The following is a 113260-nucleotide window of genomic DNA, read 5'->3' on the forward strand; positions in this document are numbered from 1 at the left end:
CGGCGACCTTGCGCTCGGGGCCGCTCGCGTCCGCCTGCAGCCACACGCCGCTGCGACCGGGGACACGGGCCGTCGTCACCTCCAGGTCGGAGCAGGCCCGGATCAGGGCCTCCTCGAGGCGGCGGACGTAGTCGACGACGTACACGTGGCCGGGTAGGCGCACGATCGGGTAGCCCACGAGCTGACCCGGGCCGTGGAAGGTGATCTTGCCGCCCCGGTCCACGTCGACGACGGGGGTGCCGTCGGTCGGTCGCTCGTGGGGCTCGGTGCGCTTGCCGGCGGTGTAGACGGGCGGGTGCTCGAGGAGCAGGACGGTGTCGGTGCCGCCGCCGACCACGCCGGCGTGGACCTCGCGCTGCAGGTCCCAGGCCTCGACGTACGGCACGGCGTCGGCGCCGAAGCCGACGGTGCGGAGCTGCAGGTCGCCTCGCGTCTCGCTCACGGCGCCGAGCCTACGCCTGTGGAGAGAGCGAGCGGGCGGGGCCGGTCGCGGGTCAGGATGCCTCGATGCGCCCCTCGTCCCACGCTGTCGCTGCCGCCTCGTCGCTCGCCGGGGCGTTCGTCGGCGCCGCGGTCGCGCTGCAGCTCGGCGTCGTCGAGCTCCCCGGGGCCGACAGGTCGACGGCGCAGGCTCCGGCGGGGGCGCCGGCAGCGGCCGTTGACGCGTCCCGCGCCGACGGGACGCGCCCGCCCCGCAGCAGCGAGCTCCGCGAGCGGCGCGCCACCGTCGAGGCGCTCCGGCTGCTGCACCGCTGGGACGCGCGACGCGAACGCGCCTGGGCGCGCGGCGACGCCGCGTCGCTGGCGCGTCTCTACACCGGTCGGTCGGTCGCCGGTCGGCGCGACGTCGCGCTGCTGGAGAGGTACGTCGCTCGCGGCTGGACGGTCGACGGCACGACCCCACGGATCGTCGACGCCGCGGTGGAGGAGAGGGCCGCCGACCGCGTGCGCCTGCGGTTGAGCGAGGCGGATCCGGGTGCGGGCCCCGACCTCCACGCACGCGTGGTGACGCTGGTGCGCTCGACGACCGGCTGGCGGGTCGGGCGCGTCACCGCCGGGTGAGGTCCCGGCGCCGGGACGACGGGGCGCGGCCGATCAGCGCAGAGCGTCCGTGATCCGGTCGTGGATGTCGTTGTGGGCGAAGGCGAAGCCCTCGTCGAGCAGCCGCTGCGGCTCGATGCGCTGTGACGCCAGCACCTCGCCGCCGATCGGCCCCACGAGCGGGTTGCGCAGCGCGAACGACGGCACGCGGATCTTCGCCGGCCGGTGCAGCGCCTGGGCCAGCTGCTCGGTGAACTGTGCGTTCGTCGACGGCTCGGGCCCGGTGAGGTTGTAGGCACCGCTCGCGCCGTCGGAGTGGGCGAGGTACGTCGCCGCACCCAGCCAGTCCGTCAACGAGATCGTCGCGAAGTACTGCGTCCCGGGACCCAACGGACCCGCCACCCCGGCCTTGAAGGCGGGGAGCATCGTCTTGAGGGCGCCACCGCGCTTGCTGAGCACCACGGCCGTGCGCATGACCGCCACCCGGACACCGGCGTCGACGGCCGGGGCCGCGGCCTCCTCCCACTGCCGCGTCACGTCGGCCATGAAGCCCTCGGCGTCGGTCGGGGAGTGCTCGGTGATCGTCGTCGCACCACGGTCGCCGTAGCCCGAGATGCCGTTCTGGGCGAGGAACGAGGGGCGGCGCTGCGACGCGGCCACCGCCTCCGCGAGCGTGCGGGTGGTGGTGGTCCGGCTCTCGAGGAACGTGCGCCGGTAGGACTCGTTCCACGGGACGTGCACGAGCCCGGCGCCGGCCAGGTTCGCCACCACGTCGGCGGACTCCACCAGCGACGTGTCGAGGCGCCCGGCGCTCGGGTCCCAGCGGGACTCGTCGGGGCCTGACGGGTCGCGGCGGACCAGGGTCACCACCCGGTGACCCTGGGCCCGCAACGACTCCGTCCAGGCGCGACCGAGGAAGCCGGACGCGCCGGCGATCAGGAACTGCATGGGTCCTTCCGTCAGACCTCGAACGATCCGGCCTCAAGGCGCTCCTTGACCTCCGAGAGGAAGCGAGCGGCGTCGGCGCCGTCGACCAGTCGGTGGTCGTAGGTCAGGGCCAGGTAGACCATCTGGCGCACCGCGATCGTCTCGCCCAGGTTCGGGTCGGAGATCACGACGGGACGCTTGACGACGGTGCCGGTGCCCAGGATCGCGACCTGCGGCTGGTTGATGATCGGGGTGTCGAAGAGCGCGCCCCGGCTGCCGGTGTTGGTCAGCGTGAACGTGCCGCCGGACAGCTCGTCGGGTCCGATCTTGTTCGACCGGGTGCGCTCGGCCACGTCGGCGATCTTGCGCGCCAGGCCGGCCACGTTGAGGTCGCCGGCGTTCTTGATGACCGGGGTGAGCAGGCCCTTCTCGGTGTCCACCGCGACCGCGACGTTCTCGTGGTCGAAGTAGGTGACCTCGCCGGCCTCGGTGTCGATGCGCGCGTTGAGCGACGGGTGCGCCTTGAGCGCGTCGATCGCCGCCTTGGCGAAGAACGGCATGAACGAGAGCTTCACGCCCTCGCGCGCCGCGAACTCCGCCTTGTGGGCGTCGCGCAGCCGCGAGATGTTCGTGACGTCGACCTCGACCACGGTGGTCAGCTGGGCGCTGACCTGCAGCGACTCGACCATGCGCTTGGCGATGACCTTGCGCAGCCGGCTCAGCGGCTCGGTGCGTCCGCGCAGGGGGCTGGGCTCCGGCGCCTTCGCCGAGCCCCCACCGGAGGCAGCCGGTGCGGCCGCCGCGGCCGGGGCCTCGGACGGCTTCTCGGCGCCCTTCTCGGCGGCCTTCGCCGCGTCGAGGACGTCCTGCTTGCGGATGCGACCGCCCACACCGGTGCCCTCGACGTCGCTGAGGTCGACCCCGTGCTGCTGGGCGAGCTTGCGCACCAGCGGCGTGACGTAGGCGTCGCCGTCCGAGGACGAGCGGCTCGAGCCGGACGACGAGGACCCGCCACGCTCCTGGCCGGTCTCCTGGCGCGTCACCTTCGACGGCGCCGGGGCCTTCTCGTCGGTCTTCGGCTCGCTGGCGGACTCCTTCGCGGAGGCCTTCTGCTCGTCCTTCGCCGGCTCCGGCTCGGGCTCCGGCTCCGGCTCCGGCTCCGGCTCGGGCTCCGGCTCGGGCTCCGGCTCGGGCTCGGGCTCGGGCTCGGCGTCGTCCGATCCGCTCGACGACGGCTCGCCGTCGCCGACGATCGCGAGCTCGGCACCGACCTCGACGGTCTCGTCCTCCTCGACCTTGATCTCCAGCAGGGTGCCGGCGACGGGGGAGGGGATCTCGGTGTCGACCTTGTCGGTCGAGACCTCCAGCAGGGGCTCGTCCACGGCCACGTCGTCGCCCACGGACTTCAGCCACCGGGTCACGGTGCCCTCGGTGACCGACTCGCCCAGCTCGGGCAGCACGACCGCCTGGCCGCCGCCGGAGCCGCCCTTCGAGCCGCCGCCGGACGACGCGGGCTTCTCAGCCGGCTCGTCGTCGGTGTCGTCCTCGTCGGCGCTCTCGTCCTCGGCGTCGTCGGCCTGCTCGGCCTCGTCGTCCGCGGACTCGTCGGACTCGTCGGACTCGTCGGACTCGTCGGACTCGTCGGACTCGTCGGACTCGTCGGACTCGTCGGACTCGTCGGCGTCGGCCGAGTCGTCGGAGCCACTGTCGTCCGAACCGGCCTCGTCGGAGTCACCGATCACGGCGAGCTCGGCACCGACCTCGACGGTCTCGTCCTCCTCGACCTTGATCTCCAGCAGGGTGCCGGCGACGGGGGAGGGGATCTCGGTGTCGACCTTGTCGGTCGAGACCTCCAGGAGGGGCTCGTCCACGGCGACCTCGTCGCCGATCGACTTCAGCCAGCGGGTCACCGTGCCCTCGGTCACGGACTCGCCCAGCTCGGGGAGGTTGACGGGAGTCGCCATGCGGTGTTTTCGCTCCTTCTGCGCTCTGCGTGAGAGGTCGGGGGCGCTGCGATCCAGCTGCGCACTGGGTGTCGCCACAGCACCGGGCCCGGGTCCCGGCTGTCGGGGTCCGGACCATCCTTGCACCTTTCACGAATAGGTCACACTGATGCCCATGGGAATGCTCGACAGGTTGCGGGGGAAGAAGCGCCGTCCGCGCAACGGCGGCTTCACGACGGTGCGCGGCTCGGACTCGGCCGACAAGGCGCACCTCGTCGAGTTCGCGAAGAGCCGCCGCGGGGTGGAGGGCTTCGTCGAGCCCCGCACCGCCATCAGCGACATCACGATGCTGCTCGTCGCGCACGACGGGGAGTGGACCCGGCGGCGGGTGCCCTCGGTGCAGTGGGCGCACTCCTTCTGCAACGACCAGGGCATGCCGTCGTACGACGCCGCCGTGGTCGGCTACCCCGAGCGCATGCGTGCCTACAACCGGCGCCAGAGCCAGGCCCGCAAGCAGGGCGGCTCCGAGCCGTCCTGACGGTTCAGCCCGGTCAGCCCGGTCAGCCCGGTCAGCCCGGTCAGTCGGTCGGGGCGTCGGCCAGGTCGCGCGCGAGCTCAACCAGGGTCGCGACGGACACGCCCGTGCCGCCGGCCGTGACGTGGCCGTAGGCGGACTTGTCGTTGTAGGCGGGGCCGGCGATGTCGAGGTGCAGCCACGGCACCTCGTCGACGAACTCGCGCAGGAACGCAGCGGCGTACGACGCCCCGCCCCACCGCTCGGCGTTGTGCTGCGCGAGGTCGGCCATCTTGGAGTTGCCGCGCACCTTCTCGCCGAACTCGTCGGGGATGGGCAGGTGCCAGAAGGCCTCGCCGGCGCGGTCGCTGGCCTCCTCGAAGCGGGCCAGGGCGGCGTCGTCGTTGCCGAACAGGCCGCTGACGCGGTCGCCCAGGGCCACCATGCAGGCGCCCGTCAGGGTGGCGACGTCGACGACGAGGTCGGGCTCGGCCTCGACGGCGTGCCCGAGCGCGTCGGCCAGGATCAGGCGGCCCTCGGCGTCGGTGTTGAGGACCTCGACGGTCTTGCCGCGGTACATCGTCAGCACGTCGCCGGGGCGGGTGGCGCGGCCGGAGATCATGTTCTCCGCCATCGGCGCGAACGCCGTCACGCGCACCGGCAGCTCGAGCTCGGCGATGGCGAGGACGGCGTTGACGACGCTGGCCGCCCCCGCCATGTCCATCTTCATCGTCGTCATCGAGGCACCGGGCTTGATCGACAGACCGCCCGAGTCGTAGGTGATGCCCTTGCCGACCAGCGCCAGGTGGGCCGTCGCGTCCTGCGGCTCGTAGCTGAGCCGGACCATCCGGGGCGGGGCGTCGGAGCCGCGGCCCACACCGAGGATGCCGCCGCAGCCGGCGTCGGCGAGCTCGGAGTCGTCCCAGACCGTGAGCGTGACCGCCGCTGTGCCGGTGGCGTTCTTCCCGCGCTTGCCGGTGGCACCGCCGAGCTCGGCGTGCGTGGCTGCCACGGCGTCGGCGAAGACGGCCGGGGTCAGGTCGCCGGGCGGGGTGTTGACCCAGTCGCGGGTGCGCGCCACGGCCGCCGCGACGACCTCGGCCGTCCGCAGCGCCTCGACGTACTCCGCGCGGCGGGCGCCCTCGCACAGCACGATGACGTCGCTGGGCCGGTCCGCGGGGTCGGAGGTGCGGTAGGTGTCGAAGTCGTAGCCGCCGAGCGCGAAGCCCTCCGCGGCGGCGCGCACCAGCGCCGGGTCGTCGGAGGGCAGCGCGAGCGCGACGGAGGTGGCGTTGGTGACGGCGCGTGCCGCGGTGCCGGCCGCACGGCGTACGGCGGTGGTGGTCGCCTCCTCGCCCAGGCCGACGAGCAGCAGCAGCGGCGACTTGACCACCCCGTTGGTGGGGACGGTGGCGACCTGACCGGCCTTGCCGGTGAAGCCGAGCGTGGCCAGCAGCGGCTTGAGCTTCTTGCCGTAGGCGTCGGCGACGGCCTCGCCGCCCGGCGCGATCTGCGGTCCCCGGCCCGACGAGCCCGAGGAGCCCGAGGAGAGGACACCGACGACGAGGGCGTCGGCTCCGGTGCGGTCGGCAGCGGCCTTGCGGAGGATGTAGGAGGTCACCCGCGCATGCTAGTGGGGAGCGGTGAGCAGTAGGTTCGACCCATGAGCGAGCTGACCTCCCCGCTGCACGACCGCCACGTCGCCCTCGGCGCGAAGCTCGCCTCCTTCGGGGGCTGGCAGATGCCGTTGGAGTACGGCAACGGTGGGGTGCTCAAGGAGCACGCCGCGGTCCGGGAGCGGGTCGGCGTCTTCGACGTCAGCCACCTCGGCAAGCTGATGGTCTCCGGCGAGGGCGCGGCGGCGTACGTCAACAGCACGCTCTCGGCCGACCTCGACCGCGTCGGTCCGGGCGGGGCGCAGTACACCCTGTGCTGCGACGAGGGCGGCGGCGTCGTCGACGACCTCATCGCCTACCGGTACGCCGACGACGAGGTGGGCCTGGTGCCCAACGCCGCCAACAGCGCCGAGGTGGCGCGCCGGCTGACGGAGTCGGCGCCCGCCGGGGTCACCGTCACCGACCGACACCGCGACCTCGCCGTGCTGGCCGTCCAGGGGCCCTCCTCCGACGAGACGCTGGCGGCGCTCGGCCTGCCCGCCGGCCACGACTACATGAGCTTCCAGGTCGCTGAGCTGGACGGCGTGCCCGTCACCGTCTGTCGCACCGGCTACACCGGCGAGCGCGGCTACGAGCTGATTGTCGGCGCCGAGCAGGCGCCGGCGCTGTGGGACGCGCTGCTCGAGGCCGGCGCGGCGTACGGCGTGCTGCCGTGCGGCCTCGGTGCTCGCGACACGTTGCGCACCGAGATGGGCTACCCCTTGCACGGGCAGGACATCTCCCTCGACATCAGCCCCGTCGAGGCCCGTCTCGGGTGGGCCGTGGGCTGGAAGAAGCCCGCGTTCTGGGGGCGCGACGCGCTGCTGGCGCAGAAGGAGGCCGGCCCGGCGCGGGTGCTCCGCGGGCTGGTGGCCCAGGGCCGCGGCATCGCCCGACCGGGCATGCGGGTGATGCTCTCCGAGCACGTCCCGGTCGGCACCGTCACCTCCGGCACCTTCTCCCCGACGCTCCGCACGAGCGTGGGGCTCGCGCTGATCGACGCGCAGGTCACCGACGGGGCGGAGGTCGCCGTCGACGTCCGGGGGCGCCGGGAGATCTTCGTGGTCACCAAGCCGCCGTTCGTGCAGCCGTCCGTGCGCTGAGCACCGGTCCGTCGGCGCCGCCGACTACGGTGGGCCCATGAGCATCGGCATGGAATCGGCGTTCGGCTCGGACCGTCCCTCGGCGCAGTCGACCTGGTGGTGGCGGCGCGAGGACTCCGCGGGCGGCACCGTCGCGCCGGCGGACGGCGGTGAGGCCGACCAGCCGCGCTTCCCGTCCCAGAGCGACGCCGAGACCTGGGTGGGGGAGACCTGGCGCGATCTGCTCGACGCCGGTGTCGAGCAGGTCGTGCTCATGGACGGTGACCGCGAGGTCTACGGCCCGATGAGCCTGCGCCCCGCGGGCAGCTGAGGTCCGGTCAGCCGAAGTCGCGCGTCGCCGGCGACTGGGTCTTGGCCGGGTCGCGCTCGACGCGGTCGCCGAGGATCTCGTCGACCTTGCTCATCAGCTCGTCCTCGAGGACGACACCGGAGGCGCCGACGTTGTCGGCGACCTGCTCGGGTCGCGAGGCGCCGATGATCGCGGCCGAGACGTTGTCGTTCTGCAGCACCCAGGCCACCGCGAGCTGCGCCATCGACAAGCCGGCCTCCTCGGCCAGGGGCACCAGCTGCTGCACGCGCGACAGGACGTCGTCGTCGAGGAAGCGCTTGATCATGTCGGCGCCACCCTTCTCGTCCGTCGCACGGGACCCGGCCGGGAGGTCCTCACCCGGCTTGTACTTGCCGGTCAGGACGCCCTGGGCGATGGGTGACCAGACGATCTGCCCGATGCCCAGCTCGCGGCTGGTGGGGACGACCTCGTCCTCGATGACGCGCCAGAGCATGGAGTACTGCGGCTGGTTGGACACCAGCGGGATGTGGAGCTCGCGGGCCAGCTCGTGCGCCGCCCGGATCTCCTCGGCCCGCCACTCGGACACGCCGATGTAGTGCGCCTTGCCGGAGTGCACGACGTCCGCGAAGGCCTCCATGGTCTCCTCGAGCGGCGTCTCGTAGTCGTAGCGGTGTGCCTGGTAGAGGTCGACGTGGTCGGTCTGCAGGCGGCGCAGCGAGCCCTCGATCGACTCGCGGATGTGCTTGCGCGACAGTCCGTGGTCGTTGTGGGCTCCCGGGCCGGTGGGGAAGTAGACCTTGGTGAAGATCTCCAGACCCTCGCGGCGCTCGCCCTTGAGGGCCTCGCCGAGGACGGTCTCGGCCGCGGTGTTGGCGTAGACGTCGGCGGTGTCGAAGGTGGTGATGCCGTGCTCGAGGGCGGCGTGCACGCAGGCGGTGGCGGCGTCGGCCTCCACCTGGGAGCCGTGGGTGAGCCAGTTGCCGTAGGCGATCTCGCTGATCTTCAGGCCGCTGGCCCCGAGGTTTCGTGTCTTCATCCCTCGACCGTAGCCAGGGCGTCGGAGGGCGAAACCCCCACGGGGCTCAGCGGTAGTGCGCGGGCAGCGCCTGACCCAGCTTGACCTGGGTCTTCGGCAGGCGCATGAAGCGGAGCTGGAGCGAGCGCATCAGGGCGTAGAGCGTGGTCCGCTTGTGGCTCTCGTCGGGGAAGCGTCGCTTGAGCTCGCGGCGCAGCCGGAAGCGGAGCAGCACCGAGTCGAGCACGACGACCACGAGGGTGGCGTTCATGATGCCGTTGCCGGCGGCCACGACGCCGGAGGCCGACAGCAGCAGGCTGGCCAGCAGCAGCGGCATCGCGAACTCCGCCATGCACAGCCGGTGGTCGACGTAGTCGCGGATGAAGCGCTTCACCGGGCCGCGGTCGCGGGCGGGGAGGTAGCGCTCGTCGCCGTCCTTGATGCCCTGCCGGATCGTGCGGCTCTTCTCCATCTGGAACTGGCGCTGCTGCTTGCGCGAGGCCTTGGGGTCCAGGGCGGCCTTGGCACGGGCCCGCGCGGCGGCCTCGGCCTCGCGACGGGTCGGGGTCGGGCGGCCCTTCTTCTCACCCACGCCCGACGAGCCGGTGGAGGCCGTCGCGCCTGCGGTCGTCGTGCTGGCCGGGGCGGTCGTGGAGCCGGAGCTTCGTCGGGAGAACACGGGGTCAGGCTACCTCCGCCGCGGGTCGAGGGCACCCCGGCAGCACCCGAGCGGCTCGGCGTGTACCGCGACGTGCTCCGGCCTCGTAGGCTGGGGAGCGTAGGCACGTCCGTCCCATCGAAAGGGGCTGCAGGGCAATGGCTCTCTGGCAGCGGTTCCGCATGATCTTCAGCGCGAAGGCGAGCAAGGCGCTCGACCGTGCGGAGGACCCCAACGACACGCTCGACTACAGCTACCAGAAGATGCTGGAGATGCAGCAGAAGGTACGCCGCGGCGTGGCTGACGTGGCGACGAGCCGCAAGCGTCTGGAGATCCAGATGACGCAGCTGCAGCAGGGGTCGGACAAGCTCACCACCCAGGCGCAGACCGCGCTGGCGCAGGGGCGCGAGGACCTCGCCCGCGAGGCGCTGACCCGCAAGAGCGGCCTGACCGGGCAGCTCTCCGACCTCCAGCAGCAGCACGCGCAGCTGCAGGCGGAGGAGGAGAAGCTGACGCTGGCCTCGCAGCGGCTGCAGACCAAGATCGAGGGCTTCCGCACCCGCAAGGAGACGCTGAAGGCGACCTACAACGCCGCCAAGGCCCAGACCTCGGTCAACGAGGCGTTCTCGGGCATCTCCAACGAGATGGGCGACGTCGGCCTGGCCATCGAGCGGGCCGAGGACAAGACCGCGCAGATGCAGGCCCGCTCGGGCGCCATCGACGAGCTCATCGCCTCGGGCGCGCTCGAGGACCGCGTCGGCGGGGGCGGCGACGACATCGACCGCGAGCTCGCCGCCATGTCCTCGACCTCGCAGGTCGAGGCCGAGCTGGCGCAGCTCAAGGCCGGTGTGCAGCCGCCGCAGTCGATCGACAGCACCCCGGCGCCCCAGGCCATCGACGCCTCCGGTCCGGCCGCCACCGCACAGCCGAGCCAGCCCGCCGCCCAGCCGGTCGCCGAGCCGGTGGAGGACCAGGACAAGCAGTGAGTCGCACCCGCTTCGCCCCCGACCACGGGCTCACCGCCCGGATGACCGCCACGATGTTCCTGCTGGGGCTGCTGTTCGTGGCGGTCGTGGTCGGCGCCATCCTGTTCGCCGGGCGCGGACTGGGGCTGATCATCGGCATCGCCGCGCTGGGCTTCGTCTGGTGGCAGTGGTGGAACTCCGACAAGCTCGCGCTCAAGGCCATGAAGGCCCGGGTCGTCAGCCCCCAGGAGGCGCCCGAGCTGCACGCCATGATCGACCGGCTCTGCACGCTCGCGGACATGCCCAAGCCCACCGTTGCCATCGCCTACACGAACCTGCCGAACGCCTTCGCCACCGGCCGCTCGCCGAGCCACTCGGCGGTCTGCGTCACCACCGGCATCCTCGACCGACTGACGCTCGAGGAGCTCGAGGGCGTGCTCGCCCACGAGCTGTCCCACGTCGCGCACCGCGACGTCATGGTGATGTCGCTGGCCTCCACCGCCGGCATCATCACCGGCATGGTGCTGCGGGGCGCGCAGTTCGGCGGGCTCGGCATGCTGGGCGGGCGCCGCGACGACCGCAGCGGCGTCCCGGTCTGGCTGCTGATCCTGCTGGCCAGCATCGTGGTCTACGCCATCAGCTTCGTCGCCACCAAGATGCTCTCGCGCTACCGCGAGCTCGCGGCGGACCGCGCCGGCGCGTTCATGACCGGCAACCCGTCGGCCCTGGCCAGCGCGCTGACGAAGATCAGCGGGGAGATCGCCGTCATCCCGAAGAAGGACCTGCGCGCGGCGGAGCCGATGAACGCGCTGTTCATCGCCCCCGCGGTGGCCGGGGTGTCGTGGAAGACGCTGACCTCGACCCACCCCTCCCTGGAGCAGCGGCTCGCGCAGCTGGCCCAGGTGGCGACCGAGCTCGGCCGACCGCTCGACGGCGGCTTCCCGTCCGGGCCGACCGGCCCCGCCGGGCCCCCGCGCTGAGCCCCGGGATGGGTATCTGGGACAGCCTCCGCGGCCGGCGCACGGTCCGCGGACCACAGCTCGACGGCCTCTTCGCCCTGCCCTCGGCCGCCGTGACGTTGCAGTCCGCGGCGTCCTTCGTGCCGACCGGCACCGGCGCGATCTGCTTCCGCGGCGCCCAGGGGCCGGCGTTCGCGCAGACCCTGAGCGACCTCGTCGAGCTGCTCGACGCCGACGACGACCTGCCCGTCGAGCTCGTCACCGACGGCTACGGCTTCACCTGGCTGGTCTCGCGCCAGGACGACGTCGAGTCGCTGGTCACCGACCTGCACACGGTGGTCGGCAGCCTCGAGGTGCAGGGCTTCGCCGCGCAGATCCTCTGCTCGCAGATCGGCTTCCGCGACGCGACCGGGCGGGTCCTCGCCCTGGTCTACCTGCACAAGAGCGGCAGCTTCTACCCGTTCGCGCCCTTGGAGGGCCAGCAGCGCGACAACGTGCTCGAGCTCCAGGTGCGCGACCTGCTGCGCAACGAGCTGCCCGTCGAGGCGGACCTCAGCCGCTGGATGGCACTCTGGGGCGCCCCGGGTCTGTGACCCGGCCTCCGAGGTGAAGGGAAGCTGACATGAGGGTTCTCGTGGCTCCGGACAAGTTCGCCGGCACGTTGACCGCGGTCGAGGCCGCCGAGGCGATCGCCGCGGGCTGGCGCCGGCACGCGCCCGACGACGAGCTCGACCTCGCCCCGATGGCCGACGGCGGCCCGGGCTTCGTCGACGTCGTCCACACCGCGCTGGGCGGGGAGCTCGAGGTCGTCACCGTGCGCGGCCCCGCCGGCGACCCCACCCCGGCTGCCTTCCTGGTCGCGCGTGAGCAGGGCGACGGCGGCACGGCGTACGTCGAGGCGGCCCAGGCGTGCGGTCTGCACCTGGTGCCGGTCGAGCAGCGCGACCCCGAGCGGGCCACGTCGTACGGCGTCGGCGAGCTGCTGGCGGCCGCGGTCGACGCCGGGGTGTCGCGGGTGGTGCTGGGCCTCGGGGGCTCGGGCACCAACGACGCCGGCGCGGGACTGCTGGCCGCCCTGGGGGCGACCCACACCGGCGGGACGCTGGAGGAGGGCCCGCTCGGGCTCGAGGGCGTGAGCGCCGTCGCCCTGGCACCCGCCCGCGCGCGGCTCGGTGAGGTCGAGGTCGTCGTTGCCTCCGACGTGGACAACCCGCTGCTCGGCCTGCTGGGCGCCACCAAGATCTACGGCCCGCAGAAGGGGGTCGCCGAGGAGCGCATCAGCACTCTCGACGCGCTGCTGGAGGGCTTCGCCCGCGCGACGGCGCCGCGCTCGATCTCGACCCCGGGGGCCGGCGCCGCCGGCGGCCTCGGCTTCGCGCTGATCGCGCTGGGGGCGGCCCGCCGCCCCGGCATCGACGTGGTGTCCGAGGCCTGCTCGCTCGCCGAGCGGGCCCGGGCCGCGGACCTCGTGATCACCGGGGAGGGGGCGTTCGACTTCTCCTCGCGCTCGGGCAAGGTGCCCTCCGGGGTGGCTGCGGTCGCCGCGTCCGCGGTGCGCCCCTGCGTGGCGATCGCCGGCGCGGTGCTGCTCGGCTCGCGCGAGATGCGCACCATGGGTGTCGAGGCGGCCTACGCGCTGGTCGACGTCGTGGGGGAGGAGGCCGCCTTCGCCGACCCCGCGGGCAGCCTGGCGACCGTGGCCGAGCGCGTGGCGCGCTCGTGGTCGCGGTGAGGGGAATAACCGTCGGTGTGCGACGATTGAGGTGATCGACGGGACCTCCGTCGCACCTCTCTCGACGAAAGCGAGCTGCACTGTGACCGAGCAGGTCGAGACCCAGACCCCGATCAGGGCGGACGGCATCAACCTCTCCACGGGGGCCGCCGCCAAGGTCAAGAGCCTCCTGGACCAGGAGGGTCGTGACGACCTCAAGCTGCGCATCGCCGTCCAGCCCGGTGGCTGCTCCGGCATGCGCTACCAGCTGTTCTTCGACGAGCGCGACCTCGACGGTGACATCGTCACCGACTTCGACGGCGTGGAGGTCGTGGTCGACCGGATGAGCTCGCCGTACCTCAACGGCGCCACCATCGACTTCGTGGACACCATCGAGAAGCAGGGGTTCACCATCGACAACCCCAACGCCGGCGGATCCTGCGCCTGCGGCGACTCCTTCCACTGAGCCTCGGGCCGACCGGTCACCGGTCAGCCCTGATCGAGCCGCTCCCGCCTCGGCGGGGGCGGCTCGAGCCGTTCCTGCACCCTCAGGGAGCCGGCTCGACCCGCACCTGCTGGGCGAGGGCCCCGTCGAGGACGGCCCTCCCGTCGAGCGGCGAGTCGAGGCGCACCGAGACCGTGTCGGTCAGGTCGCGGGCCGTGGGGGAGCAGTCCGGCTCGGTGGAGTGGGTGACGGTCACGGTCACCGACACCTCGCTCTCCACCAGGCGCGGGGACAGCAGGTCCGCACAGGTGCCCCGGGGGACGGCGACGTCGAGGTCGAGACGGTCGCCGTCGGTCACGACGTACGACGTGAGCCGCAGGCCGTTGCTCAGCGCGACCGGGACCGGGCCCTCGCTGCTGCCCGCGTCGGCCGAGGCGTCGACGTCCGGGACGGCGAGGACCGGGTCGTTGCCGTCCGGGCCCTGGGGTCCGTTGCCGCTGAAGAGCCACCACAGGAGCACGAACGCGATGACCGCAGCCATCGCGAGGAGGCCGGTCGGGCGACCCTTGCGGCGCACCGCCGGCTCGACCGGAGCGGGAGGCCGGTCGTCCGGGGGCAGGAAGTCGAACGCGGAGGGGGTCATCGCAGACCCGACGCTAGTCCGGTGCGGCAACCCGGAGAGGTGGCGCGGCCCGGACGGGGCTCAGGCGAGGTGCAGCCAGGCTCAGGCGAGGTGCAGCTCGAGGTCGGCGGCCCGCGCGGCCAGCGACTCGCTGATCGCCGGCGTGCCGGCTCCGGCGGCCGCGGCGTGGGCCGGGGCGTCGGCGCGCTGCTGAGGGAGGTGCAGCCGGGTGGTCACGGCGCGGGCGTCGCCGAGCATGTCGGTGAGGGCGACGGCGTCGTCGTACGCGAGTCTCGTGGTGCTCATGCTTCGACGGTAGGGGTTACCGACGGGTCCACCCATTCGTACCGGCAAGTAGTGTTCGAGGGCCCTGTGTCCCCCTGCGTCCCGGCCCCGTGAGGTACTCGTGTCCCTGCTCGTCACCGGCTCCATCGCCACCGACCACCTGATGTCCTTCCCCGGCAAGTTCGCCGACTCGCTGGTGGTCGAGCAGCTGGACAAGATCGCGCTGTCGTTCCTCGTCGAGGACCTCGAGGTCCGCCGCGGCGGGTGCGCGGCCAACATCTCCTTCGGTCTCGGCAGCCTCGGGCTGCGCCCGGTGCTGGTCGGGGCGGTGGGGGAGGACTTCGTCGACTACCGCTCCTGGCTCGAGCGCCACAACGTCGACTGCAGCGCCATCCACGTGTCCGGCAGCCGCCACACCGCCCGCTTCGTGTGCACCAACGACGCGACCATGGCCCAGATCGCGTCCTTCTACGCCGGTGCCATGACCGAGGCGCGCGACATCGAGCTGCGCCCCATCGTCGACCGGCTGGGTGAGCACCTCGGCAACGACGCCTGGGACGGCCGCCCGGCCGTGCTCATCGGCCCCAACGACCCCGAGGCGATGCTGCGCCACACCCAGGAGTGCCGCGACCGGGGCTACGCCTTCCTGGCCGACCCCTCGCAGCAGCTCGCCTTCGGCGACGGGGAGATGATCCGCGACCTCGTCGACGGCGCCACCATCCTGTTCTCCAACGAGTACGAGGCCGCCCTCATCACGCAGAAGAGCGGCTGGAGCGCCGAGGAGGTGCTCGCGCGGGTGGGCACGTGGGTGGTGACCCTGGGCGCCCAGGGCGTGCGCATCGAGACCCACGGTGCCGAGCCCGTCCACGTGGCGGCGGTCCCCGGGGTCGTCCCGGTCGAGCCCACCGGCGTCGGCGACGCCTTCCGCGCCGGGTTCCTGGCCGGGCTGGAGTGGGGCCTCGGCCACGAGCGGTCCGCCCAGCTGGGCTGCGCGCTGGCGGCGTACGTCGTGGAGCGGGTCGGCACCCAGGAGTACGCCCTGCACCACCAGGCGTTCGTGGACCGGTTCGCGTCGGCGTACGGCGCGGAGGCGGCCGCCGAGGTCGCCGTCCGGGTGCGCACCTCCCGCCCCTGAGGGGGCAGGTGTGTCCGACTCGGGACCCTCTGGGGGCGACGCTGTGGAGGACGTGACGTAACACCTCCCGATGTGTGCGGCCCTAGGGTCCTCTGAGGAACCAGTGAGTAGTAGGGTTTCGATGTCCGTCTGTTCGAGGAGAGAGGCCTTCTCAGTGGGTCTGCAGCTGCCCCGACGTGTGCGCAGGGCCTTCGCCGGCCTCGCACTGGTCCTGCCCGTCCTCCTGCTGGGGGCCTGCTCGCAGGACCAGCAGGACGCCTGGCAGCGCGGTGCCATCCCGGAGGGCGCCTCCGACCGCTCCGACGCCATCATCACGCTGTGGCAGTGGACCTGGGTCGCGGCCCTCGCCACCGGTGTCCTCGTGTGGGGGCTCATCGCCTACGCGGTGATCAAGTTCCGCCGTCGCAGCGACGACGAGATCCCCGTCCAGACGCGCTACAACCTGCCGATGGAGATCCTCTACACCGTCGCCCCGGTCGTGATGGTGCTGGTGTTCTTCAACTTCATCATCCAGGCGCAGGACGAGGTCCAGGCCGCCCCGGGCGAGCCCGACCACACGGTGAAGGTCGTGGGCCAGCAGTGGTCGTGGACCTTCAACTACATCGAGGACGAGGCCCTCGACGGTTCCACCACGGTCTACGAGGCCGGCACCCCGGCGGACCCGCCGACGCTCTACCTCCCGGTCAACGAGTCGGTGAACTTCGAGCTCTCCTCGCCCGACGTCATCCACTCCTTCTGGGTGCCGGCGTTCACCTACAAGATGGACGTCGTGCCCGGTCGCGACAACGAGTTCACGATGACCCCCACCCGCGAGGGCACGTACGCCGGCAAGTGCGCCGAGCTGTGCGGCACCTACCACTCGCGGATGCTGTTCGACGTCAAGGTCGTCAGCGCCGAGGAGTACGCCCAGCAGCTGTCCGAGCTCGAGGAGCAGGGCAACGTGGGCGAGGCGCTCGGCGGCTCGGACTCGGTGACCCAGGACGGCCTCGACGAGACAGGAGAAGGCGAGTGACCGCCACCGCTGAGCCGACCAGGACCACCGCGGCCCCGCGCAAGACGCTGGGCCAGCAGGTCGTCCGGGTCCTCACGACCACCGACCACAAGCTCATCGGCAAGCTCTACCTGGGCACGTCGTTCGCCTGGTTCCTGGCCGCCGGTGTGATGGCGCTGGTCATCCGCTCCGAGCTCGCCAGCCCCGGTCAGCAGTTCGTCAACGACGAGCTCTACAACCAGCTCTTCACGATGCACGGCACGATCATGCTGCTGCTGTTCGCGACGCCGCTGTTCTTCGGCTTCGCCAACGTGATCATGCCGCTGCAGATCGGCTCGCCCGACGTGGCGTTCCCGCGGCTGAACATGCTGAGCTACTGGTTCTTCCTCTGGGGCGGCCTCATCGCGGGCTCCGGGTTCCTCACGCCCTCGGGCGCGGCCGGCTTCGGCTGGTTCGCCTACACGCCGCTGTCGGACGCCGTCCGCAGCCCGGGCGTCGGTGGCGACCTGTGGGTCATGGGTCTGTGGCTGGCCGGTCTGGGCTCGATCCTCGGTGCGGTCAACTTCGTCACCACCGTCATCTGCATGCGCGCGCCCGGCATGACGATGTTCCGGATGCCGATCTTCACCTGGAACGTGCTGGTCACCAGCATCCTGGTGCTCATCGCCTTCCCGATCCTGGCCGGCGCCCTGCTGAGCCTCGAGGCCGACCGATTGTTCGGGGCCCACATCTTCGACGCCGCCCATGGTGGCCCGATCCTCTGGCAACACCTGTTCTGGTTCTTCGGGCACCCGGAGGTCTACATCATCGCGCTGCCGTTCTTCGGCATCGTGACCGAGATCCTCCCGGTGTTCAGCCGCAAGCCGGTCTTCGGCTACGTCGGCCTGGTCGGTGCCACGCTCGGCATCGCGTTCCTCTCGGTCGCGGTGTGGGCGCACCACATGTACGTCACCGGCGCGGTCGACCTGGCCTTCTTCTCCGGCATGACGTTGCTGATCGCCGTACCCACGGGTGTGAAGTTCTTCAACTGGATCGGCACGATGTGGGGCGGCTCGCTGTCCTTCGACAACGCCATGCTCTGGTCGGTCGGCTTCCTCACGACGTTCCTCTTCGGCGGCCTGACCGGCGTCATCCTGGCGGCCCCGCCGCTCGACTTCCACGTGTCCGACAGCTACTTCGTGGTCGCGCACTTCCACTACGTCGTGTTCGGCACGGTGGTGTTCGCGATGTTCGCCGGCTTCTTCTTCTGGTGGCCCAAGATGACGGGCAAGATGCTCGACGAGCGTCTCGGCAAGCTGCAGTTCTGGATGCTGTTCGTCGGCTTCCACACCACGTTCCTGGTGCAGCACTGGCTCGGCGCGGAGGGCATGCCGCGGCGCTACGCCGACTACCTGCCCAGCGACGGCTTCACCTTCCTGAACCAGGTCTCGACCGTCGGCTCGTTCGTGCTGGCCGCGTCGATGCTGCCGTTCTTCTACAACGTCTACAAGTCCTCGCGCGGTCCCGACGTCACCGTCGACGACCCGTGGGGCTGGGGCCGCTCGCTCGAGTGGGCGACCTCCTGCCCGCCGCCGCGTCACAACTTCGTGACCATCCCGCGGATCCGTTCGGAGTCCCCGGCCTTCGATCTCCACCACCCCGAGGTGGCGGCGATGGAGCTGGGCGAGAGTGACCCGGAGTCCTCCGGCGTCGGTGGTGGAAAGGGCGTGCACGGGTGAAGACCGAGTCCTGGATCTTCGGGATCTGCGCAATCTTCGTGTGGCTGGTGAGCCCGCTCTACTGGGTCATGTCGAAGGACTGGACGGGCACGTCGGCGCTGGTCATGACCGCGCTGCTGGCCACGATGGTCTTCGGCTACCTCTTCTTCCACGCCAACCGGCTGGACCCGCGACCGGAGGACCGCTCCGACGCGGAGATCGCCGACGGCGCCGGTGAGCTGGGCTTCTTCCCGCCCTACTCCTGGTGGCCGCTGTGGTGCGGGCTCTGCCTCGCGGTCATGGTCTTCGCCGTGGCGAACGCCGCCTGGTGGCTCTTCATCCTGGGCGGGATCATCGGTGCCTCGGCGCTGAGCGGACTGATCTTCGAGTACTACAAGGGCGAGCACGCGCACTGACGCCGGCAGGATTTGAGCTGCCGCTCCCTGACGCGCGCGCCCGGTGAAGCGTTGTCCGCGAGGCAGGTGATTCCCGCCACGCTCGCGGAGTGCGGGTTACCGACGGGTCGGTTGTTACGCTGACGAAGACAGCCGTCGATCCCGAGGGGGGATTCCCGCATGCCGTCCCGTCGTGCACGTTCCGCACGCACGCTCCGCCGCTCCGTCGCGCTCTCGACCGCCGCCGTGACCGCGGTCGGGTTGCTGGGCGCCTGCAGCATCATCGAGGGTGACGGCAGCAGCCCGTCGCAGGAGCCCGGCTCCTCCGACCGGGCCGGCGCGAGGGCCGAGGGCACGGTCGCGAAGCCGCAGTCGGCCGTGCGCCTGGACCTCAACCTCCCGGCCCGTGCCCAGGCCCCGGTGCCGGTAGACACGCTGCTCGCGGTCTCGGCCGAGTCCGGCTCGCTGGACAAGGTCTCCTTCACGACCGGCCGCGGTGCGGCCGTGCCGGGGGAGATGAACAAGAAGGGGACGGCCTGGACCGCCTCCGAGCGGCTCGAGCCGGGCACGACGTACCGGGTGGAGGCGAAGGGTGAGGACGCCGACGGCCTGCCCAAGACGCTGTCGCGCACGTTCCGCACCGCCGACCTGACCCTGGACGACCAGACCTACGCCAGCATCGCCCCGCTCGACGGCGAGACCGTCGGCGTCGGCATGCCGGTCATCGTGACCTTCGACGTCCCGGTCACCGACCGGGCCGAGATCGAGCGCCACCTCGACGTGCAGTCGAGCCCGGTCCAGCAGGGCTCGTGGTACTGGATGTCCGACACCGAGGTGCACTGGCGTCCCAAGACGTACTGGAAGCCCGGCACCGAGGTCACCGTGGACGCCGACGTCAACGGCGTGAACGCCGGCAACGGCATCTTCGGCCAGGAGGACCGCGAGGCCAGCTTCACCGTCGGCGACTCGCTGTTCATGAACATCGACGTGCAGGCGCACACGATGAAGGTCGTGGAGAACGGTCGTCTGCTCCGCACCATCCCGATCAGCGCCGGCAAGCCCGGCTTCACCACCCGCTCCGGCGTGAAGGTGATCATCGAGAAGTTCGAGAGCAAGCGGATGGACGCCGCGACGACCGGCATCTCCGAGAGCGACCCGGAGTACTACAACCTGAGCAACGTGCAGTACGCCCAGCGCGTGACCTACTCCGGCGAGTTCATCCACGCCGCCCCGTGGTCGGTGGGCTCGCAGGGCTCGGAGAACGTCAGCCACGGCTGCGTCGGCATGAGCACCGAGAACGCCGGGTGGCTGTACTCGCTCACCCAGCGCGGTGACGTCGTCGACGTGACCGGGACCGACCGCCCCATGGAGCTCTCCAACGGCTTCGGCGACTGGAACCTGTCGTGGGCCGACTACCAAGAGGGCTCCGCCCTCTAACCCTCCCTCGCGAGGCGTCGGTTGTGCAGGCGCGAGGCGTCGGTTGTGCAGGCGCGAGGCGTCGGTTGTGCAGGCGCGAGGCGTCGGTTGTGCAGGCGCGAGACGTCAACAAGTGTCGCCGTCTGATCCCTGACCCGCTCGATATCCACAGATCATGGGCGTGAACCCATCGACCGAGCGGCTTGATCGACACTGCTGCGATGCAGTTCGATAATCACTCGCTCGACCTGGGCCGCCTGGCCCACGTCGGACTCGCAGACGGGCCCTTCACCCGGTACGACGCGCTCCGAGCCAGCGTCTCGCGTCACCTCCTGGATCGCTGGGTCAAGGAGGGGATCGTGCGCGTGCCGTTGCGCGGCGCCTATCTCTCCTCGGCGCTGACAGACACGGTCGAGTTGCGGGCTCGCTGCCTGGCGAAGGTGGTCGCCCCGCATGTCGTCATCGTCGATCGGACAGCGGCATGGTTGTGGGGCGTCGACACCTACGCCCTGGCTGAGCTGAAGTTCCCTCTACCCATCGACGCATTTTCCTTGCGGGGCGGTTCGCGTGTCCGTCGCGGCGGAGTTCGAGGTGGCACCAGGTCACTCTCGGTCGACGACTGGACTTGGGTCGAGGGCGTGCGCGTGTGTACGCCGCTGCGCACCGCTCTCGACCTGGCGTGCAGCTTGAGTCGCTACGAAGCCGTCGCCGCTCTGGATGCTCTGCTCCGTGCTCAGGGGATGAGCCAGGAAAGCTTGCTGCAGCAGCTGCCGCGCTTCAGAGGACGTCGGGGGGTCATCCAGGCGCGCGAGGTCGTGCGGCTCCTCGATCCTCGCGCTGAGTCCCCAGGTGAGTCCGTCACCCGCGTCGTGATCGTGGAGGAGGGACTGCCGAGCCCCGAGCTCCAGGTCTCGGTGTTCGACGAGCGTGGCAATCCGGTTTATCGGCTCGACCACGCTTACGAGGAGCTCAAGATCGGGATCGAGTACGACGGCGAGGAGCACCACACCTCAGCGGAGGACCGTCGGCACGATGCGGAACGGCGAGCGTGGCTGCGCGCCCACGGGTGGATCATCATCGTCGTCACGAAGAGCGACTTCGCCGTACACAAGCGCAGCGAATGGATCGACGCCATCCGCAGCGCTCGGTGTGAGCGTCTCGAGGAGCGGCGTGCACTTCGTGCTCGGCCGCTGCAGCGCGCTGACCGCGTGACGAGGGAGCAGCTTGGCCTGCGCTCGGCGTAAAGGGGCTCATCCCAATCGGGGGTGTAGGAGTTGGGGTCTTAAGCCGCCGGTCTCGAGCAGGCTTCGGGCGATGTAGTTGGTCAGGTTGCGGAACCCGAGTGCGGAGCCGCGCAGGTGTTCGAGCTGTCCGTTGAGCGCCTCGGTCGGCCCGTTGCTGGTGCCGGGTCGTTCGAAGTAGGCGAGCACGTCAGCGGCTCGCTTCTTCAGGGTCCGGCCCAGGGTGGTGAGCTCGGTGAGCACCTTGGGGACGCCGGCGCTGAGGTCGGTGATCAGCTTCTCCATGAGCTCGCGGCCGCGTTGCCGGTCCTCGTGGCGATAGGCGGCGATCATGCGCTGGTAGACACCCCAGGTCGCCTCGACCTCGACGTGAGCGTCATCAACGAACAGCGCGCGTAGCCTGTCGCTCTGCTTGTCGGTGAGCAGGTCCGCGCCGGTGTGCAGCGTGCGCCGCGACTTGTAGAGCGGGTCGTCCCTGAACCCACGGTGCCCGTGGATCGCGAGTTGGACCCGGCGCCGGCACCTGTCGAGGGCGTCACCGGCCAGGCGCACGACGTGGAAGGGATCCATCACCGTGACCGCGCCCGGGACCTCCTCTGCAGCGGCGGTCTTGAACCCGGTGAAGCCGTCCATCGCGACCACCTCGACCGCGTCACGGAAGGCGTCGTCGCGGTCGGCGAGCCAGGTCTTGAACGCCGCCTTCGACCGGCCCTCGACCATGTCCAGCAGCCTTGCTGGGCCGGCGCCATCGCGGACCGGGGTGAGGTCGATGATCACGGTGACGTACTTGTCGCCACGCCTGGTGTGGCGCCAGACGTGCTCATCGACGCCAATGACCTTCACGCCCTCAAACCGCGTGGGGTCGTTGATCAGCAGCCGCTTGCCTTCAGCCAGGACCGCGTTGTTGGCGGTGTCCCACGCGACCCCGAGTCCCTCGGCGACACGGGCGACGGTGAGGTGTGCGACCACGATCCCTTCCAGCGCCCACCGCAGTCCGGTGCGCGAGAGCTTCGCGCGTGGCTCCGCCGCGGCGCTGGTGTCTTGGCGCCACACGTGTCCGCAGTCGGCACAGCGGTAGCGGCGCACTACAACTTCCAGCACGGTCGGTCGCCAGCCCAGCGGCTCGTGGGCCAACCGCCGGATCACGGTGTCACGAGCAGCGCCTTCGCTGCCGCACCGTCGGCACCACTGATCTGGTTCCACCACGCGGCACGCGAGGACTGCACGATCCGGTTCAAGTCGTTGTCCGGTCACGCTCAGACCGAGGCCGTCGAGTCGAGCGAAGGCGGTCAGGTCAGGGCGGCCGAAGCCGGCCGGCGGGGTAGCGTCGGACACGTCGAGGTCTTTCGGATGGATGGCGTAGGAACCTCCGTCGTCGGCAGACCTCGACGTCTATCTGCGGACCGACGCGCCCGGCCGACCTACACCGTCATCTGAGAAGACCCCTGAAACGTCTTCGACGACGACGGGACCGGCGAGGAGGAGGGCGCGGTGAGCTAAAGGAATGGAGCTTGCTCGGCTTCGACGCCGCCGCAAGCTCCGGTGAAACGGTCGGTACTGGTCGGTCGTCGTCGGTCGCCACCGGATGGCGGCGTCCCCCACGCTCGGCGTTTGCGCAGGTCAGCGGCTCGTTCGCCCAGTGGGCGCATCAAGCGATAGACGCAAAGCCGACGTGATTAGGTCGTCGCTTCGATTCCGACAGGCGGCTCCGGCGAACAGCCCCTGACCTGCGGAAACGCAGGGCAGGGGCGGTTCGGTTCTGGTGGTCGCGCGATGCGCTGGCCTCACGGCTCTGCCCGACACCGACGTCGCTCTCCTCTGCGACGGACCCCTCGCCGGCTGAGCGCTCGCGGCCGGCATCCTGTCCGCGTGCCGATAGGCCTCGCACCGCTCGGCAACGCAGCGTGGCGTTGCGTCGCGACCCGGCGACGGCTCGGCGGGGCGCGATCGTCTCGTGCGTTGGCGGACTACGGGAGCTTGGACGCGAGGACGTCGGCCGCCAGGATCTCGGGTGCTGCGCCGAGGAGGTGCTGGTTGGCCATCAGGGCTGCGACGATGGCGCCGTTGGCGTGGGCGTCGCGAGCGGCCTCGTCGGGGAATGCATCGAAGATCCAGAAGGTGTCGGCGTGGGTCCTGACCGCGAACCAGACAATCGTTCCTACTTCTTCGTTGGCGAGCGCGACAGCGCCGGCGAGCAGATCGGCGAGCGCGTCGTGCTGTCCATCGGCCGCGACGATCTTGGCGACGAAGGCATACGGAAGTGATGCGGGTGCGGACATGAGGGGTTCTCCTAGGTGTCGAGGTTTCTTGGTGAAGCGAGTTCAGCGTATGACGGGCAAGGGCAGGCGAGAAGTGGCGTATACGGCAGTATTGCTATTGTTCGCGCCATGCGTATCGGACTGATCGCGATCGACGGCTGCTTCGGTTCGGCTGTCGCGTCGGTCATCGACATCGTGCGGGTGGCCGACGGAGCCCGCGGCGATGTCGACCCGCGGATCGACCCGATCGAACTCGCCATCCTCGGACCGAAACGGAGTGTGACCACGACGGCATCGATGACCCTGTCGGTGGACCACCCGCTGTCGGAGTCCGCAGAGTTCGACGTGGTCGTCGTCCCTGCGCTTGGAACCCTCACGGCCGCCGCTACCAACGACGCCCTCCAGAGCCGAGATGCTCGTTCGGTTATCGCCTCGCTCGGGCGCCTCGACGACGCGACCACCCGGATCGCCGCGGCGTGCACCGGCGTGTTCGCTGTCGCCGAGACCGGACGGATGCATCATCGGCGGGCGACGACCAGCTGGTTCCTGGGGCCGGAGTTCCTGAAGCGCTATCCGACCGTCGCCCTCGATCTCGACACCATGGTCGTGGTCGACGGGAACCTCGTCACCGCCGGCGCCGCGTTCGCCCACATCGACCTCGCGCTCTCACTCGTGCGATCGATCAGCCCCGACCTGGCCCAACATGTCGCCAAGCTCCTCATCATCGACGAGCGTCCGTCGCAGGCGGCCTTCGTCGCCTACGAACATCTCCGGCACGAGGACCCGATCGTCGTCGAGTTCGAACGCTTCGTGCGCGCCCGCCTGGACGAACCGTTCAACGTCGCCTTCGCCGCGCAGTCGCTCGGCACCAGCCGGCGCACCCTCGAACGACGAGTCCGTGCGGCGCTCAACCTCACTCCGCTCGGCTTCGTCCAACGGCTTCGCATCGAACGAGCTCGGCACCTCTCAGCAACCACGGACCTCACCTCCGCCGAGATCGCGCTACGGGTCGGCTACGCGAACGCCGAGACTCTGCGCTCCCTCCTGCGTAGGGAGCGACGCCGTTCCTGACCTATCGCCATGCCTGTAGCCGGTGTCCTAGTGCTCGACTGGAACCACCTCTCAGCACGTCGCGTCGACGCTCCTGCGTCGCCCCTGGACGACCCACTCGACACGCCCGCAGCACAGGCCATGTGACGTGTCCCGGCTTCCCGGACGGTCGGGGTTGGGTGGCTGTGATGTCGCTGCGTTCTCGTCGAGGGGGTCAGCAGACTCGATCAGGGTCGATTGGGATGAGACGCGAAGGCGGTCAGGTCAGGGCGGCCGAAGCCGGCCGGCGGGGTAGCGTCGGTCACGTCGAGGTCTTTCGGATGGATGGCGTAGGAACCTCCATCGTCGGGAGACCTCGACGTCTACCTGCGGACCGACGCGCCCGGCCGACCTACACCCTCATCTGGGAAGAGCCCGTAAAGGCCGACGGTGCGAGCACCGCCAACGGCCGGACTGGCGTCTCGCGCCTGCAGAACTGGCGTCTCGGACCTGCAGAAGTGGCGTCTGGCGCCTGCAGAACTGGCGTCTCGTGGGGGGAGGGGAGGGGTGGGGGAAGCGGACGCGGAACGCCCCCCCGGCGCTGGGCGCGGGGAGGGCGTTCCGGTGGTGCAGTGACCGGGTCGGGTCGACCGGACCCGGTCGGTCAGTGGCCGGGGCGGAGGGGCTCGTCGGCCGGGCCGACCGAGCGGCCGTCGTACTGGTGACCGTCCGCGGCGTGGCCGGCGAGGGCCGCCTGCCGCTCCGCCTCGAGCTCGTGGTCGGCGTGGTGGTGCGCCGCCTCGAGCTCTTCGCGGGTCGGCACGGCGACGTTGTCGGCGAACCACAGCTTCGACAACCGCGACCGCAGCTGCATGACCTTGAGCTGGCGGGCCTTGACGCCGTTGGCGTCGGTCTCCGACGGCGCGTGGTAGACCTCGTCGCGGTGCCCCGCGGTGAGGGTGTACGCCGACTCCACCGAGATGGGCAGGTGCCGCTCGGAGTAGCCGCCCTCGGGGGAGCGCATGATCACGCCGGTCTCGTAGCCGTGCAGGAGCTTCTCCGCGTCCTGGCGCTGGAGCGAGATGCACCAGCGTCGGACCAGGATGAACGCCAGCGGCGGCAGGATGAACACCGCACCACGCATGAAGTACGTGATCGTGTTCAGGTCGAGACTGAACAGGTTGGCCAGGATGTCGTTGCCGCCGGCGGCCCAGAGCAGGCCGTAGAGCGTCATCATCGCGACCAGGAACGCCGTCCGGTTCGGGGCGTTGCGCGGGCGCTGCAGCAGGTGGTGCTCCCGCTTGTCGCCGGTGATCCACGCCTCGATGAACGGGTAGGCCATCATCGCGCCGAGGATCACGAACGGCATGATCTGCCCCGGGATCATGACGTTCCAGCTGATGGTGACGCCGAAGATCGAGGTCTCCCAGCCCGGGAAGATGCGGAGCAGTCCCTCGGCCAGACCCATGTACCAGTCCGGTTGGGAACCTGCCGTGACCTCGGCCGGGTTGTAGGGGCCGTACTTCCACACCGGGTTGATCGACAGCAGGCCACCCATGAGGGCGGTGACGCCGAAGACGATGAAGAAGAAGCCACCCGCCTTGGCGGCGTAGATCGGCATCATCGGGTAGCCGACGACGTTCTTCTCGGTGCGGCCGGGCCCGGGCCACTGGGTGTGCTTCTGGAAGACCAGCAGCATCATGTGGGCACCGATGAGCCCCAGCAACAGTCCGGGTATCAGCAGCACGTGGGCGATGTAGAGGCGTGGAATGATCACCTCTCCTGGGAACTCGCCGCCGAACATGAAGAACGACATGTAGGTGCCGACCACCGGTGTGGCCTTCACCAGGCCGTCCGCGATGCGGAGACCGGTGCCCGAGAGCAGGTCGTCGGGAAGCGAGTAGCCGGCGAAGCCCTCGAGGATGCCGAGGAGCAGCAGCACGCCGCCGATCATCCAGTTCAGCTCACGCGGCTTGCGGAACGCGCCGGTGACGAAGACGCGGATGAGGTGGACGAACATCGCGGCCACGAAGAGCATGGCGGCCCAGTGGTGCATCTGCCGCATGAGCAGACCGCCGCGGACGTCGAAGGAGATGTGCAGCGTCGACTCGTAGGCCTCCGACATCTCCAGGCCGCGGTAGGGCTGGTACGAGCCGTCGTAGATGACCTCGCCCATGCTGGGCTTGTACCAGAGCGTGAGGAACACGCCGGTCAGCAGCAGGACCACGAAGCTCCACAGCGCAATCTCGCCGAGCATGAAGGACCAGTGGTCGGGGAAGACCTTGCGCAGCTGCTTCTTGCTCAGCCCGGCCATGCCGGTGCGCTCGTCGGCCCAGTTGGCGACGGCACCGGCCGGGTTCTTCTTGGCCGGCTTGCGCGGTGACTTGGCGGCAGTGGTGCTCGTGCTCATGGATCAGCCTCTTTCCCAGAAACTCGGGCCGACGGGCTCCAGGAAATCGCTGGTGGCGATCAGGTAACCCTCGGAGTCAACTGCCAGAGGCAGCTGGGGAAGGGCCCGCGCTGCGGGTCCGAAAATAACCTTGCCATTGTCGGCCAAATCGAAGGTCGACTGGTGGCACGGGCAGAGCAGGTGGTGCGTCTGCTGCTCCCACAGGGAGATGGGGCAACCCACGTGGGTGCAGATCTTGGAGTAGGCCAGGATGCCGCCCACACCCCAGTCGGCCTTGTCCTCGTCGGGGGTGATGTCGTCGGGCTCCATGCGTACGACGATGATCGCCGCCTTGCCCTTCTCGACGAGCTGGTCGTGGCCCTCGATGGTCTCCTCGCCGTAGGGCTCGCCGTTGTAGAAGATCTCGGGCTCGGCGTTGATGAGCTGGCCGATCTCGACGTACTCGGGCTTGATCGGGGTGCCGGCGACGTCGTTGACGACGCGCATGCCCTCGGTCCAGACGGTCTTGTACCACCCCTTCGGCGGCAGCGGACCGAGGTCGCGCAACGCCACGATGGCGGGGAGCCCGAGGGCGCCGACGGCACCGAGGAGCGAGTTGCGGATCAGGGGACGTCGGGCGATGCCGGAGTCGTCGATGCCCTGCTGCAGGGCGCCGATGGCCTCCTCGCGGTCGGCGTCGGAGGAGCGGATCGCGTGGCGGTCCTCGGCGATCTCCTCGTCGTTCATCAGCTTGCGCGACCACTGGATGGCACCGATGCCGATGCAGAGCAGGGCCAGGCCCAGGGTGACGCCGAGGGCGACGTTGGAGGCGCCGAAGCCGAGGACGACCGTGGGCTCGTCGCCGATCTCGAAGACGAAGTAGGCCACGCAGAACGCCAGCGACATCACGGTGGCGAAGCCGAAGAGGCCGGCGATCTGCCGCTCCGCGCGCTTCTCGGCCCGCGGGTCGACGTCGGTCGGCCGGGGGAGGTGCTCGGGCAGACCGGGGTCGGCGATGGGGCCGGTCTCGGCCCACGTGCGATCACGCTCGGCGGGCGTCTGCCCCGTGCCGTTGGTGGTGCGGTCGATCTCGGTCACGCCTGTGCCCCCTTCCGGGAGGTTCGTGCGGTGTGGGAGGCGATCCAGATCGCGAAGCCCACGAGGGAGCCGATGCCGACGACCCAGGCGAACATGCCCTCGCTGACGGGGCCGAGGGCACCCATGCCGGAGCCGCCGTAGTTCGGGGCCTCCTCGATGCTCTGCAGGTAGGCGATGATGTCGCGCTTCTGCTCGGGCTCCAGGACCTCGTCGGAGAACACCGGCATCTGCTGCGGGCCGGTGATCAGGGCCTCGTAGATGTGGACGGGCTCGACGCCGACCAGGGTGGGTGCGTACTTGCCGCCCGGCAGCGCGCCGCCGGTGCCGGCGAAGTTGTGGCACGCCGTGCAGTTGGTGCGGAAGAACTCGCCACCGCGGACGATGGCCTCCTCGCGCTCGTCCTCGGGGATGGTGTCCGGGTCGTACATCTCCGCGTCGGGGATGGCCGGTCCGGGGCCGAGGCTGGCGACGTACGCCGCGAGCGCTGCGGTCTCCTCCTCGGTGTACACGGGCGCCTTGTCGGGTGCCTGCGCGCCGGGGGCGGCCATGGGCATGCGACCGGTGCCGACCTGGAAGTCGACGGCGGCGGCGCCGACGCCGACCAGCGAGGGGCCGTACTGGCCGCTCTCGGTGGTGATGCCCTCGCCGTTCTTGCCGTGGCACGACGAGCAGCCGACCAGGAACAGCTCGCGGCCCTGGGACACCTGGTCCTCGGTGGCCGCATCCTCGGCTGAGGCCGGAGCGAAGGCGGAGTAGAACCCGCCCGTCATGAGCAGGGCGAGGAGCAGCACCACGGGCCCGGCGATTCGGCTGCGCCGGCCGGCGGAAAGTCGAGCACTCAGGATTCGCACTTGGTTGTCCTCGTTGTCCCTCTACTCAGTGTTCGTGCGGTCGGGCGGTGCGGATGGCTCATTGCAGGACGTAGATCGTGAAGAACAGCGCGATCCACACCACGTCCACGAAGTGCCAGTAGTACGACACGACGATCGAGGTGACCGCCTGCTCGTGGGTGAACTTTCGCGCCAGGTAGGTGCGGCCCAGCACGAAGAGGAAGGCGATGAGCCCGCCGGTGACGTGGAGACCGTGGAAGCCGGTGGCGAGGTAGAACGCCGAGCCGTAGGCCGACGACGAGAGCGTCAGTCCCTCGTGGACGAGCTCGGTGTACTCCAGCGCCTGGCCACCGATGAAGACGGCACCCATGACGTAGGTCAGGATGAACCACTCGCGCAGGCCCCAGCCGCGGACGTTGAACACCTTGCCTGTCCGGCCGACCTGACCGCGCTCCGCGGCGAACACGCCGAGCTGGCAGGTCACCGACGACAGCACCAGGATCACGGTGTTCGTCGTGGAGAACGGGATGTTGAGCAGCTCGGTCTCCTGCGCCCACAGCTCGGGGCTCACCGCACGGATCGTGAAGTAGGCCGCGAAGAGTGCGGCGAAGAACATCAGCTCCGAGGAGAGCCACACGATCGTGCCGACGCTGACCATGCTCGGTCGGTCGTGATGCCCGTGGAGCCGGGACGCGGGGATGACTGCAGTCGATGTCGCCACGAGCGCCATTATGTCGTGAACCCTCGCCCATGGCACCCCGACCCCCGCGTGGGAGTGGTCATCTTCTTCACACCGTGACGTCGGCGCGGCAGGGGTGTCCGGATTGCCCGATACCTGGGCAGTGCTGTGGACAATTGCGCCAGACCTCTTTTCGGGCTTCCACACCCCGATCAGGTCGTACGGCGATGGGCCGCGCCCGGCGCGCCACCGCCGCGGCCGGGCCCGGGTCCCGGTCGGGGGCCCGACGAGTACCATCGTCGCGTGACCGACGCCCAGCAGCCGACCACGCCCCTGTCCGTCCTCGTCTACAGCGACGACAGCCACACGCGTGAGCAGGTCATGCTGGCCCTCGGGACGCGGCCGCACCCGGACCTCCCGTCGGTGGACTACATCGAGGTGGCGACCGAGCCGATGGTGATCCGGCACCTCGACACCGGCACGATCGACCTGGCCATCCTCGACGGTGAGGCCGCACCGGTGGGCGGCCTGGGCATCGCCCGCCAGCTCAAGGACGAGATCTTCAACTGCCCCCCGGTCCTGGTCCTGACCGGTCGCCCGGAGGACGCGTGGCTGGCCACCTGGTCGCGAGCCGAGGCCGCCGTACCCCACCCGCTGGACCCGCTGCTGCTGGCCGAGACCGTGATCCGGCTGCTGCGCGAGCGCGTCCCGGCCACCCGCTGAGCACCCGGTGACCCCCACCTGGCCCGAGGTGCTCTCGGCTCTGACGGCACGAGCGGACCTCTCCGGCACGCAGGCCACGTGGGCCATGGAGGAGATCCTGGCCGGTGCGGCCAGCCCGTCGCAGATCGCGGGCTTCGCCGTCGCGCTGCGGTCCAAGGGCGAGACCGTCGAGGAGCTCGGCGGCCTCGTCGAGGCGATGTTCGCCCACGCCCGCCCGCTCGACCTCCCGGGCCGCTGGCTGGACGTCGTCGGCACCGGGGGAGACCGCTCGATGTCGGTCAACATCTCCACGATGGCGGCCATCGTGGCCGCGGCCGCCGGCGCGCCCGTGGTCAAGCACGGGAACCGGTCGGCGTCGTCGAAGGCCGGCACCGCCGACGTGCTCGAGGAGCTGGGCGTCCGGCTCGACCTGGCTCCCGAGGACGTCGCGCGGGTCGCCCACGAGGTCGGCATCACGTTCTGCTTCGCTCCTGCCTTCCACCCGGCGCTGCGTCACGCGGCGGTGCCGCGACGTGAGCTCGGGATCGCGACCACCTTCAACGTGCTGGGCCCGCTGGCCAACCCGGCCCGTCCCGCCGCGCAGGCGATCGGCTGCGCCGACGTCCGGATGGCGCCCCTGATGGCGGGGGTCTTCGCCCGCCGCGGCGTCGACGCCTGGGTCTTCCGGGGCGAGGACGGCCTCGACGAGCTCACGACCACCGGCGCCTCGCGGGTGTGGGCGGTCCGCGGCGGAGCCGTCACGGAGGCGCGGGTGACGCCCGGCGACGTGGGACTCGAGCAGAGCTCCCCGGAGTCCCTGCGCGGCGGCGACGTGACCCACAACGCCCAGGTCGTGCGCGACCTGCTGGCGGGGCGTCCCGGACCGGTCCGCGACGCGGTGGTGCTCAACGCCGCGGCCGGCGTCGCGGTGCACGCCGCGGGTGACGGCGAGGTCGTCGAGCAGCTGCGCGCCGCGAGGTCGCAGGTCGAGACCGCCATCGACAGCGGCCAGGCCGCCGGCCTCCTGGAGCGGTGGGTCGCCGCGACTCGCGCCTGACCCGCCAGGTCAGTCGAGCTCGAGCACGTACGACGTACCGTCGCGGCGGAAGCCGAGGCGGTCGTAGTAGGGCGCGACCATCCCGGCCGGGGTGACGATGCGGCGGAAGCCGGCCTCGCGGAGCACGGTGCTGCGCCGCCACACGAACTCGCCGGGGGAGAAGTCGCGGTAGCGACGTGTCACGAAGTCGAGCAGCACGTGCGCGGTGCCCTCGCCGTCGTCGTGCACCAGCACCACGCCGACCGTCTCGTCGCCGTGGAGCACGAGGAAGGCGCGCCGACCCGCGGCCGACCCGTCCCAGACGAAGTCGGGCTGGAAGGTGAGGATCTCCTCGCTGTGCTGGCGCAGGGTGTAGCGGAGGTACTCGTCCTCGGGACCGACCTCGATGACCGAGAAGGCCGCGGTGTCGTGGCGCTGTCGCAGCAGCGTGACGAGGTAGTAGGCGTTGATGAGGGCGAGCACGCCGTTCATCGCGACCATCGACCACACCTCGATGAGGGCGTTGAAGCCGGTGAGGACGAGCGAGGCCACGAGGTTGAGGAGCCGGAAGCGGATCACCCGCGCCTGCAGCAACGAGACGACCAGCAGCACCGACCCGGCCCAGCCGAGCGCGTCGAGCCAGCTCATGGGCGTCACCCTAGCGGTCCGCGGGGCTGCCGGCCTCGCGCGCGACCCTGCTCAGAGGGGCACGGTGGTCCCGGAGCGGGCCGAGGCCAGCAGCGCCTCGGCCACCTCCACGACCCGGGTCGCCTCGGCGAGGCCCACCACGTGGTCGTGGAGCCCGAGGACGGCGTCGCGGAAGCAGGTCAGCTCCACGGCCAGCGGCTCCGGCTTCGCGATCGCGTAACGGATCACGTCGCCCTGCACGACCCCCTTGAACGACCGCAGCGTCTCCCACTCCACGGGGGCGACGCCGTTGGCGTAGAAGGTCAGGTCCATCGCCACCGTGTCGGCGACGAGGCTGCCGCGCTCGCCCGTGACGACCGTGATCCGCTCCTTGAGCGGCGACAGCCAGTTGACGACGTGGTTGGCCACGATGCCGTTGTCGAGCATGGCGACGGCCGTGACGAGGTCCTCGTGGACGCGCCCGGAGCGGTGCGCGGTGTGCGCGCTCACCGAGCGGTACGCCGATCGCGTCACCCACGCGGTGAGGTCGATGTCGTGGGTGGCGAGGTCGAGAGCGACCCCGACGTCACCGATGCGGGCCGGGTAGGGCCCGGTGCGTCGGGTGGCCACCTGGTAGATCTCGCCGACCTGGCCGTCGTCGAGCCGTCGCCGCATCTCCTGCAGGGCCGGGTTGTAGCGCTCGATGTGGCCCACGCCGGCGACGAGCCCCGTCCCGGCGAAGGCCTCGACGAGGGAGCGGCCGTCGTCGGCTGAGCCGGCCACGGGCTTCTCGATGAGGGTGTGCACGCCGGCGGCCGCCAGCCGGCGTCCGAGGTCGAGGTGCGTCGAGGTGGGGGTGGCCACGACGGCGAGGTCGGGCTCCAGGGCCAGCAGGTCGTCGACGCCGTCCTGCAGGGGCAGGCCCGCGACGGCAGCGCTCTCCCGCGTGAGCGCGGGGTCGTGGACCCCGACCAGCTCGACGCCCTCGAGCGCACCGAGCGCGCGGGCGTGGTGGCGGCCCATCTGGCCGAGGCCGACCAGCACGGCGCGGAGCTCGCTCATCGGGGCACCTCCTCACGGACCGCAGCGATCACGCGGGCCACGTCGTCGTCGGACAGGTAGGGGTGCATCGGCAGCGACAGCACCTCGGCGCAGGCGAGCTCGGTCGCGGGGAGGTCCACCTGCACGTCGTACGCCGGGAGACGGGGGACCGGGGTCGGGTAGAACACGTTGGTCTGGATGCCGCGCGCCAGCAGGCGCCGCTGCACCTCGTCGCGGTCGGCCAGCCGCAGCGTGAACTGGTGGTAGACGTGCTCGTTGCCCTCGGCGACGAACGGCAGGCGTAGTTCTGCGAGCCCTGCACGGTAGGCGTCAGCGACTGCGCGTCGACGCGCGTTGAGCTCCGGGAGCCGCCGCAGCTGCACCCGCCCGATGGCCGCGGCGACGTCGGTCATCCGGTTGTTCAGGCCCACGAGCTCGTTGGCGTAGCGAGTCTCCATGCCTTGGTTGCGCAGCATCCGGGCACGGCGGGCGAGGTCGGCGTCGGCGAAGGTGATGAGTCCGCCCTCGCCGGTGGTGAGGTTCTTGGTGGCGTAGAAGCTGAACGCCGCGGCGTCGCCGAGGCTGCCGGCGCAACGGCCGCGGCTGTGTGCGGCGTGGGCCTGGGCGGCGTCCTCGAGCAGGAACAGCCCGTGACGCGTCGCGAGGGCCTGGAGCCCGTCCATGGCCGCCACCTGGCCGAAGAGATGGACGGGCACGATGCCGGCCGTGCGGGGGCCGATCGCGGCCGCCACCGACGACGGGTCGACGCAGAAGGTGTCGGGGTCGATGTCGGCGAACACAGGGGTGGCGCCCGTCAGCGCGACCGCGTTCGCCGTCGCGGCGAACGTGAAGGCCGGTACGACGACCTCGTCACCGGGGCCGATGCCCGCCGCGAGCAGCGCCACGTGCAGCGCGCTGGTCCCCGAGTTCACCGCCACGGCGTGCTGCGCGCCGAAGGCGTCGGCGACCTCCTGCTCGAAGGCCGCCACCTCGGCGCCCTGGGTCAGGCGTCCGCTGGCGAGCACGGCCGCGGCTGCGGCCTGCTCCTCGGGTCCGAGGACCACGCGTACGGCGTCGACCGGCGGCCGGCTCACGACGTCTCCCGGAGCTGGTCGTCGACCTCGACGAAGCGCTGCCCGGTGACCGGGCAGGTCCAGGCCCCCTCACCGGCGGGGCTCAGGCGGTGTCCGCTCGGGCCGACCCAGCCGATCCGCCGGGCGGGGACACCGGCGACGAGGGCGAAGTCGGGCACGTCGCGGGTCACGACCGCCCCGGCGGCGACCATGGCCCACCGTCCGATGGTCACGGGCGCCACACAGACGGCCCGGGCACCGACGGAGGCGCCACGACGTACGACGACGGCGACGGGGGTCCAGTCGGCGCCCGTCTTGACCTGGCCGTCGGGATCGACGGCGCGAGGGTGGAGGTCGTTGGTGAGCACGGCGGCCGGACCGATGAAGACGCCGTCCTCCAGGACGGCCGGGCGGTAGACGAGGGCACCCGCCTGCACCTTCACCCGGTCACCGAGCACGACGCCGGCGTCGATCGTGGCGCCGCGGCCGACCACGCACTCCTCGCCGATGCGCGCCCCGGCACCCACCTGCGCCAGACCCCACACCCGCGAGGTGGCGCCGACGACGGCGTCGGGGGCGACGTCAGCTGTCTGCTCGAGCATCCCGCCTCCTCAGCAGCGGGCCGCTGGTCGGCTGCGCTGCGGCGTGCCACATCAGGTACGCCGCCAGGCCCGCCACGGCACCCAGCACCCAGGGAGAGACGAGGATCCAGTCGCCGTTGGCGATCCCGGGGCTCTCGGGGATCTCGCGTGCCGCGGTCACGGCAGGGCTGAGGGCCTGCGCCAGCGCGTACAGCACCGCCGCGATCAGCGCGGCCGGTCCCCACAGCGAGGCGGAGGCACGGTCCAGGGCGGCCCCGCAGAGCATCAGGAACCCGAGGGAGAACGGGATCGTGTACCTGCCCTGCCACGCGATGCCGTACTCGTCGAACGTGCTGATCGTGAGTCCGAGCGGGACCAGCAGGGCCAGGGCCATCACGACGCTGACGGCCAGGCGCTCGGAGCGCACGCCGAAGCGGTACGCCAGGATGACGAACCACACCACGACGAGCAGGTAGAACGCATAGACAGCCATCGGGGCCGGGACGTTGCGGTAGGGAAAGGCCCCGATGCTCTGGAAGGTCCACGCGACCAGCGACTTGACGAGTGCCTCTGTCTTCTCGCCCATGCTCATCCCGAGATCGTCCGGCACCTTGCCGATGGTGAGCGAGCTCGAGCTCACGATCCACGCGAGGCTCAGCAACGTCACGACCAGGACGACGCCGGCGGCCGCGAGAACGGCTCGGTCCGTCACGAGGCGGCGGAAGGCGGCTCGTCGGTCGGGCACGCTCAGCAGGACGGCGCCGAGGATGAGCAGGGCCCACAACGGGCCGAGCGAGCGGACCGTCACGAGGACCGACGCGGACAGCGTCCCGATCAGCAGCAACTGACTCTTGCGGGGCACCACGTCGTCGCGCACCAGGCCGAGGAGCGCGGCCCACAGACCGAGGCCGGCTGCCATCTCGAGGCCGTTGGGTGCAGCCATGGACGCGCTGAACACCATGACGGGGCTGCAGGCCAGGGCGGCCCCGAGGTAGGGCCACCCGGTCCGAGCCGTCGAGCGCAGCGCGACGAGCGCCAGGACGATCAGGCCCCAGCACAGGAGTGCGCCGGCGATCCGCATGACGTAGAGAGCCGTGGCGCCGTCGAAGGGGAGGGCCGGAACACCGACGAGTGCGTAGAAGAGGGGGTGGTAGCGCCCGGCACCCGTCGCCACCTCGGTGCCCTCCGAGCGTTCGGTGCCGACGCAGTCGGCCTCGTCGGTGTACCCGAGTCGCTTGCACTCCGGGTACGCCGCTCGAACGATGTCGTCCGGGACCGTCACAAGGGCGCCGGTCCCGCGGGTCGCGTCGGACGGGTCCGCGCGGATGTCGCCGCGCGCCACCGCCGCGGAGCGGTAGACGTGGTCGAACTCGTCGCTCGCCCGGAACGGTGGGACGGCGAGGATCCAGACGGCCTGGAGGACCAGGAGTCCGGCCGCCATCAGACGGATCGAGGGAGTCCTCGACCTGCCCGTGCGTCCCTCCGAGCGCTGCTGCACGCTCCGGTCGTCGATCACGGGCTGTTCTCCTGGATGTCGAGGTAGAGCGCCGTGATGAGCAGGTGGAAGCCCGTCAGCAGCGGGCCGAAGGACAAGATGATCGTGCCCGGGCTCGCCACGGGCGGCCCCAGTGTGTTGACGACGACGAACACCCCCACCGCGACCCCGAAGAGGACGAACGCCAACCCGGAGAAGAACATCAGGGCGACGGGGGAGAAGGACTGGACGACGTACTTCCACCACATGCGGTACCAGAAGCCTCGCCAGAGCTGCCGCAGGATGCGCGGGGCGACCGAGGTGAGGCGGATCCCCGACACCTCGTCGCCGTAGCTGGCGGGCACAGGTACGTCCTTCGCCGGCACGCGGAGGACGTTGAGCTGGATGAGGAGATCGTTCTCGAACTCGTAGCGATGGGCGATCCGGTCGAACTCGAGACGTTCGAGGGCCGTGCTGCGGATCGCGGTGTAACCGTTCTGCGGGTCGAAGAGGTTCCAGTAGCCCGACGCGGCCTTGGTGAGGAACGAGAGGACCACGTTGCCGAGGATGCGGTGCCGGGGCATGCCTCTAAAGGAGCCCGGGCCGAAGAACCGGTTGGCCTTGGTGAAATCCGCGTCGCCGTCGGCGATCGGGTCGAGCAGGGCGGGGAGGAACGACGGATCCATCTGGGCGTCGCCGGCCATCACCACACAGACGTCGGCGCCGAGGTCGAGAGCCCGGCGGTGCCCTGCGAGGATCGCGCCCCCGACGCCTTGGTTCTCCGTCAGCGTGATGAGCTGCAGGCGAGGGTCGCGGGTGTCGGCCGCGGCCTGGGAGGTTCCGTCTGTGCTGGCGTCGTCGACGACCACGACGAGATCGACCAGGTCGGGGGCTGTCGTGACGACGCGCCCCACCAGACGTTCCTCGTTGTGCGCGGGAACCACGATCGCCACACGAAGGTCGCGGTACATCGTCCGTCTCCTCAGCCTCGATGGGGTGATTCAACCCCACTGAACTCGTCCGCCGCGGCATTTCGAGCGGGGAGGGGGAACACACGGAGGCATGTCATCTAGGCTCGTCGCATGTCGTCCGGTCCGGTCGAGGCCCCGGTCCCGCTCACGAGACCATCGTTCGGCCCGGCAGAGCGCGAGGCCATCGAGCGTGTCATGGCCTCCGGATGGGTGGCGGGACAGGGACCCGAGGGTGCCACGCTCGAATCCGTCGTCGCCAGGCTCGCCGGTCGCACCGACGCCGTGGCGGTCAGCAGCTGCACCGCGGGTCTGCACCTGCTGCTCGATGCCCTCGACGTAGGTCCAGGGGACGAGGTGATCGTGCCTGACTACACCTTTCCGGCAACGGCATATGCGGTGATGCACTGCGGGGCTCGGCCCGTGTGCGTCGACGTGGATCCACTCGACGGGTGCCTGGATCCGGCGCTCGTCGGTGCGTCCGTCACTGACAGGACTCGCGCGATCATCGGTGTCGACGCTCTCGGACTCTGCGCGGACTGGGACGCGCTCCGGGAGGTGTCGGAGGCTCACGACCTACCGCTCGTCGAGGACGCCGCGTGCTCCTTGGGAGGCTCCTACCGCGATCGGCCGGCTGGGGCCTTCGGGGTGGCGGCAGTGTTCTCGCTGCACGCACGCAAGGGCGTCACCTGCGGTGAGGGCGGCGTCGTGGTCACTGACGACCAAGCGCTGGCAAGGCGCGTGCGACGCGCCTCGAGCTTCGGGCTCAGCAGCGCGCACGCCCGCGCCGGAGAAGCCGGCTTCGCCGCGCCCGAGTTCACCGAGCTCGGATGGAACTACAAGCTCAGTGACCTCGCGTCCGCCCTGGCCGGCGCGCAGGTCGGGCGGGTGCGCGAGCTGATTGCGCTGCGGACGGCCGCAGCCGAGAGGTATGCCGTGCTCGCGGCGGTGGAAGGCGTATCAGTTCCGTTCGTACCGCCAGAGCGCACTCACACGTGGCAGACCTATGCCGTCACCTTGGCCGACCACCTAGACCGTGACCACGTCGTCGACTCGTTGCGAGAGCGCGGCATCGGCTGCACCATGGGCACCTACGACCTCTCCTCGCAACCCGTGCTCGGGGGGGAGCGGCGTCCGTCGGTGGCTCGCCGACTGGCTCGCCAGCAGCTGGCTCTGCCGATGTTCGCTGACATCACAGCTGAGCAGCAGCGACGTGTCGTGGCCGCGGTGCAGGACGTGGTTGCGTCAGGGGCCCGTCGGGTCAGCTGATCAGACCCGTGTCAGGGTCGATCCGACCGACGACGCGGGCCGGGACCCCGACGACGCAGGTGCGGTCGGGCACGTCATGGGTGACGACTGCCCCCGCACCGACGACACATTCGCTCCCGATGCGGACACCCATGAGGACGACGGCGCCCGCTCCGACGTGGGTCCGGTCGCCGATGAAGGTCGCGGCTCGGTCCACGTCTTCGTACCGCCGCCCGGACACGCAGCGCCTGACGGTCGTGTGACTGTAGATCTGAGCGCCGGCACTGATGTCGCAGCCGCTCCCGATGACAAGTCCGCCACTGCCGTCGAGGAGTACGAAAGGGCCGACCCAGGTGTCCTCCCCGACCTCGGGTGCCCCGACGATCACCGCGGTCGGGTGGTACGGGTGCGCCGGACGGTCAGGCACGGTGCTGTTTGATCCAGTCAAGGACGCTGGCGAGGCCTTCGTCTATCTCGACCCTGGGGCGCCAGCCGAGCACCTCCGCGATCCGCTCCACGCTCGCCTCGCGTCGTGCGACCAGCACCTCGCGTGGCCGGAACTGGGGCACCACGTCGGCCCCCATGGCCACGACGAGGCGCTCCGCCAGCTCGGCCACCGTCGTCTGGCGACCGGTGCCGACGTTCAGCGACTCTCCGGACGCGTCTGAGTCGAGAGCCAGGCCGATCGCTCGCGCGACGTCAGCAACGTGCACGAAGTCCATGCTCTGGTCGCCGCGACCGTCGATGACCGGAGGCTGGCCGGCCAGCAACCGCTTCACGAAGGTCAGGATGACCGAGGTGTAGAAGGCATCGGTCGGTTGCCCGGGACCGTAGACGTTGAAGAAGCGAAGGGCCAGCCAGGTGAGAGCCGATCGTTGCGCGTGGAACGCAAGGAGCTGCTCACCGGCGAGCTTGGCGGTGCAGTAGGGCGTGAGCGGGTCGACGGGTCCGTCCTCGCGCATCGGCAGCTGGGTGGCGTTGCCGTACACCGAGGCCGAGGAGGCGAAGACGACACGACGTACGCCGTGCCGGCTGACGGAGTCCAAGAGGTGTTGCGTGCCCATGAGGTTCACGTCGAGGCTCTCTGCCGGGTCGGCGATGCTCTTGTTGATGCAGACCGCCGCGAGGTGCACGACAGCCTCGACCCCTTGGACGGCCCGATCGACGGCGTGCGGGTAGCGGACGTCCCCCTCCACGAGATCGACACCGGGCATCGCGCACAGGGCATCCGCTGCATCGGCGTCACATCGGTACCGGTTGTCGAGGATGCGTACCCGCCATCCACGGTCCAGGAGCTCAGGAACCGCGTGGCTCCCGATGTAACCGAGTCCGCCAGTCACCAGGACGGTGCTTCTACCAACCCTCACGGGCCCCCCTCGAGTCGCGTTCGGACGCATCGGCAGTGATGTCTCGTCTCACGACGTACAGGGGACGGTGGCGAACCTCTTCAATGATCCGCCAGATGTACTCGCCCATGACCCCGACGACCGTGAGCTGTATGCCTCCGAGAAGCAGCACGACGACGAGCAGCGTCGGCCATCCCGACGGAGTGTCGACGCCGGCCACGGTGCGCGCCACCAGTAGAGCGGCGTACCCGACGCCGAGCAGGGCTGTGATGAGACCGACGAGGGTGCACAGCCGGAGCGGGAGTGACGAGAACTGGAGCACGGAGTCGACAGCGAGCTTCACCATCGCTCTGCGGGTCCACCGCGACTCGCCGCTCACGCGCGGCAGCTGGCTGTACGAAACTCGGGTCTGGCGGTAGCCCAACCATGCGACGAGGGCCAGAACGTTGCGATTCCGCTCGGGCAGCCGACCCAGCGCTGTGATGACGCTGCGATCGAGCAGTACTCCCGACGGGCCTTCGGCGGGGTAGTTGTCCAGGCCCGCGATTCGCGTGAAGAGGACGGAGAAGAGGCCTGACGTGACCTGCCGTCCGCGACTCACGGCAGCGCGATCCTTGCGCACTCCCCAGACGACCTCGAAGCCGCCGTCCCACTGCTCGAGTGCGTCGGAGACGAAGGTGGTCGGCTCCTGGCCATCAGCTCCGATGACGACAGCGCAATCGCCCGAGCACCGTTCGAGCCCGGCGGAGATGGCCGAGTGCGATCCGAAGTTCCGGGACAGCTGCACGAGGCGGATCGGAAAGTCGGTCGGCGCCGCGAGTAGTAGATCGGCGGTTCCGTCCGTGGAGCCGTCATCGACGAGCACGAGCTCGAACCTGACGTGAGGGTTGGCCTCGACGTGGGCCTGAACCTGCCGGAGGAGGGGTCGCACGTTGTCTGCCTCGTTGAGGGCAGGCACGACCAAGGAGACGAGCGGAACGCTCTTGGGAGGTGTGGTCATGGTCTCGTGCTCCCTCCCACCGGGACGTAGATGCGGAGGGACTGGGGGCCGCCTCGGGATTCTCCGGCGCGGTACGAAGCGTCGAGGGGCCATCCGCAGTCGTTCAGCGTTGCCATCTCGACGGGCGCGAGAGGCCGGTCGGTGAGAATGAGCGGAGCGAGGGGTGTTGGGGACGTGCTGCAGTACGCCAACAACCCCGCGGCGGCCCTGGCGGGGTCTCGCCGCGAGTTCCAGGCTTCACCGGCAGGTGGCCGGTCCAGTGCCAACACGATCCCAGCCATTTCGTCCACCGCGTACACCGGCGTCCCCGGAGGCAGTTGCTCGTCGACGTCGCGCTTGAGCGAGGCCAGTTCGTCTGCAAGTGTCCCATCGATCGTCACGTGCCGAAGGTTTTCGCTGCCACGGACAGTGGCGGTCGCGACCGTGGGGTCAGCGCTGCGGTAGGGGTGCGCATACAGACCGGTCACCGCCACGATCGCGACGAGCACCGCGCACGTCGTGCCCGCCGAGGTCGCGGCCACGTCTGCATCAGCGGTGGCCCAGTCCGCGGCGAGCAGAACAAGTGCAGCGAACCACGAGGCAAGAGCGTGGATGGCCAGAAGAAACAGCGCGTTGCCCGTGCCGAACCCCTGGGCAGCAGGAAGCACCAGCAGCAGGACGATCACCGGCCATCGAGGTACTGGATGACCGGGTCCGTCGTCGCCCGACCGACGTTCCTGCCACACGGTCACGGCAGCCGCTGTCAGCGCGGCAAGGAGACTCACGGTGTAGATCTCGATGATGGCTGCCCCACCCCGTGGTGCGACACGGCCGGCCGCCCACGGCAGCAGCGCAGCAAGGGGAGCGGACATCGCCGCCGCGAACCTGGTGGCGCGGCGGCTCGTGTGCAGAGAGAGGGCGTCGCGCCTACGAAGGGCGTAGTGGGGGAGCAGCCCGAACCCCGCGCTGACGAGGGTGAGAGCGAGGACTTTCACCGTAGAGAGTGAGTAGAGGATCAAGAGCGCCACGGGCGAGTTGGTGTCCTTGGCGACGAGACTGTTGACAGCCTTCATCGGCGGCAGCACCTGCGCCCACGGACCGAAAGTCAGGTGACCCACGACGACGAACACGAGCACTCCGACGGCGACGGCTGCGGTCGCGAGGGCAAGCCTTCCCGGCGACCGGTACAGCAACCCGGCGAGGACGACGGCGGCAAGGATCGCGATCGCAAGCGCTGCTGACCACTTGGCCAGGGCGACGGCCGTGAGAACGCTGCCGGCCACGACGAGCGCGACGAGGGGCGGTCTGGCGTCGAGCCACTGGGCGGTGGCGCATCGCAGCAGTGCTGACGCCACGAGGAGCCCCCCCAGCAGCGCTATGTCGTTGTAACCGGGAGCCAGCGGCAGCCATCCATAGCTGATGCCACCGATGGCCAGGACCAAGAGCGGGATCGACGCCCCGCTGGACCACCCGGGCCTCCCGGTCCGGCTCAGGTGGTGGTGCAGGGCCAGTCCGAAGAAGCCGTGGACCACGAGGATGAGGACGAGCCGAGCAACGCGCAGGGCAGCGATGTCATAGCCGAGAAGCTCGAAGAGAGGCCCGTACAGGTACTGCGCTCCTGACACGGTCCACGGCGTGACGTCCCACCAGCGATAGCTCAGCAGGTAGAAGGACTCGTCGCTGAGGTCGAGTCCCGGCCGGGCCGATGCCAGTACCGCGAGGGTCCACGAGCAGGTGGCTGTCAGTGCAGTGATCCCTACCCCGAGGCGCGCGTACCTGGGCAGTCTGTCGGCACGATGCGCCGTCCATCGCGCGACCTGCACCGCTCAGTCGAGCCCGAGGGAGAAGGCGGCCTCGAGGTCGTGTCGCGAGTGGCTGCGGAACGCGATGTGCGTCTCCGTGGCGGTGACACCGGGGACCTTGTTCAGGTGGTCGGCGACCACCAGCGCGATCTCCTCGTGGGTCCTGACGCGGACCATCACGATCAGGTCGATCTGTCCGGTGACCGAGTAGACCTCGCTGACGCCCTCGAGGTCGGCGATCGCAGCGGCGACCTCGGGGATCTTCGAGACCTCGGCGTTGACGAAGACGATGGCCGTGATCATGTGGGCACGCTATCGCGTCGGAAGCCGGCGATCGGCTCTTCACGGTGCTTCTGCGCTGACACGACCGGGCAGGTCCACTCGCCGTCGACGTGCACCAGGCGGACCCCGTCGCCCTCCAGCCACCGCAGCAGTCGCTCGGTCTCCTCGACGGTGGCGACCGGGGTCGGGCCACCGGCTCCGAGGACCGTCTCGCCGTCGCGGCGCAGGTCGAGCACCCAGGCGGCCGCGTCCGCACCAGGAGGGATGACTCCGGCCGCGGCCAGACGACCGGCCCGGACGACGTGGACCTCCCAGCGCCCTGCCTCCTTCCGAGCGGCCACGACCTCGGTGCACCGTGTCAGGGCAGTCAGTCGCTGGGCGCGCGCGGCGCCGGTGACGAAGCTCGTCATCCGGTCGCGCGCCGCCCCTGCGTCCTCGTAGCGCTCCTGCGCGGACAGGTCGGTGATGCGAGCGAGGTGGGCGTCGACGACAGGAGCGGGGCAGCCCGTGAGGGTGTCGCGGACGGAGCGGACGAGATCGGCGTACGTCGACGCGTCGACCGACTGGTCACACGGGGACAGGCACCGTCCGAGCTCGGCCAGCGCACAGGCGGAGAGGCGGGGGAGACGGGGCATCCGGGTCGCGCACTGACGCAGCGGGAAGACGTGCTGCAGCGCGGCCACTGCGCGCTCGGCGGCCTGCTTGTTGGCGAAGGGCCCGATGACCGGGCTGTCGTCCTCGACGCGGCGCACGATCGACAGCCGTGGCCACGCCTCCGCGGTGAGGCGGACCCAGTGGACCCGCTCGGGGAATCGCGACCGGCGGTTGAACTTCGGCTTGTGCTCGGCGATCAGCCGCAGCTCGCGCACCGCCGCTTCGAGCGCAGTCGCGCACTCGATGCCCTCCACGCGGCTGGCGAGCGTCACCATCTGTCCCATGCGTGAGCGGGTCTCCGACGCGGTGAAGTAGGAGCGCACCCGTTTCCGCAGGTCCTTGGAGGTGCCCACGTAGAGAACGCGCTCCTGCGAGTCGCGGAAGAGGTAGACGCCGGGGGAGTGGGGGAGGTGCTCGGCGAGGTGGCGCTTCTTGCGCTGGGCGGCAGTGACCCGGGACGTGTAGGTCTGCAGCTCCTCGAGCGTCTGCACCCCGAGGTTGCCGAGCCGGCCGATGAGCCCGTGCAGGACGTCCACCGTGGCCCGGGCGTCGGACAGGGCCCGGTGGTTCGGGGTGACCGTCGCGTCGAACAGCTGCGCCAGGGACGACAGCTTGTGGTTGCGGACCTCGCCACGGTGGACGACGCGACGCGCCAGCACCGCGGTGTCGAGGACGTCGAAGCGCGGCCACGCGCGCTCCTGCTGCGCCGTGGCGTGCTTGAGGAAGCCGATGTCGAAGGGGGCGTTGTGCGCCACCAGCACGCAGTCGCGCGCGAACGCCAGGAACTCCGGCAGCGCCACCTCGATGCGCGGCGCGGAGCACACCATCGCGTCGCTGATGCCGGTGAGCAGCGCGATGAAGGGCGGGATGGCCTGCTCCGGGTTCACCAGGGTCTGGAACTCGCCCAGCACCTCCCCGCCGCGCACCTTCACCGCCCCGATCTCGGTGATGCGTGACCCGCCGGCGGGAGACCCGCCGGTGGTCTCGAGGTCGACGACGCAGAACGTGAGGTCCCGCAGCGGTCGACCCAGCTCCTCGAACGACTGCTGCTCCGCCCAGCGCGACGAGCCGACGCGGTCGGTGGCGAGTCCTGCGGTCATGGGAACGACGGTAGGTAAACGGCCCGACACTTGCGCGCCGACGCGCGGTGAGCGGGGCGTTGGTCCCATCGTCGATGCGAGACCTGCGGCAGGGACTTCGGGCACTCGGGCGCTGATCTGTCGGGCCTCTCTGCCAGCCTCCAGGCACATCACCGACGTGGAGGTTGACATGGGACTTCGAATCGACTGCGACACCTGTCTGGTGCGCGGCCTGGCCTGCCACGACTGCGTGGTCACGGTGCTGCTCGGGCCGCCCCCGGAGACCGGTTTCGACGACGACGAGCAGCGCGCGCTGTCAGTGCTCGCCGACTCCGGGCTTGTGCCCAAGCTGCGCATGGTCGACGCCGTCGCCACCCACGTCGTCGACGACGAGCTCGACGACAACGGGGACGGCAATGTCGCCGACGTCGCCGGGTGGTGAGTCCGCCGGTGTGACGACGTCCACATCCCGCCGAGGCGCTGCCGGGTTGGGATCGAGCGGCCTCACCCCTTAGGGTGAGCGGCTGGTGTCTGTCGACTGCTGGGCCTCCGCCCGGCGCAGCCACCACGTCGAGTCCGCGCCTGGCGCGGAGCCGGGGAACCATGTTCCTGGGGTGAATCGGAGCAGTTCGCGCCCGTCGCGGACCTTCGTAGGGTCTCTTTGCCGCCCGAATCCGTCAGCTAACCCGGTAGGCGCAGGACAAAGGAGATCGCCGCCGTGACCGTCGGCCGCACACGCACGGCCGGAGCCCTCGTGCTCTCGGGCCTCACCGTCATCGCGACCATGGCGCCTGCCGTGGCCGCCCCCTACGACCAGGCGCGCGAGCGCGCCGCCGCCCTCGGAGCAGCTGCCCAGCGCCTGAGCACGGCGCAGGAGCGGGTCACGACCGACCTGCGCGCCAGCAACCGCCAGCTCGCACGCGTTCAGGACCAGCTGAAGGAAGCGCGCACGACCGGGCGCGAGACCCGCAGCGAGATCGTCTCGGCCCTGCTGGACGACGCCGCCACCGGGAGCAACGAGCTCGCCCTGGACCTCTTCTCCGGCTCCGAGGACCTCGACATCGAGCTGGTCTCCGAGAAGGACACCGACATGGTCGCCACCCAGCGCCGTGCGGCGCGGGCCGTCGAGCGACTCGAGGAGCGTGAGCAGGAGCTGCAGATGCAGCTGCGACGCCTCGACGTCACGCGCGACCGGCAGCAGCCGAAGGTCGCCGCCGCGCAGCAGCGCGCGGACCAGGCTGCGCAGCTCGTGGAGCAGATCCGCGAGGAGCGCGCCAGCCGCGCCGCCGAGCGGGCGGAGCAGCAGGAGGCGGCGCAGGCCGCGACCGGTGCGTCCGCGGTCGTCTCCTACGCCCTGGCCCAGGTCGGCGACCCCTACGTGTGGGGTGCCGCCGGACCGGACTCGTTCGACTGCTCGGGCTTCACCATGGCCGCCTGGGCCCAGGCCGGCGTCAGCCTGCCGCACAACTCCGGCGCCCAGATGGGGTCGGGCACCCCCGTGTCGACCGACTCCCTGGTGCCGGGCGACCTGGTGTTCTACTACAGCCCGGTCAGCCACGTCGGCATCTATGTTGGTAACGGACAGATCGTCCACGCCGGAAACCCGTCCATCGGTGTCACCACGGCGCCGTTGCACCAGATGCCACTCGTGGGAGCCGTTCGCCCTGGCTGACAACCACCACCCTGAGCACCGGGACGAGGACGTCCCGACCACCGCGATGCGGTCGTCGGGGCGTCCTCGTGTCGTTGCCGGGCTGGCGCTGGCCGTCGTGCTTGTCCTCGCGCTTGTCCTGGGGGTGCGCTGGTGGGCGCCGGGGGAGCAGTCGGCGCGGCTCTCCGGGCCGCAGCGGTCAGCAGCGCCTGCGGACCCGGCGGACGACCGGGACGCTCGTGCCGCGGCCCTCGTCGAGACCCTCGAGGAGACGCTGCTCGCCGGTCGGCCCGCTCGGGCCGCGACGCTGGCGGGTGACGAGCCCCGCGCGGCACGCGAGCTGCGGGACCTCGTGGTCGCCGCCCGTCAGGTCGGCCTCGCCACGGTCGACCTGAGGTACGTCGCCGCCACAGGCGCGACCCAGGACCAGGTCGACGACGGGGCCGACCGGTTCGGCGTCGACGTGGAGCTGACCTGGCAGGTCCGCGGCTTCGACGACGTCCCCTCGTCGGTGGACGTGCCGGTGGTGCTGCGCGACGACGGGACCCGGACCTGGTTCGTCACGGCTCGCGAGAGGCCGGCCGACCGTGCGCCGATCTGGTTCAACGACGCCGTCGACGTACGGCGTCCGTCGCCCGACCTCCTGGTCGTCCGCTCCCGCAGCTCCACCACGCCCGTCGACCGGATCGCCCGCGAGGGGGTCCGGACCGTCCAGGACGCTCTCCCTCGCTGGGACGGTCGGGCGGTCGTCGAGGTGCCTGGGTCCGTCGCACGCTTCGCCCGCGCGACCGGTCTCGCCACGTCGTCGGCTCGCGGGCTCGCCGCGGTCACGACGTCGAGCGCCGTGGTCGACCTGGAGGGCGGTCCGGAGCGCGTGGTGCTGAACGAGAGCGTCTACGGACCGCTGGGTGCCGTCGGGCAGAGCATCGTGATGAGCCACGAGCTGACCCACGTCGCCGTGGGGGCCGCGTCGTCGGCGATGCCGCTGTGGTTGTCCGAGGGGTACGCCGACTACGTCGCGTTGCGGCGCAGCGACATCTCGGTCGACGTGCTCGCCGCCCAGATCCGGGAGCTCGTGAGGAGGGAGGGTCCGCCACGGGCGCTCCCGGGCCCGGACGAGTTCGACGGCGCCAACCCCGACGTCGGGGCCTGGTACGAGTCGTCCTGGTTGGCGGCTCGCCTGATCGCCCAGCGGTACGGCGAGCAGGCCCTCGACGACTTCTACCAGCAGGCGGACCGTGACGGTGGCACCGACCGTGCGTTCCGCGAGCTCGGCACCTCGGAGCGCGCCTTCACGAAGGCGTGGAGCGCCGAGCTCGACACGCTGTCCCGATGACGGACCCCGTGAGGTCCGAGGGCCGCGTCCTCGTCGTCACGAACGACTTCCCGCCCCGCCTGGGTGGCATCGAGAGGGTGGTGCACCAGCTCTGCGAGGGCTTGCCGGCCGACCGCGTGGTCGTCCACACCTCGTCGACCCCCGGAGACCGGGCGTTCGACCGGGACCTCGCGTACCCGGTCGTGCGCGACCCCGCGCGGATGCTGCTGCCGACGCCGGCGGTCCGTCGGCGGGTCGTCGAGACCTTCGAGCGCCACGGGTGCGACCGGGTGGTCTTCGGGGCCAGCGCACCTCTCGGGCTGCTCGGCCCGGCACTACGCGACGCGGGAGCGAAGCACATCCAGGCCCTGACCCACGGCCACGAGGTCTGGTGGGCCGCTCTGCCCGGCACCCGACAGCTGCTCGGACGGATCGGCGACAGCACCGACGACCTCACCTACGTCAGCGAGTACTGCCGCGACCGCATCGCGCCCGCGCTGAGTCCCGCGGCTCGGGCGAGGTTCCGGCGTTACGTCATCGAGGTGGACCGCGAGCGCTTCCGTCCCGACTGTGGGGGAGCCGAGGTGCGCGCCGCCCTCGGCATCCCGGCCACGGCACCGGTGGTCGTGTGTGCGGGGCGCCTGGTGCGGCGGAAGGGCCAGGACACGCTGATCGCCGTGTGGCGCGAGGTCCTCGAGGTCGTCCCTGACGCCTGGCTGCTCATCGTCGGCGACGGGCCCGACCGGCGGCGGCTGCGCGCGATGGCCAGGGTGCTGGGCGTCGACCAGCGCGTGGTGTTCACGGGCTCGGTGTCGTTCGATCAGATGCCGGCTCACCTCGACGCGGGTGACGTCTTCGCGATGCCGGCGCGATCCCGCTGGTTCGGACTCCAGGTGGAGGCCTTCGGCATCGTCAACCTCGAGGCGGTGGCCTCAGGCCTCCTGCTCGCGGGCGCCCGCAGCGGGGGCACCCCGGAGGCCGCGGCCCAGGTGCGGGTCGATCACGCGAGACCCTGACCGGGCTCGCGCTAGTTGCAGCTCGCGGTGGTCGAGGCCTGTCCCGTGATCTCGTCGCAGGACACCTGGAACAGACCGACGACCTGCTCGCCCAGCGCGAAGATGATGAGGGCGACGACGGCCGCGATGGCGACCACGAGAAGCCCGTACTCGGTGGCACTGGCTCCCCGCTCGTCGCGATCAGCGTGGCCCATTCCATTACCTTTCACGTGTCGACGTGAGATCGGTGGAGAGAAACGCAAGGGGTGGGGCTGAAAGCCCCACCCCTTCGCGCCAGACGTGATGCTCAGGTGCAGGTGGAGCTGGTGCTCGCGCTGGCCTTGATGGTCGAGCAGGTGTCGGTGAAGACCTCCTTCACCACACCACCCAGCGCGAAGACGATGAGGACGACGAGGGCGGCGATGGCGGCGACGAGCAGGCCGTACTCCACGGCGGAGGCTCCGGTCTCCTCGTCACGGCGGAGGAGCCGCTGGATGTGCTCAAGCATGATTTCTCCCAAATGATTCGTGGGGCGGGTTCGGGTAACCCCCACTCACAAGAAATAGTGCAGCACACCGCCGGTGTATTCATCGGGGGAACGGGTAGCGTGCCTTCACCAAATGGCTGAACAGTCCGCCGTGGAGTAGTCCGTGTTGACTAGTCACCAGCGCACACGGGTCGGTTCAGTCGCGGGCGTCGGAGAGCAGACCGGCACGGATCGCCAGCATGATGGCCTGCGCCCGGTTGGCTGCACCGAGCTTCTCGTAGATCTTGGAGATGTGGGTCTTCGCGGTCGACTCGGACACGAAGAGCTCGCGCGCGATGGAGGCCACCCCGTGCCCCTCGGCCAGCAGGTGGAGCACCTGGGACTCGCGTCCCGACAGCTGAGGACCGGTCGGGGTGAGCTTGCGGCGCATGGCGTCGGCCAGGTCCGCAGCGGTGAAGGATCGGGGAGAGACGCTGGCGTGGCGTGCTGCCGCGATGACGTCGTCGGACGGCGAGTCCTTCGCGACGAAGGCGGACGCGCCTGCCTCGAGCGCCCCGAAGAGCTGCTCGTCGCCGGCGTACATGGTGAGAACGACCAGACCGACCTCGGGCCGCTCGGACCGCAGCGCGCGGACCAGGTCGAGGCCTGTGCCGTCCGGCAGCCGCACGTCGGTCACCACGACCTGAGGGAGGTGGCGCCGCGCCAGCGACAGGCCCTCGCCGACGGACCCGGCCTCGGCCACCACGGTGAAGTCCTGTGCGCGCTCGAAGGCGCGCGCGAGGCCCTGCCGGATGAGCTCGTGGTCGTCGACGAGCAGGACCGAGAGCGAGTCGGTCTGCCTGGCTGTGGACACGTCGCCTCCTGGGCTAGTCGTCGGCATCGCCGAGCGTCACCGCGACTGTAGTCCCGACCCGGACGTTCCCGGCGGTTCTCTGCCTGATCTGGAGCGTCGCGCCGATCCGGTGGGCCCGCTCCTTCATGATGCTGATGCCGTAGGAGTCCGCTCGCGGACGACCCAGCCCCCGGCCGTCGTCCTCGACCGTGATCTCGGCGAAGGGAGGGCGGACCCGGCAGTTCACCCACAGGTTGTGGGCCTCGGCGTGCTTGCGGGCGTTGGTCACCGCCTCCTGGGTGATGCGCAGCAGCTCGGTCTCGACCTCGCTGCGCAGCCGGTTGTGGCCTTCGTCGAGCGTGAGATGGACGGTCAGGCCGGAGCGCGCGCCGACGGTGCGGACGTAGTCCGACAACGCCGACCCCAGGCCGGTCGAGGTGTTGACGTCGCTCCGCAGGTCGAAGATCGACAGGCGGAGCTCGTTCACGACCCGGGTGATCTCCCCGCGCAGGGCGTGCAGCTTGGTCCGCTGGTGGTCACCGGCGGCGTTGGCGGCGAGGTCGTCGACGAGGTAGCCCAGGGACGCGATCTCCTGGGCGACACCGTCGTGGATCTCCCGGGCCAGCCGCTGACGTTCCTCGACGGTGGCCAGGGCACGCACCTCGTCGAAAGCGAGCGCGGTCTCCAGGCGCAGGGCCCGGTCCTCCAGCATGCCGAGTACCGTCTCGAGCAGACGCGTCGGCGCCGCTGAGCCGGCCTCGGCGATCACGATGCCGATGAGACGGCCGTCGGAGATCACGGGCAGCACCAACCGGTGGCGGCGCTCGGCCAGGCCGCTGGGCTGGGGGCACTGCTGGGGTTCGAGCGTGTCGACGGCTGCGGCGACCAGCGCACCGTCGGGGGTCAGGGACTGTCGCGGGTCGCGTCCACGGTGCACCAGAGGAACCAGACCCTCGGCGTCGCCGTACACGAACAACGACGAGCGTGAGCTCCCCAGCTCCTCCTCGCACGTCTGCAGGATCTCCGAGCCGATGTCGACCGGGTCGAGTCCGGACGACAGCCGGCGCGTGACCTTCCGGAGCTGCGTCAGCAGTCGGCGCGCGGACTCGTACGACGCGTCGTCGCCCCGGCCGGGGTAGCCACGCAGGGCGTTGACCCAGGTGCCCATGAGCCCGGCGCCGATGCTGGCCGCCGCCCACGGTGCCGTGAGCTCGATGCCGAGCCGCGCGGTGGTGGCGGACGCACCCAGCGTCAGGACGAGCAGGAGCCCGAAGACCTGCCCCCCGGCGACGGTGACGACCGCGCGGGCCCCCGCGGCGACGCCGGCGAGCAGGGGAGGGGCGATGAGGTAGGGCATGAGGATGGCGCCCTCAGGGAGGCTGAAGCCGATGATGAGGCCGGCGAGGACACCCTCGAGCAGGGCCACCCACCGGTCCTGGCCGACCAACAGGTGGTCGGCGACCGTGGCCAGGGCGGCGACCACCGCCAGGAAGACCAGGGCCTGGAACACACGAGGTTCGACGAAGATCAGCGCCAGGCCCAGGACGGTGGCGACGAAGAAGGCGCGTGCCGCCAGTGAGAGACGGACCGCGCCGGTCACAGGCGCCCGGAGAAGGACTCGTAGATGGAGATGCCTGCCGGCCCGAGCACGGCGATGAAGAGGCACGGCAGGATGCAGAAGATCAGGGGGATGAGGATCTTGATGGCGACCTGCTGCGCCTTCTCCTCGGCCCGCTGTCGACGCTTGGTCCTGATCTCGCGCGACTGGACGCGCAGGACCTGGGCCATCGGGATGCCGAGGGCGTCGGCCTGCACCATGGACGAGACGAATCCCTTGACCTCGGGGACGTTCGTCCGCTCCCCGAGCGCGCGGAGGGCTGCGGACCGGCCCTTGCCGATCTGCATCTCCTGCAGCACGCGGGCGAACTCCTCGGCCAGGGCGCCGTCGGTGTTGCGGGCGACCTGGGAGAGAGCGGCGTCGAAGCCGAGACCGGACTCCACCGAGATCGTCAGGAGGTCGATGGCGTCGGGGAGGGCACGCTGCATGGTCTGCGTGCGGTCGTAGGCCCGCTGGTAGAGGTACATGTTCGGCGCCATGAACCCGGCGAGCGCGAACATGATGCACACCCCGAGGGTGACGAGCAGCCCGGCTCCGAAGAGCTGGGTCAGGGCGAAGCCGACGACGAACGCGCCGATGAAGCCGAGGAACTTGAAGGACGCCACGCGGTCGGGTGACCAGCCGGGCGGGTTGCCGGCGAGCTCGAGCTTGGCGCGGATGTTCTCCACGTGGTCGTTGGCCGTGAGCTTGTGCGCGATGCCCTGCACCTTGTCGGCGAGCGGGCCCAGCACGCGGTCGTGGAAGCCGGGCTCGAGCTCGCGCTGCATCTCGGGCGGGGCGGTGGAGAAGGCCTCCATCACCGCCAGCGACTTGCTGACCCCGCGTGCTTCGTTGGTGAAGACACCGACGGCGGTGAGCGCGAGGAAGATGGCCGCGAAGATCCCGAGGATCCCGCCGATGAGGATGAGGGTGCTCACGAGCTCACACCTCCACCTTGACGAGCTTCTTCATCCAGAAGATGCCGACGGTGAGCAGGACGCCCATCAGGATCAGCATGGCCCACCCGAGCGGGGTGGAGTACATGACGCCGACGTACGTCGGGTTGGTGAGGACGAGGTACAGCATGAAGACCGGCGGGAGGCCTCCGAGGATCCACACCGACAGTCGACCCTCCGCGGACAGCGCCATCACCTGTCGCTCCAGGTACTCCCGCTCGCGGATGGTCTCGGCGACCTTGTTGAGCAGCTCGGCCAGGTTGCCACCGACCTGGCGCTGGATGCGGATGGCCATGACGACCCACTCGAAGTCGACGCTGCCCATGCGCTCGGCGATCGCAGCCAACGCGTCCTCGATCTCGACGCCGAGCCGGGTCTCGATCAGGGCGCGTCGGAACTCGCTGGCCATCGGGTCCGTGCCCTCCTTGACGACCGTGTCCACGGACTGCGCCAGGGACAGACCGGCCGACAACGCGCCGGACATGAGCTGCAGCGTGTTGGCGAGCTGGTTCTTGAAGGCCTTGAGACGGCGGCGGTGCTTGAAGGACAGGAAGACCCAGGCCCCCACCCCGCCGAGGAACAGCCCGCCCACCATGTAGAGCACGTTCCCGCCGCTGAGCAGCAGCGCAACCATGCCGAAGACCACGGTGACCCCAGCGTGCACGAGGAGCCACTCGGCCGGCTTCAGGGCCAGCCCTGCGGCGTCGAGCTTGGCGCCCAGCTTGACCTCGAGCCCCTCACGTCCCTCGAGGACGCCTTCGGCGACCGCGACAGCCTGCTGGGTCACCGACTGGTTCTCGCTCGCGCGGTTCGCCTCGGCGAGCCGCTTGGCACCCTTGCGCGTGTAGGCCTCGATGCCGCGGTCGACGGCGTCCTGACGTGCCTCGCGGCCGCCGGAGACCAGCAGGCCGATGATCGCGAGGAAGCCGAGCGCCGCCGCCGCGATGCCGGCGTACATGTACTCGACGGGAACGGTGAGCCCGGGGTCCACCGGCTGCGGGGTGGCCGGGGCGGCCTCCGCCGGCTCCTCCGAGGCAGCGGCCAACGTCACGAACGCGTCGTCGAGCACGGGCTGCCCGCCGACGTCGAGGGCGAGGGACAGCGTTCCCTCGTCACCGGCCAGCTCGGCCGGGGGAGTGACGGTCACCAGGTACTGGCTGGCCAGGTCGGCCGCCCGGTCGGCGAAGAGGTCGGTGAGGGCGGCGGGGTCGTCGGCCGAGAGCACCTGGCCGTTGCCGGCCCGGGCGATGCCGCTCAGGGTGTCCGTGTCGGCCGCGTTCTGAGCCAGCGCGACGACGTCGACGACGACCTCGGAGCGCTCGACCTTGGACTCGACCTCGGCAAGGGGCGTGTCGGAGGTGTCCGCACCGTCCGACAGCAGCAGCACCGAGCGTGAACCCTCGTCACCGCTGACGGTCACCGCCTCGAGCAGGCCGTCGTAGAGCCTGGTCTGCGCGCTCAGCTCGAGCTCGTCGATGACAGCGCGCACGGCGTCGCGGTCGGTGGTCGGCTCCTGCGCGACGGTGACCTCGCTGGCGAAGGTGACCAGACCGACCTCGATGTCGGACGGCACCTCGTCGAGGAAGGCCGACGCCGCGCTCTTGGCCGCTTCGAACTTCGCCCCCCGCATGCTGTTGCTGACGTCGAGCGCCAGCACGGCGGTCCGGGCGATGCTCTCCTCACCGGACGCGTCGTCGATGGCCTCGATGGAGGCGTCCAGCTGCTGGCCCTCGAAGCTGGCGGAGAGGGAGTCCAGGTCGGGGGTCTCACCCGGTGCCAGCTCGGAGAGCGACAGCACGAGCTGCAACGAGCCGCCGTCCGGCTCGGAGTAGTCGATCGAGGCCGTGGCAGCAGCTGCCGGTGAACCCACGAGAAGGGCGGGTCCACCGACCAGCGGAAGGAGGAGGAGCGCACGAAGCGCACGACGTCCGGCGCCCACGTTCAGCCCCCGTCGCGCGCGAACAGCATCGGGTCGACGCTCACGTTGTTGTGCGCGAGCTTCTCGACGAACTTCGGGCGGAGTCCGGTGGCCTTCATCGAGCCGCGGGTCTTCCCGTTCTCGTCGAAGCCCTGCGAGTGGTCGTAGAGGAAGATGTCCTGCAGCGTGATGATGTCGCCCTCCATCCGCTCCACCTCCGTGACGTGGGTGATGCGACGCGACCCGTCACGCAGGCGGGCCTGGTGGACGATGAGGTCGACGGCTGACGCGACCTGCTCGCGGATGGCGCGGATCGGCAGGTCCATGCCCGCCATCAGCACCAGCGTCTCGAGCCGGGCGAGGGTGTCGCGAGGCCCGTTCGAGTGCACGGTGCAGATCGATCCGTCGTGACCGGTGTTCATCGCCTGGAGCATGTCGAGCGCGGAGGCGTCACGGACCTCGCCGACGACGATGCGGTCGGGCCGCATGCGCAGCGAGTTCTTCACGAGGTCGCGGATCTCGACAGCGCCGCGGCCCTCGATGTTCGCCGGACGCGACTCGAGTCGGAGCACGTGGTCCTGGTGCAGCTGCAGCTCGGCAGCGTCCTCGATGGTCACGATGCGCTCGTCGCTGGGGATGAAGGAGGAGAGCACGTTGAGCGTGGTTGTCTTGCCGGCGCCGGTGCTGCCGGACACCACGATGTTGAGCTTGCCTCGCACGCAGGCGGACAGGAAGTCCGCTGTCCTGGCGCTGTAGGTGCCGAAGGCCACCAGGTCGTCCGACGTGTAGGGGTCCGCGGAGAACTTGCGGATCGTCAGCAGCGAGCCGTCGATCGCGAGCGGCGGGATGACCGCGTTGACACGCGACCCGTCCGGGAGGCGTGCGTCCACCATGGGGCTGGACTCGTCCACGCGCCGGCCGATGCGCGAGACGATCTTGTCGATCGTCCGGCGCAGGTGGGCCTCGTCGGTGAAGTGCCCCTCGACGCGCTGCAGCCGGCCGCTGCGCTCGATCCAGATGTCGTCGCAGCCGTTGACCATGACCTCGGTCAGGTCCGGGTCCCGCAGGAACGGCTCGATCGGTCCGTAGCCCAGGATGTCGTCGGCGATCTCCTGAGCGATGCGCGTGCGGTCGGCGGGGGTGAGGACGACGTCCTCCTCCTGCATCGCCTCCTGCAGGGCGCCCCGGACCATGCGCTCGAGCTCACCCTGGGTGAGGTTGGCGTCGTACAGCTTCGGCCCGAGCTGGGTCAGCAGCCGGTTGTGGACCGTGACCTTGAGGTCGGCGAACGGGTCCCGTTCGGTCACCTTGGCCTTGCGCCGACCACCCGTCGTCTCGACATCCGTGTTGGCGGACTGGCTCGCGGCTCGGTCCCGGGAGGCCGCCGCGAGTCGATCGGCAAGACTGCTCATCGCTACTTCCCCTGCCTGCGTCGCAGACCGCGGCGCGACGACTCCTGCTTGACCTTCTTGCCCTTGCCGGCCGCCGCCACCGGCTCACCGACGACGAGGTCGGCCAGCCGGATGATGGCCTGGCTGACCGCGTGCCGCGGGTGCGACGCCACGATGGGCTCGCCGGAGTTGGTGGCGTTGGCGACCTCGGCTGACGTCGGGATGCGCTGCTCGATCATCATGTCGAGGGTCGTCTCGACCTTCTCCGGTGCGAGGCCGACCTTGTCGTCCGCGCGGTTGAGGACCAGGTGGCGCTGCTGCTTGGGGAAGTTCAGCAGGTCGAGCGTCTCGCAGGCGATCTTCACGTTCTTGAGCGTCGGCACGTCGAGCGTGGTGACCAGGAGCAGCTCGTCGGTCTCGTCGAACGCCTGGAGGACGTGCTCGTCGAAGGCCGGCGAGGTGTCCACGACGATGACGTCGAAATTCTTCTTCAGGGTGTCGAGGACCCGCGCCACGAGCGAGGCCGGGATCGAGTCCTTGGCGTCCGGCTGGACCGGGGCGACCAGGGTCGAGAACCCGAGCTTGTGGGGCGTGAGCAAGGGCTCGAGCACCGAGAAGTCGAGGGCGTCCTGCAGCAGCACGGCGTCCGCGATCGTGCGTGCCGGGAACAGCTGCAGCGTGATGGCGATGTCGCCGAAGGCGAGGTCCAGGTCGACCAAGCACACGCGGAGGTTCTTGCGCGCCGCCAGCGCGACGGCCAGGTTGGCCGCGATCGTGGTCTTGCCGACCCCGCCCTTGGGGGAGAAGACCGTGACCTGCTTGCCGTAGCGGTGCTCGGGGCCGGCGGGCCCGGTGACGGCGCGGTAGACCTGCTGAGCGCGGCGGATCGCCTCCCCGAGCGTGCTGAGGTCACGCTCCTCGACGACCTCGCGCATCCCCGAACGGAGGGCCTCGGCCAGGACCGGTGTGTCCACCCGGCGGCGCATGAGGATCACGCTGACGCCGGGTCGGCTGACCCGCAGGTCCTCCGCCAGCAGGGACGCCGTCTCCATGTCGACAGTCGGCCCGAGCACGATCGCGTGCTCCTCGGGGTGGTCGACCATGATGCGTCGCAGCTCGTCGACCGAGGCGACCACCAGCGTGTGCGGACCGGAGATGGACGCCATGACCTCGGCGTTGACGGGGTTGCTCTCGACGATGAGGGGCATGGGGTCAGCCGAACAGGTTCTGGATCGTGACGCCCTGGCCGGGGCGGACCTTGGACTTCTCGTTCTTCAGACCGAAGACCAGCTCACCGCGGGTGCTGGCGAACATCACCTTCTGGGCGTCCGCCTGCTTCAGGCCGAGCGTGATCAGGGTCTTGGGAAGGTCCTCGACCGTCTGTGCGCCCGCCGCCGTCGTCGTGGTGGCGGTCGTGACCGTGGTCTGGCCGACCGCGATGATCTTCACGCTGGGCAGCAGGACGCGCACGCCCTCGTCGCCGCCCGGGCCGACCGGCCCGTTGAAGAACAGCGCGACCTCGGCGCCGGGATTCACGAACCCGGCCACCCGGCCTGTGTCGGACAGGGTCACGCTGATGGCGATCTCGCCGTCGTCCAGCGTGAGGGCGTCCTGCTCGCCGGCGCTGCCGAACTTGGACGCGGTGACCTGCTCGCCCACGAAGATCCGCTGCAGGGCGACCTGGGCGCCGAGGTCGCCGACCGAGGTGAGAGCGCCTGCGAGCACCTGCTCGCTGGGCACGGGCTGGAGCTCGACCTTCTGCTCCGCCTGGGCGTCGGCGAGCGTCTCGCCCGGCTCGATCTGCGCGATCACCTTGAGCACCTCGACCGGTGCCTGCTCGGCCTGGGCACGGTCGTCAGCGCCCTGCACGTAGAGGTAGACCATCCCCGCCCCGAGCACCGCGACGACGGCAGCGACGATCAACAGAATTGTCCGGCGTCCCATGTCAGACCTGATCTCTCAGCTCAGTCCCGCTCGCGCGGGTGGCTCCAGCACGCGGGCCCGTGGCGGACCCACGGGCCAAAGGCTTCCCTACTTCGGGGGATCGCGTGCGCCGAATCGGCATATTGAGCACCTCTGGTCCCGGCCTGCACACAGGCCACACGAAGATCGGCACGGTCAGTCCACCAGCCGGATGACCGGCTTCCCGCCCACGAACCACTCCGTGTCGGCCCCGTTGGGCGGCGTCGTGATCGCGAAGGTGTTGAAGGCGAAGACCTGCACGGCGAAGACCTGGTTGCCTCCGCCGTTCATGGTGATCCCGTTCTCGGCGGTGGCGCACCCGGGGCCTCCGTAGGTCGGCGCAGTGAGGTTGCACGTCGGCGTCTCGTCGGTGAGGAACACCGAGGCGTACTGCTTGATGGCGATGTACTTCTTGTCCGCACGGTCGTTCGCGTGGACGACGGGCACCTGGAAGTAGCGGGGCGACTGCAGGATCGACCGGTCGACGATGTCGGCGGCGGCCGTGTCTGAGGCGATGTCGGCCAGCGTCTTGCCGGGCAGCAGGAAGCAGCTGAGGGTGTCGCGGTTGATGTTGGCCCAGGCCACCTTGGAGTCCGACGCCTTGGCCGGCGCCACGCGACCGTTGGTCGTGCATCGAGAGCTGGTCGGAGCCGTGAAGAGGCGACCTGGCTTCGCGCCATCCGGCCCGCCGTCGACTCCCGTGAGGAAACCGCTGGTCAAACCACCCGGATCGTTGCCCGACTGCACGTAGATGCAGTTGTTGCCGTCGCGGACGACGTTGTCGATCTTCGCTCCCGTAGGGCTGCCGTCGTTGAAGCACTCCGGGTTGGTCGCGATGGCGGGGTAGTCCAGCATGTTGAAGGGGGCGAGCTTGTGGTCCAACCCCAGGGCGAGGTTGTACTCGTAGCGCTTCTGGAGCTGCGGATACCCGGCGCGGGGACTGTCCAGCTGGCCGAAGTTGCCGCGCTGGCTGACGTTGCAGGCCACCTCGCCGCCGCCACCGGTGACGGTGAAGGCCAGCGGTTCGGCAGCGTTGGCGCCGTTCGGGTCGGCGCTGAACTTCGTGGTTCCCGGCACGACCTTGCCGCCCGTGGCGTTGTACGCGCCCCAGACCTCCCACTTGCCCACGGTGTTCGTGACCTCGGACCCCACGCCGGGGATGGTCACGGTCTGCGTGCCCAGGGTCGAGCCCGACTTCCCGGGGATGGCGAGGTTCACGGGGTAGACGGTCGTCGCGGTGGTCCAGCTGGTCGGAGCGCCGAAGGTGAAGACGATCGCGCCCTGCTTGGGAGCTGCCGGCGTGCCGATCGCAGCGCTGTCCTCGTTCGTCAGCGTGACGTCGATGGACCCGGTGGTCGTGCCGAAGGGCGCGGTGTTGACGCTGATCGCAGTGATGTGGAACTTGCTGTCGACGTTGCTGTTCCCGGGGTCGTAGGTGGGGTTGGCAGCCGGTGTCGTCGGTCCCGGGCCGGTGTCGCCGCCGACCGCACCGTAGGCGCACGACGACGGCAGCCACATGGGCAGAACGTCGTCCGTGGGCGGGACGAGTGCCCGCTTCTCCGCGGTCGCGCTCGCGTCGAGCGTCTTCGACGAGATGCCGATCGCACGCGCGACGCCGAAGTCCACACGCGACGACGGCGTCACCACTCGGACCTGGTTGTCGGTGGGAAAGGTGACCTCGCCGTTCGAGAGCTGGGTGTCGGTCAGCTGGGTGCTGGTGACCGAGCTCTGGTTGACGCCGGCCTTGTTCCGGTTCAGGTAGTTGGCCACCTCGGCCACGATGTTGGCCTGGTTGGTGGCGTCGCCCTTGGGGAGCAGCCCAGCGGCCGAGGTCGCAGCGAGGTCGGCCTGGGTCTGCAGGTCGCGACGGGCCGCGAACGCGTTGCCGAGATCGACGGCGATGGCGGCGATGGCGAACAGCATCGTGGCGCTCAGCGCCACGACGATCGCGACGGCTCCGTTCTCACCGGCCGGCCGGCGGCGGCTCATGAGCACGTCTCCGGAGCGACGGCGGGAAGCGCCTCGACACGCTCCACCCTCGTGTCCGCGCTCGTCTCGATCTGCGCCGTGCCGCCCGGCGTCGGGATGAAGGGCACGTTCATGTCGATGCTGCGGTAGCTGACGGTGACGGTGACGAGGTCGCCGACCTCCGTCGCGGGGAGCGTGTTCGGCGCGGCGTTGGTGTAGGTCCGCTTCACGGTGATGGTGTTGCCGAAGTTCGCGCGACCGACCCGGGACTTCACGTAGTCGACGAATGCGGTGCACGTGGGCATGTCACCGACAGCGGCCCGACGGGCCGCCTCACGTGCAGCCTGGTTGCCGGCCTGCAGCGAGAAGAAGTAGAAGCCGTACTGGAGCGTTCCGAAGAGGATGAGGAAGAGCAGAGGCACGATCAGGGCGAACTCGACGGCGGCCGCGCCACCCTCTCGGTGGCGCGAACCCCGTGTCCCCTCCCAAGGCCGACAGGCGCGCATGGGTCTAGTGAACCCCCAACCAGGACTCTTGTCCCAGAATGTCCCAACTCAAACCGCGTTACTGGAAGAGTTCCCGGATCTCCCGCCTGAATTCTCTCACAACAACGTTCCGGCGCAACTTTCTGCTCGCCGTGAGGGCCCCGGAATCCTCGGTCCAGTCGGCGGCCAGGATCTCGAAGCGGCGGATCGACTCGGCCTGGGAGACCGTCGCGTTCGCCTTGTCGACGACCTTCTGGATCTCGGCCCTCAGGTCGGCGTCCTGGGTGTGGCTGCGTAGCGGACCCTTGCCGCGGCTCTTGGCCCACGCCCCGTAGGCGTCCGGGTCGAGCGTGATCAGGGCCCCCACGAAGGGCTGGCCGTCGCCGACGACGAGGCACTGGCTGACGAGGGCGCCGGAGCGGATGCGCTCCTCGAGGTGGCCGGGGGAGACGTTCTTGCCGCCGGCGGTCACGATCATCTCCTTCGCGCGACCGGTGACCCGCACGAAGCCCTCGGCGTCGATCTCGGCGAGGTCGCCCGTCGCGAGCCAGCCACGGTCGTCGGTGACCGGCTCGACGTCGCCGTGGCTCCAGTAGCCGCGCATCACGTGCGGGCCGCGCAGCAAGAGCTCGCCGTTCTCGTCGATGCGCGCGGCGGTCCCGGGCAGCGGGCGACCGACGGTCCCGACCCGGTGGTTGTCGGGGGTGTTGACGGTGGAGGCGCCGGTGGTCTCGGTCAGGCCGTAGCCCTCGAGGATCGGCACGCCGGCGCCACGGAAGAAGTGCGACAGCCGGTCGCCCAACGGCGCGCCACCGGAGATGCCGAAGGCGCAGGCGCCCCCGAGCGCTTCGCGGATGCGGCGGTAGACCGTGCGGTCGTAGTAGCTGTGCCGTGCGCCCAGCACGCGCCCGGGCCGGCCCTCCGAGCGGCTGTGGGCGATGGCGACCTCGACGGCCCGCTCGAAACCGCGGGCCCGGCCGGAAGCCGCGGCCTCCTGGCTGAGCTGCGTGAAGGCGTTCTCGAACACGCGGGGAACGCCGAGCACGAAGGTCGGCCGGAACGTGGCGACGTCGGCGAGGAACCGGCGCGGGTCCGGGGCGTGACCCAGGCGGACGCCACGGTTCACGGCGCCGACCTGGATGATCCGCGCGAAGACGTGCGCCAGGGGCAGGACCAGCAGGGTGGCCGCCCCCTCGGCGCCGAAGAGCTCGTCGAGCTCGGTGGCGGTCGCCTCGCACCCGTCGAGGAAGTTGGCGTGCGTCAGCACGCAGCCCTTGGGCTGCCCGGTGGTCCCCGAGGTGTAGATCAGGGTCGCGACGTCGTCGCGCCCGACGGCGGTCCGCCGATGCTCGAGGTCGTCGACACCGACGTCCTCCCCGCGCTCGACGAGGTCGCGCAGGGTCGAGGCGTCGCTCGCTCCGGCCTCGTCGATCACCCAGACCTGCTCGAGGTCGGGTGCGGAAGCCCGCATCCCAGCCACGCGAGCGGCGTACGACGCGTCCTCCACGACCGCGAAGCGGCACCCGGAGTCACTGAGGATCCAGGCGACCTGCTCGTCGGAGGAGGTGGCGTAGACCGGCACCGAGACGCCGCCGACCCACCAGATCGCGTAGTCGACGACGGTCCACTCCAGCCGGGTCCGCGCCAGGAGCGCGACCCGGTCGGCGACCCGTAGACCGGCGGCGAGCAGACCACGCGCGACCTCCTCGACGCGGGTCCGGAACGCGGCGTTGTCGACGTCCTCCCACCGCGGGCCGTCCTCGTCGCCGCTCGCGACCCGGAGCGCGAACTGCGGCGCCTCGGGCTGCTGCTCGGCGTGCGCCACCACGGGGTCGGTCAGCCGGCTCCAGGGGGAGGCCTGCGGGATCGGTGGCGCTGCGTACTCACGCACCTGGCTGCTCCTCGTCTGTGTACCTGTCGGCCGATGACCGACCGTACCGTCCGAGGGCCGCCCGGTCCGGGAGAGCGCCGCGCTCGGCGGCGTGGTGAGGGCCACCGCCCGGGTGGCTCCCGCGACCGCTCCCGTGGTGGGTAGTCTCCAGGGGTCAGTGCACCGTCACCGGAGGGCTCCATCCATGGCAGACCAGACCAGCTCGAGCATCGTCGTCGACGCACCCCCCGAGCAGGTCATGGCCGTGATCGCCGACTTCCCCCGCTACCCGGAGTGGGCCCAGGGGATGCGGACCGCGGAGGTCCGCTCCACCTTCTCTGACGGCCGCGCCAAGGAGGTCTTCTTCGAGATCGAGGCGAGTCCGATCAAGGACGCCTACACCCTGGTCTACGACTGGCACGGCGAGGAGTCGGTGGACTGGACCCTCCACTCGGGGAAGATGATGAAGCGCCTCGACGGCTCCTACGTCCTGACGCCGAAGGGTCAGGGCACCGAGGTCACCTACCGCCTGGCGGTCGAGGTCAGCATCCCGATGATCGGCATGCTCAAGCGCAAGGCCGAGAAGGTCATCATCGACACCGCCCTCAAGGGTCTCAAGAAGCGCGTGGAGTCCCTGGCCTGACCGGTCGGTCGGTCCCGGGCAGCCACACGAGGTCAGGTCCTCCCAGTCGTGCGCATCGTTCTCTTCACCGGCAAGGGCGGCGTCGGCAAGACCACGGCGGCGGCGGGTACGGCGACCCTGGCGGCCCGGCGCGGTGAGCGGACCCTCGTGCTGTCCACCGACGCGGCCCACTCGCTGGCCGACGCCTTCGGCGTGACCGCCTCCGCCGAGCCCGGTGAGGTCGAGCCCGGTCTGTGGGTGCAGCACGTCGACGCCCAGCGACGCTTCGAGCAGTCGTGGGCCGAGATCCAGCGCTACCTGCTCACGGTGCTGCAGGCGACCGGCGTCGACCCGATCACCGCCGAGGAGCTCACGGTCATCCCCGGCGCGGAGGAGGTCTTCGCCCTGCTCGAGCTGCGGGCCCAGGCGCGCTCGGAGCGCTGGGACGTGATCGTGGTCGACTGCGCCCCCACCGCGGAGACGCTGCGCCTTCTCGCGCTCCCCGAGGCGCTGGGCTGGTACATGGACCGGGTGCTGCCGATGGAGCGCCGCATCGTCAAGGCCCTCAAGCCCGTGCTGGCGCGGGCGACGGGCGTGCCGATGCCCGAGGACTCCGTCTTCGACGCCCTCCAGCGCCTGCACGGTGACCTGCTCGAGGTGCACGAGCTGCTCACCGGCAAGGAGGCCAGCGTCCGTCTCGTGCTCACCCCCGAGACGGTCGTGGTCGCGGAGGCGCGACGCTCCCTGACCTCGCTGTCGCTGTTCGGCTACCGCGTGGACGGCGTGGTGGCCAACCGGATCTTCCCCGACCACGCGGGCGACCCGTGGCGCGACCAGTGGGTCGCCGCGCAGTCGCGGGTGATGGCCGAGATCGAGCAGTCCTTCCCCGAGCTGCCGATCTGGCGCTCGGGCTACCGCGCCAGCGAGCCCGTCGGGGTCGACGAGCTGCACCGGCTCGTCGAGGAGGCCTACGGCGGGGACGACCCGTTGGCCCTGCCGATCGGCGACGGGCCCCTCACCATCACCCGCCGCGACGACGGGGCGCTGCTGCGCATCGACCTGCCGTTCGCCCAGCGCGGCGACGTCGACCTGGCCCGTCACGGTGACGAGCTGGTGATCAGTGTCGGCTCCTACCGTCGCCTGCTCGCGCTGCCGGCATCTCTGGCCCGCCTCACGGTCAGCGGCGCCCGCGTCGAGCCCGGCGCGCTCAAGGTGCGCTTCCGCGCCGAACCGATCGAGGAGACGCCATGACCGCCCCCGAGGACACGCCCGGAGACCAGCCCGGTCACCAGTCCGGAGACCAGCCCGACGGACCCGAGGTGGGGACGGTCGCCGAGGAGGCGGCCAAGCTGATGGGGGCGCTCTCGGGCTGGGCGCGCGAGCAGGGCGACACCGCCGCCGGGGGAGCGGCCGCCTCCGTCGCCGGACTGGCCGACCTGGCCAAGGACCTCGAGGGACACGTCGCCGGGGAGAACTGCACCTACTGCCCGGTGTGCCGCGTCATCGGCATGGTCCGTGCCACCTCGCCGGAGGTGAAGGCCCACCTCACCACCGCGACCACGTCGCTCCTGCAGGCCGCGATGAGCGCGATGGCGACCCCGGTCCCGGACGAGGCCAGGCGCCGTCAGGCCGGGGTCGAGAAGATCGACCTGGAGGACGACGACCAACCTGGCTGGGACTAGCCGCCCTCCGAGTGGCCGTCCTACTTGGTCAGCTTCATCGTGGGTCGACCGATGGCCGGGTTGTAGGTGGTGTAGGGCGAGGACTCCTGCACGGGGAGTGCGTCCGGGTTGAAGGTGAACACCGTCAGGGCCTTGACCGAGTTGCCGTTCACCTGGATCCCGTTGTCGCGGACCGTGTCGGTGTACGCCGGGGTGGTCCGCGTCGACGAGGCGGACTCGTCGGTGATGAAGCCCGGGACGAAGCGCAGCACGGGCTGGTAGGTCTTCGACGAGCGGTCCGCCCGGTAGACGACCGGGAGCCAGACGAAGCGGGGTGAGCGCGTGACCGCCGGGTCGATGATGCCGGTGGCCACCCCTGAGGTCGCCGCGATCCGCGACAACGGGTCGCCGGCGTTCACCAGGTAGCACGACAGCAGGTCGTTGTTGATCAAGCGTCCGCCGACGACGGTGTCGCCGCCGTTGCACCCCGACCTCGTCGCGCCGTGGACGGCGCGCAGGCGCCCAGGCTTGCCGTCCACCTCGCCGATGAGGCCGTCGAACGTCTTCGGGCCGTCGTTGCCGGGGTCGGGAAGGATGCAGTTGCTGCCGTCGCGTGACACGTTGTCGAGCTGCTCCGCCTTGCGCACCGGGCTGGTCGAGGCCGGGCGGCCCGTGCACTCGTCGGCCGCCGCGTTGACCAAGGGCTCGATCTGGTGGTCGAGGCCGAAGGCGATGTTGTGGGCGAAGCGGTTGTTGTTGCCGTTCGTGTCCTTGCGCGGGCTGTCCATCTGGCCGAAGTTGCCGCGGCTCGAGGTGGTGCAGGCCGTGCTCGGTGGGGGAGTCGACGGCGCGGGTCGGGTCTGGACGTTGAGGTTGTTCACGTTGCTGTAGAGCGTGCCGACCTGGGTCTGGTAGGACCACTGCACCGATCGGGAGGTCACGTCGTCCGGCTCGATGGTGAGCTTGAAGGTCCAGACCTGCTGGTTGCGCGGCGTGCTGGTCCACACACCCGGGATCGCGTACCGCACGGAGGCGTCGTCTTGGAACTGGAAGTGCACGACGGGGTCGCCGAGGGGCTGGCCGCCGTTGTTCTTCTGCAGGTTGCCGGTGTGCACGACCCGGAAGGTGAACGTCTCGGTCGTCCACTGGTCGTGGCTGTTGTCCTCGTCGGTCGACTGGAAGGACTGCGTCGCGCCCGTCAGGACGCCTGGACCGCTCGTGCTCCCGTTCGTGTTGGTGCTTGTCGGGCTCCCGCCCCCGGAGCCACCTCCGGACCCACTCCCGCCCCCGCCCGTCGTGTCGGCGTCGGCGGGCCCGAAGACGCACCCGCTCGGCAGGAGGAAGGGCAGGACGTCCGTGCGGTCGGGCAGCTCGGAGTACACGGTCATCCCCGCGTCCGCCTGCACGTCGACGTGGTCCTGGCCCAGCACCGAGGCGAGTCCGAAGTCGACCCGGGCCGCTGGGGTCACGACCTCGAAGGAGCCACCGCCGGGGGTGAAGACGACCTCCCCGTCCGTCCGGTCGCCGTTGCCCAATCGGGTGCCCAGGGTGGCAGCCGTCACGGCGGGCTGGCCCACGATGACGTTGCCCGACTCCAGCATGTACTCGGCGACCTTGGACCGCACGGCGGTCTGTTCGGAGGGTTGGTCCGCCGGCATCAGTCCGGCGTCGCGCGCCCAGTTGCCCGCGGCGATCACGGAGACGTCGGCCTGGGTCTGGGCGTCCCGCTTGCGCGCCCAGGCGTTGCCCAGGTCCACGGTGAGGGCCGCGCACCCGAGGAGCACGACGGCCAGGACGGCGACGAGGATCGCCACCGCTCCGTCCTCCTCGCGCCGGGCGCTCACAGGCAGTCCGCGATCGTGCTGTCGGGCAGGTAGTCGACCCGGGCAGTCGCCTTCTTGGTCACCAGCCCTCCGTCGACGAAGGGGAGGAACGGCAGGTCGAGGTCGCGGCTCTGGAAGACCACCGTCACCGTCACGTTCTCGCCGATGTCGACCTTGCTGTTGGCGTTGGCGTCACCGAAGTCACGTCGGATGTCCAGGCCACCGGTCGCCACCTGCGCGACGTTCGTGCCCACCTCGGAGCGGAAGGCGTCGCACGAGGTCGGAGCCCCCACCGCGGCACGACGCGCCGCCTCCCGTGCCGCAGCGCTGCCGCCCTGCTGCGCGCTGAAGTAGAAGCCGTACTGGATCAGTCCCGCGACCAGCAGCAGGACGAGCGGGACGAGAAGGGCGACCTCGACCGCGGCGACGCCCGACTCCGCGCGAGCCGACGCACGGCCGGTGCACGATGCCCTCGACATGCCCGTCGTCCCTCCGGTGTCCTCGTGCGCCGGTGCGCACTCCCGCGGCTCACCGTTCCAGAGGGGCGACACGATGAGGAGCGACGTCGGGAGCATCCGACCGCATGCGCTCGAAGTCGGATCGTCCGGGCGGCCGCCCTAGTGCCGCGTGATCGTCCGGAGGGGGACCAAGGTCCCGGACTCAGAGACGTGCGCCGTCGTCCCAGCCGTCGCTGGGGCCGCGGCGCATGGTGGCCACGAGGTAGACGAAGCCGCCGATGAAGGTGAAGCCGAGCATGCTGGTGACCCAGGACGGCACCGCGATGCTGAGCAGCAGCGTGGCGAGCATGATCACGGGGCTGCCGAACAGCGCCAGCCACGCGAGGCCCCGCTTGGGCTCGGGCCAGGGGACGGGCGGTGGCTCCGGCGGCACGAAGTGGTCCTGGTGCTCGGCCGGCGGCGGCGGGACCTCCTCGCCGGCCAGGCGGAAGAGGCCGGGGGAGACGACCGGGGTGTCGGTGACGTCCTCGGGCGAGGGGGCCGTGGGGCGGGGCTCGTCGGGCTCGGGGGCGGCCACGGACGGCCGGTCGCCGTAGTTGTCCACGATCAAGCGGAAGGCGGCCTCGAAGTCGTCGTCGCTCCCAGAGCGAGCGTTGTCGCCGTCTCCGTCCGGGGCGTCGGGCCCGCCGGACTCGTCGGTCCGCTCGTCGGCCTGGTCCTCGGGCAGGTCCTCCGGTCGGTCGCCCCCGGCGCTCACGAAGGCCCCGCGGTCACGCGCGCGACGAAGGCCGCGGACTCCTTCTCGATCCGCGGCGCGTCGTTGTCGAGCGTGGCGACGTGGAAGCTGTCCTCGAGGACGACCTCGGTGACGTCGCGCGACGAGACGGAGCGCAACAGCAGGTCGTGGGAGCCCGGGTCGGCGACGTGGTCCTCCGCGGAACGTACGACGAGCAGGGGCTGGGTCACCTGCGGCAGCAGGGGCCGCAGGTGCCGGTAGAGGCGGAGCAGCTCGTGGGCGGCCTTCAGCGGCAACCGGTCGTAGCCGTGCTCGGAGACCCCGGGCTTCTTGATGTCGTCGGCGATGCCGGGGAAGGAGCCCATCAGGCGCTTGATGACGGGTGCGGCGAAGCGGCGGGGGTCCTTGTTGTCGATCGAGACGTTGACCGACACGAGCCCGGAGACCTCGGGGCCGCGGTCGGCGGCCAGCAGCAGCGAGAGCGTGGCCCCCATCGACAGCCCCCCGACGACGACGGAGTCGCAGTCCTCGAGCAGGGTGTCGAAGGCCCGCTCGACCTCGCCGTACCACTGCTGCCAGGTGGTGGTGTTCATGTCCTGCCACGACGTCCCGTGGCCCGGCAGGCGCGGCACCGCGACGGCGTACCCCTCCTCGGCGAGGCGCTCGCCCCAGGGGCGCACGGAGGCCGGCGAACCGGTGAAGCCGTGGCACAGCAGGACCCCGACGCGGCGGCCGTCCGCCAGCGCCGACCCCTCGGCCGACCAGGCGTCCACAGCGGGGGACACGCTCACGGAAACTCCCGAGTGGTGCGAGACAGGACCAGACGCTGCATCGTGTCACGCGGGGCCGATCAGGGCTAGGGTGCCCCCTGAGGAAACGGGAGGTCTTGGTGTTCTACTGGGTGCTGAAGCTGGTTCTGCTCGGGCCGGTGCTGAGGCTGGTGTTCCGGCCACGCGTCGAGGGCGAGGAGCACCTCCCGGAGGAGGGCGCGGCCATCCTGGCCTGCAACCACCTGTCCTACAGCGACTGGCTCTTCATGCCGCTGACGATCCCGCGGCGCGTCACCTTCGTGGCGAAGGCGGAGTACTTCAACACGCCCGGCGTCAAGGGCTGGCTGCAGAAGAAGTTCTTCTCCGGCGCCGGCCAGGTGCCCATCGACCGCTCTGGGGCGAGCGCGGCCGAGGGCGCGCTCAGCTCGGCGAAGCGGATCCTCGACCAGGGCGAGCTGTTCGGCATCTTCCCCGAGGGCACCCGCTCCCACGACGGCAAGCTCTACCGCGGCAAGACCGGCGTCGCCCGGCTCGCGCTCGAGACCCGCGTGCCCGTGATCCCGGTGGCCGTGGTCGGCACCGACGTGGTCGCGCCCCCCGGCAAGAAGTACGGCTCCTACACCCGCCCCGTCGTGCGCTTCGGCAAGCCGCTGGACTTCTCGCGCTACGAGGGCCTGGAGAACGACCGCTACATCCTGCGGTCGATCACCGACGAGATCATGTACGAGATCATGCGGCTCTCGGGCCAGGAGTACGTCGACCTCTACGCCTCGCGGGCCAAGCAGCTCGACAAGGAGGCCGCGGACAAGGCCAAGCGCGCGGCGGCCGAGTCGCGCGACCCCGACCTCAAGGCCTCCTGACCCGCGCCGGCGGGCGTGTGGTGGTCGCCGTGGCCGAGGTCGACTCCGCGGAGCTGCGTCGCGTCGCCGAGGACCTGTACGGCGGGGTGCCCGGCGACTTCGTCGCGACCCGCGCGGCCGCGGTGAAGCGGTTGAAGGGCTCGGGTGACAAGGCCACGGCGAGCGCCGTGGCCGAGCTGCGCCGACCGGTCCAGGCGGCCTGGGCGGTGAACCTGCTCGTGCGCGAGCAGGGCGAGCTCGTGGCCCAGCTGCTCGAGCTCGGCGCGTCGCTGCGGGAGGCGCAGGCCTCCCTCGACGCCGACACCCTGCGCGAGCTCACCCGGGAGCGGCGTCGGGTGGTCGCGCGAGTGACCCAGGCGGCAGCCTCGGCGGTGGCCGACGAGGGCCAGGCTCTCAGCGAAACGGCCCGGCGCCAGGTCGAGGACACCCTGCTGGCGGCGGTCGTCGACGCCGAGCTCGCGGAGGTGCTGCGCTCGGGGCTGCTGGTCCAGCCGCTGAGCTCGACGGGCATGTCGTCGCTGGCGGACGTGCAGGCCATCCCGGGCGCGGCGCGTCTCGAGCTGGTGCGTGAGCGGCCCGCCAAGCGCCGGCCGACATCGGACCGTGTCCCCGATGAGGACGGTGCCGGTGACGAGAGCGACGTGGCGAAGGAGCGCGATGACACGGAGCGGGAGGCGGCGCGACGCGAGTCGGAGCGGGCAGCCGAGGAGCGACGGCGTACCCGCGAGCGCACCCGCTTGCAGAAGGTGCGCGAGACCGAGCAGCGCGCCGTACGGTCCTCGGACTCGGAGGTGGCTCGGCTCGAGCAGGACGTCGCCACCGCGCGGTCCCGCCTGGCGCGTGCCGAGGCCGAGCTGGAGCGGGCCAGCAGCAAGCAGGAGTCCGTCCGAGCGAGGCTGGCGGCGACCGAGGAGGCGCTCGACGCGCTGTCCTGAGCCCTGGGTTCGACCAAAGGCATGGTTTCGCGCGTACAGGAGTGACCTTTTCGTGCGTGCAGGAGCGACGTTTCGTGCGTACACGGGTGACGTTTCGTGCGTACAGGAGCGACGTTTCGCGGGTGCAGGAGTGACGCTTCGCGGGGTCAGGGGGAGGCGAAGGTGACCGGCAGGCTCAGACCGTGGAAGCAGGCGGGGTCGGTCACGCCGGCGCCCTCGCCGGTGGCGAGGATCTCCGGCAGCGCCTCGAGGGGTACGTCGAGCGCGGCGCAGCGGGGCGCGTCCCAGGCCCCGGTCGCGGGGTCGGTGAGCCCGAGGCGCCGGGCGTGGCCGGGGTCCGTGACGTGCCAGGTGCCCCGGGTCATGCGCGCGACCACGTAGGACTCGACGGTCCCGACGGCGTAGCGGCCGGCGTGGACCAGCGCCCAGGTGTGCGGCTCGTTGACCGCGAGCCACGCCAGCACGGCTCCGGGGCCCGACGTGCGGCCGGTGGCCGCCCCGCGCTCGTCCTCGCTCAGCACCGCCGGGCGTGCGGCGCCGAGGGTCTCCTGGTCCCAGACCACGAGGGTGGGGTCGCTGACCACCGCGACTCTCGTCGGCGCCGGGCTGTGGTCGAGCACCGACCGCGTGACGGCGAGCAGCGCGCGCCAGACGTCCTCGGGCGACTGCTCCAAGCGGCCGTCGGCCGGCGTCTGGCGCGTCAGGTCGAAGACGGCTGCCCCGCCACCGGCGACGGTCGCGGTGATCGATCCGGACCGGACGTGGACCGACAGCAGGGTCACGAGCGCTCGCGCAGGATCGCCAGCACGCGGCGATCGACCCAGTCGGGTCCGACGCGCATCTCGTAGTTCTCCGTGCCGACCCAGGCGTCGAAGTCGCGGGCCCCGAGCGCGGTGGCGCGGGACTCGAGCTCCTCGCGCAGCGCGTCGTCGACGGCGACCTTCTCCTCGTCGGTCGAGGCGGTCAGGTAGAGCTCGTGCAGGTCGACCAGCCGGGCCAGCTCGGCGCACGGGTCGGTGTGGTCGTCGACCCGCAGGTCGACCGCGACGTCGTCGCCGCCGTCGTACCCGGCCCCCTCGCTGACGACGAAGAGCGCGGCGCTCTGCCGTCCGCGACGGTCGCCCCCGGCGGCGTCGCCGGCCTGCAGCGCGTCCAGCAGGCGGCGCCCGAGGGGGAGCGTCTCGTCGGAGGACCGCCAGGCCTCGAGCATGGCCTCGACGACCTCGGGGCCGACGAGGATGTTGCCCTGCACGGCGACGTCGGTGTCGACGATCCCGCCGGCCCAGTCCAGGCACGCCGTACCGGTGTAGGACGCGGCGTGGCCGTCGACGTCGATGATCCCGACCTGGCGGTGGTCGCGGTCCTCGTCGTCGGCGAGCATCCGCTCCAGCGCGACGGCTGCGGTGGCGCCCTCGTCCATCAACGACAGGCCCACGGGCTTGAAGGCGACGTTGGCCGAGGCCTGGGTCGCGACGGCGCCGACGCCGGCGACGGCGGCCGGGACGGCCGAGCCGACCCCGAGGAACTTGGAGGCCACGGCCACGCCCCAGGCGCTCCCGTCGGCGGACCGGGCGACGATCGAGAAGGTCATGGGGGCGACCGTAGCGCCGTGACCACTGGAACGTTCAAACCCGATCCCGCTACGGTGCTGTCATGCGTATCGGAGTGCTCACCGGTGGTGGCGACTGTCCTGGACTCAACGCGGTCATCCGCGGCGTCGTGCGGAAGGGGGTCGGCACCTACGGCTTCGACTTCGTCGGCTTCCGCGACGGCTGGCGCGGTCCGCTGGAGAACCTCACGACCCCGCTGGGCGTCGACCAGGTCCGCGGCATCCTGCCGCGCGGCGGCACGATCCTGAAGTCGTCGCGGACCAACCCCTTCAAGGTCGAGAACGGCGTCGAGCGGATCAAGGAGAACCTGGCCGCCAACGACGTCGACGCCCTCATCGCCATCGGCGGCGAGGACACCCTCGGCGTGGCGACGAAGCTCGCCGACCTGGGCGTCAACGTCGTCGGCGTGCCCAAGACCATCGACAACGACCTGTCGGGCACCGACTTCACCTTCGGCTTCGACACCGCGGTCAACATCGCGATGGAGGCCATCGACCGGCTGCACACCACCGCCGAGTCCCACCACCGCGTGCTCGTCGTGGAGGTCATGGGCCGCCACGCCGGCTGGATCGCCCTGCACGCCGGCATGGCCGGCGGGGCCAACATCATCCTCATCCCCGAGAAGCCCTTCGACATCGCCAAGGTCTGCGAGTACGTCGAGCGCCGCTTCGAGACGCAGTACACGCCCATCGTCGTCGTCTCCGAGGGCGCCGTCCCCGTCGAGGGCGGCGACATGACGCTCGTCAGCGGCGAGAAGGACGCCTTCGGGCACGTCCGCCTCGGCGGCATCGGCGACCGGCTGGCCAAGGAGATCGAGGACCGCACCGGCAAGGAGGCCCGCGCGGTCGTCCTCGGTCACGTCCAGCGCGGCGGCACGCCCACCGCCTTCGACCGCTGGCTCGCCACCCGCTTCGGTCTCCAGGCCGTCACCGCCGTCGCCGAGGGCGACTTCGGGACGATGGTCGCCCTGCGCGGCAAGGACATCGTCCGCGTCCCGCTCATCGAGGGCACCGGCGAGCTCAAGGTCGTCTCGCCCGAGGAGTACGCCGAGGCCGAGGTCTTCTTCGGCTGACGCCGGCCCGATCCGGCCCGATCCGGCCCGATCCGGCCCGATCCGGCCCGATCCGGCCCGATCCGGCCCGATCCGGCCCGATCCGGCCCGATCCGGCCCGATCCGGCGCTGCCGACGTCGGACCCCGTCCGTCGCAGGGCGGCGGGCGGGAGCACCGGGTGGCGCCCACCTAGAATCGGGGCGTGACCTTCCCCGAACTCGCGACCCTGCACGCCCAGGGCGCGTCCCAGCAGCCGACGTGGAACGACCGGGACGCGGTCGACACCACCTATGCCCGGCTGCGCGCCGTCCCCCCGCTCGTGTTCGCCGGTGAGTGCGACGACCTCAAGGCCAAGCTCGCCGCGGTGACCCGCGGCGAGGCCTTCCTGCTCCAGGGCGGTGACTGCGCCGAGACCCTCGCGGGTGCGACGGCCGACAACGTGCGCGCCAAGCTGCGGGTGCTGCTGCAGATGGCCGTCGTGCTGACCTACGCCGCCTCCGTGCCGGTGGTGAAGCTGGGCCGCATCGCCGGGCAGTACGCCAAGCCGCGCTCGTCCGACCTCGAGACCCGTGACGGCGTGACGCTGCCGGCGTACCGCGGCGACGCCGTCAACGGCTACGAGTTCACGCCCGAGTCGCGCGAGCACCGCCCCGAGCGCCTGCTGGACGTCTACAACACCTCCGCCGCGACGCTGAACCTCGTGCGCGCCTTCGTCACCGGCGGGTACGCCGACCTCCGGCAGGTGCACGACTGGAACACAGACTTCGTTCGCTCCTCGCCGGTGGGCAAGCGCTACGAGCGGCTGGCGCGCGAGATCCAGCGGGCGCTGACCTTCATGGAGGCCATCGGCGCCGACCCGGACGAGTTCCACCGCGTCGACTTCCACTCCAGCCACGAGGCGCTGATCCTCGAGTACGAACACGCGCTGACCCGCATCGACAGCCGCACCGACAAGCCCTACGACGTCTCGGGCCACTTCCTGTGGATCGGCGAGCGCACCCGTCGGCTCGACGGCGCGCACGTCGAGATGCTCAGCCACATCCAGAACCCGATCGGCGTGAAGCTCGGCCCCACCACCTCGGCCGACGACGCGATCGCGCTGGCGCAGAAGCTCAACCCGGAGAACGAGCCGGGCCGGCTGACCTTCATCACCCGCATGGGCGCCAAGCGCATCCGCGAGGCGCTGCCCGAGCTGGTCGAGAAGGTGACCGCGGCCGGCATCCAGGTCGCCTGGGTCTGCGACCCGATGCACGGCAACACCTTCGAGGCGTCCAGCGGCTACAAGACCCGTCGCTTCGAGGACGTCATGGACGAGGTCCAGGGCTTCTTCGACGTCCACCGCGCGCTCGGCACCTGGCCCGGGGGGCTGCACGTCGAGCTGACCGGCGACAACGTCACCGAGTGCGTCGGCGGCGGTGAGGACCTGCTCGAGGCCGACCTCGCGAACTCCTACGAGTCGGTCTGCGACCCGCGGCTCAACCGCGTGCAGTCGTTGGAGCTGGCGTTCCTGGTGGCCGAGATGCTCTCCGAGGTCCACGTCCCGACCGAGGACTGACCGGGCCGGCCGGAGTTGCCGGAGTTGCCGGAGTGGGTGGACCGGCCGGGCCCGACGGCCTGCGCGACCGCGGACGACGTACGGCGACCAGCACGCCGACCAGCATGACCACGCCACCGCCGACCTCGAACGGACCCGGCACGTCACCGCGCACCAGCCACGAGGTCAGCATTGCCACCGGCGGGACCAGCAGGATCCACGGGACCACGGCGGCCGCCGGGTTGCGCGACAGCAGCGTGTTGAAGATGCCGTAGCCCACCAGCGAGGCCAGTCCCGCGGTGTAGAGGGTTGACAGCGCGGCCGGCCAGCCGAAGGCCGCGATCCCGGCCGCCACTTCGTCCGGCCCGTTCACGGCGAGGGCGAGCAGCAGGGCCGGCACGGGCACGACGATCCCCGACCACACCGTGAGGCCGAGTCCGCCGGGCACCCCCGCAGCGCGGGCGACCACGTTGCCGACGCCCCAGCTGAGGGCGGCGGCCAGGCACAGCAGCAGCGCGACCAGCGGCACGGTCGCCTCGCGGCCGACACCGACCGTCACCAGGCCTGTGACGCCCAGGGCGACGCCGACGACCTGGGGTCGGGTGGGCCGCTCGCCCAGGGCGCCGGCGGCGATGACGACGGTGAAGATGACCTGGGCCTGAAGCACGAGCGCGGCCAGCCCGGGGGGCATGCCGGCCTCCAGCGAGAGGTAGAGGAAACCGAACTGGCCGAGCGACATGAGGCTCCCCACGGCCAGCAGCGTCCGCCAGCCGACGTCGGGGCGCGGCACGAGCAGCACGGCGGGGAAGACCACCGCGACGAACCGGATCGCGAGGAACAGCAGCGGCGGGACGCCCGCCATGCCTTCGTCGATGACCAGGAAGTTCACGCCCCACAGCAGGGCCACCAGGGCGGCGAGCAGGCAGTCGCGTCGGGTCACGGGTCCATGCTCGTCGACAAGGACCGTGAAGCACCAGCGCACAGATCTGCGGTCCACTCGGTAGCGTGGCTTCATGATCGATCTCGCTGCCCTGGAGTCGCTGCGCGCTGTGGCCCACCACGCGTCGGTCAACGGCGCGGCCCGGGCGCTCGGATTCACGCCGAGCGCGGTCTCCCAGCAGGTGAAGCGGCTCGAGCGGGGCGTCGGGGTGCCCCTGCTGGAGCGCGTGGGACGCGGCGTCGTGCTGACCGCCGCCGGGCAGCGGCTCGTCGACGACACCGGCGAGCTGCGCGAGCGGCTGGAGCGGATCGAGGCCGAGGTGCGCCTGGCGGCGGGGGAGGTCGCCGGGTCGCTGCAGGTCGCGACCTTCTCGACCGCCACGCGCGGGCTCGTGGGCCCGGTCCTGCGCCGTCTGCGGGAGGAGCACCCCGACCTCCAGGTCACCCTGCAGGAGCAGGAGCCCTGGGACACCGTCGACCTCGTGGCCACCGGACGCGTCGACCTCGGTCTCGCCCACAGCTGGGGCGACCTGCCGCTGACCGTGCCCGCGCACGTGCGCACCACGGACGTGGCCCGCGACGTCGCCGACGTGCTCGTGCCCGTCGACCACCCGCTGGCGGCGCGCGAGAGCGTGCGGCCCACCGACCTGCGCGAGGTCGACTGGGTGGCCACCGCGAGCGGCACGATCTGCCGCCAGTGGCTGTCCCGGATGTACGTCGGCACCGGCACCTCGCCGCGCATCGTCCACGAGGCCGCCGAGTTCGACTCCCACGTCGCCGTGGTCGCCGCCGGGCTCGCCGTCGCGCTGGTGCCCCGGCTCGGCCGGGCCGCCCTGCCGGCGGAGGTGGTGGCAGTGCCGGTCGTCGACCCCGTCCCCGAGCGGACCGTCACCGCGCTGCACCGCCGCAGCATGGACAGCTCCCCGGCGGTGCGGGCCCTGCTCGCCGCCCTCGTCGAGGCGCCCGGCGGCCACCTCGCCCGAGGGGCGCCCGCGTCGCCTGCCTAGGGTGGCTCGCGTGATCGACCTCCGCAGCGACACCGTCACCCGACCGACCGCCTCCATGCGCCGCGCCATGGCCGAGGCCGAGGTGGGCGACGACGTCTACGGCGAGGACCCGACCGTCCGGGCGCTGGAGGAGAAGGTCGCCGGCCTGCTGGGCAAGGAGGCGGCGCTGTTCACCGCCACCGGGTCGCTGGCCAACGTGCTCGCCGTGCGGTCGCTGGTCGGCGTCGGCCAGGAGGTGCTCTGCGAGGCCTCGGCCCACATCGCGCGCGCCGAGCTCGGGGTGCACGCCGCCGTCACCGGCCTGACGATGCGGACCTGGGTCGGGCGGCCCCTCGACCTGGCGACGATCGAGTCGATGTTCGCCCCCGACATGGGGCCGTTCTTCGTGCCGACCCGGGCGATCTCGGTCGAGAACACCCACAACTTCGGCGGGGGAGCGGTCGTCCGCATCGACGACCTCCGGTCGCTGCGGGAGTACGCCGACCGTCACGGGGTCGGCGTACACCTGGACGGGGCGCGGCTGTGGAACGCCCACGTGGCGACCGGCACCCCGCTCACGGCGTACGGCGAGGTGGCCGACGTCCTGGCGGTCTGCCTCAGCAAGGGGCTCGGCGCCCCGATCGGCTCGCTGGTGGTCGGGTCCGCCGAGGTGATCGCCGAGGCGCGCGTCTGGCGCAAGCGGCTCGGGGGAGGGATGCGGCAGGTCGGGATCCTGGCCGCGGCCGGCATCCACGCCCTCGACCACCACCTCGAGCGGCTGGCCGAGGACCACGAGCACGCCGGGATCCTGGCCGAGGCGTGCGGGGTCGACCCGACCGGCGTGGACACCAACATCGTGGTGGTCCCGCACCCCGACCCGGCCCGCGTCGTGGCCGCGGCCCGCGAGGAGGGCCTGCTCGTCAGCGCCGTCGGCGCCACGTCCCTGCGGCTCGTCACGCACCTCGACGTCGACCGCGCCGCCGTCGACCGTGCCGCCGCGATCCTCCCGCCCCTCCTGGCCTGACCCGGGGACCCGCATGTAACGCGGGGTTATGGACGCCGACCAAGGAGCACAACCCGTGCGAGGCGTCCACAAGCCTCGGTCGGAAGGGCCGCAACGGCCCTCGTCACCTCGGCGGTCACCCCGGCGGGCGGAGACCCACCTCGCTGAGCTCCAGTCGAGCCAGCGCCCGTACGGCGTCAGGGTCGCCGCGCCGCCAAGCACCTGCGGGGTCGTCGCTGATGCGTGCCAGCCGGTGCAGCGGCTGGTGGGCCAGCGCCCGGAGCGCGAACAGGTCGAGGTCGTCGGCGGTGTCGACGAAACGCTGCCCGGCTGCCGCCTCCCGCGCGAACGCCCAGCGGCGCGGCACGTAGAGCGCCAGAGCCAGCAGGATCGGCACCACCCCGATGGCCAGCGCCAGCCAGAAGGCCAGCGTCTCGACCGCGTCGACCTGGTCGAGGCCGGCAGCCGCCAGCCGGTCGGCCGCGTCCCCGGCGCCGTCGAAGGGCGTCCGCAGCTCGTCACCGATCAGCGGTGCCCCGTCGACCGCGCTGCCGGCCTCGCGCAACCGCTCGGCCAGCCCGGCCGACGCCTCGTTGACCTGCTCGCCGGGCTCGGCGAGCAGCATCACGGCGTCGTGGACCAGCCGGGCCAGCAGCACCGACCCCACCACCCAGGCCACGAGCAGGAGGTCGCCGGTCGCCTGGACGGCACGGCGGGCGGGCAGGTCGGCGTACAGCTTCATGCCGGGGATCCTGCCCCGCTCGTGCCCGTCCAGACGGGACCGGTCAGGCCGTCGTACGCACCTTCGCCCCGGCGTCGTGACGCCCCAGCACCGGCGGGAGCTGGCGCATCGCCTGGGCCAGCGAGCGCAGGTCGCTGCCGAACAGCGCCTGCGGGCCGTCGCAGAGCGCATCCTCCGGGTTCGGGTGCACGTCGACGATGACGCCGTCGGCGCCCACTGCAACCGCGGCGCGCGAGAGGGGTACGACGAGCTCGCGCAGCCCGCCCGCGTGGGAGGGGTCGACGATGATCGGCAGGTGGCTCTTGGCCTGCACCACCGGCACCGCGGAGATGTCGAGGGTGTTGCGCGTCGCGGGCTCGAAGGTGCGGATGCCGCGCTCGCAGAGGACCACGTCGAGGTTGCCGCGCTGGGCGATGTACTCCGCCGCCATCAGCCACTCCTCGATCGTCGCGGTCATCCCGCGCTTGAGCAGCACCGGCTTGCCGGCGTCGCCGGCGGCCTGCAGCAGCCCGAAGTTGGCCATGTTGCGGGTACCGATCTGCAGCATGTCGGCGTGCTCGGCCACCACCGGCACGTCGCGGGCGTCGACGACCTCGGTCACCACGGGCAGCCCGGTCGCCTCGCGCACGCCGGCGAGGATCTCCAGGCCGCGGACGCCCAGGCCCTGGAAGGCGTACGGCGACGTGCGCGGCTTGAAGGCTCCGCCGCGCATGATCGACGCACCGGCTGCCTTGGCCATCTCCACCGCCTCGAGCGTCTGCTGCTCGGACTCGACGGCACAGGGCCCGGCGATGAACGTGAAGGTGTCGGGACCGATCGGCACCTGGTGGCCGCGGGGGCCCACCCAGACAGTGCTGCGGTCCGCGTGGTGCTGGCGGCTGACCAGCTTGAACGGGTCCGAGATGCGGTGCACGTCGGCCACGCCGGGCAGGGTGCGCAGGTTGAGGCCGTGGAAGGAGTCGATGTCACCGACCAGGCCGATGATCGTGCGCACCAGCCCCTTGCTGACGAACGCCGACCCTCCGACGCCCTCGACCTTCTCCACCACGTGCGCGATGTCCGCGTCCGTGGCCTCCGGCGCCATCACGACGACCATGGGTTCCTCTTCTCTGTGGTCCCGGGTGAGCGGGATGGGTGGGTCGCCCCCGGCACGGCTCGAGACATGCGAAACGCCCCTCGCGTGAGCCAGGGGCGTTGGTGGAGCAGCGGGCGTCGTCTAACCGAGCCGGCTGCTCGGGCACCCCGAGCGGCAAGCAAAGGCATAGGTCCACGAGCGCTGCACGGGACCAGGCTAGGGGCGCGTCCGATCGGCGTCACGGACGTTCCGGCATGCGGACGCCGGTCGGTGCGGCGCGTCGTACGGCGGGGCGGGGCGTCGTACGACGGGGCCGGTCGTCGTGCGGCGGAACGGGGGGGCGTACGGCGGGGCGGGGCTTCCGCGCGAGGGTTGTGGACGCCTCCCACGGGTTGTGACCCTTGCCCGGCGTCCATAACCCCGCGTTACATGCGTGGTCCTGGGTTACGTGCCTGGTCCTGCGCACATGGCTGGACCCGCGTGACACGGCGGAGGGCAGCGGAGGGGTGGGTGTGCGGCGTGGGAACCGTGTGACGGGAGTGGCGGTCGCGTAGATTCGCCCGCATGGCGACCCGTACGTCTTCCCCACCGCGGTCGCGAGCCACCGGCAGCACCAAGACCTCGACCCGGAGCACCTCCGGATCGGGCTCGCGGAGCACCAGCAGCTCGAAGTCGCGGTCGTCCGGCAGCCAGGCACGTCGTACCTCGGGCAAGGGCTCCTCGTCGAGGAAGCGCCCCGCACCCCGCGCCGTACGCAGCGGACCTGGCCCCATCCTCCGTGCCTTCACCGCGCTCGGCCACGGCCTCGCCGGGCTGTGGCTCGGCATCGCGCACGTCCTCGGGGGTGCGGTCCGCCGGGTCACCGGTGCGGCCCGCGACCTCGACGCGGACCACCGTCGCGACGGCCTCGGCCTGACGCTCATCGGCCTCGCGGTCGTCGTGGCCGCCTCGGTCTGGTGGCGGCTGCCGGGAGGCGTCGGCGAGACCACCCGCACGGTCGTCAACGGCTCCGTCGGCCTCCTGGGCTGGTTCGTCCCGCTGGCGCTCGTCGGCATCGGCGTCGTCACCCTGCGCAACCCCGAGAGCACCGGCCCGGCCGGGCGCCAGGTCATCGGCTGGAGCTCGCTGCTCTTCGGCGTCCTCGGGCTCATCCACATCAGCCACGGCAGCCCGCGCGGCACCCAGACCCAGGCGCTGCACGAGGCCGGGGGAGCGGTCGGCTTCGTCGTCGGCTCGCTGTCCACCGACCTGCTGCGCAGCACCTACGTCGCGGTGCCGCTGCTGGTGCTCATGGCGCTGTTCGGTCTGCTGGTGGTCACCGCGACGCCGGTCTACAAGATCCCCGAGCGCTTCGCCGCCGCCCGCGACCTCATGCTCGGCCGTCGCCACGGCGACGCCGAGGAGCAGGCCGCCGCCGTCGTGCCCGAGCAGCCCACCCGCCGCAGCCGCACCCGCCGCCGGCAGGGCGCCATGGCCGGCACCGACGACGACTTCACCCCCGAGGGCGACCCCGCCTACGACAGCCCGGTGGCCGTCGAGCCCGACCCCTCGGTCGGACGCCGCAAGCGCGGACGCTCGGCCGCCTCCGACGCCGCCGCGGCGGCCCCCGACGCGGTCGCGGTCGCGATGGCCGGCCTGGGGGAGGAGCGCGACGAGCCCTCCGAGCAGGTCGAGCCGCCGCCGCACACCCCGCTGCCCGCCCGCGTCGAGCAGCTCGCGCTGTCCGGCGACATCGCCTACTCACTGCCCGGCAACGAGGTCCTCAAGCCCGGCAGCGTGCACAAGGCGCGCTCCAAGGCCTCCGACGAGGTCGTGGCCCGGCTGACCGAGGTGCTCGAGCAGTTCGACATCGACGCCCAGGTCACCGGCTACACCCGCGGCCCGACCGTCACGCGCTACGAGGTCGAGCTCGGCCCCGCGGTCAAGGTCGAGAAGGTCACCGCGCTGGGCAAGAACATCGCCTACGCCGTCGCCTCGGCCGACGTGCGGATCCTCTCGCCGATCCCCGGCAAGAGCGCCATCGGCATCGAGATCCCCAACATCGACAAGGAGATCGTCTCCCTCGGCGACGTGCTGCGGTCGAACAACGCCCGCAACGACCACCACCCGATGATCGTCGGGCTCGGCAAGGACGTCGAGGGCGGCTTCGTGGTCGCCAACCTTGCGAAGATGCCCCACCTGCTGGTGGCGGGCGCGACCGGCTCCGGCAAGTCGAGCTTCATCAACTCGATGATCAGCTCGCTGCTCATGCGCTCCACGCCCGACGAGGTCCGCATGATCCTGGTGGACCCCAAGCGCGTCGAGCTCAACGCCTACGAGGGCATCCCACACCTGATCACGCCCATCATCACGAACCCCAAGAAGGCCTCCGAGGCGCTGGCGTGGGTCGTGCGCGAGATGGACATGAGGTACGACGACCTCGCCGCGTTCGGCTTCCGCCACGTCGACGACTTCAACAAGGCCGTCCGGGCCGGCAAGGTGCAGGTGCCGCAGGGCAGCGAGCGCGTGCTGGCGCCGTACCCGTATCTCCTGGTGGTCGTCGACGAGCTCGCCGACCTCATGATGGTCGCCCCGCGCGACGTCGAGGACGCCGTCGTCCGCATCACCCAGCTCGCGCGTGCCGCCGGCATCCACCTGATCCTGGCCACGCAGCGACCCAGCGTCGACGTCGTCACCGGCCTCATCAAGGCCAACGTGCCGTCGCGACTCGCCTTCGCCACCTCGAGCCTCGCCGACAGCCGGGTCATCCTCGACCAGCCGGGCGCGGAGAAGCTCGTGGGCCAGGGTGACGGCCTGTTCCTGCCGATGGGCGCCTCCAAGCCGGTGCGCGTGCAGGGCTCGTGGGTCACCGAGGCCGAGGTGCACCAGGTCGTCAAGCACTGCAAGGAGCAGCTGCAGCCGGCCTACCGCGACGACGTCACCGCTCCGGCCGCCGCCAAGCGCGACCTGGACGACGACATCGGCGACGACCTCGACCTCGTGGTCGCCGCGATCGAGCTCGTGGTGTCCACGCAGTTCGGTTCCACCTCGATGTTGCAGCGCAAGCTGCGTGTCGGCTTCGCCAAAGCGGGTCGGTTGATGGACATTCTGGAGAGCAGGGGCGTGGTCGGTCCCAGCGAGGGTTCCAAGGCCCGCGACGTCCTCATCAAGCCTGATGACCTGGACGGGGTCATCGCCACTGTGCAGGGAGAGCAATGAGCGCACAGCCCATCGAGAAGTCCGCCGGTCAGGACAGCGACGGCCTCGAGCCCGAGGAGGGCCCCGGCGGCCCGGCGCCCGAGCGCGGCAGCGCCCCGGAGCAGATCGAGGTGCGCCACCAGGCCGCGGTCTCGCTGCTGCTCGGGGTCGCCACCTCGGCCATCGCGATCGCCTACCTCTGGCGTGCGGTCTCGACCGGCGCGACGTTCGACTGGATGCTGTGCGCGGTCCTCGCGGTCCTGAGCGTGGGCCTGTTCCGCAACCTGCTCGACGCCCGCCTGCCGCTGCTGGTGGCCGACGAGCTCGGCGTCCGCTTCCGGCTGGGTCGCCAGTGGCGCGGCCTGCCCTGGGAGGCCGTGGACCGCATCACCGTCACCCCGCGCCGCGGCGCGCTGCGTGACGGCCGGCTGGTCGTCTCACTGCACCACATGCACCGCGCCATCGAGGGCATCGAAGGTCGCGCCCGCCGTCACGCCCGCCTCAACCAGAAGATGTACGGCGCCGTCCTCGCCGTCCCGCTCGGCCTGACCACCCGCATCAGCCACGCCACCGAGGACACCCTGCAGGAGCGCATCGCCGAGCTGGCCCACGGCCGCGCCGAGGTCGTCACCCTCCTGCCCGAGCCCAAGCCGGAGGCCGACACGGTCCCGGCCGCGCGGCGTCCCGACCACGACACCGACGCGACCGACGACGCCGGCTACGACGCGGCCCCTGACACGACCCCTGACACGGCCTTTGACACGGCTTACGGCACAGTCCACGACACCTCCTACGGCGTCACCGACCGCGCCGACCACGGCACTGCGTGGGGGACCGACGGCGCCGCGGCGCCCGACAGCCTCGACCGGGTGGACGGCCCCGACAGCCTCGACCGCACGGACGTCGCCGGTTTCTTCGACGGCACCGAGGAGCCGCGCCCCGCCGGGGACCGTCGCCTCCGGTGGCTGCGTCGCAGCTCGCGCACCGAGGAGACCGTCTCCGACGTCGAGGAGTCGGTCGAGCCGCTCGACCCCGACCTCGACGACGACCTCGCGACCGGTGGGTCGCCGGCGGCGTACGGCGGCGCGGCCGCCTTCCACGCCGCTCCCGAGGTCCGTCCCACGACCGACCCGGAGCCGGACCCGACGGTCAGCGCCGAGCGCGACGGCGTCCGTCCGCTCGACCCGAAGACCAGCATGCCGAGCCAGGTGTCGGCCTACGCCTCATCGAAGGTGCGGGCCATCTCGCGCCTCGGCGAGCCCGTCGCACCCCTGGTGATCGAGGAGTTCGAGCCGCACCCCGCCTACGACCCGGTCATCGGGCCCGACCTGGCCGCCGCGCGCACCCGGGTCGGTCTCAGCGTCGACGAGCTGGCCGACCGGACCCGCATCCGGCCCCACGTCATCGAGTCCATCGAGGTCGACGACTTCACCCCGTGCGGCGGCGACTTCTACGCCCGCGGCCACATCCGCACCCTGGCCCGCGTCCTGGGCAAGGACCCGGCTCCGATGCTGGCGGCCTTCGACAGCCGCTACGCGACCGCACCGATCAGCCCCCGCCGCGTCTTCGAGGCCGAGCTGGCCACCGGTCTCACCGGCAGCATGCGCAGCACCCGCGGCGGGCCGAACTGGGCGCTGATGATCGGCGCGGTGCTGACGCTGGTGCTGATCTGGAGCGCCGTGCGGCTGTTCTCGGTCGACTCCGAGACGGCGTTCGAGGCCCCGCCGCCGGTGCTCAACGGGTCCTCGGGCCTCGGCAACGGCTTCGGCGAGCCGGAGGCGGCCGCCCCGGCGGCGTCGGTGCAGGCCGTCATCGCGGCGGTCCAGGCCGGGGCCAACGTCGAGGTCCGCGACGCCGGTGGCGCGTTGGTCTTCGAGGGCGACCTGGTCATCGGCGAGGTGAAGACCCTCACCGTCACCCCGCCGGTCACGGTCACCACCGACGACGGGGGCGCGGTGTCGGTCACCGTCGCCGGACGCGACCTCGGGTTCCTCGGCGAGACCGCTCAGCCGGCGACGAAGGTGTTCCAGGCCCCCTCCCGGTGAGGTCGCGGATCGGTCTCTTCCGCCCCTCGCAGGCCCGCTCGCTGCTACGTTCGATGCCGTCGGGAGACGCCCCACTCGCACCGGGCGTCACACCGTTCCCTCTCAGGAGCGTCGGATGAAGGACGAGTCACCCGCGGAGTCGCCGCAGGACGGAGCCGACGCCGGCACCGCCCCCGACGGCGCGTCGCGGACCGAGCAGCGGTTGGTCACGCGCCGTCGCCGGGTCCGTCGACCGCTGGGCGGCGCCTTCTGGCTCACCGCCCTGCTGCTCGCGGCCGCCCTGGCGGCCGGTGCGACGTACACGCAGCGCGACGGGGTGGAGACCGCGCTCGCCGCCGACGTCGACAAGCGCCTGGCTGCCAAGGGCCTCGGCAAGGTGGCGGTGACCCTCGAGGGGCGCAGCGTCACGGCGGCGGTCCCGGCCGGCGAGGACGAGGACAAGGTCGAGCGCGTGGTCGCCGGCGTGAGCGGCGTCGCGGAGGTCGAGACCACCCAGGCGTTCGCCAACGCCAAGCAGCGCCGCACCTGCGAGTCGCTCGCCCGCGAGCTCGACCAGGCCACGAACAACCAGCGGATCCCGTTCGCCGGGGCGTCCACCCAGCTCACCTCCGAGGGCCAGGCGCTCGTGGGGGCCGCCGCCCGGGTGCTCAAGGAGTGCCCGGTCGGCGACGTGGTGGTCGGTGGTCACTCCGACGACGACACCCCCGACTTCTCGACGCTGTCTCTGCAGCGCGCCCAGGTCATGGTCGACCTGCTCGTGCGCAACGGTGTGGACCGCAGCCGGATGGAGGCGCGCGGCTACGGCGACCAGTTCCCGGTCGACGACGCCGACACCGCGGCCGCGGTGCAGCGCAACCAGCGCGGCGAGATCAGTGCGGAGGGCAGCTGACATGTGGCGCTGGTACGTCGAGGTGGCCTTCCTGGTGGTGCTCTGCTTCGCCGCCGGCGCGGCCGTGGCCGCGCTGGTGATCGCGCGCGTGCTGCCGCAGGCGTCCGCCCCCACGGCGCCGACGGACACGCCCGGCGAGGGCGGGGCGAGCACGCCATGACCTGGTTGCTGGGCCAGCTGTGGTCGTTCCTGCTGCTGTCGGCGCTGCTCGGCGCCGCCACCGTGGTCGTGTGGAGCGTGCGACGCGAGAGCGTCGAGGTGTGGGAGGACGTGCCCGTCGCGCCCCCGGTCGTCGAGCCCGAGGCGTCCGACCCCGCGGACGACGAGGAGCAGCCGACGCCCACCGCGGTGGGCACGCCGCTCCCCGTCGACGCCGACGACCCGAGCTCGCCGTTCCCGGTGAGCACCGCCGACGGTCCGGCCCCCTGGGAGGCCGAGGAGCTCTGGTCGCGACCGGCCCGCCTCGGTGCCGGTGGCGAGCCGCGCCGACCCAAGGACGAGTGGACCGAGGCGGCGGAGAACTGGCGCAGCTGGGCCGACGAGGCCACCGGACGCGGGTACGCCGCGGCCGACGACACGACCTCCAGCCGTGACCGCGACCTGTTCGCGGCCGACCGGGACCTGTTCGCGGCCGACCGCGACGAGGAGCAGCCCGCCGCTGCGGCGGGACCCGCGACCGAGCCCTCGGGGTACGACGAGCCGGTCGAGGTGTTCCCCGGTATGGGGGCGCAGGAGCCCGACGTCTTCCCCTACGCCCGCCCGGTGGAGGCGCCGCCGAGCAGGGACGAGACGATGGACCCCATGGACGACCACGAGATGACCGACGACGAGCGTGAGGCCGCCGAGATCCGGCGCCTGCGCGAGCAGGCCCGACGCGGCGACCCCGCGTGAGCGGCCCCACCACCTCCCAGCCCCCGACCACTGTCGCCCTGGTGACCCTGGGCTGCGCCCGCAACGAGGTCGACTCCGAGGAGCTGGCCGGGCGGCTGGCCGCCGACGGCTTCGCCCTGGTCTCGGACCCCGAGGACGCCGACGCCGTGGTGGTCAACACCTGCGGCTTCGTGGAGGCCGCCAAGAAGGACTCGGTCGACACGCTCCTCGCCGCCTCGGACCTCAAGGAGTCCGGCCGCACGCAGTCGGTCGTGGCGGTCGGCTGCCTGGCCGAGCGCTACGGCAAGGACCTGGCGGAGGCGCTCCCGGAGGCCGACGCGATCCTCGGCTTCGACGACTACCCCGACATCTCCGCGCGGCTGCGCCGGATCATGGCGGGCGAGACCCACGCCGCCCACACCCCCCAGGACCGGCGGCACCTGCTCCCGATCGCGCCGGCCGAGCGGGGCGGAGCCGCCGTCGACGTCGTCGTACCGGGGCACACGGTGGCGGCGCCGGACCTGCCCGTGGGCGTGGCGCCCGCCTCGGGACCCCGCCCGGTCCGCCGACGCCTCGACACCGGACCGATGGCTCCCCTCAAGCTCGCCAGCGGCTGCGACCGCCGGTGCACCTTCTGCGCGATCCCGTCCTTCCGCGGCTCCTTCGTCTCGCGCCGACCCTCGGACGTGCTCGGCGAGGCGCGCTGGCTGGCCGAGCAGGGCGTGCGCGAGCTGTTCCTGGTCAGCGAGAACTCGACGTCCTACGGCAAGGACCTCGGCGACCTGCGGCTGCTCGAGACGATGCTGCCCAAGCTCGCCGGGATCGACGGCGTGGAGCGGGTGCGGGTGTCCTACCTGCAGCCGGCCGAGACCCGGCCCGACCTGGTGCGCGCCATCGCCACGACGCCGGGGGTGGCGTCGTACTTCGACCTGTCCTTCCAGCACGCCTCACCCACGGTGCTGCGCCGGATGAAGCGCTTCGGCGACCCCGACAGCTTCCTGGGGCTGCTGGAGTCGATCCGCACCCTCGACCCGACCGCGGGCGTGCGCTGCAACGTCATCGTCGGCTTCCCCGGCGAGACCGAGGACGACGTGGAGGTGCTCACCGACTTCCTGGAGCGGGCGCGCCTCGACGTCGTCGGCGTCTTCGGCTACTCCGACGAGGACGGCACCGAGGCGGCCGGCTTCGACGGCAAGATCGACGAGGCCGAGGTCGCCGAGCGGGTCCGCCACGTCACGGGGCTGGTCGAGGAGCTGACCGCCCAGCGTGCTGAGGACCGGGTCGGCGACGAGGTTGCCGTGCTCGTGGAGCGCGTCGACGGCGACGAGGTCGAGGGCCGGGTGGAGCAGCAGGGCCCCGAGGTGGACGGTACGACGACCGTCGGCGGGCTCGACGCGCTGACGGCACCCGTCGGGGTCGGGGACCTGGTGCGCGCCCGCGTCACCGGCTCCAGCGGCGTCGACCTGTTGGCGACCGCGCTGCCGGAGACGGCAGGATGACCCCGGTGGACGAAGGGCGAGCGATGAGCGACCGACCGGCACCCAGCAACTGGAACGTGCCGAACGCCCTGACGACCCTGCGCATCGTCATGGTGCCGTTCTTCGCCTGGGCCCTGCTCGTCGACGACGGCGGCTCGACCGGGTGGCGCTGGGTCGCCTTCGGGCTGTTCGGGGCCGCGATGGTCACCGACAAGATCGACGGCGACCTCGCCCGCAAGCACGACATCGTCACCGACTTCGGCAAGATCGCCGACCCCATCGCCGACAAGGCGCTGACCGGGATGGCCTTCGTCGGGCTGTCGATCATCGGCGAGCTGTGGTGGGCCGTGACCGTGGTGGTGCTGATCCGCGAGTGGGGCATCACCGTGATGCGCTTCTGGCTGATCCGCCGCGGCGTCGTGATGCCCGCCGGCCGCGGCGGCAAGCTCAAGACCGTCGTGCAGACGCTGGCCCTCGCGCTGCTGATCATGCCGCTGCGCCAGCTCGACGGGGGCTGGGAGCCGGTCGGCCTCGTGGTCTGGTGGATCGGCCTGGCCGCGATGGCGGCGGCAGTCGCCCTCACGGTGTGGACGGGCGTCGAGTACGTCCGCGACACCGTCCGAGCGCAGCGCCGCCAGAGCGGTCAGCCGGCGGACTGAGCGAGGTCCAGCGCGGCGTCGACCAGCGCGAGGTGCGACAGCGCCTGCGGGAAGTTGCCGGCCTGGCAGTCCGAGACCGGGTCGATCTCCTCGGCGAGCAGCCCGACGTCGTTGCGGCGCTCCAGCAGCCGCTCGAAGAGGGCGGTCGCGTCGTCGTGGCGACCGGCAGCGGCGTACGCCGAGACGAGCCAGAACGAGCAGGCGACGAACGCGTACTCCTCGCCGGTGAGGCCGTCGACCCCGGAGGACGTGCGGTAGCGGCGTACCAGCCCGTCCTCGAACAGGTCCTCCTCGATGGCGCGGATCGTGCCCAGCATCAGCTCGTCGTCGCCGTCGATGAAGCCCAGCCCGGGCAGCACCAGCAGCGAGGCGTCGACCTCGGTGGTGTCGTAGTGCTGGGTGAAGGTGCCGCGCTCGCGGTCGACGCCGCGCTCGAGGATCTCGGCGCGCACGTCGTCGCGCACCTGGCGCCACCGCTCGACCGGTCCCTCGAGCCCGTCCTCCTCGACGGCCCGCACCGCGCGGTCGAAGGCGACCCAGACCAGGACGCGGGAGTGGGTGAAGTGCCGCTGCTCGCCGCGGATCTCCCAGATGCCGTGGTCGGGCTGCTGCCACCGCTGGGCCAGGTGCTCGACGAGGACCCGCTGCAGGGACCAGGAGTCCGCTGAGTCCTCCAACCCGGTCGAGCGGGCCAGGTGCAGCGCCGCCAGCACCTCGCCGAAGACGTCGGCCTGCTGCTGCCCGACGGCGCCGTTGCCGATGCGCACCGGGGAGGAGCCCTGGTAGCCGGCCAGGTGCTCGAGCTCGCGCTCGGGCAGGTCACGGCCGCCGTCGACGGCATACACGATCTGGAGGTCCTGGGGGTCGCCCGCGACCGCGCGCAGCAGCCAGGAGCGCCAGAGGCTCGCCTCGTGGCGGTAACCGGAGCGCAGCAGCGAGCCCAGCGTCATCGACGCGTCGCGCAGCCAGCAGTAGCGGTAGTCCCAGTTGCGGCTGCCGCCGAAGTCCTCCGGCAGGCTCGTCGTCGGCGCGGCCACGATCCCGCCGGTGCCGCCGTGGGTCAGCAGCCGCAGCGTCAGCAGCGAGCGCACCACCGCGTCGCGGTAGGACCCGTCGTAGCTGCAGTGGTCGGCCCAGGCCTGCAGCAGCTCGCGGGTCTCCTCCACGCGGGCCGCGACGTCGCCGGCGTCGGGGATCTCGTGGTGCGAGGCGTTCCAGACCGTCACGAACTCGAGCCGGTCGCCCGCGCCGACGTCGAACTCGTCGACGTGGTGGCCGTCCTCGCGGGTGGGGAGCCGGGAGCCGCGCAGCACGAGCCGGTCGGGGCCGGCGACGGCCATGATGATCTCCTGGCCGTCCTGCTGCTCGCGGCGCACCCACGGGCGGATGCCGCCGTACCCGAAGCGGACGATCCACTCGTGGCGCACGCGGACCGTGCCCTCCACGCCCTCGACGACACGGACCAGGTCGGCGCGTCCGTCGCCCACGGGCATGGCGTCGGTGACGGTGACGACCCCAGTCGGGGTCGTGAACGTCGTCTCGAGGATCGAGGTGTCGCCGACGTAGCGACGCGAGACCTCGACCTCGTCGTCGTCACCCTGGCTGAGCGCAGCCGGGCCGATCAGCCAGCGACCGTTGTCGCGGTCGCCCAGCAGTGCGGCGAAGCACGCGGGGGAGTCGAAGCGGGGGAGGCAGAGCCAGTCGACCGAGCCGTCCTTCCCGATGAGGGCGCCGGTGCCGGTGTCGCCGATCAGGGCGTAGTCCTCGATGGGGAGGGGCATGGCCGCTACCGTAGCCACCCCACGACACGACCGCCGGACAGGCGGTGGAATGGGCACGGAAGCGTTGGGGTTGAGTAGTAGGTTGGTCCAACCACGAGGCCGGACCACCGGCCACGACCGAGAGGACGGGAGCGCGACATGGTGCTGTTCCGCCGTCTCCTCGGTGAGGTGCTCCGCCGCCGCCGTCTCGAGCAGGGGCGCACGCTGCGCCAGCTCTGCGGCGACGCCCGCGTGAGCCTGGGCTACATGTCCGAGATCGAGCGCGGGCAGAAGGAGGCCTCCAGCGAGCTGCTGGCCTCGATCTGCGCCGCCCTGGACGTGCCGCTGTCCGAGATCCTCTCCGAGGTCTCCGACGCCGTGGCGCTGGCCGAGGCCGCCGCCCTGGTCCGCGTCCGCCCGCTCGAGCTGCGCTCGGACAAGGTCTCCAGCCCGGCCGCCGACGGCGACGTCGTCGCCTCCGCCGCCTGACCCGCACCTCAGCGCGCCTCGGAGGGACCTCAGGCGGGTTGGCAGGTGGGGCACCAGAAGGTGACCCGGTCGCGCGGAGGTACGCCGTGCGTGCCGCGCTCGATGCGGGTACGGCAGCGACGGCAGGGCTGACCACCCCGGCTGTAGACGTAGTGGGTGCGTCCGCGTCGCAGGTCGCCCGTCGTGGCCTGCTGGGCGCGCTCCTTGTTGACCTCGAGCAGCGCCTTGGCCCGACGCACCAGGCGCGGCAGGTCCGCGACGGCGCCGAGGGGTGCGTGGGGTCGGACGCCGGCGAGGAAGCACAGCTCGGCGGCGTACATGTTGCCGATGCCGGCGAGGTTGCGCTGGTCCAGCAACGCCTCCACGACGGGCCGGTCGGGCTCGGTTCCCAGCCGCGCCAGGGCCTCGGCCTCGTCCCAGTCGGGACCGAGCAGGTCGGGGCCGAGGTGGCCGACGACCGACTCCTCGTCGGCGCGCGGGAGCAGCTCGGTCACCCCGAGGCTGAAGCCGACCGCCGCCCACTCCTCGGTGGTGAGCACCACGCGAGCCTGGTGCGTCGGCCGCCGCCAGCGTGTGCCGGGCCGGTAGAGGTGCCAGGAGCCCTCCATCTTCAGGTGCGTGTGCAGGGTGTGCGCCTCCCCGATGCGCGTCATCAGGTGCTTGCCCCGGGCGACGGTCTCCACCACCGGCTGCCCGGACAGGTTGACCGTCGCGATCTCGGGCACCCGGAAGTCCGAGGTCACCAGCAGGTGCCCGCTCAGAGCACGGTCCAGCGACCGGGCCGTGCGCCAGACGGTGTCGCCCTCAGGCACGGTGTTCAGCCACGGATCCGCAGCCCCCGCGGGGTCGCCACGAAGCCGGCCTGCGCCAGCGCCTCGCGCAACGGCTCCGTGCTGCCCAGGATCGGCTCGCCGTCGGCCCGCTCGACCGTCAGCCTCCCCATCGCGCCGCGACGGACTGCGCCCGCCAGCGCGGTCGTGGCCGCCGCCAGGTCGTCGTGGTCGTCGGTGAACGTCAGCAGCGTCTTGCCGCCCCGCTCGAGGTAGACCGCCAGCGAGCCGTCCACCAGGATCACCAGGGCACCGGCCTTGCGGCCCGGGCGGTGGCCGGTCCCGGAGGAGCCGCCCCCCGCACCGTTGGCAGCACCGTTTCCAGCGCCCTCCGGGGCGGCCGCCTCGCCCGACCGGTCCGGCCAGGGCAGCGCGGCGCCGTACGGGTTGGCGGGGTCGGTCGCCGCGAGCACGACCGCGGCGCGGGCGGCTTGCGGGTCGCCCTCGCCCCCGAGCTCGCGGGAGAACGTGCGCAGCCGGTCGACCGACCCGGGAGCGCCGAACTGCGCCGCACCCAGGCCCTCGACGAAGTAGCCCCGCCGGCAGCGGCCGGAGTCCTCGAACGCGGACAGCACCTTGTAGACGCCCGCGAAGCCGCCGGGGACGCGCTCGGAGACGACCGCGCCGCGCGTCACGACACCGTGCCGCTCGAGCATCGCCTCGGCCGAGGCGTGGGAGCGACGGGTCGCGTCGGGCTCGATCTCGGGCAGCAGCGACCAGCGCCCGGCGGCCGTCGGCGGACCGCTGCGGGTCGGCAGGTCGGGGCGCGGACGCCCTGGTCGCGACGAGCGCCGCGGACGCGCGGCGCGACGAGGGCCGGAGTGGGCGGTGCGCCCCGACGACCCCAGCAGCCGGAGCGGCGCCAGGGTGTCGTTGGTCAACCGTCCCGACCACACCAGGTCCCACAGGGCCTGCAGCAGCGCGGCGTCGTCGGTGGCACCGGCGGCGTTGCTCAGCTGGCGGAAGAAGTACGCCCCGCCCCCCTCGAGCGCGTCGATCACCCCGCGGTGCAGCGGCGTCTCGTCGTACGCCGTCGGCTCGGGCAGGGTGAGGTGGGTGCTGTCGGCCAGGTGCAGGCTGACCCAGCCGTCCTTGCCCGGCAGGGTGCCCTGACCGGCCCACACGATCTCGCCGGTGGCGGTGAGCTCGTCGAGGTAGGCGCCGGTGTAGTCCTCGACCCGGCTCGGCAGCACGAGCGTCTCCAGCGCGCTGGCCGGTACGGCGCAGCCGGCGAGCTGCTCGACCACCGTGAGCACCCCGTCCACGCCGCGCAGCCCGGAGCGTCGTGAGCGGGGCGCGCCCGCGGGGGCGCGCCCGTTGCGCTGCCCGCCCGGCGGGTCGGGGGTGTCGATGATGACGTTCTGCCAGGCGGGGAGGAAGCGACCGAGGGTGGCGGGCTCGACCGGCTCCACCTCCTTGCGCAGCGCCGCCAGGCTCCGGCGCCGCAGCCGGCGCAGCACCTCGGCGTCACACCACTCCGACCCGCTGCCGGCGGGACGGAACTCGCCCTCCACCACGCGGCCGTTGCCGGCGAGGCGGAGCAGGGTCTGCCGCACCACCGCGGACCCGAGCCCCCAGCGCTCCGCGACGTCGGAGACCGTGAAGGGGCCGTGGCAGCGGGCGTAGCGGCCCACCAGGTCGGCCAGCGGGTCGACCACCTCGTCGAGGAACGCGTCGGGGGTGCCGGGTGGCACCGGGACGCCCAGGCCGTCGCGCAGCCGCGGGACGTCCTCGACGGCGGCCCAGCGGGCCTCGCCGGCGACCCGCACCTGCACCACCCGGCGGGCCTCGGCGAGCGCGATCAGCCAGCCCTCGGCCTCCTCGGCCGACTCGTCGGGCACGCGCGCGGTGACCTCGGCCGTGCTCAGGGGGCCGATGAGCCGGACCAGGTCGGCGACGCCCTCCAGACCGCGGGCACGGCGCTCGGGGTCCAGCCTCTGGAGCTCGAGCTCGACGGCGGCGAGCACCGCGGGGTCGAGCAGCTCGCGCAGCTCGGCACGCCCCAGCAGCTCGGCGAGCAGGCCCTGGTCGAGCGAGAGGGCCGCGGCCCGCCGCTCGGCCAGCGGGTTGTCGCCCTCGTACATGAACGCCGCCACGTAGCCGAACAGCAGCGACCGGGCGAACGGCGACGGCTGGTCGGTGTGCACCTCGGAGACCTGGACCGCCCGCGAGGACAGCCGCTTCATCAGGCCCACCAGCGCCGGGACGTCGTACACGTCCTGGAGGCACTCGCGCACCGCCTCCAGCACGATCGGGAACGAGGGGTACTTCGAGGCGACCGACAGCAGCTGCGCGGACTTCTGGCGCTGCTGCCACAGCGGCGAGCGACGACCGGGGTCGCGGCGGGGGAGCAGCAGGGCCCGGGCGGCGCACTCGCGGAACCGGCTGGCGAACAGCGCCGACCCGCCCACCTCGGCGGTGACGAGGTCCTCGATCTCGTCGGCGTCGAAGACCACGACGTCCGCACCGGGCGGGTCCTGGTCGCTCTCGGGGATGCGCATGACGATGCCGTCGTCGGAGGCCAGCGCCTGCGCGTCGACGCCGTAGCGCTCGGCCAGCCGGACGCCGATGGCGAGCGCCCAGGGCGCGTGCACCTGGGCGCCGTACGGCGAGTGCAGCACCAGCCGCCAGTCTCCGAGCTCGTCGCGGAAGCGCTCGACCAGCAGCGTCCGGTCCGACGGCAGCACGGAGGTCGCCTGACGCTGCTCGTCGAGGAAGCGGACGAGGTTCTCCGCCGCCCAGTCGTCGAGCCCGGCGTCGCGGCAGCGGGTGACCGCGTCGGCGCGGTCGAGCGTGCCGAGCTCGCGGGTGAACACGCCGATGGCCTCGCCGAGCTCGGCCGGGCGACCGAGCTGGTCGCCCTTCCAGAACGGCAGGCGACCGGGCTGGCCGGGGGCGGGGGAGACCAGGACCCGGTCGTGGGTGATGTCCTCGATGCGCCAGCTGGTGGCGCCGAGCGCGAACACGTCGCCGACGCGCGACTCGTAGACCATCTCCTCGTCGAGCTCGCCGACCCGGCTGGCCTTCTCGCCGACGAGGAAGACACCGAACATGCCGCGGTCGGGGATGGTGCCGCCGCTGGTGACCGCCAGCCGCTGCGCGCCCGGCCGACCGGCGACGGTCTCCGCGACGCGGTCCCAGACCACGCGGGGACGAAGCTCGGCGAACTCGTCGCTGGGGTAGCGCCCCGACAGCAGGTCGAGCGTCGCGTCGAAGGCGGCCCGCGGCAGCGCGGCGTACGACGCGGCCCGGCGGACCAGGTCGTAGAGCTCGTCGACCTTCCAGTCCTCCAACGAGGTCATCGCCACGACCTGCTGGGCCAGCACGTCCAGCGGGTTGGCCGGCACCCGGATGGCCTCGATGCGACCGGCGCGCATGCTCTCCACGGCCACAGCGGTGTGCACGAGGTCGGCGCGGTGCTTGGGCAGAAGCACCCCGCGCGACACCTCGCCGACCTGGTGGCCGGCGCGACCGACGCGCTGCAGGGCGGAGGCCACGCTGGGCGGCGACTCGATCTGGACCACGAGGTCGACCGCGCCCATGTCGATGCCGAGCTCGAGGCTGGAGGTCGCCACCACGCAGGGCAGCCGGCCCCGCTTCAGGTCGTCCTCGATGATCGCGCGCTGGTCCTTCGACACCGACCCGTGGTGGGCCCGGGCGATGACGACCGGGGCCCCCTCCGACTGGCCCGACTGCGCCATGACCTGGGCGGCCGGACCCTGCGGCGACCGCTCGTCCTCGTCGGGAGCGGCACGCTCGGTGGCGATCTCGTTGAGGCGCGCGGTGAGGCGCTCGGCGAGGCGACGGGAGTTGGCGAACACGATGGTGGAGCGGTGCCGCTCGACGAGGTCGACGACCTCCTCCTCGATGGAGGGCCAGATGGAGGTGCGGCGCTCCTCGCCGGCGGCCGGGCCCTCCTGCTCGGCCGCGGGGGCGCCGAGCTCCGACATGTCCTCGACGGGGACGACGACGCTGAGGTCCCACTGCTTCTGCGCGGGCGGAGCCACGATCTCGACCGGACGGCTGCCGCCGAGGAACCGGGCCACCTCGTCCAGGGGACGCACGGTCGCCGACAGCCCGATCCGCTGGGCCGGCCTCGGCAGCAGCGCGTCCAGGCGCTCCATCGAGAGGGCGAGGTGGGCACCGCGCTTGGTGCCGGCCACGGCGTGGACCTCGTCGACGATCACGGTCTCGACGCTGCGCAGCACCTCCCGCGCCTGCGAGGTCAGCATGAGGAACAGCGACTCGGGGGTGGTGATGAGGATGTCCGGCGGCTTCGAGACCAGGGCGCGCCGCTCGTTGGCGGGGGTGTCGCCGGAGCGGGTGCCGACCCGGATGTCGGGCTCGGGCAGGCCGAGGCGGGCGGCGGTGTGGCGGATGCCGGTCAGGGGCGCGCGCAGGTTGCGCTCGACGTCGACGGCGAGCGCCTTGAGCGGGGAGACGTAGAGGACCCGGCAGCGCTCCTTGGTGGGCGGGGTGGGCGCCTGGGCGAGGCGGTCCAGCGACCACAGGAAGGCGCTCAGCGTCTTGCCCGAGCCGGTGGGCGCCACGACGAGCGCGTTGCGTCCGGCGGCGATCTCGCCCCAGGCCCCGACCTGCGCGGGGGTCGGCTCCGCGAAGGCAGCGCCGAACCACGTCCGCGTCGCCTCGCCGAAGCCCGCCCAGACCTTGTCGCTCACGCTCGCACCCGTCGCTTCCTGTCGTCGCGGCCGCCCGGGCCCGAGATGGCACCGGGACGGCGTCGCCCGCGTGCTGACCATCTTGTCCGACGGCACCGACAACCACCCACGGTGCCGGGTCCGGGCGGCTCGCGGGGTGCCCCGGCAAACCGGGGTGAGTCCTGTCGGCGACGCGCGTTAGGTTGCGTCCATGACCTCCTCCACCCCACCCGGGCCCGGGTCTCCCGACGTCACCGCGGCGTACGTCGGCGCCGGCACCGACGTACGCCGCGGGGACGACCGCGCGGACCGCTCGGAGCTGCCCGCCACCATGGTCGCGGCCCGGGGCCTGACCAAGCGGTTCGGCGGCTTCGAGGCGGTCAAGGGCATCGACGTCACCGTCCACCGCGGCGAGGCCTTCGGCTTCCTCGGGCCCAACGGGGCGGGTAAGTCCTCGACCATGCGGATGATCGCGGCCGTGTCGCCACCCACCAGCGGCGACCTCGAGGTGCTGGGGCGCGACCCGGTCGCCGACGGCTCCGCCGTCCGGGCCCGGCTCGGCGTCTGCCCGCAGGAGGACACGCTCGACAACGAGCTGACGGTGCGCGAGAACCTGCTGATCTACGGGCGCTACTTCGGCATCGCCCGCAAGACGATCGCGGCCCGTGCCGACGAGCTGCTCACCTTCTTCCAGCTCACCGACAAGCGCGACGCCAAGGTCGACAGCCTCTCCGGCGGCCTCAAGCGACGTCTGACGATCGCGCGCTCGCTGATCAACGACCCCGACCTGCTGCTGCTCGACGAGCCCACCACCGGCCTCGACCCGCAGGCCCGCCACGTGCTCTGGGACAAGCTCTACCGCCTCAAGCAGCAGGGGGTCACGCTGGTGCTGACCACCCACTACATGGACGAGGCCGAGCAGCTGTGCGACCGGCTCGTCGTCATGGACGGCGGGCTCGTGGTCGCCGAGGGCACGCCCCAGGACCTGATCCGCGAGCACTCGACGCGCGAGGTGCTCGAGCTGCGCTTCCCGGTGGGCGAGCACGAGGCGCTGGCCGACCGGGTCGCCGATCTCGCCGACCGGGTCGAGGTGCTCCCCGACCGGCTGCTGCTCTACACCCACGACGGCGAGAAGTCGCTGGCCGACGTCCACGAGCGCGGCCTCCAGCCGGTGACCGCGCTGGTGCGCCGCTCCACGCTGGAGGACGTCTTCCTGCGCCTGACCGGCCGGACGCTGGTCGACTGATGAGCGCGCCCACCACCCCGGCAAGCCACCCCGGCGGCGGCCGCGACCAGGGCGACGACGGCCCCGTCGGCGCCCGCGCCATGGTGCTGCGCCAGAGCGACTACTGGCTCACCCGCTTCCGTCGCACCTGGCGGGGGTCGGTCATCGGGTCCTTCCTCGAGCCGGTCCTCTACCTGCTCGCGATGGGCGTCCTGCTCGGGCAGTACGTCGACGACGCCGGCTCGGCGAGCATCGGGCCGTCGTACCTCGACTTCGTCGCCCCCGGCATGATGGCGGCCGCCTCGATGCAGCTGGCCACCAGCGAGACCACGTGGCCGGTGATGGGCGCGGTCAAGTGGGACCGGACCTACTACGGCATGCTCGCGACGCCGTTGCGGGTGCGCGACATCGTGGCCGGACACCTGACGTTCGTGGTGCTGCGCCTGGGGTTCACCGCCGCGGTCTTCGCGCTGGTCGTCGGCATCTTCGGCGTGTTCTCCTCGGTCCCGGGCGCGCTGGGTGCCTGGCTCGCGGCGGTCCTGACCGGCATCGCCTTCGCGTTCCCGGTCTACGGCTACGCCGCCGGGGCGAGGTCCGAGCAGTCCTTCGCGCTGATCTACCGCATCGGCGTCATCCCGATGTTCCTGTTCTCGGGCGCCTTCTTCCCGGTGGAGAACCTCCCGGCGCCGCTCGAGGTGGTCGCCCGGGTGCTGCCGCTGTGGCACGGCGTCGAGCTGTGCCGTGGCGCCGCCCTGGGTGGCCTCGACCTGCTGCCGGCGGTGGGCCACGTCGCCTACCTCGCCGCCCTCGCGGGCGCCGGCGGCTGGTGGGCCGTGCGCCGCCTCACCGGACGGCTGGTGGTCTGACGTGGCCGTCGTCACCACCGCCCTCGCGCGCTCGCTCGGCCGCTCCGGCCCGGTCGGACCCGACCACGGCGGCCCGGGCGCGCTCATGGTGCGCAACTTCTGGGTGATGCGCCGGGCCTGGGTCGTCGTGGCCAGCGGGTTCTTCGAGCCGGTGTTCTTCCTGCTCTCCATCGGCGTGGGCATCGGGGCCATCGTCAGCGGCTTCACCGTCATGGGGGAGGAGATCCCCTACAAGGAGTTCGTCGCGCCCGCGATGCTGGCCGCGTCCGCCATGAACGGCGCGATCATGGACTCGACGTTCAACGTCTTCTTCAAGCTGAAGTTCGAGAAGGTGTACGACGCCGTGCTCGCCACGCCGCTCGGGCCCCGCGACGTGGCCCGGGCCGAGATCGGGTGGGCCGTCTCGCGCGGCGGTCTCTACGCCACCGGCTTCCTGCTCGTGATGCTCGCGATGGGGTTGCTGTCGTCGTGGTGGGCGCTGCTGGCCCTGCCCGCCGCGCTGCTGACGAGCTTCGCCTTCGCCGGGGTCGGGATGGCGCTGACGACCTTCATGAAGTCCTGGCAGGACTTCGAGCTGGTGCTGCTCGCGATCATGCCGATGTTCCTGTTCTCGGCCACGTTCTACCCGGTCGAGACGTACGGCGACTGGCGCTGGCTGGTCGAGGTCACGCCGCTCTACCGGGCCGTGGTGCTCATGCGCGAGCTCTGCACCGGCCTGCTGAGCGAGGCCTCGCTGGTCTCGGTCGCCTACCTGGCCACGATGGGCGTCATCGGCATGACCGTCGCCGGGCGCCGCATCGGCAAGCTGCTCCTGACCTGACCTGACCAACCAGCACCTGCACCGCACCTGAGGAGGACCGTGAGGCACACCGAGTTCTGGGCCCGGATGGAGGCCGAGCTGGGGGCGGCGTACGCCCCGGTCTGGGCGCGCCAGCAGGTGCTCGGCGCGCTCGGCGGCCGCACGCCGGAGGCGGCGCTCGAGCAGGGTGTGCCGCCCAAGCAGGTCTGGTACGCCGTCGCGGCCGTGCTCGGGGTGCCCGAGAGCCGGCGGTGACCCCGTGACGGACGTGCCCGTGTCGGACGCCCCCGCGTCTGAGGCCCCGCTGCGGGCCGCCGAGGTGGCGAGCGCGCAGACCCGCACGGTCCAGGTGCTCGTCGGCTCCCAGGCGCTCGGCGGGCTCGGCACCACGATCGGGATCGCCGTCGCCTCCGTCCTGGCCGAGCGCATCACCGGCAACGCCTCCCTGGCCGGGCTCGTGCAGACCGTCCAGGTCCTCGGCTCCGCCGGCGCGGCCTACCTGCTCGCCCGTGTCATGGGGCGCCACGGACGCCGTCCGGGGGTGGCGCTGGGCTACCTGCTCGGGGCCGTCGGGGCGGGCCTCTGCGTCGTCGGGGGAGCGGTCGGCTCCTTCGCCCTGCTGCTGACCGGGGCGCTGCTGCTGGGCGCCAACACCGCCGCGTCGCTCGCCTCCCGCTACGCCGCCGCCGACCTCGCCCCGGCCCGGAGCAAGGGACGGGCGCTCTCGCTCGTGCTGTGGGCGACGACGGTCGGCGCCGTCGCCGGCCCCAACCTCGTCGGACCCGCGGGCGACCTCGCCTCCGCCGTCGGTCTGCCCGTGCTCACCGGTCCGTTCCTCGTCAGCCTGGTCGCGACCCTCGCCGCCTCGCTCGTCGTGGCCGCCCTGCTGCGACCCGACCCGCTCCTGCTCGCCCGCGAGGTCTCGGGCGAGGACCTGCACGGTCCGCCCGCGCGCCTGAGCCGCACCGAGCGGCGCGAGCTGCTGCGCGCCCACCCGGGCATCGGGGCGGCGGTCCTGGCGATGGCGTCCGCGCACGCCGTGATGGTCGCCGTGATGGTGATGACCCCGCTGCACATGGACCACGGGGGTGCCGACCTCGAGGTCATCGGCCTGGTGATCAGCATCCACGTGCTCGGGATGTTCTTCCTCTCCCCGCTGGTGGGCGCGCTGGTGGACCGGGTCGGCCCGCGTGCGGTGCTGGGGCTCGGTGCAGGCGTGCTCTGGGCGTCGCTGACGCTGAGCGGCACGGCACCGGAGGGGGCGTCGCTGCGGATCGGCACCGGGCTGTTCCTGCTGGGCCTCGGCTGGTCGCTGTGCACCGTCGCGGCCGCCGCGCTGCTGACCCTGACCGCGCCGCTCGCGCACCGCACCGGGGTGCAGGGCACGGCCGACCTGTTGATGAACCTCGCCGCGGCGGCCGCCGGCGTCGGGGGAGGGCTGGTGGTCGGGCTCCTGGGCTACGGCGCCCTCAACGCCTTCGCGGCGGTCCTCGTCCTCGGCGTGGCCGGTGCCGCGGTCGGGGCCGGACCTCGGTCCGCCGCCGGGGAGCGGGCCGACGCCCTCTAGGGTCGGGTGCCATGACCAGCCCTGAGCGACCCACCCTCGCCGTCATCGGCGGCAGTGGCTTCTACGAGTTCCTCGACGACGCCGAGACGGTCGAGGTGGAGACGCCGTACGGCGCCCCCTCGGCCCCCGTCACCATCGGCGAGGTGGGCGGCCGTCGCGTCGCCTTCCTGCCGCGCCACGGCAAGGGCCACGCCCAGCCGCCGCACAAGATCAACGTGCGCGCCAACATCTGGGCCCTGCGCTCGGTGGGCGTGCGCCAGGTCCTCGCCCCCTGCGCCGTCGGCGGCCTGCAGCCCCACACGCAGCCCGGCACCCTCGTCGTGCCCGACCAGCTGGTCGACCGCACCACCTCCCGGATCGGCACCTTCGTCGAGACCGGCGCGATGCACATCCCCTTCGCCGACCCCTACTGCCCCCAGCTGCGCGGCTCGCTGCTCGGCGCCGCGCCCGACGCGGTCGACGGCGGGGCCATGGTCGTCATCGAGGGGCCGCGCTTCTCCACCCGCGCCGAGTCGCAGTGGTACGCCGCGCAGGGCTGGTCGCTGGTCAACATGACCGGGCTGCCCGAGGCGGCGCTGGCCCGCGAGATGGGGCTCTGCTACGCCGCCATCGCCCTGGTGACCGACGTCGACGCCGGGGTCTCGGCCGAGGACGAGTCGGTGAGCATGGAGGCGGTGTTCGCGATGTTCGCGGCCAACATCGACCGGCTCAAGGGCCTCATCGGCGACGCCGTCGCGGCCGCCCCGCCACCGGGACCGTGCGGCTGCAACACCTGGATGGACGGCCTCGAGATCCCCTACGAGCTCCCGTGAAGGTCCTGCTCACCGGCGCGTCCGGCTTCATCGGCGCCGCGATCCGCGACCAGCTCGACGCGTCCGGGCACGACGTCGTCGCCGTCGACGCCCTCATCCCGCAGGCCCACGGCACGGACACCGTGCCCGACGTCAGCGTCCACCGGCTCGACGTGCGCCAGGCCGACACCTGGGTCGACCTGCTCCGCGGGGTCGACGTGGTCTGCCACCAGTCGGCCATGGTCGGCGCCGGCGTGACGGTGGCCGACATGCCGCTCTACGCCTCGCACAACGACCTCGGCACCGCGGTGCTGCTCGCCGCGATGGAGGAGGCGGGCGTGAAGCGGCTGGTGTTCGCCTCCTCGATGGTCGTCTACGGCGAGGGCCGCTACGTCTGCGCGACGCACGGGCACGTGCAGCCCGGCGTGCGCACGGTGGCCGACCTCGAGGCCGGCCGTTTCGACAACCCGTGCCCGTCCTGCGACCGCGCCCTCGGGTGGGAGCTCGTCGACGAGGACGCCCGCCTCGACCCGCGCAGCAGCTACGCCGCGTCCAAGCTGGCCACGGAGCACTACGCCTCCGCGTGGGTGCGGCAGGCCGACGCCCGGGCCGTGGGGCTGAGGTACCACAACGTCTACGGCGCCCGGATGCCGCGGGACACGCCGTACTCCGGGGTGGCGGCGATCTTCCGCTCCTCGCTCGAGCGCGGCGAGTCCCCGCGGGTGTTCGAGGACGGCGGGCAGATGCGCGACTTCGTCCACGTCACCGACGTCGCCCGGGCGAACCTCGCCTCGATCGAGGCGGTCGCGGAGGACCGGCTGGCGCCGTACGAGGCCTTCAACGTCTGCTCCGGCGAGCCGGTGAGCATCCGCGACGTGGCGCAGATGCTCGGCGCCGCCAGCGGCATCGACCCCGTGGTCACCGGCCAGTACCGACTGGGCGACGTGCGGCACGTGGTCGCCTCGCCCGAGCGGGCCCGGCAGGTGCTGGGGTTCAGCGCGCAGGTCGGCCCCGAGCAGGGCCTGGCCGCCTTCGTGCACGAGCCGCTGCGCACCTGACGCCGTCGGGCCGGTGACCCGCTGACCCGCTGACCTGCTGACCCGCTGACCCGCTGACCTGCTGACCTGCCGAGCCGCTACCAGGTGGTGCGGAGGAGGTGTTGGATCACCAGCGCCGCGGTGAGCTGGATCCACACGCCGCGACGTCGCCAGCGCTCCGGCAGCAGCGCGCAGCCGAGCAGCACCCACGGCACGAACGGCAGCCAGATCCGCTCCACCTCGGCCTTGCTCATCTGCGACAGGTCGGCTGACAGCACGGTGAGGATCCCGGCGAGCGTCATCACGTAGACCGCGTGGCGCGGACTGCGCTCCCGCGGGAAGCGGGGCAGGCGCGCGAGCAGCGCCGGTCCGCGGGAGGCCGCCGCGTCCGCAGCCCGCTGCCGGCTCTCGCCGTGGTGCCCGCGCGCGGGCTCGTGGTTGCCCGGGAGCCGCGGACGTCCCTTGTCGTTGAGCAGCCAGGCGATCCCGGCCCCGGCCATCGGACCGGCGGAGAAGAGGAAGGCGCCGAGGTTGCCCCACATCCAGTACAGCGGCGTACGGCGACCGCCGACGCCCTCCCAGTACCGGTCGTGGAGCTCGGGCAGGGCGTCCCAGTAGTAGAAGCCGAAGGCGGCGAAGGACAGCACCACCGCGACGGCGGCCGCCGCGGCGATCGGCAGCGGTCGCCACGCGCCGCCGAGCCAGAGCACGGCCAGGCAGAGGATGCCCAGCAGGGGCAGGCCGTAGGACATCATCACGACGTAGCCGAGGAGCAGGCCCGCCACCACCGACCACGCCACCTGGGGTCCGGTCGAGCGCCGGGTGGCGGCCATCGCCAGGGCGGCCAGGCCCCAGGCACCGACGGCGGCGAAGAGCGCGTCGCCGGAGACGCACATCCAGATGGCGGCCGGACCGACCGCCAGGAACGGCGCCGCGCGACGCACGACCTGCTCGGCGCCCAGCGTCCGCAGGGTGCACAGCACGGCGACGGGGGTGGTGGCGGCGAGCACCGACACCACGAGACCGGCCTCGAAGCCGTCCGTGACGCCGAGGCGCACCAGCAGGACGAAGAACGCCAGGGCGCCCGGCGGGTGACCGGCGATGTGCACCGGCCAGTTGCGCGGCTCGGCGTCGTACGAGATGCGGCTGACGTACTCCGCCAGCGTGGCCGGGAAATCGGTGACCCGGCGCGCGGTGTTCATGTACTCGTAGCTGTCGTCCATGACGTCGCGGAGGCCGCTGGTCCCGTCCAGCAGGGCGAGGGCGAGCATCCAGGCGAGCGCGGCGACGTACGTCGCGAGCAGCAGGCGTCCCCAGGGCAGCGTCTCGGCTAAGTCGACGGCCTTCCAGCCGAACAGGCCGGCCAGCACGAGGGCGACCGCGCTGGCGACACCCACCCGCGGCATCCACTCCGCGTGGATCGGCGGGAAGCTGTTGACGCGGACGTTCCAGTCGAAGACCGCCGGCACGGCCATGCACAGCCCCATGAGGGCGAGCGCGACGAGCAGGCCGGTGAGGGGGAGACGGGTGCGCCAGGGCGCCTGGGGGCGTCGGTCGTGCGACAGCGTGCGCGTGGGCATGCCCGGACTCTAGCCAGGGCCGGTGCGTCCCCACGCGCGAGCGTTCTCTAGCGTGGCTGCCCATGCCGTCCGACATCCCCGCCACGCCGCCGCCCGCCGATCGGCCGCGCTGCGACCTCGTGCTGCCCTGCAAGGACGAGGGGCCGGCCCTGGTCGACCTCCTGCCCCGCATCCCTGACGTCTTCGACGTGATCGTCGTCGACAACGGCTCGACCGACGACACCGTCGCGGTCGCCGAGCGGCTCGGGGCGCGCGTCGTGCGCGAGCAGAGCCCCGGGTACGGCGCCGCCGTCCACGCCGGCGTCGTGGCGGCGCGGCACGACTGGCTGGCCGTCATGGACGGCGACGGCTCGTTCGACCCCGACGACCTGCTGCCGCTCCTCGACGAGGTCGTCGGCGGTCGCGCCGACCTGGCCCTCGGACGGCGCCGCCCCGTCCGGTCGGGCGTCTGGCCCTGGCACGCCCGCGCCGGCAACACCGTGCTGCTGTGGTGGTTGCGCCGCAAGACCGGTCTCCCGGTGCGCGACATCGCGCCGATGCGCGTCAGCGGACGTCAGGCGATGGTCGACCTCGGCGTCGAGGACCGGCGGTTCGGCTACCCCGTCGAGCTGCTCCAGCGTGCCCACGCCGCCGGCTGGCGCTTCTCGGAGCGTGACGTCGCCTACCACCCTCGCGCGGAGGGCACGAAGTCGAAGGTCTCCGGGTCGGTGAAGGGCTCGCTGCGGGCGGCCCGCGACTTCGCGAAGGTGATCCGGTGACGACGACCGAGGCGCTCTTCGGCCCCGACGGTGCTCCTGCGCGGGGGCTCGTCGTCGCCAAGGCCCCCGTCGCGGGGCAGGTCAAGACGCGGCTGGGCGCGGACGTCGGGCTCGACGTGGCCGCCCGACTGGCCGCTGCTGCCCTGCTCGACACCCTCGACGCCTTCGAGGTCGCCTTCGGCCCCGGCCACCGGCACGTCGCGATGACCGGCGACCTCGCCGCGGCCGAGCAGGGCCTCGAGATCCGGGACCGGCTGGCCTCGTGGACGGTGCACGAGCAGCGGGGCGACGGCCTGGGGGAGCGGCTGGCCCACGCCCACGCCGACGTCGCCGCCACCGGGCCCGGACCGGTCGTGCAGGTCGGAATGGACACCCCGCAGGTGACCGCGCGCCTGCTGGAGGACGTGGTGACCCGGCTGGGCCGTCACCCGGCCGTGCTGGGGCCGGCCGAGGACGGCGGCTGGTGGGTGCTGGCGCTGGCGGACGGCACGCGCGGGGAGGTGCTCGTCGACGTCCCGATGTCGACCGGCACGACCTGTCGCGAGACCGAGCGCGCCCTCGTGGCGGCGGGCCTCTCCGTGGCCCACGCGCCCGTGCTCTGCGACGTCGACACGGTCGTGGAGGCCACCGCGGTCGCTGCCGACGCCCCGACCACACGGTTCGCCAGTCTCTGGCGCGAGACGACGCGCTAGCGGGACCGCCTCCGCCGCCCGCGCCGTGATCCGCGGCCGGGTCACACGTCGCGTCCTAGGCTGAGGCGGAGAAGGAGGGACGCCGATGACCCTGCTCGACCCCGTCCGTCGCGCTGCCGCCCGTCGCCCTCCCGCCCCCGCCGAGGAGGACTTCACCTCGCGCCTGCGCAGCCCGGCGGTGGCCGCCCGGATCGGCCTCTGGCTCGGCGTGACGTTCACCGTCGCCTTCCTGACGGGGATCGTGAGCCACTGGGCGCAGTCGCCGACGCCCTGGCTGTCCTTCCCCTCCCGGCCCGCCTGGGGCTACCGCGTCACCCAGGGCCTGCACGTGGTCAGCGGCACCGCCGCGATCCCGCTGCTGCTGGTCAAGCTCTGGACGGTCTACCCGCGCCTGTTCGCGTCCTTCGGCCGCGGCGCGCGTCAGCTCCTGGTCTCCGCGCTGGAGCGGGCGTCGATCGCCGTGCTCGTCGCCTCCGCGGTCTTCCAGCTCTCGACCGGGCTCATGAACTCGGCGCAGTGGTACCCCTGGGCCTTCAGCTTCCGCTCGACGCACTTCGCCGTGGCCTGGGTCGCGATCGGCGCCCTGGTCGTGCACGTGGCCGTCAAGCTGCCGGTCATCCGCGCCGCGCTGACCGGCCACGTGGACGACGAGGGGCAGGACCGGGCCGGGACGGACGCCGACGGCGCCCTCTCGCGCCGGGGGCTGCTGCGCAGCACCTGGGTCGCGTCCGGGGTCGCGGTCCTCGCCTCGGCCGGCAGCACGGTGCCGCTGCTGCGCGAGGTGTCGGTGCTCGGCGTCCGCTCCGGCGACGGCCCGCAGGGGCTGCCGGTCAACAAGTCGGCCCGCGCCGCCGGGGTGACCTCGTCGGCGCTGTCGCCGTCGTACGCCCTCGAGCTCGTCCGCGGCGGCACGACGGTGCGGCTCACGCGCGAGCAGCTGCTGGCGATGCCCCAGGTCACCGAGGAGCTGCCGATCGCCTGCGTCGAGGGCTGGAGCGCGTCCGGCACCTGGACCGGCGTGCGGGTCAAGGACCTGCTGGCCGAGGTCGGTGCGGAGCCGGGTGACGTGGTCGTCACGTCGCTGCAGACCTCCGGGCCGTACACGACCACGCTGCTGCCGGCGAACTTCGTCGCCGACGACGCGACGCTGCTGGCGCTGCAGCTCGACGGCGAGGACCTGTCGATCGACCACGGCTATCCGGCGCGGGTCATCGCCCCCAACCGCCCCGGCGTGCTCCAGACCAAGTGGGTCGGCCGCCTCGAGGTCGAGGCATGAGGGGACGGCTGGCACTCGGCGCCCTCGGTGTCCTGCTCGGGGCGTACGGCGCGTTCCGGCTGCTCGAGCTCGGCGGGGACAACCTGGTCGCGACCGCGGTCTGGATGACCGGCGGCGTGCTGGTCCACGACGCCGTGCTGGCACCCCTCACGGTCATGGTGGGGGCGCTGGTCCTGGTCACCCTGCGCTCGCGTCCGTGGCGGGCTGCCGCCGCCGCCGGGCTGCTCGTCCTGGGCACCGTCACCGTCACGGCCGTGCCGGTGCTGGGCCGCTTCGGCGCGAAGCCCGACAACGCCACCCTGCTGGACCGGCCCTACCTCGCCGGCTGGCTCGCGCTCGTCGTGCTGGTCGTGCTCGGGACGGTGCTCGTCGGGTGGCTGGGCGGTCGACGGGAGGGCCGGCGGGAGGGCCGGCGGGCCGGTCGCTGAGCCGCTCGGGCGTGTCGCTGCGGGTCGAACACGTGTTCGGGCTAGATTGGTGCTGCGGCTCGGCTCCGGGTCGTGGACCCGCCGGTTCTCCCCAGCTCGGGAGGACGCTCCCCGTTGTGTCGGCGGTCCTGCCTAGAGTCCAGCGCACCAGATCAACCTCCCATGCGAGAGCCCCGTGAGCCGGGGGCAGAACAGGACGGCACCCATGTCAGCCACGAACCGCGAGAAGGCCCTCGACGCCGCGCTCGCCAACATCGAGAAGCAGTTCGGCAAGGGCTCGGTGATGCGTCTCGGTGACGACACCCGGGCGCCGCTGTCGGTCATCCCCACCGGCGCGATCTCCCTCGACATCGCCCTCGGCCTCGGCGGCCTGCCGCGCGGCCGCGTGGTCGAGATCTACGGCCCGGAGTCGTCGGGAAAGACGACGGTGGCGCTGCACGCCGTCGCCAACGCCCAGGCCGCCGGCGGCATCGTGGCGTTCGTCGACGCCGAGCACGCGCTCGACCCGGAGTACGCCAAGGCCCTCGGCGTCGACACCGACGCCCTGCTGGTCTCCCAGCCGGACTCGGGCGAGCAGGCGCTCGAGATCGCCGACATGCTGATCCGCTCGGGCGCGCTCGACCTCATCGTCATCGACTCCGTGGCCGCCCTGGTGCCGCGCGCGGAGATCGAGGGCGAGATGGGCGACAGCCACGTCGGCCTGCAGGCGCGGCTCATGAGCCAGGCGCTGCGCAAGATGACCGGTGCGCTGAACAACTCCCAGACCACCGCGATCTTCATCAACCAGCTGCGCGAGAAGATCGGCGTCATGTTCGGCTCGCCCGAGACCACGACCGGTGGCCGGGCGCTGAAGTTCTACTCCTCGGTGCGCCTCGACGTCCGTCGGATCGAGACGCTCAAGGACGGCCAGGACATGGTCGGCAACCGCACCCGCGTCAAGGTCGTCAAGAACAAGGTCGCTCCGCCGTTCAAGCAGGCCGAGTTCGACATCATGTACGGCCAGGGCATCAGCCGCGAGGGTGGACTCATCGACGTCGGCGTCGACGCGGGCCTCGTCCGCAAGGCCGGCGCCTGGTACACCTACGAGGGCGACCAGCTCGGCCAGGGCAAGGAGAACGCGCGCACCTTCCTGCGCGACAACCCCGACCTCGCCAACGAGCTGGAGAAGAAGATCCTCGAGAAGCTCGGAATCGGTCCCCAGGTGACCGACGAGGTCGTGCCCGATGAGCCGGTCAACGTCCAGTTCTGAGTCCCGGCACGGCGCACGTCACGACGGGCGCCACGACGGGCGACCGCGCCCCCGGTCCGGGTCCGGGCTGGGGCGCGGCTTCGTCGCCGGGCGCACCGAGCCGCGTGACCGCCCCGACGACGACGGTCCTCCGGACGAGCAGTGGCTCGGGCCGGAGGCCGACCCGGAGAGCGTGGGGCGCAAGGTCCTGCTCGACCAGCTGACCGGCCAGGCCCGCAGCCGAGCCGAGCTGGCGGTGAAGCTGGCGCGCAAGCGCGTGCCGCCGGAGGTCGCCGAGACGCTGCTCGACCGGTTCGAGGACGTCGGTCTCGTCGACGACGCCGCCTTCGCGCGGGACTGGGTCGAGTCGCGCCAGGCCAGCCGCGGCCTGGCCCGGAGGGCGCTCAGCGTCGAGCTGCGGCGCAAGGGGGTCGCCAGCGAGGTGATCGCCGAGGCCGTGAGCGAGGTCAGCGCCGAGGACGAGGACGCCGCCGCCCGCGAGCTGGTCCGACGTCGGCTGCGGAGCCTCAGCCGCTACGACGACGCCACCGTGGTCCGACGGCTGACGGGCATGCTGGCGCGCAAGGGCTACCCGCCCTCGGTGGTGTTCCGGGTGGTGCGCGAGGAGGTCGCGGCGGCCGACGACCTGCTCGGTCCCGACCTCTGAGGCCGCGCCTCGAGGCGGTCGTCTTGCCCGTGGGCACCGGGCGCACCTAGCCTCGACGGATCATGCCTCCGTCCTCCTCCGCCGCCCCGTTGCTCCTGTCCTCCACGCTGGTCTGGGTGCTCGGCGGTGCGGTGGTCGTGGTGCTGCTGGTCTGCGTCGGGGTGCTGCTGCTCTCGCGCCAGCTGACCGCGCGCCGCGAGGCCGAGCTGCACCGCGACCTGCACGAGCAGCGGCTCGACATCGAGCGTCGTGAGCACCGGCTCGCGGAGCGGGAGGCTCGCGCCGACGAGGAGCGTCGAGGCCTCGAGGAGCGCGCCGCGGAGGTCGCCGAGGCGGCGACCGAGCGCACCGCGCTGCTCGAGCAGGTGGCGCGCCTGAGCGTCGAGGAGGCGCGCGCTGAGGTGGTGGGTGCCGCCGAGCACGAGGCCCGGCTGGCGGCCGCGACGCTGGCCCGCGACATCGAGGCGGCGGCCCGCCAGGGCGCGGAGAGCGAGGCCAAGCGGGTGCTGAGCACCGCCATCCAGCGGCTGGCCTCGGAGCAGAGCGCCGACCTCACCGTCTCGGTCGTGCACCTGGCCAGCGACGACCTCAAGGGCCGCATCATCGGCCGCGAGGGGCGCAACATCCGGGCCTTCGAGCAGATCACGGGCGTCAACCTGGTCATCGACGACACCCCCGAGGCGGTCGTGCTCAGCTGCTTCGACCCGGTTCGCCGCGAGGTCGCCCGGGTCGCGCTCGAGGAGCTGCTCGCCGACGGACGCATCCACCCGACCCGGATCGAGGAGGTGCACCAGCGCAGCCAGGAGCAGGTCGAGGCACTGTGCCGTAGTGCGGGGGAGGAGGCGTGCCTGCAGATGGGCATCTCCGACCTGCACCCCGAGCTGGTGCTGACGATGGGGCGGCTGCGCTACCGCTCCTCGTACGGGCAGAACGTGCTGGCCCACCTGGTCGAGTCCGGCCGGGCCGCCGGGCTGTTGGCCGACGAGCTCGGCGTGGAGCGCTCGGCGTGCGTGCGTGGCGCGTTCCTGCACGACATCGGCAAGGCGCTCACCCACGAGGTCGAGGGGTCCCACGCCATCGTCGGGGCGGACCTCGCGCGCCGCTACGGCGAGCACGAGGACGTCGTGCACGCCATCGAGGCCCACCACAACGAGGTGGAGCCGCGCACCGTGGAGGCGTGGCTGACCCAGGCCGCCGACGCGATCAGCGGGGGCCGCCCGGGCGCACGACGCGAGTCGCTCGAGTCCTACGTCAAGCGTCTCGAGCGCCTCGAGGAGATCGCGCTGACGCACCGCGGCGTCGAGAAGGTCTTCGCCATGCAGGCGGGCCGCGACCTGCGCGTCATGGTCCTGCCCGACGTGGTCGACGACCTCGCCGCCCAGGTGCTGGCCCGTGACCTGGCCAAGCAGATCGAGGAGGAGCTGACCTACCCGGGTCAGATCCGCGTCACGGTGATCCGGGAGAGCCGGGCCACCGAGGTCGCGCGCTGAGCCGCGGGCCGGACTGCCGTCACCCCGTCACCCCGTCACTGCTGTCACGGCCGTCACTGCCCCAGACCGGCCTCGCGGGCCTTGATGATCGCCGCGGCCCGGTCGGGGGCGTGCAGCTTGGCGTAGATGCCCGACACCGCGTTGCGCACCGTCTTCGACGACACGTAGAGCTCGGCGGCGATGGCGTCGTTGGAGCGGCCGGCGGCGAGCAGCTCGAGCACGCTGCGCTCGCGGTCGGTCAGCTCCGGGAAGGCCACCGCCGGCGGTGCCTCGGGGCGGGCGCCCCGGGCGAAGAGCTCGGCCACCCGGCCGGCCAGGGAGGCGCCGAACACCATGCCGCCGGCGGCGGCGGCGCGGACCGCGTTGAGCACCTCGTCGGCCCCCGACCCCTTGAGCAGGTAGCCCGAGGCGCCGGCGCGCAGGGCCGACAGCACGGTGTCGTCGTCCTCGTTCATCGTCAGCATCACCACCCGGGTGCCGGGGTGGCGGGCGGTGACGAAGCGGGTGGCCTCGATGCCGTCGAGCACCGGCATCTGGATGTCCATGACCACGACGTCGGGCGAGGTCTCGGCGACGAGGTGCACCGCGGCGCGGCCGTCCGCGGCGGAGCCGACCACCTCCAGCCCGTCGAGGGCCGACAGCAGTGACACCAGCCCCTCGCGCAGGATGGCGTGGTCGTCGACGACCGCCACCCGGATGGGGGTGGGGGTGCCGGCGGGGTCGGGCGTGCTGGTCATGGGGTGCTCCTCAGGGGCAGCCGGGCGCGCACCACGGTGCCACCGGTCGGTGGGCAGAGGACGTCGCTGCGGCCGCCGAGCTCGGCGGCGCGCTCGCGCAGGCTGACCAGGCCGACACCGGCCTGGACGTCGTCCGGCACGCCGACGCCGTCGTCGGCGACCTCGACCAGCAGCACGTCCCCATCGGGTCCGGTCGTGCGCCGGAGCGTGAGGGTGCACCGGCTCGCGTGCGCGTGCCGCTGGGCGTTGGTGAGCGCCTCGCCCGCGATCCGGTACGCCGCCACCTCGACCGCGGCGGGCAGGGGGCCGAGCTCGTCGGCGGCGACCGTCACCGGGACCGGCGACTGCTCCGCGAGCTGGCGCAGCGCCCCCACCAGGCCACGGTCGTCGAGGGCGGGCGGGCGCAGGTCGTGCACGAGGCGCCGGACGTCGGCGACGACGTCCTGCACGTGCCGGCTGGTGGCGGCGATCCGGTCCTGTGCGGCTGCCGGGTCCGACGCCACGAGCAGGCGCGCCGACTCGAGCTGGAAGACCACGCCGCCGAGGGACGGACCGAGGCCGTCGTGCAGGTCGCGCCGGATGCGGCGTCGCTCCTCCTCGCGGGCCACCACGAGCCGCTCGCGGCTGTCCTGCAGCTCCTCGGCGAGCCGGCCGGTGCGGACGGCGGTGGCGGTCTGGCGGACCACGTCGGCCAGCAGCTGCTCGTCGCGCCGCGACAGGCGGCTGCGCAGCCCGCGGGCCGGCAGGACGAGGCGTCCGACCTCGGTGTCGCGGTAGACGATGGGCAGGCTGCGGGTGCGGTCGGGCTCCGTACCGTGGGTCGCCACGACGGTCTCGCCCTGGCCGCGGTCCACCTCGACCTGCACGTAGCCGATGCCGAAGGCGGACGCGACGGCCCGCGCGACGGCGGCCAGCTGGGCCGGCCCCTCCGCGGTCGACTCCAGGGTGGTGGCGAGCCCGGCGACCACGTCGTAGCGGTTGTCGCGCTCACCGAGCATGACGCGGCGGACCAGGCCCAGCAGGCGCTGGCGCAGCGGGCCGTAGAGCGCGACCGACAGCACGAGTACGAGCACCACGACCTGCTGCTGGGCCAGGGAGTCGCCGAGCAGGCTGGTGAGCCCGGCCAGCACGGCCAGGTCGACGCCCACCAGGAGCAGCGAGAGCCCGCCGTAGACGAGCGTGCGGCCCAGCAGGTCCTCGATGGAGACCAGCCCGGGGTCGACCACGGCCACGGTCATGGAGACCGGCACCAGGTTGACGGCCAGGAACAGCGCGGGGCCGGTCACCGGTCCCAGGTCGACCAGCAGGACGAGCACGACGACCAGGCCGGCCACCAGCACGCCCCAGAGCAGCCAGCGCATCCGGTCGCGCTCCTCGCCGCGGGAGCGCCGGTGGCGGACGACGACGGTCAGGACCGGGACGAGCAGCGTCGCGACGGTGACGGGCAGGACGATGCCGATCAGCACGTCGGCCAGGGGCGCGAGCGCCTCGACGGTCGCGGCGTCGGGGTCGACCCCGGCCGGGAGCCGGACGTCGCCGGAGCCGACGTCGGGCACGAGCACGAACAGGGCGGAGTTCAGCACCATGACCGCGAGCGCCAGGCGTCCCACGACACCCCAGGCTCCGGGCAGGAACCGCCCGGTGGGGAAGAGCATCGCCAGCAGTGCCACGCTCGCGGGCAGGAACGACCCGCCGCGGTAGAACAGCCACGCGGCGAGGGTGGCCCCGGGGAGGGCGTCGTCGGTCAGGACCGCCAGGCGGACCCACGCTTCGGCGAGACCGGTGAGGGCCCAGAACCAGCCGATGGCGGCCAGTGCCCAGCCGAACCGGTGGTGGGTCGGCCGCCCGTCGCCGCGCGGTGGGCCCGGACGGTGGGCGAGCACGACGGCGGCCAGCGTCGTCAGCAGCAGGCCCGTGAGGCCCGACCCGACGGCGGCGCCGACGTCCGTGCCTGCGTCCGGCGCCGACCCGACGGGAGCGGAGCGCACGACCACGACCGTCGCCAGCAGGAGGAGGAGCCCGGAGCCGGGCACCAGGGCGGTCGGCAGCCGTCCGGCGCGTGTCGGGGGACGGTTGTCGGGGACCACGGGGACATTGTGATGCCGGCCCGCCCTCCAGGAGGAGGAGGACGAGCCGGCAGCGGGGTGCGGCGTGTCGGGCATCGGCGGCGCGTCAGCTCGCCGAGCGACCCGCGTGAGCGGCCTTGAACGCCTTGTCGCCGACGGTGAGGACGATGCCGGTGACGAGGATCCACAGGCCCCCGGTGGCGCCGGCCATGTACTGCACCGGGGCGATCGCCACCAGGACGCTCAGCCCGCCGAGGACCAGGCCGGTGCGGCCCAGGCCGCGGGAGACGGCGCCCTGGCGCGAGGCGGCGTGCACGGCGAGGCCGCTCAGGCCGACGAGCACCAGGTTCCACGGGATGGTCCCCACCCAGTGGTTGTAGAGCACGGCGGCGCTGGGCGTGGTGACCTCGGGGTTCGCGAGCCCGAAGATGAACTCGGTGTCGAGGCCGGTGCCGATGATCTGCACCACCGACGTGCCGAGCAGCCCGAACGCGGCCATCGCCGGCAGCAGGCTGTCGGCGGGCAGCGCCGCGCGCAGCCGACGGGCCAGCCCGAGACCGAAGACGGCCATGGCCAGCGCGCTGACGGTGGTGAGCACGTGGAAGAGCGTCAGGTTGACCACGTGGTCGCTGAGGGCGGTGAGGATGCCGGCCTCGTCGCCGACGAGCTCGGTGCGGTAGACCACGTTCACCAGGCCGGAGAAGACGCCGCCGGCGAGACCGGCGGCGCCGGCCACGATGCCGGCCACGGCCCAGCCGCGGGACGTGCGGGTGGTGGACGGCG

General features: G+C 71.9%; 108 protein-coding genes and 1 riboswitch (2 of these 109 cut by a window edge). Of the genes, 54 read left to right on the top strand and 54 right to left on the bottom strand.

Going from position 1 to position 113260, the window contains the following annotated elements:
* On the bottom strand, positions 1–442 hold the 5' portion of the coding sequence (gene lipB, locus G7072_RS06485) for a lipoyl(octanoyl) transferase LipB (protein WP_206063308.1). It extends 311 nt beyond the left edge of the window; 442 of the gene's 753 nt are visible here — the first part of the coding sequence; the start codon lies at positions 440–442; its stop codon lies beyond the left edge, outside the window.
* 65 nt (positions 443–507) lie between these two features.
* On the opposite strand from lipB, the gene G7072_RS06490 reads away from it, so the two are divergent.
* Positions 508–1062, top strand: coding sequence for a hypothetical protein (locus G7072_RS06490; RefSeq protein ID WP_166084792.1), 555 nt, complete (start codon positions 508–510; stop codon positions 1060–1062).
* A gap of 33 nt (positions 1063–1095) precedes the next feature.
* On the opposite strand, the gene G7072_RS06495 is transcribed toward G7072_RS06490, so the two are convergent.
* Together G7072_RS06495 and sucB are read right to left on the bottom strand one after the other, a co-directional pair.
* Positions 1096–1989, bottom strand: coding sequence for a TIGR01777 family oxidoreductase (locus tag G7072_RS06495; RefSeq protein ID WP_166084793.1), 894 nt, complete (start codon positions 1987–1989; stop codon positions 1096–1098).
* Positions 1990–2000: 11 nt separating this feature from the next.
* Positions 2001–3932, bottom strand: a complete 1932-nt coding sequence (gene sucB, locus G7072_RS06500) for a 2-oxoglutarate dehydrogenase, E2 component, dihydrolipoamide succinyltransferase (protein ID WP_166084794.1) — start codon at positions 3930–3932, stop codon at positions 2001–2003.
* A 154-nt stretch (positions 3933–4086) separates the two neighbouring features.
* On the opposite strand from sucB, the gene G7072_RS06505 reads away from it, so the two are divergent.
* The gene (locus tag G7072_RS06505; protein WP_166084796.1) at positions 4087–4449 is read left to right on the top strand and encodes a hypothetical protein; all 363 of its coding nucleotides are present in this window, start codon (positions 4087–4089) and stop codon (positions 4447–4449) included.
* Positions 4450–4489: 40 nt separating this feature from the next.
* Here the strand turns inward: G7072_RS06505 and G7072_RS06510 are convergent, their stop codons facing one another.
* Positions 4490–6046 (bottom strand): leucyl aminopeptidase, encoded by a 1557-nt coding sequence (locus G7072_RS06510; RefSeq protein ID WP_166084797.1) that lies wholly within the window; start codon positions 6044–6046, stop codon positions 4490–4492.
* Between the two features lie 42 nt (positions 6047–6088).
* Between G7072_RS06510 and gcvT the strand changes: the two genes are divergently transcribed.
* Both gcvT and G7072_RS06520 read left to right on the top strand, forming a co-directional pair.
* The gene (gene gcvT / locus G7072_RS06515; protein ID WP_166084798.1) at positions 6089–7183 is read left to right on the top strand and encodes a glycine cleavage system aminomethyltransferase GcvT; all 1095 of its coding nucleotides are present in this window, start codon (positions 6089–6091) and stop codon (positions 7181–7183) included.
* Between the two features lie 37 nt (positions 7184–7220).
* Positions 7221–7493, top strand: coding sequence for a hypothetical protein (locus G7072_RS06520; protein ID WP_346766220.1), 273 nt, complete (start codon positions 7221–7223; stop codon positions 7491–7493).
* 7 nt (positions 7494–7500) lie between these two features.
* On the opposite strand, the gene G7072_RS06525 is transcribed toward G7072_RS06520, so the two are convergent.
* Positions 7501–8508: an aldo/keto reductase family protein gene (locus G7072_RS06525; RefSeq protein ID WP_166084799.1), complete on the bottom strand. Its 1008-nt coding sequence runs from the start codon at positions 8506–8508 to the stop codon at positions 7501–7503.
* Between the two features lie 46 nt (positions 8509–8554).
* Entirely contained in the window at positions 8555–9166 is a 612-nt protein-coding gene (locus G7072_RS06530) for a DUF3043 domain-containing protein (RefSeq protein ID WP_240917173.1), read from the bottom strand.
* Between the two features lie 137 nt (positions 9167–9303).
* Between G7072_RS06530 and G7072_RS06535 the strand changes: the two genes are divergently transcribed.
* From G7072_RS06535 to G7072_RS06555, 5 genes are all read left to right on the top strand, one after another.
* The gene (locus tag G7072_RS06535) at positions 9304–10131 is read left to right on the top strand and encodes a PspA/IM30 family protein (RefSeq protein ID WP_166084800.1); all 828 of its coding nucleotides are present in this window, start codon (positions 9304–9306) and stop codon (positions 10129–10131) included.
* A complete protein-coding gene (gene htpX, locus G7072_RS06540; protein ID WP_166084801.1) occupies positions 10128–11090 on the top strand; it encodes a zinc metalloprotease HtpX in 963 nt (320 codons plus the stop codon). Before G7072_RS06535 ends, htpX begins: the two co-directional genes overlap by 4 nt.
* A gap of 8 nt (positions 11091–11098) precedes the next feature.
* Complete coding sequence (locus tag G7072_RS06545) at positions 11099–11662, top strand: hypothetical protein (protein ID WP_166084802.1); 564 nt, start codon at positions 11099–11101, stop codon at positions 11660–11662.
* Positions 11663–11691: 29 nt separating this feature from the next.
* Complete coding sequence (locus G7072_RS06550) at positions 11692–12801, top strand: glycerate kinase (RefSeq protein WP_166084803.1); 1110 nt, start codon at positions 11692–11694, stop codon at positions 12799–12801.
* A 112-nt stretch (positions 12802–12913) separates the two neighbouring features.
* Positions 12914–13246: an iron-sulfur cluster assembly accessory protein gene (locus G7072_RS06555; RefSeq protein WP_346766226.1), complete on the top strand. Its 333-nt coding sequence runs from the start codon at positions 12914–12916 to the stop codon at positions 13244–13246.
* Positions 13247–13328: 82 nt separating this feature from the next.
* On the opposite strand, the gene G7072_RS06560 is transcribed toward G7072_RS06555, so the two are convergent.
* Together G7072_RS06560 and G7072_RS06565 are read right to left on the bottom strand one after the other, a co-directional pair.
* The gene (locus tag G7072_RS06560) at positions 13329–13868 is read right to left on the bottom strand and encodes a hypothetical protein (protein ID WP_166084805.1); all 540 of its coding nucleotides are present in this window, start codon (positions 13866–13868) and stop codon (positions 13329–13331) included.
* Between the two features lie 81 nt (positions 13869–13949).
* Positions 13950–14153 carry a hypothetical protein gene (locus G7072_RS06565; RefSeq protein ID WP_166084806.1) on the bottom strand — a complete coding sequence of 68 codons (204 nt, stop codon included), beginning with the start codon at positions 14151–14153 and terminating at the stop codon, positions 13950–13952.
* 100 nt (positions 14154–14253) lie between these two features.
* Here G7072_RS06565 and G7072_RS06570 point away from each other — a divergent pair, with 100 nt between their 5' ends.
* The 6 genes from G7072_RS06570 (at position 14254) to G7072_RS06595 (ending at position 21010) form a co-directional block, all read left to right on the top strand.
* Positions 14254–15267: a carbohydrate kinase family protein gene (locus G7072_RS06570; protein ID WP_166084807.1), complete on the top strand. Its 1014-nt coding sequence runs from the start codon at positions 14254–14256 to the stop codon at positions 15265–15267.
* A gap of 154 nt (positions 15268–15421) precedes the next feature.
* Entirely contained in the window at positions 15422–16279 is an 858-nt protein-coding gene (gene coxB, locus G7072_RS06575) for a cytochrome c oxidase subunit II (RefSeq protein WP_240917174.1), read from the top strand.
* The gene (ctaD, locus tag G7072_RS06580; protein WP_166084809.1) at positions 16276–17976 is read left to right on the top strand and encodes a cytochrome c oxidase subunit I; all 1701 of its coding nucleotides are present in this window, start codon (positions 16276–16278) and stop codon (positions 17974–17976) included. Before coxB ends, ctaD begins: the two co-directional genes overlap by 4 nt.
* Positions 17973–18371, top strand: coding sequence for a cytochrome c oxidase subunit 4 (locus G7072_RS06585; protein WP_166084810.1), 399 nt, complete (start codon positions 17973–17975; stop codon positions 18369–18371). Before ctaD ends, G7072_RS06585 begins: the two co-directional genes overlap by 4 nt.
* 159 nt (positions 18372–18530) lie before the next feature.
* Positions 18531–19787 carry an Ig-like domain-containing protein gene (locus G7072_RS06590; protein WP_166084811.1) on the top strand — a complete coding sequence of 419 codons (1257 nt, stop codon included), beginning with the start codon at positions 18531–18533 and terminating at the stop codon, positions 19785–19787.
* Positions 19788–19987: 200 nt separating this feature from the next.
* Positions 19988–21010 (top strand): DUF559 domain-containing protein, encoded by a 1023-nt coding sequence (locus G7072_RS06595; protein WP_166084812.1) that lies wholly within the window; start codon positions 19988–19990, stop codon positions 21008–21010.
* A gap of 6 nt (positions 21011–21016) precedes the next feature.
* Here the strand turns inward: G7072_RS06595 and G7072_RS06600 are convergent, their stop codons facing one another.
* Together G7072_RS06600 and G7072_RS06605 are read right to left on the bottom strand one after the other, a co-directional pair.
* Positions 21017–22342 (bottom strand): ISL3-like element ISPfr2 family transposase, encoded by a 1326-nt coding sequence (locus G7072_RS06600; protein ID WP_166084814.1) that lies wholly within the window; start codon positions 22340–22342, stop codon positions 21017–21019.
* A 632-nt stretch (positions 22343–22974) separates the two neighbouring features.
* On the bottom strand, positions 22975–23286 hold the full coding sequence (locus G7072_RS06605; protein WP_035904877.1) for an antibiotic biosynthesis monooxygenase: 312 nt from the start codon (positions 23284–23286) through the stop codon (positions 22975–22977).
* Positions 23287–23394: 108 nt separating this feature from the next.
* On the opposite strand from G7072_RS06605, the gene G7072_RS06610 reads away from it, so the two are divergent.
* Positions 23395–24336 (top strand): helix-turn-helix domain-containing protein, encoded by a 942-nt coding sequence (locus tag G7072_RS06610; RefSeq protein ID WP_166084815.1) that lies wholly within the window; start codon positions 23395–23397, stop codon positions 24334–24336.
* Between the two features lie 622 nt (positions 24337–24958).
* Here the strand turns inward: G7072_RS06610 and G7072_RS06615 are convergent.
* The 4 genes from G7072_RS06615 to G7072_RS06630 form a co-directional block, all read right to left on the bottom strand.
* The gene (locus G7072_RS06615; protein ID WP_166084816.1) at positions 24959–26704 is read right to left on the bottom strand and encodes a cytochrome bc complex cytochrome b subunit; all 1746 of its coding nucleotides are present in this window, start codon (positions 26702–26704) and stop codon (positions 24959–24961) included.
* A gap of 3 nt (positions 26705–26707) precedes the next feature.
* Positions 26708–27781, bottom strand: a complete 1074-nt coding sequence (locus tag G7072_RS06620) for a Rieske 2Fe-2S domain-containing protein (protein WP_240917175.1) — start codon at positions 27779–27781, stop codon at positions 26708–26710.
* The gene (locus tag G7072_RS06625; protein WP_240917262.1) at positions 27778–28626 is read right to left on the bottom strand and encodes a cytochrome c; all 849 of its coding nucleotides are present in this window, start codon (positions 28624–28626) and stop codon (positions 27778–27780) included. Before G7072_RS06625 ends, G7072_RS06620 begins: the two co-directional genes overlap by 4 nt.
* 64 nt (positions 28627–28690) lie before the next feature.
* Positions 28691–29341 carry a heme-copper oxidase subunit III gene (locus G7072_RS06630; protein ID WP_166084817.1) on the bottom strand — a complete coding sequence of 217 codons (651 nt, stop codon included), beginning with the start codon at positions 29339–29341 and terminating at the stop codon, positions 28691–28693.
* 252 nt (positions 29342–29593) lie between these two features.
* On the opposite strand from G7072_RS06630, the gene G7072_RS06635 reads away from it, so the two are divergent.
* Together G7072_RS06635 and trpD are read left to right on the top strand one after the other, a co-directional pair.
* Positions 29594–30013, top strand: a complete 420-nt coding sequence (locus G7072_RS06635) for a response regulator transcription factor (protein ID WP_166084818.1) — start codon at positions 29594–29596, stop codon at positions 30011–30013.
* Positions 30014–30020: 7 nt separating this feature from the next.
* A complete protein-coding gene (trpD, locus tag G7072_RS06640) occupies positions 30021–31049 on the top strand; it encodes an anthranilate phosphoribosyltransferase (protein ID WP_166084820.1) in 1029 nt (342 codons plus the stop codon).
* Positions 31050–31058: 9 nt separating this feature from the next.
* Here trpD and G7072_RS06645 read toward each other — a convergent pair whose 3' ends face one another.
* Genes G7072_RS06645 through G7072_RS06670 form a run of 6 tightly spaced genes read right to left on the bottom strand, consistent with a single transcriptional unit; the run spans position 31059 to position 36795 of the window.
* Positions 31059–31676, bottom strand: a complete 618-nt coding sequence (locus G7072_RS06645; protein ID WP_166084821.1) for a YgjV family protein — start codon at positions 31674–31676, stop codon at positions 31059–31061.
* Between the two features lie 51 nt (positions 31677–31727).
* Positions 31728–32717 carry a Gfo/Idh/MocA family oxidoreductase gene (locus tag G7072_RS06650; RefSeq protein ID WP_166084822.1) on the bottom strand — a complete coding sequence of 330 codons (990 nt, stop codon included), beginning with the start codon at positions 32715–32717 and terminating at the stop codon, positions 31728–31730.
* Positions 32714–33790, bottom strand: a complete 1077-nt coding sequence (locus G7072_RS06655) for a DegT/DnrJ/EryC1/StrS family aminotransferase (RefSeq protein WP_166084823.1) — start codon at positions 33788–33790, stop codon at positions 32714–32716. The genes G7072_RS06650 and G7072_RS06655 overlap by 4 nt, the downstream gene beginning before the upstream one ends.
* Complete coding sequence (locus tag G7072_RS06660) at positions 33787–34371, bottom strand: acyltransferase (protein ID WP_166084824.1); 585 nt, start codon at positions 34369–34371, stop codon at positions 33787–33789. Before G7072_RS06660 ends, G7072_RS06655 begins: the two co-directional genes overlap by 4 nt.
* The gene (locus G7072_RS06665) at positions 34352–35866 is read right to left on the bottom strand and encodes a DUF2142 domain-containing protein (RefSeq protein ID WP_166084825.1); all 1515 of its coding nucleotides are present in this window, start codon (positions 35864–35866) and stop codon (positions 34352–34354) included. Before G7072_RS06665 ends, G7072_RS06660 begins: the two co-directional genes overlap by 20 nt.
* Positions 35863–36795 carry a glycosyltransferase family 2 protein gene (locus G7072_RS06670; RefSeq protein WP_277343404.1) on the bottom strand — a complete coding sequence of 311 codons (933 nt, stop codon included), beginning with the start codon at positions 36793–36795 and terminating at the stop codon, positions 35863–35865. Before G7072_RS06670 ends, G7072_RS06665 begins: the two co-directional genes overlap by 4 nt.
* Before the next feature lie 111 nt (positions 36796–36906).
* Between G7072_RS06670 and G7072_RS06675 the strand changes: the two genes are divergently transcribed.
* The gene (locus G7072_RS06675) at positions 36907–38061 is read left to right on the top strand and encodes a DegT/DnrJ/EryC1/StrS family aminotransferase (RefSeq protein ID WP_166084827.1); all 1155 of its coding nucleotides are present in this window, start codon (positions 36907–36909) and stop codon (positions 38059–38061) included.
* On the opposite strand, the gene G7072_RS19995 is transcribed toward G7072_RS06675, so the two are convergent.
* The 6 genes from G7072_RS19995 to G7072_RS06705 form a co-directional block, all read right to left on the bottom strand.
* On the bottom strand, positions 38054–38257 hold the full coding sequence (locus G7072_RS19995; RefSeq protein WP_240917177.1) for a DapH/DapD/GlmU-related protein: 204 nt from the start codon (positions 38255–38257) through the stop codon (positions 38054–38056). The genes G7072_RS06675 and G7072_RS19995 overlap by 8 nt on opposite strands.
* Before the next feature lie 202 nt (positions 38258–38459).
* Positions 38460–39437, bottom strand: a complete 978-nt coding sequence (locus tag G7072_RS06685) for an NAD-dependent epimerase/dehydratase family protein (protein ID WP_166084829.1) — start codon at positions 39435–39437, stop codon at positions 38460–38462.
* Complete coding sequence (locus tag G7072_RS06690) at positions 39394–40386, bottom strand: glycosyltransferase family 2 protein (protein WP_166084830.1); 993 nt, start codon at positions 40384–40386, stop codon at positions 39394–39396. Before G7072_RS06690 ends, G7072_RS06685 begins: the two co-directional genes overlap by 44 nt.
* Positions 40383–42188: a hypothetical protein gene (locus tag G7072_RS06695; protein WP_166084832.1), complete on the bottom strand. Its 1806-nt coding sequence runs from the start codon at positions 42186–42188 to the stop codon at positions 40383–40385. The genes G7072_RS06690 and G7072_RS06695 overlap by 4 nt, the downstream gene beginning before the upstream one ends.
* Positions 42189–42191: 3 nt before the next feature.
* Complete coding sequence (locus tag G7072_RS06700) at positions 42192–42470, bottom strand: Lrp/AsnC ligand binding domain-containing protein (protein ID WP_166084833.1); 279 nt, start codon at positions 42468–42470, stop codon at positions 42192–42194.
* On the bottom strand, positions 42467–44203 hold the full coding sequence (locus G7072_RS06705; protein WP_166084834.1) for a DEDD exonuclease domain-containing protein: 1737 nt from the start codon (positions 44201–44203) through the stop codon (positions 42467–42469). Before G7072_RS06705 ends, G7072_RS06700 begins: the two co-directional genes overlap by 4 nt.
* 169 nt (positions 44204–44372) lie before the next feature.
* Here G7072_RS06705 and G7072_RS06710 point away from each other — a divergent pair, with 169 nt between their 5' ends.
* The 4 genes from G7072_RS06710 (at position 44373) to G7072_RS06725 (ending at position 48164) form a co-directional block, all read left to right on the top strand.
* Entirely contained in the window at positions 44373–44624 is a 252-nt protein-coding gene (locus G7072_RS06710) for a hypothetical protein (protein WP_166084836.1), read from the top strand.
* 116 nt (positions 44625–44740) lie between these two features.
* Positions 44741–44893, top strand: a riboswitch (cyclic di-AMP (ydaO/yuaA leader).
* Between the two features lie 7 nt (positions 44894–44900).
* Positions 44901–45854, top strand: coding sequence for a C40 family peptidase (locus tag G7072_RS06715; RefSeq protein ID WP_240917178.1), 954 nt, complete (start codon positions 44901–44903; stop codon positions 45852–45854).
* Positions 45855–45951: 97 nt separating this feature from the next.
* Positions 45952–47169, top strand: a complete 1218-nt coding sequence (locus G7072_RS06720; protein WP_166084838.1) for a hypothetical protein — start codon at positions 45952–45954, stop codon at positions 47167–47169.
* Positions 47166–48164, top strand: a complete 999-nt coding sequence (locus G7072_RS06725; RefSeq protein ID WP_166084839.1) for a glycosyltransferase family 4 protein — start codon at positions 47166–47168, stop codon at positions 48162–48164. Before G7072_RS06720 ends, G7072_RS06725 begins: the two co-directional genes overlap by 4 nt.
* A gap of 11 nt (positions 48165–48175) precedes the next feature.
* On the opposite strand, the gene G7072_RS06730 is transcribed toward G7072_RS06725, so the two are convergent.
* The 12 genes from G7072_RS06730 to G7072_RS06785 all read right to left on the bottom strand — a co-directional run bounded on the left by G7072_RS06730 (position 48176) and on the right by G7072_RS06785 (position 61630).
* Positions 48176–48358, bottom strand: coding sequence for a Flp family type IVb pilin (locus G7072_RS06730; RefSeq protein ID WP_166084840.1), 183 nt, complete (start codon positions 48356–48358; stop codon positions 48176–48178).
* Positions 48359–48450: 92 nt separating this feature from the next.
* The gene (locus G7072_RS06735; RefSeq protein ID WP_166084841.1) at positions 48451–48651 is read right to left on the bottom strand and encodes a Flp family type IVb pilin; all 201 of its coding nucleotides are present in this window, start codon (positions 48649–48651) and stop codon (positions 48451–48453) included.
* A 175-nt stretch (positions 48652–48826) separates the two neighbouring features.
* Positions 48827–49483, bottom strand: coding sequence for a response regulator transcription factor (locus G7072_RS06740; RefSeq protein ID WP_240917179.1), 657 nt, complete (start codon positions 49481–49483; stop codon positions 48827–48829).
* 13 nt (positions 49484–49496) lie between these two features.
* Positions 49497–51062, bottom strand: a complete 1566-nt coding sequence (locus G7072_RS06745) for a histidine kinase (RefSeq protein WP_166084843.1) — start codon at positions 51060–51062, stop codon at positions 49497–49499.
* The gene (locus G7072_RS06750; protein ID WP_166084844.1) at positions 51059–51997 is read right to left on the bottom strand and encodes a type II secretion system F family protein; all 939 of its coding nucleotides are present in this window, start codon (positions 51995–51997) and stop codon (positions 51059–51061) included. Before G7072_RS06750 ends, G7072_RS06745 begins: the two co-directional genes overlap by 4 nt.
* 4 nt (positions 51998–52001) lie before the next feature.
* A complete protein-coding gene (locus G7072_RS06755; protein ID WP_166084845.1) occupies positions 52002–53885 on the bottom strand; it encodes a type II secretion system F family protein in 1884 nt (627 codons plus the stop codon).
* 71 nt (positions 53886–53956) lie between these two features.
* Positions 53957–55345, bottom strand: coding sequence for a CpaF family protein (locus G7072_RS06760; protein ID WP_166084846.1), 1389 nt, complete (start codon positions 55343–55345; stop codon positions 53957–53959).
* Positions 55346–55347: 2 nt separating this feature from the next.
* Complete coding sequence (locus G7072_RS06765; RefSeq protein ID WP_166084847.1) at positions 55348–56532, bottom strand: AAA family ATPase; 1185 nt, start codon at positions 56530–56532, stop codon at positions 55348–55350.
* Positions 56533–56536: 4 nt separating this feature from the next.
* Positions 56537–57247: a Flp pilus assembly protein CpaB gene (gene cpaB / locus G7072_RS06770; protein ID WP_166084848.1), complete on the bottom strand. Its 711-nt coding sequence runs from the start codon at positions 57245–57247 to the stop codon at positions 56537–56539.
* A 195-nt stretch (positions 57248–57442) separates the two neighbouring features.
* A complete protein-coding gene (locus G7072_RS06775) occupies positions 57443–59275 on the bottom strand; it encodes a pilus assembly protein TadG-related protein (RefSeq protein WP_166084849.1) in 1833 nt (610 codons plus the stop codon).
* Positions 59272–59760, bottom strand: coding sequence for a TadE/TadG family type IV pilus assembly protein (locus tag G7072_RS06780; RefSeq protein WP_277343406.1), 489 nt, complete (start codon positions 59758–59760; stop codon positions 59272–59274). Before G7072_RS06780 ends, G7072_RS06775 begins: the two co-directional genes overlap by 4 nt.
* Before the next feature lie 58 nt (positions 59761–59818).
* On the bottom strand, positions 59819–61630 hold the full coding sequence (locus G7072_RS06785; protein ID WP_166084852.1) for an AMP-dependent synthetase/ligase: 1812 nt from the start codon (positions 61628–61630) through the stop codon (positions 59819–59821).
* A gap of 184 nt (positions 61631–61814) precedes the next feature.
* Between G7072_RS06785 and G7072_RS06790 the strand changes: the two genes are divergently transcribed.
* From G7072_RS06790 to G7072_RS06800, 3 genes are read left to right on the top strand one after another with little or no spacing between them, the layout of a single operon-like run.
* Positions 61815–62252: an SRPBCC family protein gene (locus tag G7072_RS06790; protein WP_166084853.1), complete on the top strand. Its 438-nt coding sequence runs from the start codon at positions 61815–61817 to the stop codon at positions 62250–62252.
* A gap of 48 nt (positions 62253–62300) precedes the next feature.
* Positions 62301–63482, top strand: a complete 1182-nt coding sequence (locus tag G7072_RS06795) for an ArsA family ATPase (RefSeq protein ID WP_166084854.1) — start codon at positions 62301–62303, stop codon at positions 63480–63482.
* The gene (locus G7072_RS06800; protein ID WP_166084855.1) at positions 63479–63913 is read left to right on the top strand and encodes a hypothetical protein; all 435 of its coding nucleotides are present in this window, start codon (positions 63479–63481) and stop codon (positions 63911–63913) included. Before G7072_RS06795 ends, G7072_RS06800 begins: the two co-directional genes overlap by 4 nt.
* 20 nt (positions 63914–63933) lie before the next feature.
* On the opposite strand, the gene G7072_RS19745 is transcribed toward G7072_RS06800, so the two are convergent.
* The 4 genes from G7072_RS19745 to G7072_RS06820 all read right to left on the bottom strand — a co-directional run bounded on the left by G7072_RS19745 (position 63934) and on the right by G7072_RS06820 (position 67700).
* Positions 63934–65706 carry a pilus assembly protein TadG-related protein gene (locus G7072_RS19745; RefSeq protein ID WP_206063309.1) on the bottom strand — a complete coding sequence of 591 codons (1773 nt, stop codon included), beginning with the start codon at positions 65704–65706 and terminating at the stop codon, positions 63934–63936.
* 26 nt (positions 65707–65732) lie between these two features.
* A complete protein-coding gene (locus G7072_RS06810) occupies positions 65733–66194 on the bottom strand; it encodes a TadE/TadG family type IV pilus assembly protein (RefSeq protein ID WP_166084856.1) in 462 nt (153 codons plus the stop codon).
* A 181-nt stretch (positions 66195–66375) separates the two neighbouring features.
* Positions 66376–66930: a hypothetical protein gene (locus G7072_RS06815; RefSeq protein ID WP_166084857.1), complete on the bottom strand. Its 555-nt coding sequence runs from the start codon at positions 66928–66930 to the stop codon at positions 66376–66378.
* Positions 66927–67700 carry an alpha/beta fold hydrolase gene (locus G7072_RS06820; RefSeq protein WP_240917180.1) on the bottom strand — a complete coding sequence of 258 codons (774 nt, stop codon included), beginning with the start codon at positions 67698–67700 and terminating at the stop codon, positions 66927–66929. Before G7072_RS06820 ends, G7072_RS06815 begins: the two co-directional genes overlap by 4 nt.
* A 98-nt stretch (positions 67701–67798) precedes the next feature.
* On the opposite strand from G7072_RS06820, the gene G7072_RS06825 reads away from it, so the two are divergent.
* Both G7072_RS06825 and G7072_RS06830 read left to right on the top strand, forming a co-directional pair.
* The gene (locus G7072_RS06825) at positions 67799–68539 is read left to right on the top strand and encodes a lysophospholipid acyltransferase family protein (RefSeq protein WP_166084858.1); all 741 of its coding nucleotides are present in this window, start codon (positions 67799–67801) and stop codon (positions 68537–68539) included.
* A gap of 29 nt (positions 68540–68568) precedes the next feature.
* On the top strand, positions 68569–69474 hold the full coding sequence (locus G7072_RS06830) for a hypothetical protein (protein ID WP_166084859.1): 906 nt from the start codon (positions 68569–68571) through the stop codon (positions 69472–69474).
* A 146-nt stretch (positions 69475–69620) separates the two neighbouring features.
* Here the strand turns inward: G7072_RS06830 and G7072_RS06835 are convergent, their stop codons facing one another.
* Complete coding sequence (locus tag G7072_RS06835; RefSeq protein WP_166084860.1) at positions 69621–70256, bottom strand: FGGY family carbohydrate kinase; 636 nt, start codon at positions 70254–70256, stop codon at positions 69621–69623.
* A complete protein-coding gene (locus tag G7072_RS06840; protein WP_166084861.1) occupies positions 70253–71065 on the bottom strand; it encodes a DUF1028 domain-containing protein in 813 nt (270 codons plus the stop codon). Before G7072_RS06840 ends, G7072_RS06835 begins: the two co-directional genes overlap by 4 nt.
* Before the next feature lie 62 nt (positions 71066–71127).
* Here G7072_RS06840 and G7072_RS06845 point away from each other — a divergent pair, with 62 nt between their 5' ends.
* Both G7072_RS06845 and G7072_RS06850 read left to right on the top strand, forming a co-directional pair.
* Positions 71128–72156, top strand: a complete 1029-nt coding sequence (locus G7072_RS06845; RefSeq protein ID WP_166084863.1) for a 6-phosphofructokinase — start codon at positions 71128–71130, stop codon at positions 72154–72156.
* Positions 72157–72338: 182 nt separating this feature from the next.
* On the top strand, positions 72339–73691 hold the full coding sequence (locus tag G7072_RS06850; protein ID WP_166084864.1) for a 3-deoxy-7-phosphoheptulonate synthase class II: 1353 nt from the start codon (positions 72339–72341) through the stop codon (positions 73689–73691).
* On the opposite strand, the gene G7072_RS06855 is transcribed toward G7072_RS06850, so the two are convergent.
* Positions 73612–74610: an EamA family transporter gene (locus G7072_RS06855; protein WP_166084865.1), complete on the bottom strand. Its 999-nt coding sequence runs from the start codon at positions 74608–74610 to the stop codon at positions 73612–73614. The two genes, G7072_RS06850 and G7072_RS06855, sit on opposite strands and share 80 nt — an antisense overlap.
* A gap of 73 nt (positions 74611–74683) precedes the next feature.
* Between G7072_RS06855 and G7072_RS06860 the strand changes: the two genes are divergently transcribed.
* Together G7072_RS06860 and G7072_RS06865 are read left to right on the top strand one after the other, a co-directional pair.
* Positions 74684–75616 (top strand): LysR family transcriptional regulator, encoded by a 933-nt coding sequence (locus G7072_RS06860; RefSeq protein WP_166084866.1) that lies wholly within the window; start codon positions 74684–74686, stop codon positions 75614–75616.
* Positions 75617–75626: 10 nt separating this feature from the next.
* Positions 75627–76619 carry a threonine aldolase family protein gene (locus G7072_RS06865; RefSeq protein WP_166084867.1) on the top strand — a complete coding sequence of 331 codons (993 nt, stop codon included), beginning with the start codon at positions 75627–75629 and terminating at the stop codon, positions 76617–76619.
* 115 nt (positions 76620–76734) lie between these two features.
* On the opposite strand, the gene G7072_RS06870 is transcribed toward G7072_RS06865, so the two are convergent.
* Together G7072_RS06870 and aroF are read right to left on the bottom strand one after the other, a co-directional pair.
* Positions 76735–77340, bottom strand: a complete 606-nt coding sequence (locus G7072_RS06870; protein ID WP_166084868.1) for a hypothetical protein — start codon at positions 77338–77340, stop codon at positions 76735–76737.
* Positions 77341–77383: 43 nt separating this feature from the next.
* Positions 77384–78436, bottom strand: a complete 1053-nt coding sequence (aroF, locus tag G7072_RS06875; RefSeq protein WP_166084870.1) for a 3-deoxy-7-phosphoheptulonate synthase — start codon at positions 78434–78436, stop codon at positions 77384–77386.
* A gap of 543 nt (positions 78437–78979) precedes the next feature.
* On the opposite strand from aroF, the gene G7072_RS06880 reads away from it, so the two are divergent.
* The 7 genes from G7072_RS06880 to pgsA all read left to right on the top strand — a co-directional run bounded on the left by G7072_RS06880 (position 78980) and on the right by pgsA (position 87533).
* Positions 78980–81613, top strand: a complete 2634-nt coding sequence (locus tag G7072_RS06880; protein ID WP_166084871.1) for a DNA translocase FtsK — start codon at positions 78980–78982, stop codon at positions 81611–81613.
* Positions 81610–83637, top strand: a complete 2028-nt coding sequence (locus tag G7072_RS06885) for a helix-turn-helix domain-containing protein (RefSeq protein WP_166084872.1) — start codon at positions 81610–81612, stop codon at positions 83635–83637. The genes G7072_RS06880 and G7072_RS06885 overlap by 4 nt, the downstream gene beginning before the upstream one ends.
* A gap of 115 nt (positions 83638–83752) precedes the next feature.
* Positions 83753–84526, top strand: a complete 774-nt coding sequence (locus G7072_RS06890; protein ID WP_166084873.1) for an OmpA family protein — start codon at positions 83753–83755, stop codon at positions 84524–84526.
* Between the two features lies 1 nt (position 84527).
* Positions 84528–84686 carry a hypothetical protein gene (locus tag G7072_RS06895; protein ID WP_166084874.1) on the top strand — a complete coding sequence of 53 codons (159 nt, stop codon included), beginning with the start codon at positions 84528–84530 and terminating at the stop codon, positions 84684–84686.
* On the top strand, positions 84683–85417 hold the full coding sequence (locus G7072_RS06900) for a hypothetical protein (protein ID WP_166084875.1): 735 nt from the start codon (positions 84683–84685) through the stop codon (positions 85415–85417). The genes G7072_RS06895 and G7072_RS06900 overlap by 4 nt, the downstream gene beginning before the upstream one ends.
* On the top strand, positions 85414–86895 hold the full coding sequence (gene rimO, locus G7072_RS06905; protein ID WP_166084876.1) for a 30S ribosomal protein S12 methylthiotransferase RimO: 1482 nt from the start codon (positions 85414–85416) through the stop codon (positions 86893–86895). The genes G7072_RS06900 and rimO overlap by 4 nt, the downstream gene beginning before the upstream one ends.
* 23 nt (positions 86896–86918) lie before the next feature.
* Entirely contained in the window at positions 86919–87533 is a 615-nt protein-coding gene (pgsA, locus tag G7072_RS06910) for a CDP-diacylglycerol--glycerol-3-phosphate 3-phosphatidyltransferase (protein ID WP_166084877.1), read from the top strand.
* Here pgsA and G7072_RS06915 read toward each other — a convergent pair.
* The gene (locus G7072_RS06915) at positions 87518–89314 is read right to left on the bottom strand and encodes a glycoside hydrolase family 15 protein (RefSeq protein ID WP_166084878.1); all 1797 of its coding nucleotides are present in this window, start codon (positions 89312–89314) and stop codon (positions 87518–87520) included. The genes pgsA and G7072_RS06915 overlap by 16 nt on opposite strands.
* Positions 89315–89452: 138 nt before the next feature.
* On the opposite strand from G7072_RS06915, the gene G7072_RS06920 reads away from it, so the two are divergent.
* Positions 89453–89782 carry a helix-turn-helix transcriptional regulator gene (locus G7072_RS06920; protein WP_166084879.1) on the top strand — a complete coding sequence of 110 codons (330 nt, stop codon included), beginning with the start codon at positions 89453–89455 and terminating at the stop codon, positions 89780–89782.
* 29 nt (positions 89783–89811) lie between these two features.
* On the opposite strand, the gene G7072_RS06925 is transcribed toward G7072_RS06920, so the two are convergent.
* Both G7072_RS06925 and G7072_RS06930 read right to left on the bottom strand, forming a co-directional pair.
* On the bottom strand, positions 89812–90594 hold the full coding sequence (locus G7072_RS06925; RefSeq protein ID WP_166084880.1) for an Fpg/Nei family DNA glycosylase: 783 nt from the start codon (positions 90592–90594) through the stop codon (positions 89812–89814).
* A gap of 5 nt (positions 90595–90599) precedes the next feature.
* The gene (locus tag G7072_RS06930; RefSeq protein WP_240917181.1) at positions 90600–95291 is read right to left on the bottom strand and encodes an ATP-dependent helicase; all 4692 of its coding nucleotides are present in this window, start codon (positions 95289–95291) and stop codon (positions 90600–90602) included.
* A 310-nt stretch (positions 95292–95601) separates the two neighbouring features.
* Here G7072_RS06930 and G7072_RS06935 point away from each other — a divergent pair, with 310 nt between their 5' ends.
* From G7072_RS06935 to G7072_RS06965, 7 genes are read left to right on the top strand one after another with little or no spacing between them, the layout of a single operon-like run.
* On the top strand, positions 95602–96516 hold the full coding sequence (locus tag G7072_RS06935; protein WP_166089795.1) for an ABC transporter ATP-binding protein: 915 nt from the start codon (positions 95602–95604) through the stop codon (positions 96514–96516).
* Positions 96516–97361, top strand: coding sequence for an ABC transporter permease (locus G7072_RS06940; RefSeq protein ID WP_206063310.1), 846 nt, complete (start codon positions 96516–96518; stop codon positions 97359–97361). The genes G7072_RS06935 and G7072_RS06940 overlap by 1 nt, the downstream gene beginning before the upstream one ends.
* A 1-nt stretch (position 97362) precedes the next feature.
* Positions 97363–98181, top strand: a complete 819-nt coding sequence (locus tag G7072_RS06945; RefSeq protein WP_240917182.1) for an ABC transporter permease — start codon at positions 97363–97365, stop codon at positions 98179–98181.
* A gap of 39 nt (positions 98182–98220) precedes the next feature.
* On the top strand, positions 98221–98415 hold the full coding sequence (locus G7072_RS06950; RefSeq protein ID WP_166084881.1) for a DUF3046 domain-containing protein: 195 nt from the start codon (positions 98221–98223) through the stop codon (positions 98413–98415).
* 4 nt (positions 98416–98419) lie between these two features.
* Positions 98420–99727, top strand: coding sequence for an MFS transporter (locus tag G7072_RS06955; RefSeq protein ID WP_240917183.1), 1308 nt, complete (start codon positions 98420–98422; stop codon positions 99725–99727).
* 11 nt (positions 99728–99738) lie between these two features.
* A complete protein-coding gene (locus G7072_RS06960; RefSeq protein ID WP_166084882.1) occupies positions 99739–100539 on the top strand; it encodes an S-methyl-5'-thioadenosine phosphorylase in 801 nt (266 codons plus the stop codon).
* The gene (locus tag G7072_RS06965) at positions 100536–101576 is read left to right on the top strand and encodes an NAD-dependent epimerase/dehydratase family protein (protein ID WP_166084883.1); all 1041 of its coding nucleotides are present in this window, start codon (positions 100536–100538) and stop codon (positions 101574–101576) included. The genes G7072_RS06960 and G7072_RS06965 overlap by 4 nt, the downstream gene beginning before the upstream one ends.
* Before the next feature lie 77 nt (positions 101577–101653).
* On the opposite strand, the gene G7072_RS06970 is transcribed toward G7072_RS06965, so the two are convergent.
* Positions 101654–103135: a hypothetical protein gene (locus G7072_RS06970; RefSeq protein ID WP_166084884.1), complete on the bottom strand. Its 1482-nt coding sequence runs from the start codon at positions 103133–103135 to the stop codon at positions 101654–101656.
* Positions 103136–103197: 62 nt separating this feature from the next.
* Between G7072_RS06970 and G7072_RS06975 the strand changes: the two genes are divergently transcribed.
* The 7 genes from G7072_RS06975 to rny all read left to right on the top strand — a co-directional run bounded on the left by G7072_RS06975 (position 103198) and on the right by rny (position 109674).
* The gene (locus G7072_RS06975) at positions 103198–103893 is read left to right on the top strand and encodes a glycosyltransferase (RefSeq protein ID WP_166084885.1); all 696 of its coding nucleotides are present in this window, start codon (positions 103198–103200) and stop codon (positions 103891–103893) included.
* A complete protein-coding gene (locus tag G7072_RS06980; protein ID WP_166084886.1) occupies positions 103890–104585 on the top strand; it encodes a DUF2064 domain-containing protein in 696 nt (231 codons plus the stop codon). The genes G7072_RS06975 and G7072_RS06980 overlap by 4 nt, the downstream gene beginning before the upstream one ends.
* An 85-nt stretch (positions 104586–104670) precedes the next feature.
* Entirely contained in the window at positions 104671–105861 is a 1191-nt protein-coding gene (locus G7072_RS06985) for a molybdopterin-dependent oxidoreductase (protein ID WP_166084887.1), read from the top strand.
* Positions 105858–106289 (top strand): hypothetical protein, encoded by a 432-nt coding sequence (locus G7072_RS06990; RefSeq protein ID WP_166084888.1) that lies wholly within the window; start codon positions 105858–105860, stop codon positions 106287–106289. The genes G7072_RS06985 and G7072_RS06990 overlap by 4 nt, the downstream gene beginning before the upstream one ends.
* A 205-nt stretch (positions 106290–106494) precedes the next feature.
* Complete coding sequence (recA, locus tag G7072_RS06995) at positions 106495–107538, top strand: recombinase RecA (protein WP_166084889.1); 1044 nt, start codon at positions 106495–106497, stop codon at positions 107536–107538.
* The gene (locus G7072_RS07000) at positions 107513–108184 is read left to right on the top strand and encodes a regulatory protein RecX (RefSeq protein WP_166084890.1); all 672 of its coding nucleotides are present in this window, start codon (positions 107513–107515) and stop codon (positions 108182–108184) included. The genes recA and G7072_RS07000 overlap by 26 nt, the downstream gene beginning before the upstream one ends.
* A 62-nt stretch (positions 108185–108246) precedes the next feature.
* The gene (gene rny, locus G7072_RS07005) at positions 108247–109674 is read left to right on the top strand and encodes a ribonuclease Y (protein WP_166084892.1); all 1428 of its coding nucleotides are present in this window, start codon (positions 108247–108249) and stop codon (positions 109672–109674) included.
* A gap of 53 nt (positions 109675–109727) precedes the next feature.
* Here the strand turns inward: rny and G7072_RS07010 are convergent, their stop codons facing one another.
* The 3 genes from G7072_RS07010 to G7072_RS07020 all read right to left on the bottom strand — a co-directional run.
* The gene (locus G7072_RS07010) at positions 109728–110411 is read right to left on the bottom strand and encodes a response regulator transcription factor (protein WP_166084893.1); all 684 of its coding nucleotides are present in this window, start codon (positions 110409–110411) and stop codon (positions 109728–109730) included.
* Positions 110408–112498 (bottom strand): sensor histidine kinase, encoded by a 2091-nt coding sequence (locus G7072_RS07015; protein WP_166084894.1) that lies wholly within the window; start codon positions 112496–112498, stop codon positions 110408–110410. Before G7072_RS07015 ends, G7072_RS07010 begins: the two co-directional genes overlap by 4 nt.
* Before the next feature lie 85 nt (positions 112499–112583).
* Positions 112584–113260: the 3' portion of a hypothetical protein gene (locus G7072_RS07020; RefSeq protein ID WP_166084895.1), read on the bottom strand. 139 nt of this gene lie beyond the right edge of the window; the window shows 677 of its 816 coding nt (coding positions 140–816); its start codon lies off the right edge, out of view; its stop codon occupies positions 112584–112586.

Origin of the sequence: Nocardioides sp. HDW12B (assembly GCF_011299595.1) — a bacterium.
Lineage (GTDB): Bacteria > Actinomycetota > Actinomycetes > Propionibacteriales > Nocardioidaceae > Marmoricola_A.

What these genes read in the sequence shown, in the direction of transcription:
- G7072_RS06535 (WP_166084800.1), top strand. Translation starts at nt 9,304, where the DNA reads ATGGCTCTCTGGCAGCGGTTCCGCATGATCTTCAGCGCGAAGGCGAGC.
- G7072_RS06775 (WP_166084849.1), bottom strand. Translation starts at nt 59,275, where the DNA reads ATGAGCCGCCGCCGGCCGGCCGGTGAGAACGGAGCCGTCGCGATCGTC.
- G7072_RS07000 (WP_166084890.1), top strand. Translation starts at nt 107,513, where the DNA reads ATGAGCCGGTCAACGTCCAGTTCTGAGTCCCGGCACGGCGCACGTCAC.
- G7072_RS06840 (WP_166084861.1), bottom strand. Translation starts at nt 71,065, where the DNA reads ATGACCTTCTCGATCGTCGCCCGGTCCGCCGACGGGAGCGCCTGGGGC.
- G7072_RS06810 (WP_166084856.1), bottom strand. Translation starts at nt 66,194, where the DNA reads ATGTCGAGGGCATCGTGCACCGGCCGTGCGTCGGCTCGCGCGGAGTCG.
- G7072_RS06860 (WP_166084866.1), top strand. Translation starts at nt 74,684, where the DNA reads ATGATCGATCTCGCTGCCCTGGAGTCGCTGCGCGCTGTGGCCCACCAC.
- G7072_RS06645 (WP_166084821.1), bottom strand. Translation starts at nt 31,676, where the DNA reads ATGAGCTGGCTCGACGCGCTCGGCTGGGCCGGGTCGGTGCTGCTGGTC.
- G7072_RS06505 (WP_166084796.1), top strand. Translation starts at nt 4,087, where the DNA reads ATGGGAATGCTCGACAGGTTGCGGGGGAAGAAGCGCCGTCCGCGCAAC.
- G7072_RS06685 (WP_166084829.1), bottom strand. Translation starts at nt 39,437, where the DNA reads ATGCGTCCGAACGCGACTCGAGGGGGGCCCGTGAGGGTTGGTAGAAGC.
- G7072_RS06660 (WP_166084824.1), bottom strand. Translation starts at nt 34,371, where the DNA reads ATGCTCGAGCAGACAGCTGACGTCGCCCCCGACGCCGTCGTCGGCGCC.
- G7072_RS06495 (WP_166084793.1), bottom strand. Translation starts at nt 1,989, where the DNA reads ATGCAGTTCCTGATCGCCGGCGCGTCCGGCTTCCTCGGTCGCGCCTGG.
- G7072_RS06550 (WP_166084803.1), top strand. Translation starts at nt 11,692, where the DNA reads ATGAGGGTTCTCGTGGCTCCGGACAAGTTCGCCGGCACGTTGACCGCG.
- G7072_RS06650 (WP_166084822.1), bottom strand. Translation starts at nt 32,717, where the DNA reads ATGAGCGAGCTCCGCGCCGTGCTGGTCGGCCTCGGCCAGATGGGCCGC.
- G7072_RS06790 (WP_166084853.1), top strand. Translation starts at nt 61,815, where the DNA reads ATGGCAGACCAGACCAGCTCGAGCATCGTCGTCGACGCACCCCCCGAG.
- G7072_RS06735 (WP_166084841.1), bottom strand. Translation starts at nt 48,651, where the DNA reads ATGCTTGAGCACATCCAGCGGCTCCTCCGCCGTGACGAGGAGACCGGA.
- G7072_RS06615 (WP_166084816.1), bottom strand. Translation starts at nt 26,704, where the DNA reads ATGAGCACGAGCACCACTGCCGCCAAGTCACCGCGCAAGCCGGCCAAG.
- G7072_RS06730 (WP_166084840.1), bottom strand. Translation starts at nt 48,358, where the DNA reads ATGGGCCACGCTGATCGCGACGAGCGGGGAGCCAGTGCCACCGAGTAC.
- G7072_RS06675 (WP_166084827.1), top strand. Translation starts at nt 36,907, where the DNA reads ATGTCGTCCGGTCCGGTCGAGGCCCCGGTCCCGCTCACGAGACCATCG.
- G7072_RS06890 (WP_166084873.1), top strand. Translation starts at nt 83,753, where the DNA reads ATGAAGGACGAGTCACCCGCGGAGTCGCCGCAGGACGGAGCCGACGCC.
- G7072_RS06880 (WP_166084871.1), top strand. Translation starts at nt 78,980, where the DNA reads ATGGCGACCCGTACGTCTTCCCCACCGCGGTCGCGAGCCACCGGCAGC.
- G7072_RS06690 (WP_166084830.1), bottom strand. Translation starts at nt 40,386, where the DNA reads ATGACCACACCTCCCAAGAGCGTTCCGCTCGTCTCCTTGGTCGTGCCT.
- G7072_RS06985 (WP_166084887.1), top strand. Translation starts at nt 104,671, where the DNA reads ATGACCCTGCTCGACCCCGTCCGTCGCGCTGCCGCCCGTCGCCCTCCC.
- G7072_RS06900 (WP_166084875.1), top strand. Translation starts at nt 84,683, where the DNA reads ATGACCTGGTTGCTGGGCCAGCTGTGGTCGTTCCTGCTGCTGTCGGCG.
- G7072_RS06590 (WP_166084811.1), top strand. Translation starts at nt 18,531, where the DNA reads ATGCCGTCCCGTCGTGCACGTTCCGCACGCACGCTCCGCCGCTCCGTC.
- G7072_RS06800 (WP_166084855.1), top strand. Translation starts at nt 63,479, where the DNA reads ATGACCGCCCCCGAGGACACGCCCGGAGACCAGCCCGGTCACCAGTCC.
- G7072_RS06630 (WP_166084817.1), bottom strand. Translation starts at nt 29,341, where the DNA reads ATGGCGCTCGTGGCGACATCGACTGCAGTCATCCCCGCGTCCCGGCTC.
- G7072_RS06565 (WP_166084806.1), bottom strand. Translation starts at nt 14,153, where the DNA reads ATGAGCACCACGAGACTCGCGTACGACGACGCCGTCGCCCTCACCGAC.
- G7072_RS06525 (WP_166084799.1), bottom strand. Translation starts at nt 8,508, where the DNA reads ATGAAGACACGAAACCTCGGGGCCAGCGGCCTGAAGATCAGCGAGATC.
- G7072_RS06760 (WP_166084846.1), bottom strand. Translation starts at nt 55,345, where the DNA reads ATGAGCAGTCTTGCCGATCGACTCGCGGCGGCCTCCCGGGACCGAGCC.
- pgsA (WP_166084877.1), top strand. Translation starts at nt 86,919, where the DNA reads ATGAGCGACCGACCGGCACCCAGCAACTGGAACGTGCCGAACGCCCTG.
- G7072_RS06595 (WP_166084812.1), top strand. Translation starts at nt 19,988, where the DNA reads ATGCAGTTCGATAATCACTCGCTCGACCTGGGCCGCCTGGCCCACGTC.
- G7072_RS06610 (WP_166084815.1), top strand. Translation starts at nt 23,395, where the DNA reads ATGCGTATCGGACTGATCGCGATCGACGGCTGCTTCGGTTCGGCTGTC.
- G7072_RS06975 (WP_166084885.1), top strand. Translation starts at nt 103,198, where the DNA reads ATGCCGTCCGACATCCCCGCCACGCCGCCGCCCGCCGATCGGCCGCGC.
- G7072_RS06725 (WP_166084839.1), top strand. Translation starts at nt 47,166, where the DNA reads ATGACGGACCCCGTGAGGTCCGAGGGCCGCGTCCTCGTCGTCACGAAC.
- G7072_RS06780 (WP_277343406.1), bottom strand. Translation starts at nt 59,760, where the DNA reads ATGCGCGCCTGTCGGCCTTGGGAGGGGACACGGGGTTCGCGCCACCGA.
- G7072_RS06710 (WP_166084836.1), top strand. Translation starts at nt 44,373, where the DNA reads ATGGGACTTCGAATCGACTGCGACACCTGTCTGGTGCGCGGCCTGGCC.
- G7072_RS06970 (WP_166084884.1), bottom strand. Translation starts at nt 103,135, where the DNA reads ATGCCCACGCGCACGCTGTCGCACGACCGACGCCCCCAGGCGCCCTGG.
- G7072_RS06845 (WP_166084863.1), top strand. Translation starts at nt 71,128, where the DNA reads ATGCGTATCGGAGTGCTCACCGGTGGTGGCGACTGTCCTGGACTCAAC.
- sucB (WP_166084794.1), bottom strand. Translation starts at nt 3,932, where the DNA reads ATGGCGACTCCCGTCAACCTCCCCGAGCTGGGCGAGTCCGTGACCGAG.
- G7072_RS06700 (WP_166084833.1), bottom strand. Translation starts at nt 42,470, where the DNA reads ATGATCACGGCCATCGTCTTCGTCAACGCCGAGGTCTCGAAGATCCCC.
- G7072_RS06920 (WP_166084879.1), top strand. Translation starts at nt 89,453, where the DNA reads ATGGTGCTGTTCCGCCGTCTCCTCGGTGAGGTGCTCCGCCGCCGCCGT.
- G7072_RS07010 (WP_166084893.1), bottom strand. Translation starts at nt 110,411, where the DNA reads ATGACCAGCACGCCCGACCCCGCCGGCACCCCCACCCCCATCCGGGTG.
- G7072_RS06990 (WP_166084888.1), top strand. Translation starts at nt 105,858, where the DNA reads ATGAGGGGACGGCTGGCACTCGGCGCCCTCGGTGTCCTGCTCGGGGCG.
- G7072_RS06960 (WP_166084882.1), top strand. Translation starts at nt 99,739, where the DNA reads ATGACCAGCCCTGAGCGACCCACCCTCGCCGTCATCGGCGGCAGTGGC.
- rny (WP_166084892.1), top strand. Translation starts at nt 108,247, where the DNA reads ATGCCTCCGTCCTCCTCCGCCGCCCCGTTGCTCCTGTCCTCCACGCTG.
- G7072_RS06895 (WP_166084874.1), top strand. Translation starts at nt 84,528, where the DNA reads ATGTGGCGCTGGTACGTCGAGGTGGCCTTCCTGGTGGTGCTCTGCTTC.
- G7072_RS06915 (WP_166084878.1), bottom strand. Translation starts at nt 89,314, where the DNA reads ATGCCCCTCCCCATCGAGGACTACGCCCTGATCGGCGACACCGGCACC.
- G7072_RS06940 (WP_206063310.1), top strand. Translation starts at nt 96,516, where the DNA reads ATGAGCGCGCCCACCACCCCGGCAAGCCACCCCGGCGGCGGCCGCGAC.
- G7072_RS06705 (WP_166084834.1), bottom strand. Translation starts at nt 44,203, where the DNA reads ATGACCGCAGGACTCGCCACCGACCGCGTCGGCTCGTCGCGCTGGGCG.
- G7072_RS06490 (WP_166084792.1), top strand. Translation starts at nt 508, where the DNA reads ATGCGCCCCTCGTCCCACGCTGTCGCTGCCGCCTCGTCGCTCGCCGGG.
- G7072_RS06765 (WP_166084847.1), bottom strand. Translation starts at nt 56,532, where the DNA reads ATGCCCCTCATCGTCGAGAGCAACCCCGTCAACGCCGAGGTCATGGCG.
- recA (WP_166084889.1), top strand. Translation starts at nt 106,495, where the DNA reads ATGTCAGCCACGAACCGCGAGAAGGCCCTCGACGCCGCGCTCGCCAAC.
- G7072_RS06870 (WP_166084868.1), bottom strand. Translation starts at nt 77,340, where the DNA reads ATGAAGCTGTACGCCGACCTGCCCGCCCGCCGTGCCGTCCAGGCGACC.
- G7072_RS06935 (WP_166089795.1), top strand. Translation starts at nt 95,602, where the DNA reads ATGGTCGCGGCCCGGGGCCTGACCAAGCGGTTCGGCGGCTTCGAGGCG.
- aroF (WP_166084870.1), bottom strand. Translation starts at nt 78,436, where the DNA reads ATGGTCGTCGTGATGGCGCCGGAGGCCACGGACGCGGACATCGCGCAC.
- G7072_RS06560 (WP_166084805.1), bottom strand. Translation starts at nt 13,868, where the DNA reads ATGACCCCCTCCGCGTTCGACTTCCTGCCCCCGGACGACCGGCCTCCC.
- G7072_RS06670 (WP_277343404.1), bottom strand. Translation starts at nt 36,795, where the DNA reads ATGTACCGCGACCTTCGTGTGGCGATCGTGGTTCCCGCGCACAACGAG.
- G7072_RS06605 (WP_035904877.1), bottom strand. Translation starts at nt 23,286, where the DNA reads ATGTCCGCACCCGCATCACTTCCGTATGCCTTCGTCGCCAAGATCGTC.
- G7072_RS06520 (WP_346766220.1), top strand. Translation starts at nt 7,221, where the DNA reads ATGAGCATCGGCATGGAATCGGCGTTCGGCTCGGACCGTCCCTCGGCG.
- gcvT (WP_166084798.1), top strand. Translation starts at nt 6,089, where the DNA reads ATGAGCGAGCTGACCTCCCCGCTGCACGACCGCCACGTCGCCCTCGGC.
- G7072_RS06885 (WP_166084872.1), top strand. Translation starts at nt 81,610, where the DNA reads ATGAGCGCACAGCCCATCGAGAAGTCCGCCGGTCAGGACAGCGACGGC.
- G7072_RS06545 (WP_166084802.1), top strand. Translation starts at nt 11,099, where the DNA reads ATGGGTATCTGGGACAGCCTCCGCGGCCGGCGCACGGTCCGCGGACCA.